The following is a 115,343-nucleotide window of genomic DNA, read 5'->3' on the forward strand; positions in this document are numbered from 1 at the left end:
GGGAGGAATAAAAAATGGCAAAAGAAAAATTTGAAAGAAGTAAACCACACGTAAATATAGGAACAATAGGTCACGTAGACCACGGTAAGACAACATTAACAGCAGCAATAACAACAATATTAGGACACAAGGGGTTTGCGAAAGCATTCAAATATGACGAAATAGATAAGGCACCAGAAGAAAAAGAAAGAGGAATCACAATAAGCACATCCCACGTAGAATATGAAACAGAAAACAGACACTATGCACACGTAGACTGTCCAGGACACGCTGACTATGTAAAGAACATGATAACAGGAGCAGCACAAATGGACGGAGCAATCCTAGTAGTAAGTGCAGCAGATGGTCCAATGCCACAAACAAGAGAACACATACTATTAGCATCCAGAGTTGGAGTTGAGCACATAGTAGTATTCTTAAATAAAGCAGACCAAGTAGATGACGCAGAGTTAATCGAATTAGTAGAAATGGAAGTAAGGGAATTAATGAACGAATACGGATTCCCAGGAGATGACGCACCAGTAGTAGTAGGATCCGCATTAAAAGCATTAGAAAATCCAGAAGATGATGCAGCAACACAATGCATAATGGACTTAATGGCAGCAGTAGATGAATATATACCAACACCAGAAAGAGCAACAGATAAGCCATTCTTAATGCCAGTAGAAGATATCTTCACAATCACAGGAAGAGGAACAGTTGCAACAGGAAGAGTAGAAAGAGGAATTCTAAAAGTAGGAGACGAAATAGAAATCGTAGGATTAAGTGATGAAAGCAAGAAATCAGTAATCACAGGAATAGAAATGTTCAGAAAACTATTAGATGAAGCACAAGCAGGAGATAACATCGGAGCATTATTAAGAGGTGTTCAAAGAGATGAAATCCAAAGAGGTCAAGTATTAGCAGCAACAGGATCAGTAAAACCACATAAGAGTTTTACAGGTCAAGTATATGTATTAAAGAAAGAAGAAGGAGGAAGACACACTCCATTCTTTAACGGATACAGACCACAATTCTACTTTAGAACAACAGACGTAACAGGTTCAATCGCACTACCAGAAGGAGTAGAAATGGTAATGCCAGGAGACCACATAGACATGAAGGTAGAATTAATAACAAGAGTAGCAATGGATGAAGGATTAAGATTTGCTATTAGAGAAGGTGGAAGAACTGTTGGTTCAGGAGTTGTTTCTGAAATAACTGAATAATAAATTGTTTAATTCCATAAACATGCATGTATAATAAAAGAAAGAGTATGATTAATTATACTCTTTCTTTTATGTTTAAATAAATTAATTAACAATAATAAAAAATACTTGTCAAACATATAAAAATATTGTATAATGTAGAAGTTGTAGAGTAATAACAGCGATGAGGCAAGAGGTTGCCGGACTTCCGGGTAATTCTTGACTGAGTATGTTTCGATCTTAGAATCGAGCGACGGTTATTCTGTATTGGCATGTTTGAAAATATGCAACACCTGGAACAGTTTACAGAATACATCCGCTGTTGTACGTATGAAGTAAAGCGTGCAAGAAAAAGGAGGGAAACAAATGGCAAAGCAAAAAATAAGAATAAGATTAAAAGCGTTTGAACACACAATATTAGATCAATCTGCAGAAAAGATTGTTGAAACTGCTAAGTCATCAGGAGCAAAAGTAGCAGGTCCAGTACCACTACCAACTGAAAAAGACGTTGTAACAATCTTAAGATCACCACATAAACACAAAGATTCAAGAGAGCAGTTTGAAATTAGAACACACAAGAGATTAATAGACATAATGAGTCCATCACCAAAAACTGTAGACTCATTAATGAGATTAGATCTACCAGCTGGTGTTGATATTGAAATAAAATTATAATATAGTAATAGGACATTTGACTATTACGAACTATTATGATTGCTTTAAATTTAAGGTGATCCGCTAATATGTTGAGGAGGTGTAAATCAAATGAAAAAAGCTATAATAGGTAGAAAGCTTGGTATGACACAAATATTTGATGAAAACAATAGAGTTGTTCCTGTAACAGTTGTAGAAGCAGGACCATGTACAGTAGTTCAAAAGAAGTCTGTAGAAAAAGATGGTTATGAAGCTATACAAGTTGGGTATGGGGAAATAAGAGAGAAGTTAGTTAACAAACCTCTTAAAGGACATTTTGAAAAGGCAGGAGTAGGCCTTAGCAGGATGTTAAGAGAGTTTAAACTAGAAAATGTGAGTGAATATCAAGTAGGTCAAGAAATAAAGGTTGATATATTTGAAGCAGGAGAAAAAATTGATGTAACTGGAACTTCTAAAGGAAAAGGATACCAAGGTATAATTAAGAGATGGAACGCTCACAGAGGTCCTATGTCCCATGGTTCTAAGTTCCATAGAGCAGTAGGATCAATGGGTGCAGCTTCTTATCCAGCAAGAACTTTTAAAAACAAGAGAATGGCTGGACATATGGGAAATGTTAAATCTACAGTTTTAAACTTAGAAGTAGTAAAAACTATTCCTGAAAAAAACCTTATATTGATCAAAGGTGGAATACCAGGACCAAATAAAGGTTATGTAATAATAAGAAATTCAATAAAAGCGTAAATATTGTTAGAAAGGAGGATACAGAATGCCTACAGTAGGATTATTTAATAAAGAAGGTCAAAAAGTTGGAGATTTCCAATTATCAGATAAAGTATTTGGTGTTGAAGTTAATAAAGAAGTGTTACACCAAGTTATAGTTGCTCAATTAGCTAATAAAAGACAAGGAACTCAATCATCTAAAACAAGAGCTGAAGTTTCTGGGGGTGGAAGAAAACCTTGGAGACAAAAAGGAACTGGTAGAGCAAGACAAGGTTCAATAAGAGCTCCACAATGGATTAAAGGAGGAGTAGTTTTTGCTCCAAAGCCAAGAGATTATTCAATGGCTATCCCAAAATCAATGAAGAGAGTTGCAATGAAGTCAGCACTTTCATCAAAGGTTCAAGAGAATGAAATAGTAATATTAGAAAGCCTAGAAGCAGATGCACCTAAAACAAAAGAAATAGTAAAAATGTTAGCTGCATTTAATGCTAAAAAGACTTTAATTGTTACTGAAGAATCAAATAAAAACATATATAAGTCAGCAAGAAACATTGAAGGAGTAACTGTATTACCAGTTAACAACATAAATGTTTATGACATATTAAGATATGATAAATTTATAATAACTAAGGATGCTGTATCTAAAATTGAGGAGGTGTATGCATAATGAAGCTAACAAACTATGATATTATAAGAAGACCTGTTATAACAGAAAAAACTATGGCTTCAATGGCTGATAAGAAATACACCTTTATAGTTGATAAGCATTCTAATAAAAGCCAAATAAGAAGAGCAATAGAAGAAGTGTTTGGCGTTAAAGTAGAAGAGATTAAAACTGCTAACTACTTAGGAAAGAACAAAAGAGTTGGAGTTCACTTGGGAAAAAGAGCAGACTATAAAAAAGCTATAGTAAAATTAACTGAAGATAGTAAGTCAATTGAATTCTTTGAAGGAATGTAATTTATTATAGATTTGATGCTCAAATAAAAGCGTTATTGGGTGAGCTTTTCCCAGAGAAGCTTAGAACAAGGAGGTAAAGAAATGGGAATAAAATTATTTAAGCCTACCACACCAAGTAGAAGAAATATGTCAGCAAATACTTTTGAAGAAATTACTACAGATAAGCCAGAAAAGTCACTTTTAGTTTCACTAAAGAGAACTGGCGGTAGAAATAGTCAAGGAAAAATAACTGTTCGTCATCGTGGTGGCGGTGCTAAGAGAAAATATAGAATAATAGATTTTAAAAGAGACAAAGATGGAATACCAGCAAAAGTTGCAACTATCGAATATGATCCAAATAGAACTGCATTTATAGCATTAGTGGTATACACTGATGGAGAAAAAAGATACATAATAGCTCCACAAGGATTAAAAGTAGGAGATGTTATAGTTTCAGGTCCAGATGCAGATATAAAAGCAGGAAACTGTCTTCCTATAAAAAATATACCAGTAGGTACTTTTGTTCATAATATTGAATTAGCTAGTGGAAAAGGAGCGCAACTTGTAAGATCAGCAGGAGGTTCTGCTCAGTTAATGGCTAAAGAAGGAAATTATGCAACAATTAAATTACCAAGTGGTGAAACTAGATATGTAAGAATTGAATGTAGAGCAACTATTGGTACAGTTTCTAATGTTAAACATGAAATAATGTCTATAGGTAAAGCTGGTAGAAAAAGAAAAATGGGATTCAGACCTACAGTTAGAGGTTCAGCGATGAACCCATGTGATCACCCTCACGGTGGTGGAGAAGGTAGAACACCTATAGGAATGTCAAGTCCAGTTACTCCATGGGGTAAACCAGCGCTTGGATATAAGACTAGAAAAACTAAGAAATATTCAGATAGACTTATTATCAAGAGAAAAAATGATTAGTTTTGAAGAGAATAATTATTCTCTTCAAAAATCAATTTAATAAGTAGCTGAAGGGAGGCAAAAAAGTTGAGTAGATCAGTAAAAAAAGGACCTTTTGTCCATGAGGGGCTTTTAAAGAAGATAAATGAAATGAATAAAAATGGTGAGAAAAAAGTTGTAAAGACTTGGTCAAGAAGTTCAACTATTTTCCCACAAATGATAGGGCACACTATTGCTGTACATGACGGAAGAAAGCATGTACCTGTATATATCTCTGAAGATATGGTAGGTCATAAATTAGGAGAATTTGTTTTAACTAGAACATTTAGAGGTCATACTGACAAGTCAGAAAAAACAACCGGTGCTAGATAATTCGGGAAGGAGGTAATAGACAATGGAAGCTAAGGCAATTGCAAAGTACGTAAGAATGTCCCCAAGAAAAGTAGGCGTTGTTCTTGATTTAGTAAGAGGAAAAGATGTAAATGAAGCTTTTGCAATATTAAACTATACACCAAGAGAGGCAGCTGTAGTTATAAACAAAGTTTTAAAATCAGCTGTAGCTAATGCTGAAAATAATTTAGAGCTAGATCCAAGCAGATTATATGTTGCTGAAGCATATGCATGCCAAGGACCAACTTTAAAGAGATATCAACCTCATGCACAAGGAAGAGCTTTTAGAATAAACAAAAGAACAAGTCATGTTACTTTGGTTGTAAAGGAAAGAGAATAAAGAAGGAGGGAAATAGATGGGACAGAAAGTACATCCACACGGCTTAAGAGTAGGAGTCATTAAAGACTGGGATGCCAAGTGGTATGCGGACAAAAAGAATTTTTCAGACAATTTAGTTGAAGACAATAATATAAGAAACTTTGTAAAAAAGAAGGTTTATGCAGCTGGAATATCTAAAATTGAAATAGAAAGAGCTGCAAAAAGAGTTAAATTAAATATATATACTGCTAAACCAGGAATGGTTATTGGTAAAGGCGGTCAAGGAATTGAAGCATTAAAAGGAGAACTTAAAAATATAGTTTCTGACAATAAAAACATATTGATAAATATAGTTGAAGTAAAATCAGCAGAAACTGATGCTCAATTAATGGCTGAGAATGTTGCTCAACAATTAGAAAAAAGAATATCTTTTAGAAGAGCTATGAAGCAAACTATTCAAAGAGCAATGAAGTCAGGGATTAAAGGGGTAAAAACAGCTTGTTCAGGAAGACTTGGAGGAGCAGATATAGCTAGAACAGAGTTCTATCATGAAGGAACAATTCCACTTCAAACACTTAGAGCTGATATAGATTATGGATTTGCAGAAGCTGACACTACATATGGAAAAATAGGTGTAAAAGTATGGGTGTATAAAGGAGAAGTTCTTCCAGCTAAGAAAGAAGTAAAAGAAGAAGTTAATGCATAAGGAAGGAGGAAAATGACATGTTAATGCCTAAAAGAGTTAAACATCGTAAAGTACAACGTGGCAGAATGAAGGGTAAGGCTACTAGAGGTAACTTCATAGCATATGGTGATTACGGAATACAAGCTACTGAATGTGGTTGGATAACAAGTAACCAAATTGAATCTGCCAGAATAGCTATAAACAGATATATAAGAAGAGGAGGAAAACTTTGGATAAAGATTTTCCCAGATAAACCTGTTACACAAAAACCAGCTGAAACTCGTATGGGTTCTGGTAAAGGTACACCAGAATACTGGGTTGCAGTTGTTAAACCAGGCAGAGTGTTGTTTGAATTAACAGGTGTAGACGAAGAAACTGCAAGAGAAGCTATGAGACTTGCTGCACACAAACTACCAGTTAAGACTAAGTTTGTAAAGAAATCAGATTTTGAAGAAGTGGGTGGTGAAATCAATGAAGGCTAGAGAGTTGCAAGATTTAAGAGATAGCAGTCCACAAGAATTAGAAGTTAAGTTGAACGATCTTAAAGGAGAGCTTTTTAATTTAAGATTTCAGTTAGCTACTGGTCAATTAGAAAATCCAATGAGAATAAGAGAAGTGAAAAAATCTATAGCCCAGATTAAGACCATCCTTAGACAAAATGAACTAAGGAATTTGGAACAGTAATAGCTTGAAGGGAGGTTTGTCTTTTGGAAAGAACAAATAGAAAAACAAGAATAGGTAGAGTAGTTTCTGATAAGATGGATAAGACAATAGTAGTAGCTGTTGAAACTAAAGTTCGTCATCCATTGTATGGAAAGATAATGAATAAGACTACTAAATTTAAAGCTCATGATGAAAACAATGAAGCTAAAATTAATGATAGAGTATCAATAATGGAAACAAGACCGTTATCAAAAGATAAAAGATGGAGATTAGTAGAAATAGTAGAAAAAGCTAAATAATTGGATATAGGCTGAAAGGAGGGTATATAAATGATTCAGCAACAAACAACATTAAAAGTTGCGGATAACTCTGGAGCTAGAGGAATTATGTGTATAAAGGTACTTGGCGGTTCTAATAGAAGATATGCCAACATTGGAGATATAATAGTTGCTAGTGTTAAAAGTGCAACACCAGGCGGGGTTGTTAAAAAAGGTGAAGTAGTAAAGGCTGTAGTTGTAAGATCCAAAAAGGGAGTTAGAAGAGCAGATGGATCATATATAAAATTTGATGAAAATGCAGCAGTTATAATAAAAGATGATAAACAACCAAAAGGAACTCGTATATTTGGACCAGTTGCAAGAGAACTAAGAGATAAAGAGTTCAATAAAATATTATCATTAGCACCTGAAGTTCTATAAGATAAGGAGGTGGACTGAATGCAAAACAAAGTACACGTAAGAAAACAAGATACAGTTATGGTGATATCCGGTAAAGATAAAGGTAAAATAGGTGAGGTTTTAAGAGTTCTACCTAAGAGCGGTAAAGTAGTAGTTAAAGATGTTAACGTAGTTACTAAGCACCAAAAGCCAAGCAGAGAAAATATGCAAGGTGGAATTATTCATGTTGAAGCACCTATATATAGCTCAAAAGTTATGCTATATTGTACAAAGTGCAAATCAGTTACTAGAATAAATCATAAAATTTTAGATGATGGAACAAAAGTAAGGGTTTGTAAAAAGTGCGGAGAAACATTTTAGTTTTGAAAGGAGGTTTACTTAATGGTTCCAAGATTACAAGAAAAATATGAAAAAGAAGTAATACCAGCTTTAATTGAAAAGTTCGGATATAAAAATATAATGGAAGTTCCAAAGCTTGAAAAGATAGTTATTAATATGGGTGTTGGTGAAGCTAAAGAAAATCAAAAGATGCTTGAATCAGCAGTTAGTGATCTATCTATCATAGCAGGACAAAAACCAATAGTTACAAAAGCTAAAAAATCAGTTGCTAACTTTAAGATAAGAGAAAACATGCCAATAGGATGCAAAGTTACATTAAGAAAAGTAAAAATGTATGAATTTGCGGATAAATTAATGAACGTTGCACTACCAAGAGTAAGAGATTTTAGAGGCGTTTCAAGTAAATCATTTGATGGTAGAGGAAACTATTCTTTAGGAGTTAAAGAACAACTTATGTTCCCAGAAATAGAATATGATAAAGTAGATAAAGTTAGAGGAATGGATATAATATTTGTTACTACAGCAAAAACTGATGAGGAAGCAAGGGAGTTACTTAGATTCCTAGGAATGCCATTTGCTCATTAATAAGGAGGGAAAATTGTGGCACGTAAAGCTTTAATAGAAAAGTGGAAAAAAGAACCTAAATATAAAACTAGAGCTTATACAAGATGTAGAATTTGTGGAAGACCACATTCTGTTCTAAAGAAATTTGGAATATGTCGTATTTGTTTTAGAGAACTTGCATATAAAGGACAAATTCCTGGTTGCAGAAAAGCAAGTTGGTAATTTGTTTTTAAGAAAGGAGGCAGATTTAATATGGTAATGACTGATCCAATCGCTGATTTATTAACTCGTGTGAGAAATGCAAATATTGCAAGACATGAGGCAGTAGAAATACCAGCATCAAATATAAAAAAGGCTATTGCAAATATAATGCTTCAAGAAGGATACATAACAGATCTTGAAGAATATAATGACGGCGCTGTGCCAATGTTAAAAATAACAATGAAATATGGTCAAAACAAAGAGAGAGTTATAACTGGTTTAAAAAGAATATCAAAACCAGGATTAAGAGTATATTGCAGAAAAGATGAGGTGCCAAAGGTTCTAAACGGATTAGGTACAGCAGTTATATCAACATCAAAAGGAATATTACCTGACAAGGAAGCAAGAAAGCTTTCAATTGGCGGAGAAGTACTTTGCTATATATGGTAATTAGCGAATAGGAGGTGTAATTATGTCAAGAATAGGAAGACTACCAATAGCTATACCAAATGGTGTAACAGTTACAGTTTCTCCTGAAAATGTTGTTACTGTTAAAGGTCCCAAAGGAGAACTTACAAAGACTATGCACCCAAATATAGATATAGCTATTGAAGAAAATTCAGTAATTGTTACAAGAAAAAATGATGAAAAACAAAATAGATCACTTCATGGTTTAACAAGATCTTTAGTGAATAATATGGTCGTAGGAGTAACTGAAGGTTATGAGAAAAAATTAGAACTAGTTGGTGTAGGATATAGAGCTCAACTACAAGGTAAAAAATTAGTTTTAAATCTTGGATTTTCTCACCCAGTTGAAATAGAAGCAAAAGAAGGTGTTGAGTTCCAACTAGATGGAACAAACAAGATTACAGTTAAAGGAATAGACAAGGAATTAGTTGGAGCTGTAGCATCAGATATAAGATCATGGAGAAAACCTGAACCTTACAAAGGAAAAGGAATCAAATATGAAAATGAAGCTATAAGACGTAAGGAAGGTAAAACAGGTAAGAAGTAATAGGAAAGGAGTGAATCTCTATGTTTAAAAAACAATCAAGACAAAAGGGAAGAGAAAAGCGCCATCTTAGAATTCGTAAGAATATTTTTGGCACTCCTGAAATGCCAAGACTTTCAGTATATAGAAGTGAAAAGAATATATATGCTCAAATTATAGATGATCTAAATGGAGTTACATTAGTAGCTGCTTCAAGCTTAGACAAAGAATTTGATGCAAAGGGAAGCAACAAGGACGGAGCTAAACTAGTTGGTGAACTTGTAGCTAAAAGAGCTATTGAAAAGGGAGTAACAAAAGTTGTTTTCGATAGAGGCGGATATATTTATCACGGAAGAGTACAAGAACTTGCAGAAGGTGCAAGAGAAGCAGGACTACAATTCTAAAAAGAAGGAGGGAAATAAATGAGAATAGATCCTAGCACTTTAGATTTAAAAGAAAAAGTAGTATTTATAAATAGAGTTGCTAAGGTTGTTAAAGGTGGTAGAAACTTTAGATTTAGTGCCCTTGTAGTTGTAGGGGATGAAAACGGCCATGTAGGTGTTGGAATGGGCAAATCAATAGAAATACCTGAAGCAATCAAAAAAGGCATAGAAGATGCTAAAAAGAACTTAGTTAGTGTACAAATGGTTGGAACAACAGTTCCACATAACATAGAAGGAGAATTTGGAACAGGAAAAGTTCTTATTATGACAGCGAAAGAAGGTACTGGAGTTATCGCAGGAGGTCCAGTAAGAGCAGTTCTAGAATTAGCAGGAATAAAAGATGTTAGAGCTAAATCATTAGGTTCTAGTAACCCAAGAAATATGGTTAATGCTACAATAAACGGTTTATCAAGAATGAGAACAGTAGAAGACATAGCTAAATTAAGAGGTAAAACTGTTGAAGAGATTTTAGGTTAGGAGGGAATGACCTTGGCTAAGCTTAGAATAACCTTAAAAAAGAGCTTAATAGGTAGAAAAAAAGACCAAATTGCTACAGTAGAAGCTCTTGGATTAAACAAAATAGGAGAATCAGTTGAACAAAACGATAATCCTCAAATAAGAGGTATGATAAATAAAGTAAATTATCTTTTGGAAGTTGAAGAAATATAATTAAGAGGAGGTGTAGCGAATATGAAACTTCATGAATTAAGACCAGCAGAAGGATCAAGAAAATCTCCTAAGAGAGTAGGTAGAGGAACTGGATCAGGATTAGGTAAAACTTCAGCTAGAGGAGAAAACGGTCAAAACTCTAGATCAGGTGGAGGAGTAAGACCAGGATTTGAAGGCGGACAAATGCCTTTATATAGAAGATTACCTAAAAGAGGGTTTACTAATATATTTGCTAAAAAATATACAGCTATAAATATAGATAGATTAAATATATTTGAAGACGATACAGTAGTAACTCCTGAATTATTAATCGAAAAAGGCGTAATCAGCAAAGTTTATGATGGCGTTAAGATATTAGGTAATGGAGAGCTAGATAAAAAGTTAATAGTTAAAGCTACAAAGTTTTCTAAAGCAGCAGCTGAGAAAATTGAAGCAGCTGGAGGAAAAGTTGAGGTGATATAAGGTGCTATCAACCCTACGTAATGCTTGGAAGGTTCCGGACTTAAGAAAAAGGTTATTATTTACCTTTTTCATGTTGGTTCTTTTTAGAATGGGTAATTTTATTCTTGTTCCAGGTGTGGATCAGGAAAGATTAAAGGCACTTACTCAAGGAGGAAACTTATTTGGGTTCTATGACTTAATATCCGGTGGTGCTTTCAGCAGTTTTAGCATATTTGCTATGGGCGTAGTGCCGTATATTAATTCATCAATTATATTTCAGCTTTTAACAGTTGCACTTCCTTCTCTAGAGCAGTTATCTAAAGAAGGAGAAGAAGGTAGAAAGAAAATACAGCAATATACTAGATATGGAGCAGTAATTTTTGGTGTCTTGCAAGCATTTAGTACATATGCTATTATTTCAACAGCTGGAGCATTACAAGATCATTCTAAATTAAATATGTTTTTAGTTATATTAACATTGACGACAGCTTCTACTTTTTTAATGTGGTTTGGAGATAAATTAACTGAAAATGGTATTGGAAATGGTATATCACTAATTATATTTGTAAATATAATTTCGAGATTTCCAGGAACAATATCTCAAGTGGCAGCACTTCAAAAAGCGGATCAAGTTAATTTTATACAAGTTCTTATGTTTATTATTATTGCAGCAGCGTTATTTGTGTTTGTTGTAATAATGAGTCTTGCAGAAAGAAGAGTACCTATTCAGTATGCAGGTAAAAATGTAGGTGGAAAAGTATATAAAGGACAATCAACACATATTCCAATAAGTATAACAAGTTCATCAGTTATAGGTATAATATTTGCAATGTCTGTTATGAACTTTCCTGCTACTATAGGTCAATTTTGGCCTAACTCAAGTTTTTCTAAATATGTAATAGCAGGTAGATTTAGTCCATTTAAAAATGGAAGTTGGCAATATGCTGTAATGTATTTTATTTTAATAATATTTTTTACATGGTTTTACACAGAAGTTACATTTAAGCCAGATGAAATGGCAGAGAATATGCACAAATCTTCAGGATTTATACCTGGCATAAGACCAGGAGAACCTACTTCTGATTTTATAGGAAAAGTTCTAACAAGAGTAGCTGTAATGGGTGGTATATTTGCAGGTATAATTGCGTTATTACCTATAATAATAGCTTCTAATACTGCATTTAAAGGAGTATATTTTGGAGGAACAAGTTTACTAATAGTAATAGGGGTTGCCCTAGAATCAGTAAGACAAATAGAGTCTCAATTAGTAATGAGGCATTATCAAGGATTTTTAAAGTAATGGAGATGGTGTAGTTGAATATAATTTTATTAGGACCTCCAGGAGCTGGAAAAGGAACTCAAGCGAAACTTATAAGTGAAAAATATTCTATACCCCATATATCAACTGGAGATATTTTTAGAAAGAATATTTCTAATAAAACTCCACTAGGAATGGAAGCTAAGAGCTATATGGATAAAGGTCAATTAGTTCCAGACGAGTTGACTATTGAAATAGTTAAAGATAGATTAGGTGAAGAGGATTGTAAAAATGGATTTCTATTAGATGGTTTTCCAAGAACCGTAAAGCAAGCAGAAGCATTAGATGAATTTTTACAAAATAAAAGTTCAAAAACAGATGCTGCTTTATTAATAGATGTACCTCAAGAACTTATTCTTGAAAGGATGACAGGAAGAAGAGTTTGTGGAGAATGTGGTGCTAGCTACCATATAAAATTTATTACACCTAAAACTGAAGGAGTATGTGATCTTTGTGGTGGAAAACTAGTGCAAAGAAAAGATGATACAAAAGAAACAGTTCTTGAAAGATTAGAAGTATATTCAAAACAAACTCAACCTCTTATAGAATATTATAAAAATAAGAACGTTCTTTTGGCATTAGATGGTACAAAAGAAAAGAATGAAGTATTTGAGAATATTTCCAATGTTCTAGGAGCGATTAATTAATGATAATTATAAAAAATAAACAAGAAATTGAATATATGAGGCTAGCAGGTAAAGTTGTAGCAGAAACCCTTGCAAAGGTAGAAGAGGCAGTAAAACCGGGAATAACTACTATGGAGTTGGATAGAATAGCAGAAGACTATATAACAAGATGTGGAGCGAAACCTTCCTTTAAAGGATATTATGGGTTTCCAGCATCTGTATGTGCTTCTGTAAACAACGAAGTTGTTCATGGTATTCCATCTGATAAAGTTGTTTTAGAAGAAGGGGATATAATAAGCATAGATTGTGGAGCTATTTTAAATGGCTATCACGGAGATGCTGCAAGAACTTTACCGGTTGGAAGAATAAGTGAAGGAACACAAAAACTAATAGATGTCACTAAAGAAGGTTTTTTTAAAGGTGCAGAAAAAGCTATTGTAGGAAATAGATTGACAGATATATCTTTTGCTGTTCAACAATATGTAGAACAACTTGGATACTCTGTTGTAAGAGATTATGTTGGGCATGGTATTGGAAGAGATATGCATGAAGACCCAGAAGTACCTAATTTTGGTCGTCCAGGAAGAGGGCCAAAATTAGTAGAAGGTATGGTATTGGCCATAGAACCTATGGTGAATATAGGAAGTTATCACGTTGATGTGGAAGAAAATCAATGGACAGTTGTAACTAGAGATAATAGTTTATCAGCACATTATGAAAATACAGTGGCTATTTTAGAAAATGGACCTGAAATATTAACATTAATTTAGTAGAGGTGAATTGGTATTGGAAGATGGTAGCCTAATTGGCAGGGTTGTATACTCTAAAGCAGGAAGAGATAAAGGAAGATTCTTTATAATAATAGAGCACATAGATGAAAGTTATGTATATATATGTGATGGAGATACAAGAAAAATAGAAAATACTAAGAAAAAGAAAATTAAGCACTTAGCCTTTACTAATTTAACGGCTGATAATATTAAAGAGTCATTGCTTACAAATAATAATATAAGCAACTCTACTATTAAAAAGTTTTTGCAGTCTCACGACATGAACAAGGAGGTTTGAGACCTTATGGCAAAAGAAGATGTTATAGAAATGCAAGGTACTGTATTAGAGTCTTTACCTAATGCTGTATTTGAAGTAGAATTAGAAAGCGGACATAAAATATTAGCACATATATCTGGAAAGCTTAGAATGAATTATATAAGAATTTTACCAGGGGATAAAGTTACAGTGGAGTTATCTCCATATGACTTAACTCGTGGTAGAATAACTTGGAGAGCAAAGTAGTAAGGAGGGTTAGCAATGAAAGTAAGACCATCAGTTAAACCTATATGTGAAAAATGTAAGGTTATAAAAAGAAAAGGCAGAGTAATGGTTATATGTGAAAACCCTAAACATAAACAAAAGCAAGGCTAATAAGAATTTTAGGAGCGGCTGACGTTAGTGAAACTAATGGCCTAAGATTTATTATATATATTTTAGTATAGTTTCATACCATTATTTAGGAGGTGTAAATTTTAATATGGCAAGAATAGCAGGTATTGACTTACCAAGGGAAAAAAGAGTTGAAGTAGGTCTAACTTATATATTTGGTATTGGTACATCAAGTGCCAAGAAAATATTAAAAGAAACTGGAGTAAATCCTGATATAAGAATAAAAGACTTAAGTGAAGAAGAAGTTAATCTTCTTAGAGATTATATAAATCAAAACCTAAAAGTTGAAGGTGACCTAAGAAGAGATGTTGCACTTGATATAAAGAGATTAAAAGAAATAGGATCTTATAGAGGAATAAGACATAGAAGAGGATTACCAGTTAGAGGACAAAAGACAAAAACAAATGCTAGAACAAGAAAAGGACCAAAGAAATTAGTTGTTTCTAGAAAGAAAAAATAATAGATAGTTAAGGAGGGAAAAAGATGGCAGCTGTATCAAAAACTAAAAGAACAAGAAGAAGAAAAGAAAGAAAGAATATTGAACGCGGTTGTGCACATATAAAATCAACATTTAACAATTCCATTGTTACATTAACTGATACTGCTGGGAATGCTCTTTCATGGGCCAGTGCAGGTGGATTAGGATTTAGAGGTTCAAGAAAGAGTACTCCATTCGCAGCTCAAATGGCAGCAGAAACTGCAGCAAAAGCAGCTATGGAACATGGCTTAAAGAGTGTAGAGGTTTATGTAAAGGGACCTGGATCAGGTAGAGAAGCAGCTATAAGATCTCTACAGGCAGCAGGGCTAGAAGTAACTTTAATAAAAGACGTTACTCCAATCCCTCATAATGGATGTAGACCACCAAAAAGAAGAAGAGTTTAATTAAAGCGTAATAGGAGGTGTGATTAATAAATGGCTAGATATACAGAAGCAAATTGTAGATTATGTAGAAGAGAAGGTTTAAAACTTTATCTTAAAGGAGATAGATGTTATACAGATAAATGTGCATTCTCAAGAAGAGGATATGCACCAGGACAACATGGTCAAAGTAGAAAGAAAATTTCTAACTACGGATTACAATTAAGAGAAAAACAAAAAGCTAAAAGAATATATGGGGTTCTTGAAAAACAATTTAGAACTTACTATAAGAGAGCTGATAAAGCAAGAGGTATTACAGGTGAAAACTTATTAGTACTTCTTGAAATGAGATTAGATAACGTAGTATATAGATTAGGTTATGGAGATTCAAGAAAAGAATCTAGACAATTAGTAACTCACGGACATTTTCTAGTTAATGGTAAGAAAGTTAATATACCATCATTCAATGTATCTGTAAATGATGTTATTACTGTATCAGAAAAAAGTAGAGCTACAGAAAAGTTTAAAACTTTCATAGAAAATCCAAGAACTTTACCAAATTGGTTAGAAGGCAATTTAGAAAATTTCGAAGGCAAAGTTGTAAGTCAACCAAGTAGAGAAGATATAGATGTTCCAGTAAATGAAACATTAATCGTTGAGTTATACAGTAAATAATATATGAAGATTTAATTAGAATCAGTTGCCCTCAGTAAGAAATAATAATTTATAATGAGGAGGGTTGTAAATATATGTTAGAAATAGAAAAGCCAAAAATTGAATGTATAGAAATGACTGAAAATGGATCCTACGGAAAATTTGTAGTGGAACCATTGGAAAGAGGTTATGGTATTACTCTAGGCAATGCATTAAGGAGAATACTCCTTTCTTCATTACCTGGAGTTGCTGTTAATTCTATCAAAATAGAAAATGTATTGCATGAATTTTCTACAGTTAAAGGTGTCAAAGAAGATGTAACAGAAATAATTTTAAATATAAAATTATTAGCATTAAAGATGACAGGAGAGGGACCAAAAACTATTTATATTGATGCTAAAGGACCAGGAGTGGTTACTGCAGCAGATATAAAGACAGATAGTGATGTAGAGATAATTAATAAGGATCTACATATAGCAACACTTGATGATGACGGAAAACTATATATAGAAATGACAGTAGACAGAGGTAGAGGTTATGTATCTCAAAATAGAAATAAAGTCGAAGGAATGCCTATAGGAACAATTCCTATAGATTCTATATATACTCCTGTTAAAAGGGTTAATTTCACTGTAGCAAATACTAGAGTTGGTCAAATAACTGATTATGATAAGCTAACTCTTGAAATTTGGACTAATGGAACAATAATGCCAGATGATGCAATAAGTTTATCAGCTAAAATATTAATAGAGCATTTTAAATTATTTATGACTTTAACAGATCATGCTGATGATGTTGAAATAATGGTAGAAAAAGAAGAAGATAAAAAAGAAAAAGTATTAGAAATGACTATAGAAGAATTAGATTTATCTGTTAGAAGTTATAATTGCTTAAAAAGAGCAGGTATTAATACAGTTCAAGAATTAACAGAAAGAACTGTAGAAGATATGATGAAGGTTAGAAATCTAGGGAGAAAATCCTTAGAGGAAGTTGAACAAAAGCTGGAAGCTCTAGAATTAGGTTTAAAGCAAAGTGAAGAGTAGTAAATATAGAAGTATAGTGTAAGGAGGTATAGATATGGCAGGACATCGTAAATTAGGTCGTCCAACTGACCAAAGAATGGCAATGCTTAGAAATCAAGTTACTAGTTTGTTAAAGAGTGGTAAAATAGAAACTACAGTAACAAGAGCTAAAGAAACTAGAAGCTTGGCTGAAAAGATGATAACTCTTGGAAAAAGAGGAGATCTTCAAGCAAGAAGACAGGCGCTTTCATTTGTAACAGAAGAAGAAGTAGTAAAAAGATTATTTGATGATATAGCCCCTAAATATGCTGAAAGAAATGGTGGTTACACTAGAATGTATAAGGTAGGTCCAAGAAGAGGGGACGGGGCAGAAATAGTAATACTTGAATTAGTATAGTAGCCTAGGGGATTAAGTAGTAGGAGTGACTTAGTCCCCATTTTAATATAATTTAAAGCCATTATGAGGTGTTTAAATGGATAGTAAGATGATAGAGTGTAAAAATGTAGTTTATAAGTATGAAGATAGCAATGAAAATAAATTTATAATAGCTGTAGATGATGTTTCTTTTAGTATAGACAAAGGAGAATTCGTGGTTATACTAGGTAGAAATGGCTCAGGTAAATCTACTATGGCTAAACATATGAATGCTCTACTTGTCCCAACAGAAGGAAAGGTCTATGTTGATAAAATGGACACTTTAGATGAAGAAAATACTTGGAACATTAGAAATAAGGCAGGTATGGTTTTTCAAAATCCAGATAATCAAATTGTAGCTACTATAGTAGAAGAAGATGTGGCTTTTGGACCAGAAAATTTAGGTGTTGAGCCTAAAGAGATACGAACAAGAGTAGAAAACTCCTTGAAAAGAGTAAAGATGTTTGAATATAAAAAACATGCACCACATTTATTATCAGGAGGACAAAAGCAAAGAGTAGCAATTGCAGGGGTATTAGCTATGATGCCAGAGTGTATAGTTTTTGATGAGCCTACTGCTATGCTAGATCCATCAGGAAGAAAAGAAGTAATAAATACTATAAAAGAACTAAATGATGAATATGGAATAACTATAGTATTGATAACACACTATATGGAAGAAGCTGTAGAAGCGGATAGAGTTATAGTTATGGATACAGGTAAACTAGTTATGGAAGGAAATCCTAGAGAAATATTTAGCAATGTTAAAGCTATGAAAAGAATAGGATTAGACGTTCCACAAGTAACTGAACTAGCTTATGAATTAAAAAAAGAAGGAATTAATATAAATTCAGATATATTAACAATAGATGAGATGGTGAATGAATTATGTCGATTAAAATAGAAAATTTAACTCATGTATATATGCAAGAAACTCCATTTGAGAAAAAAGCCATAGATGATGTAAACCTAGAAATAAAAAATGGAGAATTTATAGCATTAATAGGACATACAGGTTCAGGGAAGTCAACTCTTATTCAACATATAAATGGATTATTAAAACCTCATAGTGGTAGAATAATAATTGATGATATTGATATTACAAAAAAAGAAGTTAAAATGAGTGAAATAAGAAAGAAAGTGGGATTGGTATTCCAGTATCCAGAATATCAACTTTTTGAGGAAACCATAGAAAAAGATATAGCTTTTGGTCCTAAAAATCTTAATTTAAGTGAAGAAGAAATAAATAAAAGAATAAAAAGAGCAATGAATATAGTAGGTTTAGACTATGAAAAATATAGAGATAAATCTCCTTTTGAACTAAGTGGAGGACAAAAAAGAAGGGTTGCAATTGCAGGTGTGGTAGCAATGGAACCTGAGGTTTTAATATTAGATGAGCCTACTGCAGGATTAGATCCAAAGGGAAGAGATGAAATATTAGGGGAAATTAAGGACTTGCATAAAGAGTATAACATGACCATAATTTTGGTGTCGCATAGTATGGAAGATGTAGCTAAATTAGCAACAAGAGTACTAGTTATGCATAAAGGAAAATGTATACTAGATGGAGAACCATCTCAAGTATTTAATGAAGTGGATACCTTAGAAAGTGTGGGGTTAGCTGCACCACAAGTAACTTATTTAATGAGAAGTTTAAAAGAAAAAGGTTTTAATATATCTGAAAATATATTTACTATAGAACAAGCTAAAAAAGAATTATTAAAAATTTTTAATAATAAAGCAACTAATTGTTAGGGGAGCATACAAATGATTAAAGATATAACATTAGGGCAGTACATACCTGGTGATTCCTTTATTCACAAATTAGACCCAAGAATTAAAATAATAATATCTCTAATATATATAATTAATTTATTTGTAATAAATAATTTTAAGGGATATGCATTAATTATAGCTTTTACAGCTACGGCTATATTAATATCCAAGGTTCCTTTTAAATTTATATATAGAGGGTTAAAACCAATATTTATAATGATTATAATTACAGCTTTATTGAATATATTCATGACTAGTGGCGGAGAAGTAATATTTCGATGGAAGTTTATAACCATATATGAAAAAGGTCTTCAATTAGCTATTTTTATGGTAATAAGATTGGTGTTATTAATCGTAGGAACATCACTTCTTACACTTACTACTTCACCAATAGAGCTTACAGATGGTATAGAAAAGCTATTAAATCCTTTAAAAAAAGTGGGAGTACCTGCTCACGAATTAGCTATGATGATGACTATTGCATTGAGATTTATACCTACTTTGATGGATGAAACAGATAAAATTATGAAAGCTCAAATGGCAAGAGGTGCAGATTTTGAGACGGGTAACATAGTAAAAAGAGCTAAAAGTTTAATTCCTATTCTAGTGCCACTCTTTATTAGTTCCTTTAGAAGGGCTGAAGAACTAGCTATGGCTATGGAAGCCAGGTGTTACAAAGGTGGAGAAGGAAGAACAAGAATGAAACAATTAAGATTAGAGGGACGAGACTTTATAGCTTGTTTAATCATGTCAATATTAGTAGTTATATCAATATGGAGTAGAATTTAGGGATGGCAAGAAATGTTAGACTAAAAGTCGAATATGATGGAACAAACTATTCAGGTTGGCAAAAACAAAAAGATAAAAATATAAAAACTATACAGAGTTCTATAGAAAAAGCAATAGAAGAAGCAACAAAAGAAGAGGTAGAGCTTATAGGTTCTAGTAGAACGGATGCAGGAGTTCATGCTCTAGCCTATACAGCTAATTTTAAAACTTGTAGTACTATACCAGGTGAAAAATTTAAACATGCATTAAATAGATTTTTACCAGAAGATATTGTAATATTAGAATCAGAAGAGGTACCAATGGAATTTCATTCAAGATTTGATTGCATAGGAAAAACTTATGTGTATAAAATTTTGAATAGGCCATTGTTTTCACCTATACAAAGAAATTATATTTATCATGTAAAAGACGAACTAGATATAAACTCTATGATAGAAGCTTCAAAGTTTCTAATAGGGACTCATGATTTTAATGCATTTAAGAAATCAGGTGGTAATCTGAAAACTACAGTGCGAACTATAACAAATATAAATATATTAAAGAGCAATGATATAGTAGAAATACATGTTTCTGGAGACGGATTCTTATATAATATGGTAAGAATAATATCAGGAACATTAATAGAAGTAGGTTTATCAAGAAGAAAACCTGAGGATATATCCATTATATTACAATCAAAAGATAGGTGTAAGGCTGGAATGTGTGCTCCGGCTAGAGGATTATACTTAAAAGAGCTTTTTTATAATTAGTTGAAGCAATCTGATTGACACACTAGGATGATTGTATTATAATATAAATGTTTTTATAATTAGCAAATAAGATCCACTAGCCCCGGATCTTTATGATAGAACGAATTTTCATGGAATAGTCAAGGAGGGAAAAAGATGAAATCATACATCGCGAAACCAGAAGAGGTTCAAAGAAAATGGTACGTTGTTGATGCAGAAGGAAAACCACTAGGAAGAGTGGCAAGTCAAGTTGCTCTAATTTTAAGAGGAAAGAATAAGCCTACATATACACCACATGTAGACACAGGAGACTACGTTGTTATTATAAATGCTGAAAAAGTAGTATTAACAGGTAAAAAATTAGATCAAAAGATGTTAAGACATCACTCATTATATCCAGGTGGATTAAAAGAAGTACCTTATAAGGAAGCTTTAGCTAAAAAACCAGAATTTGTTTTTGAAGAAGCGGTTAGAAGAATGCTTCCAAAGGGACCATTAGGAAGAAAAATGCTTAAAAAGTTAAAAGTTTACAGAGGTTCAGAACATAATAATGAAGCTCAAAACCCAGAAGTTTTAGAATTAAGATATTAATAAGACACCCGAGAGGAGGAGAAAAGTAAAATGGCAAAAGTTCAATATTATGGAACTGGAAGAAGAAAGAAATCTATTGCGAGAGTAAGACTTGTACCAGGCGAAGGAAAAGTATTAATAAATAAGAGAGATGAAGAAGAATATTTCGGACTAGAAACTTTAAGAGTTATAGTTAACCAACCACTAGTATTAACTGGAACAAAAGATAAATTTGATGTTTTAGTTAACGTATATGGTGGAGGACTTACAGGTCAAGCAGGTGCTATAAGACATGGTATCTCAAGAGCTTTATTAAAAGCTGATGAAAGCTTAAGACCAGAACTTAAAAAAGCTGGCTTCCTAACAAGAGACCCTAGAATGAAAGAAAGAAAGAAATATGGTCTTAAAAAGGCAAGAAGAGCTCCTCAATTTTCAAAGAGATAATTTTGTATACCAAAGAAGATGTACTATCACATCTTCTTTTTTTTATGCTTTTAAATAAATAAAATTAAGATTATTGGAAACAATAAAGTTGTCTATGGAGGTGGAAAATATGAAAAGAAAGAAAAAAATAATACCATATATCTTAATTTTAGTAGCTATATCTTTAATATTTACTACAGTATCTACTGTCTATACAAAAAAACAAGACAATAAAAAACAAATTGTTTTGATAGATCCAGGGCATGGAGGAATAGATGGAGGAGCCGTATCTAAAAATGGTACAATAGAAAAACATATAAATTTAAGTATTGGAATGAAGCTAAAAGATGAATTAACTAAATTAGGATATAAAGTAGTAATGACAAGAGAAGATGATGCAGGATTGTATAGTGATAAGGGAAGTGTTAGAGAAAAAAAAATAGAAGATCTAAATAAAAGATGTGATATGAGAAAGAAGAGTAAATGTGACATCTTTATAAGTATACATCTAAATACTTTCCCAGAAAGTAAATATTATGGTGCTCAGGTATGGTATTCCGATAGTGAAAAAAGTCAAAAGTTTGCTTCCATCATACAAGGAAACTTTAGGAAGTATATAGATGAAGAAAATAAAAGACAAGAAAAACCTGCTAAGGGACAATATAAGATATTAAGAAATGACAATGATGTTCCATCAGTAATTATAGAATGTGGGTTTATATCAAATCCAGAAGAGGAAGCAAAGCTAAAAGATGAAGGATATCAAAAGAAAATATCAGAAACAATAGCTAAATCAGTAGAGGATTATTTTAAAAAATAAATAGAATCATTTTTAGAACAATTCTAAATTGACATAAAAAATATTACGTGTAAAATGTTATATGGATGGTTTTATAAGAAAATTATAAAAAATATATAATTTATAAAAAAATATATTGATGTTATCCATTTGATGTGTTATCATTAATTTGGTTAATGGATTAGTCCATTAGTCAATTTAGAGTTGGTTAACTTTAGGAGTGATTGAAATACAAGTTAAAGTAGATAAAGGTAACAAAATTCCTTTATATTTACAACTTAAGAAACAAATAATGGATTTAGTAAAAGACGGTTCTTTAAAGGTAGGACATAAAATGCCTACAGAAAGAGAATTGTCAGAAGAATTAAAAATAAGTAGAAATACTGTTAGTATGGCATATAAAGAATTAGAAAAAGAAGATATACTAAAATCTTACCAAGGAAGAGGAACTTTCGTACTAGAAGAAGTAAAACTTTGGAAGAATGAAAATATAAAAGAGAAGATAAAAAAGTTTGTAGATTTAGCCTTTGAAGAATCTATAGAGGCAGGTATAGATGCAGATGAATTTTTAGAAATCGTTACAGAAAGAATAGAAGAAAAAAGAAGGCTTATGGATGACATAAAAGGCATATATATAGAGTGCAATATAGAACAATCAAAAGTTTTTGCAGAGCAGTTAAAAGATAGAACAGCTATAGATTTTTCTGCTATGACAGTAAACGATTTAAAATCTATGGATAGTAAATCACAAGAATTAATAAAAAATAGTCAAATTATAATAACTACATTTAATCATGTATATGAGGTGAGAAGTCTTTTAAGAGAGTATAATAAAAAGGTTTTGGGAGTAGCTATAACACCTAATCTTGAAACCATAGTTAAGATTGCAAGATTTCCCTTAGGTACAAGATTTTTGTTTGTTTGTATAACAAAAGAATTTAAATTTAAGTCGATGTCTGCCTTAGAAAATGCAGGTTTGGCTAATGTTAACATTACTTATACTAATTCATTTGAAAAAGATAAATTAAAGGACGAAGTTAGTAAATGTGATGTTGTTATAGCATCACCAGGAAGATATCATGATGTAGAGGAAATATCCAAAGGTAAAGAAATTATAAATTTTGCCTATAATCTAGACGATGGATCAGTAAAAGCTCTTAAATCTAAGTTGTTAGAAGTAAAATATTTAAAATAGTCACAAAGATGGACAAAGTTAAATATTTTTTTATATAAATTATTCTAGGAGGTTTTTTAAAATGGAAAAAAAGACTATAGTGCTTGGAGTTATTGGCTCAGATTGTCACGCAGTTGGTAACAAAATTTTAGATCATTCATTCACAGCTGCAGGATTTAATGTGGTTAATATCGGAGTATTATCTCCACAGGAAGACTTTATAAATGCAGCTATTGAAACAAAGGCGGATGCTATATTAGTTTCATCTCTGTATGGACAAGGAGAGATTGACTGTAAAGGCTTAAGACAAAAATGTGATGAAGCAGGATTAGAAGGTATACTTCTATATGTTGGTGGAAACATAGTTGTAGGAAAACAACATTGGCCAGATGTAGAAAAGAGATTCAAAGATATGGGATATGACAGAGTATATGCACCTGGAACACCACCAGAAGTTGGAATAGCTGATTTAAAAGAAGATCTTAATATAAAGTAATTTGAAAAATCTATTGTTTTGCTACTAAGTTATTAAGTAGCACTACTCAAAGAATTGGAGTTGATAAGAGTGGATGCTTATTTACTATTGGATTTTGGTAGCACCTATACAAAATTGACAGCGGTAGATATTGAAAATGAAGAGATACTTGCTACAGCTAAAGATATAACTACCATAGAAGATGATATAATGACAGGTTTTAATAAAGCATATGAAAAGCTTTCTAAACAATTAGAAGGAAAAGAAGTAAACTTTGTTAAAAAGTTAGCATGCTCATCTGCTGCTGGTGGATTAAAAATGATAGCTATAGGATTAGTGCCAGATCTTACAGCAGAAGCTGCTAAGAGAGCTGCTTTAGGAGCAGGGGCTAGAATACTTAATGTTTATAGTTATGAATTATCATCAAGAGAATTAGAAGAAATAAAGAATTCAAATTTAGATATAATATTATTAGCAGGTGGCACCGATGGTGGTAACAAAGAATGCATAATACATAATGCTAAGATGCTAGCTAAATACAATATAGATTTACCAATAGTTGTTGCTGGAAATAAAGCAGCAGCAGATACAGTTTCAGAGATATTAACAGACGCTAATATCTTCCACACAGTTACTGATAATGTAATGCCTAAACTTAATATATTAAATGTTGAACCTGCAAGGGAAGAAATTAGGCAAATTTTCATGAAAAGAATAGTGGAAGCAAAGGGAATGAGCAATGCTGAAGATTTTATAAATGGTATACTTATGCCAACACCAGCAGCAGTTCTTAAAGCAGCAAGAGTTTTATCAGAAGGAACTGATAAAGAAGATGGAATTGGAGATCTAGTTGTTGTGGATATAGGAGGAGCTACCACAGATATACATTCAATTGCAGATGGTGAACCTACTAAGCCAGGGGTAACCATGAGAGGACTTCAAGAACCTTTGGCAAAAAGGACAGTTGAAGGCGACCTAGGAATGAGATATTCAGCAGTATCTTTATTTGAAGCTGCAGGTACTAGAAAAATACAAAAATATTTATGTGATAAAAGTGTAAACATAGAAGAACGTTGCCAATTTAGGGCTAATAATATAAGAATGGTCCCAGAGAAAGAAGAAGATATTAAATTTGATGAAGTAATGGCTAAAGTGGCTACAGATATAGCAATGGAAAGGCATTCAGGATATGTAGAAAGTGCCTATACACCTATGGGAGTTGTATATACTCAAATAGGAAAAGATTTGCTACAAGTTAAGTCTGTAATTGGAACTGGGGGAGTTCTTGTGCATAGCGAGAATCCAGGAGATATATTAAAGGCAGGAACTTTTGATGTAGAGAATCCAGTATACTTAAAGCCACAAGATCCAGGATTTTATATAGATAAAACATATATTTTATCTTCTATGGGTCTTTTAGCAGAAGATTACCCTGAAAAAGCAATAAGAATAATGAAAAAGTATTTGGTTAGAGTTTGATAGGAGGGAAATACAGTGGAACTTAAAAATAAAAAATGGACAGAAGAAGAGTTTCATAAACAAAGAGAAGAGGTACTAAAACAGTGGCCAACAGGTAAAGACGTTGATTTACAAGAGGCTGTTGATTATTTAAAGAAAATACCAGCAGAAAAGAACTTTGCTGATAAATTAGTATTAGCTAAGAAAAAAGGAATAACTATGGCTCAACCAAGAGCTGGAGTTGCTCTATTAGATGAACATATAGAATTATTACAATACTTACAAAATGAAGGTGGAGCAGATTTCTTACCTTCAACAATTGATGCTTATACAAGACAAAATAGATATGACGAATGTGAAATTGGTATAAAAGAAAGTGAAAAAGCAGGAAGATCATTATTAAATGGTTTCCCAGGGGTTAACCATGGTGTTCAAGGTTGTAGAAAAGTTTTAGAAGCAGTTGAACTACCACTACAAATAAGACACGGTACTCCAGATGCAAGATTACTAGCTGAAATCATGACTGCTGGTGGATATACTTCAAACGAAGGAGGAGGTATCTCCTACAATATCCCATATGCAAAGAATGTTCCAATAGATAAATGTTTATTAGATTGGCAATATTGCGATAGACTTGTTGGTTTCTATGAAGAACAAGGGGTACACTTAAACAGAGAACCATTTGGACCATTAACAGGAACACTTGTACCACCATCAATGTCAAACGCAGTTGGAATTACAGAAGCATTACTTGCAGCAGAACAAGGTGTTAAGAATATAACAGTTGGATATGGTGAATGTGGAAACATGATCCAAGATATAGCTGCATTAAGATGTTTAGAAGAACAAACAAATGAATACTTAAAAGCTTATGGATACAATGATGTATTTGTAACTACAGTATTCCACCAATGGATGGGAGGATTCCCACAAGATGAATCAAAAGCATTTGGTGTTATAGTTACAGCTACTACTATAGCAGCTTTAGCAGGAGCTACAAAAGTTATAGTTAAAACTCCTCATGAAGCAATTGGTATACCAACAAAAGAAGCAAATGCTTCAGGAATAAAAGCTACAAAGATGGCTTTAAATATGTTAGAAGGACAAAGAATGCCAATGTCTAAGGAATTAGAAACTGAAATGGCTATAATCAAGGCTGAAACTAAATGTATCCTTGACAAAATGTTTGAATTAGGAAAGGGCGATTTAGCTGTAGGTACAGTTAAGGCATTTGAAACAGGAGTTATGGACATTCCATTTGGACCAAGTAAATACAATGCAGGTAAAATGATGCCAGTAAGAGACAATCTTGGATGCGTTAGATACTTAGAGTTTGGAAATATTCCATTTACTGAAGAAATAAAGAATTTCAATAGACAAAGATTACAAGAAAGAGCTAAATATGAAGGAAGAGATGTTAGCTTCCAAATGGTTATAGACGATATATTTGCAGTTGGAAAAGGAAGATTAATAGGAAGACCAGAATAATAAATTTTAGCTTTATATAAATAAGTTTATATCATGTTTGTTGCTGAATAGAAATATTCAGCAATAGACCTGTATAAAAATAAATATAAAATATTAAAATAAGATTTTAAAATTTAAAAAAAAGGACAGGTGAATATAATATGAAAATTGTAGACGTTCTTTGTACTCCAGGATTTACTGGATTTTACTTTGATGACCAAAGAGCTATTAAGAAAGGTGCAGGACATGATGGCTTTACATACACAGGAGAGCCAGTTACAGAAGGATTTACTCAAATAAGACAAAAGGGAGAATCAATTTCTGTATTATTAGTTCTTGAAGATGGCCAAGTTGCACATGGTGATTGTGCTGCAGTTCAATACTCAGGAGCAGGCGGAAGAGATCCATTATTCCTAGCATCAGATTTCATACCTGTTATAGAAAAAGAAATAGCGCCAAAGTTAATCGGAAGAGAAATCACTAACTTTAAAGACATGGCTGGAGAATTCGATAAACTACAAGTAAATGGAAAGAGATTACACACTGCAATCAGATATGGTATAACTCAAGCTATACTTGATGCAGTAGCAAAAACTAGAAAAGTTACTATGGCAGAAGTTGTAAGAGATGAGTACAATCCAGGTGGAGAAATAGCTCCAGTACCAGTATTTACTCAATCTGGTGATGACAGATATGACAATGCAGATAAGATGATAATTAAAGAAGCAGACGTATTACCACACGCATTAATAAACAACGTTGAAGAAAAGTTAGGATTAAAAGGAGAAAAACTTCTTGCATATGTTGAATGGTTAAGAGACAGAATAATTAAACTAAGAGTTAAAGAAAACTATACTCCAATATTCCACATAGACGTATACGGAACAATAGGAGCAGCTTTTGATTGTGATATCAAAGCTATGGCAGATTATCTTCAAACATTAGAAAAGGCTGCAGCTCCATTTAAGTTAAGAATAGAAGGACCTATGGACGTTGAAGATAGACAAAAACAAATGGAAGCAATGAGAGACTTAAGAGCTGAATTAGATGGAAGAGGAATAAAAGTTGAATTAGTTGCCGATGAATGGTGTAATACTGTTGAAGATGTTAAATTCTTTACAGATAACAAAGCTGGACACATGGTTCAAATAAAGACTCCAGACTTAGGTGGAGTTAACAACGCAGCAGAAGCTATCATGTACTGTAAAGCAAATGGCATGGGAGCATACTGTGGAGGAACTTGTAACGAAACTAACAGATCAGCTGAAGTTACAACTAACATAGGTATTGCTTGCGGAGCTTCTCAAGTTCTTGCAAAACCAGGAATGGGTGTTGACGAAGGATACATGATCGTTAAAAACGAAATGAACAGAGTAATAGCACTTGCAGCAAGAAGAACAAACAAATAATAATTGACTAAAATAGGAAAGAGGCGGTTTAAGTTTAAACTGCCTTTTCCAATGTGAATAAAGTCATATTAAATGAAAGGAGGCATTTACTGATTTATTCAGTAAATAAATGCTTATGAAAGAGGTAAATGTTTCAGATATAACAAAGGCAATAAAAGAGCTAAGTATAGAAGCTAACTATAGATTACCAAAAGACGTTAAAGAAAAATTAGAAGAGTATAATAAAAAAGAAAATTGGGATATGGCTAAGGGAATACTAGAAAAAATATTGGTGAATGTAGATATATCCGATAAAGAAAATATGCCAGCATGTCAAGACACAGGAATGGCTTGTGTATTTGTTGAAATAGGTCAAGATGTTCATGTTGTAGGTGGAAATCTTGAAGATGCAATAAATGAAGGTGTAAGACAAGGGTATACTGAAGGATATTTAAGAAAATCCGTAGTTAATGACCCAATAGAAAGAGTAAATACTAAGGATAATACTCCAGCAGTTATATACTATGACATAGTTCCAGGAGACAAATTAAAAATAACTGTAGCTCCAAAAGGATTTGGTTCAGAAAATATGAGCCAACAAAAAATGTTAAAACCAGCAGATGGATTACAAGGTGTAAAAGACTTTATAATAAAGGTTGTAAAAGATGCAGGACCAAACCCATGTCCTCCAATAGTTGTAGGTGTTGGAATAGGTGGAACTTTTGATAGATCTGCAAACTTAGCTAAAAAAGCTTTAATGAGACCATTAGATGAAAGAAATAATAATCCTTTCTATGCTGATTTAGAAAAGGAATTATTAGAAACTATAAACTCATTAGGAATTGGACCTCAAGGTTTTGGTGGATTAACTACAGCACTAGCTGTTAATATAGAAACTTATGCTACTCATATAGCAGGACTTCCTGTAGCAGTAAATATTAACTGTCACGTAACAAGACATAAGAGCGTAGAATTTTAGGGGGGTACCAAATATGGAAAAGAAAATAACAACTCCATTAACAGCGGAGAAAGTTAAAGGCTTAAAAGCGGGGGATTCAGTTCTTATTTCTGGAGTTATATATACTTCAAGAGATGCTGGACATAAAAGATTAGTGGACTTATTAGATAAAGGTGAAGAACTTCCAGTAGATCTTAAGGATCAAATTATATACTATGTTGGGCCAACACCAGCAAAACCAGGTAATGCCATAGGTTCAGCAGGGCCAACAACTAGTTATAGAATGGATCCATATGCTCCAAGACTTCTAGATATAGGTTTAAAGGGAATGATCGGAAAAGGTTTAAGATCCCAAGAAGTTATAGATGCAATAAAAAGAAACACAGGAGTATATTTTGCAGCTATAGGTGGAGCAGCTGCTTTAATGGGAAAATCTGTGAAAAAAGCAGAAATAGTTTGTTATGAAGACCTAGGAGCAGAAGCATTAAGAAGACTGGAAGTAGAAGATTTACCAGTAGTTGTTGTTATAGATAGCGAAGGAAATAACTTATATGAAATAGGACAAAAGAATTATCTTGATAGTTTAAAGTAATACAGATTAGCAGAGAAAACTGAAGGGTAAAATCTTCAGTTTTCAATTGTTAATTTTAGAAAGGTAGGTTTATAAGATGAAAGTTAATAAAGTTGCAAAGGCTGGTACTTTGGAATCAAACGATATACTTGTAATGGTAATGCCAAGTGATAAACCAGGAATTGAAATAGAACTTGAAAGTATAGTTATGAAACAATTTGGAGATCAAATCCATAAAGTTTTATTAGAAAAAGCAGAAGAATTAGGATTAGATGGTGTTAAAATTCAAGCACAAGATAAAGGTGCTTTAAATTACACTATAGAAGCAAGACTTAAAACAGCTGTTAATAGAGCACAATAAGAATTTTATTAAAAAGTAAATTGAGGTGAGAGAATCCATGAAAAAGTTAAGAAGAACAATGCTATTTATGCCTGGAAATAACCCAGGTATGTTACAAAATGCACCTATACTTGGTGCTGATGCTGTAATATTAGACTTAGAAGATGCTGTTAGCTTAACAGAAAAAGATGCTGCAAGAGCATTAGTTTGTGGTGCTATAAAAAATTTAGATTATTCTCAAGTTGAATTAGTTGTAAGAATAAATCCATTAGATACTGAATTTGGACCAACTGACTTAGAAGAAATCGCAAGAGTTAAACCAGATACTATATTGGTTCCAAAAGCTACAAAGGAACAATTAGAGGATGCTGATAAAATAATCTCTAGAGTAGAAGAAGAAGAGGGATTCGAAAAAGGAAGCATAAGATTATTTGGACTTATAGAAACTGCATATAGTCTTGAAACAGTATATGATGTAGCTACTGCTTCAGATAGATTAGAAGGATTACTTCTAGGAGCAGAAGATTTAACATCAGATTTTGGAATTAAGAGAACAAAAGAAAGTGATGAAATCTACTATGCAAGATGTAGATTTTCAGCAGCTTGTAGAGCAGCTAAAATAGATGCTGTAGATACTCCATTTACTGATACAAATGACTATGAAGCTTTAGAATTAGATACAGAAAAAGCAAAAAATATAGCATTTACAGGAAAAGCTGCTATAAATCCAAGACAAATAGATACAATTCATTCAGTGTTTAATCCAACTGAAACAGAAATTAAACATGCAGTAAGAGTATTAGAAGCTAGAGATGAAGCTTTTGCAAAAGGACTTGGAGTATTCTCATTAGATGGTAAGATGGTAGACGCCCCAGTAATAAACAGGGCTACTACAACAGTAGAATTAGCAAAAACATTAGGAATAATAAGATAACCTTACCGTTTAAATTTTATGTAATATAAATAAAAAGTGAGGGATTAACATGAAAAATGTACTTGGTAGAGAAATACCAGATTTTATAGAAGGTTATGGAAAAGTAAAACCTTTTGAAGGCGCTTTTGAAAATTGTGGTATTGTAGAAAAAAAATCAGTAAGAGTAAAAAGTGTAATACCAGGTGAAGAAAAGGTTTTAAAAAGTGTTGAAGAAGCAATAGACAAAGTAGAACTAAAAGATGGAATGACTATATCTTTCCACCATCATTTAAGAAATGGTGACTATGTTTTAAACATGGTTATGGAAGCTATAGCTAAAAAAGGAATAAAGGATATAACTATAGCTGCAAGTTCAATATTCCCAATACATGAGCCCCTTGTAGATTATATGAAACAAGGTATAGTTACAGGAATATATGCAAACTATATGTCAGGACCAGTAGCAGAAGCTATATCAAAGGGATACTTAAAGAATCCAGCTGTAATGATGACACATGGTGGAAGACCAAGAGCTATAGAAAGTGGAGATTTACATATAGATGTAGCTTTCTTAGCAGCACCTACGGCAGATACTTATGGTAATGTAAATGGAACAGAAGGAAAATCTGCTTGTGGAGCATTAGGGTATTCAATTTCTGATACTGAATATGCAGATAAAGTTGTAGCAATAACTGACAATTTAGTACCATATCCAGCATCACCAATTGAAATAAGGCAAATATATGTTGACTATGTTGTAAATGTAGATTCAATCGGAGATCCAGCAGGTATAGTTTCAGGTACTACAAGAATAACAAAAGATCCAGTAGGATTAAAAATAGCTAAAATGGCTACAGAAGTTATAGAAGCTTCTGGATTAGTAAAAGATGGTATATCATTCCAAACAGGAGCAGGAGGAACTTCTTTAGCAGTAGCAGCTGAATTAAAAGAAGTAATGAAGAAAAAAGGTGTTGTTGGAAGTTTTGCTGCAGGTGGAGTAACAGGATATATCGTTGAAATGTTTGAAGAAGGACTATTCAAAAGCATATTTGACGTACAATGCTTTGATTTAAAAGCAGCAGAATCTTATAAGAAGAATTCAGCGCATATGCCAATGTCATCTTCAATGTATGGAAACCCACACAATAAGGGTGCAGTTGTAAATAACCTTGATATAATGATTCTTGGTGCAACTGAAATAGATACAGATTTTAACGTTAACGTTACAACAGGTTCTGATGGCGTAATAATGGGTGGTTCAGGTGGACACAGTGATACTGCTGCTGGTTCAAAGCTATCCATAATAGTTACAAATCTTGTAAAAGCTAGATTACCTATTATAAAAGATAGAGTAACTACTGTTACTACACCAGGTGAAAGTATAGATGTAATAGTTACTGAAAGAGGTATAGCTGTAAATCCAAGAAGAAAAGATTTAATAGAAAAATTAAAAGAAACAAATCTTCCAGTTATGACTATAGAAGAATTAAAAGAAGTAGCTGAAAAAATGACAGGAGCTCCAAAAGCAATAGAAACAACAGATGAAGTAGTTGCTGTCATTGAATATAGAGACGGAACAGTAATCGACGTAGTTAAAAAACCATTAGAATAAGCTAATAAAAATATGGACTGTATTTATACAGTCCATATTTTCATTAATAATGAAACTTACTTTATTGTTAAAGAATGATATAATATATAGTTGAAGATAATGAAAAGTAGGTGTTAAAAATGTATGATTTACATATAAAAACTATAAACGTAAAAAGAGAAGAAGAAAGAAAAAAAGTACATAAATTTTTAGAAGGATTTGATTTAAAGTTAGATAATGATGTAGACTATACTCTAATTATCGAACAAAATGGAGAAATAAAAGCAACTTGCTCTAAAGCTAAAAATGTATTTAAATGTTTTGCAGTATCTAAAGACCTTCAAGGGGAAAATGTTACATCCAAATTAATATCAGCATTAATAGATAAGTCTTTTGAAGAAGGGATTTTTCATAACTTTATTTTTACAAAACCAGATAAAGAAAAAATATTTTCATCATTAAACTTTAAAACATTGTATAAAACTGATCATGTGGTATTCTTAGAATATGGAATATACAATATAGAAAAAGCATTAGATAAAATTAGTAAAGAATATAATATAAATAATTCAGAAGAAAAAACAGCATTAGTAATGAATTGTAATCCATTTACTCTAGGACATAGATACCTTATAGAACATGCTTCAAAGAATTCTAAAGAGGTTATTGTATTTATAGTGGAGGAAGATAAATCATTATTTCCATTTAAAACTAGATATAATTTGGTAAAAGAAGGTACAAAAGATTTGAAAAATGTAAAAATAGTACCAGGAGGAGAGTATATAATCTCATCTGCCACTTTCCCTACATATTTTATAAGAGAAGAGGATATTTTAGTTAAAGCTCATGCAGAAATTGATGCAGGGATATTTGGTAAGTATTTTGGCGAAAAATTTAACATAAAGAAAAGATATGTAGGTGAAGAACCTTATTGTGAGGTAACAAACGCCTATAATCAAGTATTAAAAAGTACCTTACCTAAGTTTGGAATAGAATTAGAGGAAATAAAAAGAAAAGAGATACAAGGAGATTTTATAAGTGCTTCTAAAGTAAGAGGGTTAATCAGAGAAGGAAAATTGGATGAAATAATAAATTTAGTACCATCTGTAACTTGGGAATTTTTGAATAGTAATGATGGAAAGGAGATAGTGGAGAAAATCAAAAAAAGCGTTTCTCCCCATTAATATGAGAAATTATACAGCAATAGATATATTATCAGCAAGAGAAGAGAGAGTAGATTTTCAAAATACTCTTATTGAAAAATACAAATTACCTCTTTTATGTTTAAGAGTAAATTATCCAGGAGCAATAAAGAATAATGAAATTTCAAGGGGCATAAGTAATATACTAAAAAGAGAAATAGAAAACAAATTTCATACACAAATTGTATATAAATACTATAAATCAACAGCAGAAGGACCTATATTAATTTTAATTATAGATAATATTGCCGAGGAAATAAAAAAACATAGTATATATGTAGAAGAAAACCATCTTCTTGGCAGATGTGCTGATATAGACGTATATAATGTAGATGGAACAGGTATTAGCAGAACTTCTCTAGGATATAAGCCAAGAAAATGCTTTATATGCGAAGATATGGCACAAAATTGTGTAAGATCAAGAAGACATAGTATAGAAGAAGTTATAAATTATATAGAAGAGCAATATAGGAAATTTAATAATATAAATATCTAATATAGGGAGAATTAAAATGGAAAAATCTCATCAGGTATCAGATACAGCTTTTGATATAAGTAGTTTAGCTATTCAAGCCATGTTATATGAGGTGGCTTGCAATCCATCACCAGGATTAGTATCCGTAATTTCTACAGGTTCACATACTGATATGGATCATTATACTTTTATAGAGAGTACTTCTTCACTTATCAAATATCTAACCTTAAGTGTTCAACTAGGTTTTTCAGATGAAAGTGTAAAAGATATGCTTAAAAAAGGTAGGAAATTAGGAATAAAAGCAGAAAAGGATATGTTTAAAAAAACCAAGGGAATTAATACACATAAAGGTATGTTGTTTTTAATGGGAATATGTTGCATTGCCATAGGAAAAACCATACATAATAAAAAGCCATTTAGTGAAATAAGAAATGTAATAAAAGATATGTGTAGAGGATTAGTAGAAAAAGAATTAGAACCTTTAAATGAAATTGCAATTAAATATAAATCAGTAGATGAAATGGTACAAAGAGAAAATTTGTCTTATGGAGAAAAGTTATTTGTATTGTATGGAATGGAAGGAATAAGAGGAGAAGTAGAAAAAGGATTACCTATAGTCTTCGATTTCTCTTTAGATTTTTATAAAGAAGCTTCTGATTTAAATAAAAATGATAGATTAGTAAATACACTAATAGGAATAATGCAATATTCAGAGGACTCTAATGTATTACATAGACATTCTTTAAAAGAATTAAAAAAAATGCAACAAGATGCCAAAATAATAATAGCGGAAGGCGGAATGAGAACTCTTAGAGGAAAACAAAAAATAATTCACATGGAAGAAGAGTTTGTAAAGAAGGGTATAAGTCCAGGAGGAAGTGCAGACCTTTTAGCTATAACAGTATTTTTAAGTTTAGTGGAAGAATATATAAATGAAATAAATAATTAAAAAAAGTATATGAATTAAAAGTATTCATATACTTTTTTAAAAATAATTTTCTATAAAATAGAAAAAAGTGAGAATAAATTGTATAATTTATATAGCTCACAAATTACATTAAAAAAGGAAGATATGTTATGAAAAGTTCAAAAAAACTATATTTAAAAGCTCTTAATGAATATAATAAGGGATATATAGATAGGGCTTTGCAGTCATGCGAAGAGAGTATATCTATAAATATGAATAATTCTGCAGCTATAAATTTAAAGGGGCTTTTACTTTACTTAAAAGGAGATCTTAAAGGTGCAAAAGCTTTATGGCAAATGAATATTCATGTAAATAAAGATAGTGTATCTAAAAAATATTTACAAGATAGCTCAGAAGATAATATTAGAAATAATCTATTTGAAAGTGCATTAGAATTAATAAAAGAAGGAAAAATAAATAACGCTATAACTACACTAAATAAATGCAGAGAAAGTGATTTTAATTATATAGATGTAAATAATTATCTTTCTATATGTTACATAAGTAAAGAAGAATACTCAAAAGCTAAAATACATATAGATAAAGTATTAGGACTAGATAAGAAAAATAAATTAGCTATACAAAATAATAAGAAATTATACTCATTAGGAAAAATAAAAAATCCAAATAATAAAAAATTAATAATATCATTAGTTTCTGGTATTTGTGTAATATCATTAATAGTTATATCAATAGGTACAATAAAAAATAAAGGGTTTTTTAAGAAAGCTAAATCTACTAGTGTTAATTTAAACAAAGAAAATAATAAGAAAGATATTGTGGAAAAGAAAAAAACAAAAGAAGATAAGAATTTAAATAATATAAATAAGGTAAATGAAAATAAAGATAATAAACTAAAAGATAATGAACTAAAAGATTATATATCAAAAAAAGATTATGAAAAGATATATATTGAATTAAATAAGGTTGATGTGAATAAAATTAGTATAAATGAAAAGTTTTTATATAATCAAGGAAAAGAATTACTAGAAAAGGAAGGGGTAGAATATTTCTATAATAAGGGTATAAGTTATTTAGAAAAAAAAGAGTATAAAAAGTCCAATGAATATCTAATAAAATCCTATAACTTTGGAAAGAAAACTTGGGTATATCCTCATAATATATATATGCTTGGTTTATGTAATGAAGGACTGGGAAATATAGAAGAAGCTATAAAGTATTATGAGATATATGATAATAATTTTAAAAATAATAGTTATAGTGATGCAGTATTGTATAATCTATCTATATTGTATAAGAATATAGATATAAACAATAGTAAAATCTATGGTAAAAAACTTATAGATAATTATCCTAATTCTATATATAATAACTCAAATATAAGAAATATACTTAATAAGTAATGATTATTATTAAAAGTATTGACTAACTTTATAATATAATATAAAATAAATATAAGAGATACCCATATAGGGTATAAAATTTGGAGGGATATATATGATAAAAGAAATAAATGATTCAGTTTTTAATTCAGAGGTTTTGAATTCCGATAAAGTAACAGTTGTAGACTTTTGGGCACCATGGTGTGGCCCTTGTAGAATGCTTGGACCAGTAATTGAAGAATTATCTCAAGAGATGTCAGAGCAAGTTAAGTTTGTAAAAGTAAATGTTGATGAAAATCCAATGTCAGCAACTGAATATAAAGTAGCAAGTATACCAACAGTAGCTGTATTTAAAGATGGTAAAATCCAAGAAACATTAGTAGGTTTTAGACCAAAGCAAGCTATGCAATCTTCAATAGAAAAACACATATAAGGTAATGGATAGGATAAGTTAACACTTAGGTGTTAACTTATTATTTATTAAAAATAAAGGGGTGAGCTTATGACAATAAGATATGATATAGCAGTAATAGGAAGTGGACCAGCAGGTCTTTCAGCAGCTATAAATGCAAAAATAAGAAATAAGAATATAATAGTCTTTGGTAACAAGGACTTAAGCAACAAAGTAGCGAAGGCACCACTAGTAAATAATTATCTTGGATTACCAAATATTAAGGGAAAAGATCTAAAAGAAACTTTTCAAAATCATATAGATAAAATGGGAATACAAATAACATATGAAAGAGTTAATGCTGTATATGCTATGGGAGAGTATTTTTCTTTAATGGTAAATGATAAGATGTATGAATCAACAAGTCTAATAATGGCAACAGGAATAGAATATACAAAGCCTTTAAAAGGTGAAGAAGAATTTTTAGGTAGAGGTGTAGGTTATTGTGCAACATGTGATGCACCTTTATATAAAAATAAAAATGTTATAATAATAGGTCATAATAAAGAAGCAGAAGATGAGGCAAATTTTGTAAGTGAATTAACATCAAAAACTTACTATGTTCCAATGTATAAAGGAAATTATTCATTAAATAATAATATTGAAGTAATAAAAGATAGACCTTTAGAAGTTAAAGGGCAAGATAGAGTAGAGAAGTTAGTATTCAAAAATGGGGAATTGAATACAGATGGAATATTTGTATTAAAAGATAGTATTTCACCTGGTCAATTAGTTCCAGGGTTAGAAATAGAAGACGGACACATAAAGGTAGATAGAAATATGAAGACTAATATAGAGGGATGTTTTGCAGCAGGAGATTGTATAGGCAAACCTTATCAATATATAAAAGCTGCTGGAGAAGGACAAGTAGCGGCATTAAATGCTGTATCCTATTTAGATAGTATCAAAAATAAGTAAAAAAATGTCTCACTAATTAGTGAGACATTTTTGCTATTCTACTACAAAGAATACATGATTACCTATGGTTTTTATATTAGTTTTATCAATGCCTAACATCCAATTACATGTAGATATTTTAGGATTATAAAAGAATAAAGCATTATTTGTAGGATCATAGCCTTTTAAAGCATCTAAAACTGCGTTATAGCAACTTTCATCTGGATTCCCATGTATTTGATTATTAATCACACAAGAGAAGGCGGAAGGTTGAAATATAACTTCTCTTATAGATTTAGGAAACCCTGATGCGTAGGATCTGTTTAATATTACAGAAGCTACTGCTACTTTACCCTCATAGGGTTCGCCACGACTTTCAGCAAAGACCACTTTAGCCATTAGATCAATATCTTTACTATTTATACAAATGTTGCCTTTTGAACTATTAAATATCTGAACAAGTTTCTCTTCTTCTTTAAACAAAGTGGTATTAATATGATTTATTGAAGAAGCCTTAACATTGGACGAAAGAATTAAAAATATAAAATTAAAAACTATAAATGAAATAATTTTTTTTCTCAAGTTATTCACTCCTTTTACCAACGGGGTTAGCTGACGGGTTCGGTAAAGGCTAACCTACACAAAATAAATGTGATTCACCCCAATTAATGGTTCCCCCGCGTTTTAAACTTAGGCTTATGTTATTATTAACTTTATTTATGAAATTATACATTCAATAAAACATTCATTATTTTACTGTATCTTTTAAATTAGAGTAATATTTTATAAAGTCATTATAAGTATCATTCATGATCTTGTAATTTAGATCTGATTGTGAATACAGTTTTGAAACTGTAGACTTAGGTGAAATAGCACTTTTGCTTATATCTTCTTCAAAACTATGAATATAAGATATATAATCATCTAAAGCTTTTGATAATAAGATATAGCAATCTATTCCATCAGAGGGTACAGAAATTTTAGATACATCTATTTTTAGATCTTGTAATTCTTTTTTATTTGTTGAAATCTCATTTAAAAGTTCATTTATGTCAATAGTCCCATTTTCAATTTTACCCTTATAGTAAGAAAAATCTTTTCTTACTTCTAAAAAAGAAGATAAAACATAATCGATACTATAAAAATAATCCTTATACTGACTCATTTTTATATCTCTATCCTTTTGCAAATTAGCTAGTTCTTCAATATATGCAGTAGAGAGATTTAGATAACCTAAAAAATCTTTATTTAAATTTATTTTTAATCTACGATTGTTATTATTAAACAATTCATAAAACTTTATACTATGCTCTTTATATTTCTTAAAAGAAGAAAAGGCTTTATTAACATCTTGACTTTCTGGACTATTTAATATAGCTAAAAGTTGCTCATATGTATATATATTATTAGTAACAGCTTTAATAAGATTATTATGCATATCCTTATACTTTTCATTACATTTATATTTTTCAAGATTGACTTTTGTGGATAATAAGGTTTTTACATCATTAGGTAAGTGATCTCTACACTTTGATGCATTAAATTTACCGCTAATGGTGTAAGAAGAAACTTTTTTATTAATTTTGTTTATATTATTTACATCTGTATGTATAGATTTGTTATATTGTATTATTTCACTATTTTTATTAAAGTAAATTAAAGTAAATATGGGTATAGAAATAGAGAATATTAAAAGTATAGATAAGGTTATATTCCTAATATTTTTATTAAATTTCATAATATCCCTCCTCACATTATAGATATTCCTAAAATAGCAGTAAAATTACTATATAAAAAATTAAGTTTCATAAAAAATTAAGATTTAAATATTTTTTAAATATTTTTATATAGTGTATAATTAGATATATATGCTGTGTATAATCATAGTAGGGGGGGAAGCTATGGAAATAATGGAAATGTTAGATACAGTGATAAATTCAATAAAGAATATGAATATATCATCTGTTTTAGATATATTAGCCGTTTCTTATATTTTTTATAAAGGTTATATGCTCATAAAAGAGACTAGAGCAGAACAACTTTTAAAAGGAATCATATTTTTAATAATACTTATTCCAATTAGTAAATTATTAAACTTAGAAGTTTTATCTTGGATATTAAGTAATACAATAACTATAGGAGTTCTTTCTTTTATTATAATATTCCAACCTGAAATAAGAAGAGCATTAGAACATATAGGAAGAAGTGCTTTTAATGAAAGGCATTTATCAGAAGATGAACATACAATGGAAAAAATAATAAATGAAATAATTACTGCTGTAGATAATCTATCAAAAACCAAAACAGGAGCACTTATAGTAATAGAAAGAATAACAAGACTTGGCGAAACTATAAGTACAGGTATTAAATTAGATGCTATAGTTTCAGCTCAATTGCTTGAAAATATATTTGTAATAAATACTCCCCTGCATGATGGAGCTACAATAATAAGAAATGATAGAATAATTTCTGCGGGATGTTTTCTACCATTAACAGCTAATAAGAATGTAGATAAAGCTTTAGGTACTAGACATAGATCGGCTATAGGAATTTCAGAGAATTCTGATGCTATAATTATTGTTGTATCTGAAGAAACAGGTACTATTTCCTTAGCTGTAAATGGAAGTCTTACTAGAAATTATAATAAAGATAAACTAAGAGATATATTGTTTAGAATTATGACAAAGGATAATAGTAGAAAAATTAATTTTAGAGAGCAGGTGGCGGAATGGATGAAAAAAACAAGAGACAACAAATAATAATAAAAATATGTTGTCTCATTGCTGCTTTTAGCTCATGGTTATATATAACCAGTGTATTAAATCCAATAAAAACCTACAAAAAAGGCATACCAGTTATTATAGAAAATGAGGATGTGTTAAAAAGGTCCAACTTAGTGTTGGTATCAGATAAAGATTTGCATGTAAATCTTTTATTAAAAGGACCTATAAATGATATATATTCAGTAAAAGAAAGTCAATTTAAATTAGTATTAGATCTTCAATCTTATATTTTAAAAAAAGGTGAAAATAATGTTCCCGTAAAATTAGAAAAGGTTCCTAAAAATATAAAAGTAATTAATGAAGAAAATCTTTGGGTAAAAATAGTGGTAGATGAGTTAATAGATAAAAATATACCATTAAGTGTTAAAACTAAAGGAAAAATAGGAGAAGGGTATTATGCTCTACCCTACAGTTCAAACATAAAACAGGTTGCTATAAGGGGAGCTAGTCAGCATATGATGTCAATTGCAAAAGTAGAAGCAGAAGTTGATTTAAATAATGCTAAAAAAGATATAGATGTATCTGCTCCAATAAAAGCTTTTGATGCAAATGGAAATGAAGTAAAATCTGCTTTATTAGATCCAGGTATGGCAAGAATAAAAATACCTGTAAAAAAGATAAATACAGTTGGTATTAATGTTAAATTTGAACCAGATCCTAATAGAGAGATAAAAGAAATAAAAAGCATACCAGATAAAGTACAAATTATTGGAGATGAAGATGCAATAAATAGCATAAACAGTATAGATACAGAGACTATAAATATAAATAATTTGAATAATGGAGATGAGGTTGAGGCAAAATTAATACTACCTAAAAATACTTCTCTAATAAAAGACCAAAGTACTTCTATTAAGGTGAAAGTATATTTTAATGGAGAAGAGGGGAATAATGAAAAAAATAAGCAAATTTCTATTCCTATTAAACCTATAAACTTTGATGGTAATAATTATAATATAAAATTAGAGCAGGATAAAGTAATATTAAATTTATCAGGAGATGTAGATAACTTAAATTTAGATAATATAAAATGCTATGTGGATTTAGCTTCATTAAAAGAAGGAGAACATAGTGTACCTATAAAAATAGAGTTACCTAATGGAGTGAATTTAGTTAGTAAATCTCAAGAAAATGTTAAAGTTGAAATAAAGGCTATTGAAATATTGGAGGGAGAAAATGCCAATCAGAATAAATAATATAACATTAGATATTAACGAAGATATATCTATGGTGAAAGAAAAAGCATGTAAAAAAAGTAGAATTCCAGTAAAAGATATGAAAGACTTTAAAATATTAAGAGAGTCTGTAGATGCAAGAAAGAAAGATGTCATAAAATTTAATTATACAGTAGAATTCAGTTGTAGTAATGAAGAAAATATAATAAAAAAGACTAAAGATAAAGATGTAAAACTAGAAAAATGTACAGTTAAAAAAGAAATAGTACATGGAGACAAAGTATTAAATCATAGACCAATAATAATAGGAATGGGACCAGCTGGACTATTTGCTGGTCTTATACTTGCTAAAAATGGATATAATCCAATAATAATAGAAAGAGGAGAAGAAGTAGGACGTAGAACTTTATCTGTAAATAATTTTTGGGAAAAAGGTAATTTAAACTTAAATTCCAATGTGCAATTTGGAGAAGGTGGAGCGGGAACTTTTTCAGATGGTAAATTAACCACTAGAATAAAGGATTCATGGTGTGATTTTATATTAAAAGAGTTTGTAGAAAAAGGAGCACCGGAAGAAATAGCTTATTCTGGAAAACCACATATAGGAACAGACGTGTTAAAGACAGTAGTTAAAAATATAAGAAAAGAAATAATAGAATTAGGTGGAGAAGTACATTTCAATAGTAAATTAGAGAATATAATAATTAAGGATAATAAATTAAAAGCTGTAATAGTAAATGGAGAAGAAATACCTTGTGAAGTGCTTGTTTTAAGTATAGGACATAGTGCTAGAGATACTTATGAAATGCTTCTTAAAACAGGGGTTAGCATTGAAAGCAAAGCTTTTGCTATGGGTGTTAGAATAGAACATTCTCAAACATTGATAAATGAAAGACAATATGGAAAGTTTGCAGATCATCCAAGACTAAAAGCAGCAGACTATAGACTTGTACATAACGGAAAGGATAATAGGGGTATATATAGTTTTTGTATGTGCCCAGGAGGATATGTTGTTGCTGCAGCTTCAGAGGAAGGCAGAGTAGTTACAAATGGTATGAGTTATCATGATAGAGCTGGTAAAAATGCAAATTCAGCTATAGTTGTTTCCGTTACACCTAAGGATTTTGCAAGTGATAATCCTTTAGCAGGTATGGAATTACAAAGACATTATGAAGGATTAGCTTATAAACTAGGGGGAGAAAACTATTATGCACCTATTCAATTAGCTGAAGACTTTTTAAAAGGCAAGAAAACTGTAAAATTAAGAAATATAGAACCTACTTATAAGCCAGGGTATAGATTGGAAGATTTAACAAAATGCTTACCTTCTGTAGTAGTTGATGGGCTTATGGAGGGTTTATGTAATTTTGATAACAAGATAAAAGGATTTGTAAGTAGTGGAGCTGTACTTACAGGCATAGAAACTAGAACTTCTGCTCCTATAAGAATATTAAGAAATAAAGAATTACAAAGTGAATCTACAAAGGGAATATATCCTACAGGTGAGGGAGCAGGATATGCAGGCGGAATAATGTCAGCAGCTGTAGATGGACTAAGAGTAGGAGAAAAAATAATAGAAAAGTTTAAACCCTTAGGATTATAGAAAGTGTACGAGTGTGTTTTAATTTTCTGAAAAATAGCATTTTAGTAAAATATTTGTTAGAATATAGAATAGAAATGTTATTTTTTAAACATATTAGTTAAAAAGATATCAAAGTTTTTTAAAAAAATGAAGAGGTGATAGTATGATTAAAAATTTTAATGAAATACTACAAAAAGTTCAACAGCAAAGTACTAAAAAGGTAGCGGTAGCTGTAGCACAGGACAAACCTGTATTAGAAGCAATAAGAGATGCTAAAAATAATAAAATAGCAGATGCTATATTAGTTGGAAACGAAGAAGAAATAAAATCTATAGCTAAAGAAATAAACATGAACATAGAAGATTTTGAAATAATTCACGAACCAGATATGAAAAAAGCAGCCCTAAAGGCAGCGGAACTAGTTTCAACAGGTAAAGCAGACATGCTTATGAAAGGATTAGTTGATACAGCTAATTTCCTAAGAGCAGTTTTACATAAGGAAGTAGGTTTAAGAACTGGAAAATTAATGTCTCACGTAGCTGTATTTGAAACAGATAAATTTGATAGGCTTTTAATATTAACAGATGTAGCATTCAATATGTATCCTGATTTAAAAGAAAAGGCTCAAATGATAGAAAATGCAGCAGCAGTGGCACATTCAATGGGAAATGAATGTCCAAAGGTTGCAGCAGTATGTGCAGTAGAAGTTGTAAATCCAAATATGCCAGAAACTATAGATGCTTCACTTTTAGCAAAAATGAGCGACAGAGGTCAAATAAAAGGTTGTATAGTTGACGGACCATTTGCAATAGATAATGCATTATCTGAGGAAGCTGCAAAACATAAAAAAGTTACAGGGCCGGTTGCAGGAAAGGCAGATATATTAGTACTTCCAGATATACAAGCAGGAAACATTATGTATAAAACATTAACATATACTACAGATGCTAAAAATGGATGTTTATTAGTTGGAACATCAGCACCAGTAGTATTAACTTCAAGAAACGATAGTCATGAAACAAAGATGTATTCAATTGCGTTAGCTGCATTAGTTGCAGAAAATATGAAATAAAATTAAAGGGAGGAAAATAAAAATGGCACATAAACTATTAATAATAAACCCAGGCTCTACATCAACAAAAATAGGAGTTTTTGAAGATGAAAATTTAATATTTGAAGAAACTCTAAGACACTCAGCAGAAGAAATAGGAAAGTATTCTAATGTATATGAACAATTTCCTTTTAGAAAAGAAGTTATTTTAAATGTGTTAAAGGAAAAAGGATTCGATATTAATACTTTAGATGCAATAGTTGGAAGAGGCGGACTTCTAAAACCAGTAGAAGGTGGTACATACGAAGTTAATGATGCAATGCTTAAGGATTTAAGAGAAAGCGTTAGGGGAGAACATGCATCTAACCTAGGCGGAATAATAGGAAATGAAATAGCTAAATCTTTAAATATTCCTGCATTTATAGTAGATCCAGTAGTTGTAGATGAACTTCAAGACATTGCAAGAATTTCGGGAATGCCAGAAATAGAAAGAACAAGCATATTCCATGCCCTAAACCAAAAAGCCGTTGCTAGAAGATATGCAAAGGAAAATAATAAAAGCTATGAAGATGTAAATATAGTTGTAGTACACATGGGTGGAGGATCATCTGTAGGTGCTCATAAAAATGGAAAAATTATAGATGTAAATAACGCACTAGATGGAGAAGGACCATTCTCACCAGAAAGATCAGGGGGAGTTCCGATCGGAGATTTAGTAAGATTATGCTATTCAGGTAAATATACTCTAGATGAAATTATCAAAAAGATAAATGGAAAAGGTGGAGCTGTAGCATACCTTGGAACTAATGATTTTAGAGAAGTTGAAGAAAAAGCATTAGCTGGAGATGAAAAATATAAGTTAATATTAGATGCATTTATATATCAAATAAGTAAAGAAATAGGAAAATGTTCTGTAGTTCTAGAAGGAAATGTAGATGCTATAGTTTTAACAGGGGGAATAGCATATAGTAAATATGTAACAAAAGAAATAGAAAATAAAGTTAAATTTATAGCACCAGTAGTATTATATCCAGGAGAAGATGAACTTTTAGCATTGACACAAGGTGGATTAAGGGTACTTAATGGTGAAGAAAAAGCAAAAGAATATAAATAACTTTTTTTAAGGTGACTAAGTATACACTTAGTCACCTTAAAAATTTATTGTTAGAAGCACTAATTTATATTATAATTATTTTGTATACTTTTAAATGAAGTAATTAAAGGATTAAAAAGAAAGAGGTATATTGATATGAGTAGAATGTTTGGGACTGATGGTGTTAGAGGCATTGCTAATGAAGAATTAACAGCAGAAGTTGCCTATAATTTAGGTAAGGCAGGTGCCTATGTTCTAACAGAAGGAACCCATAAACCTAAAATAGTTGTGGGGATGGATACTAGAATATCTGGACATATGCTTGAAAGTGCTTTAGTAGCGGGAATACTTTCAATGGGTGGAGAAGCTATTTGTTTAGGAATTGTTCCAACTCCAGCGGTAGCACATTTAACTAGAAAGTATGGAGCAGATGCAGGAGTAGTAATATCAGCTTCACATAATCCAGTTGAATATAATGGAATAAAGTTTTTTGATAAAGGTGGATATAAATTACCAGATGAGCTAGAAGATAGAATTCAAAGTGTAATAGAGAATAATTTTGAAGGTGTTCCTTGCCCTACAGGCGAAGATATAGGAGAAAAGACAATAATAGATGATGCAATAAAGGATTACATAGAATTTGCCAAAGGAACTATAAAAGGAGATCTAAAAGGATTAAGAGTTGCTTTAGACTGTGCAAATGGGGCAAGCTATAAGGCATCAGTAGAGACTTTTAAAGATTTAGGTGCAGAAGTTTATGTAATTAATAATGAACCTAATGGGAAGAATATAAATAAAGATTGTGGCTCTACACATATGGAATCTTTAAGAAAATATGTAGTTGAAAAGGGCTGTGATTTTGGATTAGCCTTTGATGGAGATGCTGATAGATGCCTAGCAGTAGATGAAAAAGGGAATATTGTTAATGGAGATTTCATGATGGCAATATGTGCTAAATATATGAAAGACCACAAAAAATTAGATAAGAATACCATGGTAGTTACTGTAATGAGTAATATCGGATTGTTTATTGCTATGGAAAGAGAAAAAATAGATTTAATTAAAACAAAAGTTGGAGATAGATATGTACTAGAAGAAATGCTTAAAGAGGGATATAAAATAGGTGGAGAACAATCCGGACATATTATATTTTTAGATTATAACACTACAGGAGATGGATTGGTAACTGCATTGCAACTTTCTTCTATTATAAAGGATAGCAATAAAAAATTATCAGAATTAGCCTCTATTATGAAAGAGTTACCTCAAGTGCTTTTAAATGCTAAGGTGACCAATAATATGAAGAATATATATATAGAAGATGAAGAAATAGCAGGAGAAATAAAAAAAATAGAAGAACAAATGGAAGGTAAGGGTAGAGTACTTATAAGACCTTCAGGAACAGAACCTTTAGTAAGAGTTATGCTAGAAGGTGAAAATCAAGAAGAAATAGATAAAATAGCTCATGATTTAGTAAAATTAATTGAAAAGAAAACAAAATAATATTAGCTTAATGATGGGTAGAGATCCATACTATAATTAATGCATTTCTATCCATTTTTAAAATATAATAAAGCGCCAGGACTTAGGTGATGAAACTCAGACTATGGTCTGAGTAAGTTCGACTAACCAAATCACAGATTTGGAGTAAGATTAATGAAACTCAGACTATGGTCTGAGTAAGTTCCACCAACCAAATCACAGATTTGGGGTGTCACTTAAGTTGACGAGGATGGGGAGTATCGAATCTTCGGCGGGTGCCCCACGGTACTGCACTACCGTTAAAGATTGACAAAACCAAGGAGTAATTTTTGGTACAAATCAATCAGGTGTTAAAACCTTAAAAAAAGAAAGGAAGATGAATATGTGCGGAATAGTTGGATACATTGGAAAAAAGGAAGCTGCACCAATTTTAGTTGAGGGATTATCAAAGTTAGAATACAGAGGATATGACTCAGCAGGAGTAGCTATTATTGAAGACCAAGTAATTAGAACTAGAAAATGTAAAGGTAGATTAGTTAATCTTGAAGAAAAATTAAATGAGGAATCAATGATAGGGGATATTGGAATAGGTCATACAAGATGGGCTACTCATGGAGAGCCTTCAGACAAAAATTCACATCCTCATAATAATGAAAAAGGAACTATAAGTGTTGTACACAATGGAATAATAGAAAATTATATAGAGTTAAGAGAATGGTTAACTTCAGAAGGATATAAATTTGTATCAGAAACAGATACTGAGGTATTACCACATTTAATAGACTATTACTATAAAGGAGACCTATTAGAAGCTGTAATGACTGCAATATCTAAAGTAGAAGGAAGCTATGCAATAGGTGTAGTTTGTAGTGAAGAACCAGATAAAGTAGTTGCAGTAAGAAAGGACAGTCCTTTAATTGTAGGGCTTGGAGAAGAAGAATACTTTATTGCCTCAGATATACCAGCTGTATTAAATCATACAAGGGATATATATTTATTAAAGGATAATGAATTTGTTTTAATGACTAAAGATGGAGTTAAATTATTTGATAAAGAAGGAAAAGAAATAAAAAGAGAAATTTATCATGTAACTTGGAATGCAGATGCAGCTGAAAAAGGTGGATATGACCACTTTATGTTAAAAGAAATACATGAACAACCTAAAGTAATAAAAGATACAATGACTTCAAGAATAATGTTAGGAAAAGACATTAAATTAGACAATATAGAAATTTCTAAAGAACAAATGGAAAAAATAAATAAAATATATATAGTAGCTTGTGGAACAGCATATCATGCTGGACTAGTTGGAAAATACACAATAGAAAAATTAGCTAGAATACCAGTTGAAGTGGATATAGCTTCAGAGTTTAGATATAAAAATCCTATAATAGATAAAGATACTTTAATGATAGTAATAAGCCAATCTGGAGAAACAGCGGATACCTTAGCAGCCCTAAGAGAAGCAAAGAAAAAAGGTGCTAGAGTTATAGCAGTAACAAATGTAGTAGGAAGCTCAATATCTAGAGAAGCAGATGATATACTATACACTTGGGCAGGACCAGAAATAGCTGTAGCATCAACTAAAGCTTATGAAACTCAACTAGTTGCAATGTATATATTAGCGCTTTACTTTGCTCAAGAAAAAGGTACACTTAATAAAGAAGAATTAGAAGAGTTAAAAGAAGAAATGTTATCCATTCCTGATAAGGCAGAAAAATGTTTAGAAACTGATGAAATTATGAAAAAATTAGCTTCAAAAACTCATATGAAGAAAGATATGTTCTTCTTAGGAAGAGGTCTTGATTATGCTGTAGCATTAGAAGGATCTTTAAAATTAAAAGAAATATCCTATATACATTCAGAAGCTTATGCAGCAGGAGAATTAAAACATGGACCTATTGCATTAATAGAAGAAGGTACTATAGTTATAACGCTGGCAACTCAGGAAGAATTATTTGATAAAACTGTAAGTAATATAAAAGAAGTAACTACAAGGGGAGCAAAGGCAATAGGAATAGCTTTTGAAGGACAAAAGAATATGGATAAAGCTGTAGAGGAAGCTATTTATATTCCAAAGACTAAATCAATTTTTGCACCTTTATTATCCGTTATACCACTACAATTATATTCTTACTATGTATCCTTAGAAAAGGGATGCGATGTGGATAAACCAAGGAATTTAGCTAAGTCAGTTACTGTGGAATAGGGGTAAAATTGAAAAAAAGTTAAATGAAAAAATGAAGAGAAAATCAGGAGTTAAAGCCTGGCTTTCTCTCTTTTTTGTATGAACAAGAATAGAGGAAATATTAAATAAATGTAAAATTTTGATAGTTTGTTACTTCTGCAAAAGCTTATTTATGATAAAATTAATATGTTCTTGAAATATTTAAATTTGAGAAGTCAAAAATACATCTATATAATATTTGGTTTGTAATAAATTCAATGCGGATAACTAAAATATATATTTTAAAGGAGTATAACTATGAGTTTTAAATTTTTTAACATTACAAATGGAACGCATAATGGCAAGGATTTAGATACAACACCTAGTGAGTGGAAAAATATATTTTCATTTTGTATAGAGAAAGCAGATTCATTTAGTATAAGTTTTAATCTAGATAAAGATTTTAAACAGAGTGGTGAACCAATTTTACAAGTACCTAATATTCAAACTATGGAAACCACTTTTTGCGTTATTAATAATATAAAACAAGAACGGTGGAAGTTATTATTTTTATTTTATTTAAATAAATCAGAGTACTTTGTATTTTATGTACCAATAAGTGAAAGAAATACAGAATTTCTAAGTTTTATTTCAAAATTAAGTGATGTAAACATTAAAATATGTGAAAATAATAAAAATTATATTGAGATAAGTGGTAAACTAACATATACAATTAAAAAATTTATATCTAGTAGTAAAGAAATTGAGAGAATTATAAGTCAGTGTAAAATTAAGTTATTAACAAGTGATAGACAATTAGTTGTTTCTGTGGATGATTATGTATGTCTTACAATTACAGATGAAGAATTTGAAATCTTGTCACAGCAAGGTTTAAATTTTAGTTCTGATGAGATTGGCTCCAAAACAATGGATATAAGTGGTATGATAGCCAATAGTACAAAAGAAATAATTTATAAATTAGAAGAACCATACTTTCATAATGAAGATGAAGAAATTGACAATCTTAAATATTATCCAAGCAACTTAAAATTATATATAAATAATAGGGAAATTTTATTTATTAGCTCAGGCTTTATGAGATATTTATGTTTGAATAAAGAGGAACTGGAAATTATAAAAAGTAAAAAAATAAATGTTGATCAATGGAATTTGATAGAAGAAAAACATGATTATAAAGTTCCAGAAGATACATTTACTTATAGAGATTATTATGGATCAAACCAACCAGATGAAACCCTTTATAAGATAGCTAAAGGTATTGCTAATAATATAGCATTATTTACTAAAATACTATAAAATAAAAGAAATATATACAAACTAAAAATCACAGAAAAATAGGAGGAATAAATATGAACGACATCAGCAAAGAAAGTACAAAGTTTTTTTTAGAATATGAAGATGAATATGAAATTGATAGTTTAGCAGAAGTTATAGAGGAATACTTAAATAAGTATAGTACATACGATCATGAAGAACTAAGAATAGGTTGTTGGATAGAAGCTTGGGATGAAAATAATGAAGCGGATAAAATAGTTAAATTTATAGTTGAAAATAAAGATAGATTTCCAAACCTAAAAAAGATTTATTTTGGAGATATGGATTCTGAAGAATGTGAAATATCATGGATATTTAATGGGGATCTAGCTCCACTTATAAATAATTTTAATTTAAATTCATTTACAGCGCAAGGTGGAATGAATTTAAGATTTAAAAATCTAAAAAGTAACACATTAAAAGAATTAATAGTAATTTCAGGGGGAACTTCTAAGGAGACCATAGAAGATATAGCACTGGCAGAATTACCTAATCTTGAAAAACTAGAAATATATTTTGGTGATAGTAACTATGGATTTGATGCAAAAATAGAAGATATACAAGTATTTATGAATAAGAGCAAATATCCTAAACTAAAATACTTAGGACTTAAAAATAGTGAAATACAAGATGAAATTTGTGAAAAGCTATTCCAATCAGATATAGTAGAAACACTAGAAGTTTTAGACATATCTTTTGGTGTTTTATCAGATAAAGGAGCAGAAGTTATTCTTAATAATCTAGACAAGCTATCTAATTTAAAAGAAATAGACTTAACTTATAATTATATATCAGAAGATTTTTTAAATAAATTAGAAGAAAGCTTTGAAAAGCTTAATTTAAAATATTCATTAGATCAAGATGATGTATATGACCTTGATGAGGATGAAGAGTGGAGATCACCCTTTATATCAGAATAATATGAAGAGTAATTTTTTATTAATAGGAGATAAAAAGGGAAAAAGGTTAAAAGAATTTGTTAATTGCCTAAAAAGTGAAAATATATACAACTACAATATTGTAACATGGCAGGATTTATTAACAAATTTAGATATTATTAAAAAGCATATGCATAATAATACTATAATAAAAATTGAGCCACCAGAAAAAGATTTATACTTATATAAATCTTTTTTGAAAGTTGGTTTAAAAAAGGGAATAGTATCATCAAAAGAAATAGATAATATAGATTTTGAAAAATGTCCTATAATAGCACCAGCTCAATGGTATTGTGGTATAAAAGAAATGTTTTATGGCATTGAAGATATTGTAAATGCCAATAAAGGAAAAAATATTTTTATGACCACAAATATTAAAGAAACTTTAATTATGATGGATAAAAAGTTAACCTATGATTTTCTAGAAGAAAATATAAAAGATTTTTATTTACCTAAAAGGTTAAAGAATTATAAAGATTATGATGAGTTTAGAGAAGATACAGCTAATAAATATTTAAAATGTTTTATAAAATTAAGATATGGTTCAGGTAGTGAAGGGGTAATAGCCTATTCAAATAATCCAAGATTAAATGAAGAAATCATATATACATCCTTAAATTATTCTAAAGAAGAAAAAATATTTTTCAGTACATATAAAGTAAATTGTATTAAAGACAAAGATATTATAAAGAAAATGATTGATTGGGTGCTAGAAAATGATGCTCACATAGAAATGTGGATACCTAAAAGTAAATATAAAGGACAAGCTTATGATACTAGAGTTATAGTAGTAAATAATAAAGTGGAATATTTATTATCAAGACTTAGTAAAACACCTATCACTAATTTACACCTAAGAAATAATAGGTTGGAAAGTGAAAAGTTTATAGAACCTAAAAATATAGAAATAATTAAAAAGGCATCGGAATCAGTAATGAAAGCATTTAATAATTCATTTATATCGGGAATTGATGTAGTTATGAGTACAGGAAATAAGCCTTATATAATAGATGTAAATCCCTTTGGAGATTTGCTACATCACTTAATAGGAACAGAAAAAAATATATATTATAAAGAAGTTCAAGAATCCATTAAAAAGTTGGGAGAGATATTATGAACATTAATATGAATGAGGTAGTAGGAAAAGATGATATTTTATTTATAACTTTAGATACATTAAGATATGATGTTGCAAATAGGGCATATGAGAAGGGAAGTCTTCCAAATCTTTGTAAGGATGGACCTTTTGAAAAAAGACATACTCCAGGGAATTTTACATATTCAACACATCATAGTTTTTTTGGAGGCTTTTTACCTACTCCTAGCGATTATATACCTTTAAATAAAAGAGAACATTTATTTTTTATGAAAAATCAAATGATAAGAGGATTTAATTTAAAAAATACTTATTTATTCGAAGAAGGAAGTTTTGTTCAAGCTTTAGAAAAGGAAGGATATACAACAATTTGCATAGGTGGGGTTATATTTTTTAGTAAAATAAATGCACTTTGTAGTAATCTGCCTAATTTATTTCAAAAAAGTTATTGGAATCCTAAATTTGGAGTTAATAATAAAAATTCTACTGAACATCAAGTGGAGTTTGCAATAAAAACTCTGGAGAAGCTGGATAAAAGTGAAAGAGTATTTCTTTTTATAAATGTTTCAGCTATGCATGGACCTAATTATTTTTATTTAGATAAATATAAAGATAGTAAAAATAAATATGATGAAAAAAAGAATATTCTAGCTTCAGAATTAGATTGTGTAGAAAGCCAAGAAGAAGCTTTATGTTATGTAGATAAAGCTTTAAAACCATTATTTGATTATATGAAAAAAAGAAATAGAACTTTTTGTATAACTACATCAGATCATGGAACTTGCTATGGTGAGGATGGATATGAAGGTCATAATTTATCTCATGAAATAGTTTGGACTGTTCCATATAAACATTTTTATTTATAAAAGTTAAGGGAGTAATTTAACATGACAGATTTGGAAAAATATATAGAGGAAAACCCTTATAAAAGTTACATATATTCTTATCCTCATAAAAAATCTTATAGAACCTTTGATAAAGCATTTGATTTAAAAAAGCTTTGGGAAAATAGAAAAAGTGATAATTTGACTTTGTATATACATATACCTTTTTGTTTAAATAAGTGTGGATATTGCAATTTATTTTCTACTACAGATTTTAATAAAGATAAAATGAGTAAATATGTGAATAAGTTAATAGAAGAAATTAAAGCTGTTAAAAATATATTAGATTTAAGAAAAGAAAGTGTATTTTATAGTGTAATATTTGGAGGAGGAACTCCCACAGCATTACCAAAGGACTTAATGGAAAAATTACTAATAGTTATAGAAAAGGATTTAAATATTGATTTTAAGAAAATATTTTTCTCTATGGAAACATCTCCAAATACTATGAATAAAGAGTATATTGATTTATTAAAAAAATTTCATATAAATAGAATAAGCATGGGTATTCAAAGTTTTAAAGAATGTGAATTAAAAGAAATATGTAGATTTGAAACTGTTAACAATATAAATAAATCATTAGAACTTATGAAAAAAGAAAATATAGAAATAAAAAATTTAGATTTAATATATGGCATACCTTCACAAAGCATGGAATCTTTTATGGATTCTTTAAAGAGAGTTATAGAATATAGACCAGAAGAAATATTTATATATCCACTGTATATAAGAGAGAAAACTAAGCTATATGAAAAATATAAAAGAGATTTTAATAAGATGACAAATATGTATGAGCTAGCTAAGGATGAACTTATAAAAAATGGGTATATACAAACATCTATGAGAAATTTTATAAGAGAGGATATGAATGAAAAATTATATCCATCATATAGTTGTCAAGAAAATGAGATGATAGGTATTGGATGTGGCGCTAGATCTTATATATCAAATATTCATTATTCTATAAAGTATGCTGTAAATCAAAGCAATATCAACAGTATAATAAATAATTATTTAAAAGAAGAAAATCTTTATTATGCAACTTATGGCTATATTTTATCTGAGGATGAGATAAAAAGAAAATATATATTAAAATCTATACTTAAAGTCACAGGTCTAGATTTAGAGGAATATTTTAAAAGATTTAATAAAAATATTTTTGATGATTTTAATGAAATTAATTTACTTATAGATAAAGGATTTTTAATAAAAAAAGGCACTAGAGTTTATCCTACAGAAAAAGGATTAAAATATTCTGATGCTATGGGATGTTTATTTATTTCAAACGAAGTAAATAAAAAAACACAAGATTTTTCGGAGTAAAGTAAATGATGTATACAATTATATACAGACCCAGCATAAAGTACTGTAACTATAGATGCGAATACTGTCCATTTTCTAAATATAAGTTTGACCAATCAAAGGTTGAAAAAGATAAAAAATTATTTAAAAAGTTTATTAATTTTATCACAGAAAGTAAAAATAATTTTAAAATATTTATAGCACCTAAGGGAGAAATTTTAGGTTTTGATTATTATAAAGAAGGAATTACGTATTTAAGCTATTTACAAAATGTTGAGGAAATAGTAGTTCAAACTAATTTAAGTAATAGTATAAATTGGGTGGATAATGTTAATAAACAAAAATTAAAACTGTGGATAACATATCATCCAAATGAAGTTGAATTAAATAAATTCTTTAGTAATGTTAATGAATTAAGCGAAAAGTATATTACTTTTTCAGTAGGAACAGTAGGTATAAAAGAAAATTTATATAAAATAAAAAAGCTTAAATTAAAAATAGAAAGTATAAAAAATACAAAACCTTATATTTGGGTAAATGCCTATAAAGATAAAAAAGATTATTATTCAGAAAATGATATAGATGAGATAAAAAAAATAGATCCACATTTTGAAATAAATATTAAAAATTATAAGTCTAATGGATTAAGTTGTAAAACTGGAGAATGTGTATTCTGGGTTGAAGGAAATGGAATTATCCATAGATGTTATAAAGATAGTGTGGTTTTAGGGAATATATATAAAGATAATTTAGAAGATATAAAGAAAAGCACTCCTTGTAGAAATAAAATATGTACTTGTTTTATAGGATATGTAAATATATACGATTTACAACTTGAGAATATTTATAAAAATAGTTTGATGGGAAGAATTATATGAAGATTTTAGAAGATTATCATACCCATACAAAGTTTAGCCATGGTGTAGGTACAATAGAGGACAATATTCAAATTGCAATAAAAAAGGGTTTAAAAACCATAGCTATAACTGACCATGGACCATTACTTTCTAATTATGGTATAAATATTAATGAATTTGACAAGATACAAGAAGAAATAAAGTTTTTAAGGGAAAAGTATGAAAAAAATATAAATATATTACTAGGAATAGAAGCAAATATAATAGATAAGTACGGAAACATAGATATAAATGAGAAAGTATTAAAGAATATAGATATTTTACTTGTAGGTATACACTTTGACATATCCCACATAGATCTTTTAAATAATATAAGAAAAAGAATTAATAAAAGAGATGATATAAAAAATCATATAAACAAAGAACTAATAACTGAAATAGAGTGTATAAATACATATGCTATGATAAAATCTATAGAAAACTATAATATAGATATTATAACTCATATAAATGACAAATTTCCTGTAGATGTTTTAAAAGTAGCAAAAGTTTGTCAAAAGTATGGAACTGCTATTGAAATAAACAATTTTCATAAACATCCTACTGTAGAGGAACTTTGTGAAATATCTAATGTGGAGAATATAAAATTTTCTGTGGGAAGCGATGCTCATAGACCTATGGATGTGGGGAATTTTAAAATGGCATTAAAGAAAATTAAATCATGTAAACTTGAAGATAAGATAATAAATAAGAAGGGTGTAGATTTTATTGAAGAATAAAAGGAAAACAGTTTTAATAACAGGTGCATCCTCTGGAATAGGCTATGAACTAGCTTATGTATTTGCGAAAAGCAATTATAATTTAATATTAGTGGCAAGAAGATTATATAAATTAAAGGAAATAAAGAAGTATCTTGAAAATTACTATAAAATATCTGTGGTGATAATGGAAAATGATTTATCAAAACCAAGGGCAGCTGAAGATGTATTTTATAAAATAAAGGATTTGGGCTTTGATATAGACGTACTTGTGAATAATGCTGGAGTAGGGCAGTGTGGTTTTTTTCATGAAATAGATTTAGAAAAACATAAAGATGTTATCCAACTTAATATAGTTGCTTTAACTGAACTTACTAGACTTGTAACTGTAGACATGGTAAAAAGAAAAAGTGGAGGCATATTAAATATAGCTTCCACTGGAGCATATCAACCAGGGCCTTTAATTGCTGTATACTATGCAACAAAGGCTTATGTTTTATCTTTTTCAGAAGCTCTTTATAACGAGCTTAAACCATATAATATAAAAGTTACAACACTATGTCCTGGAACTACAAGCACAGAATTTGCTAAAAACTCAGGAAAAGGTGAATTAAAAAATGCAATGAGTGCTAGAACTGTAGCTGAAATAGGATATAGAGCTTTAATGAAGGGAAAAAGAGTTGAAGTCCCTGGATTATTAAATAAAGTTTTAGTATTTATTTCTAAAATAACACCTAGAAAACTTTTGGCATCTATTGTAAGGTGTATACAAAGAAAAGCTATGAAAATAAAATAATTTATTTAGCCAATTAGTGTATATAAATCCTTCTCTTCTCTATTAATTCTGTCATTTAAGGCATTAATTATTTTCTTTGTTTCTTTTTCAAATAAAGATATATTAGAACAAATTTTAGACTTAGTATTAAATTTGTTTTTATAATCTTCAAAAACTGAACTTAAATAACCCCACTCATTTACAAAAGATTTAGCAGTAGTTTTTATTTTAGAAACTTCACTATTAAATAAATCTGGATATAAAAACTTATCTTCAGTTTGAAAATGAATTTTTAATTTACCAGATAATAAATTTATATTTAAACTTATCTTAGATGAATTACTTTCTATATTACACAATAAAGAGTTTATGTCTTCTATAATTTTACATATTTCAATATGTTGTCTTTTAAGGTTACCAATATACATTATTTCATCTCCCAATATAATTTATATGATTTGCCAATGTATCCATTATATATAATTATTAAAATATAATAAGTAACGTATGTTACGAATGATGAGAAAGTAAAAATAAATTAAATATATTGTTATTGGCATTTGACAAGAATAAATTCAAGGTGTATCATAGTTATTAGCATAAGCCAATAACTAAAGAAGAATCAAAACATAAATTTTCAAATAAATGGAGGTAATGTAATATGAAGATATGTATTCCGGTAGAAAAAAATAATGGATTAGAAAGTGTACCTTTCAACCACTTTGGATCAGCACCTTATTTCTTAATCTATGATTCAGAAAGCCAAGGAATAAAGGAAATTAAAAATGAAGATTTACATCATGCTCATGGTATGTGTCAACCTCTTAAAGCATTAGGAGGAGAAGCTGTAGATGCAATTTTAGTAGCAGGAATTGGAGCAGGAGCATTAATGAAATTAAATAACCAAGGAATAAAGGTATATAAGGTTAAAGAAGATACTGCTGCAAAAAATATTGAGCTTTTACAAACAGGACAATTACAAGAGTTCTCTGTTAACAATACTTGTAAACATGATCATGGATGCTCACACTAATAACTATATATTATTTGTAAAATGAATATAAATATAAATGCCCTTATCAAATATAGACTTTGATAGGGGTTTTTTAGTACATATAATTTCTTATTATACTAATTATAATGAATACTAATTCCATTCATAGAAAAAATATATATAAAAAGTTTAGTGAATGGATATGATTTTGATATAATAATAATATAAACAGATGTAGTTGAAAACAATAAGCATAGGAGGGATAAAATGAATAGTAAAATTAGAATAGGAATTGTAGGTTATGGGAATATAGGTAAGGGCGTAGAAAAGGCAATTAAACAAAATGATGACATGGAACTAGAAGCTATATTTACAAGAAGAGACATAAATAAAGTAGATAGTAATAATTCTAAATTAGTACATATTTCAAGATTAGAATTGTATAAAGATACAGTTGATGTAATGATTTTATGTGGAGGGTCTGCAACAGATTTAGTAGAGCAAGGTCCAATGATTGCATCACAGTTTAATACTGTGGATAGTTTTGATAATCATGGAAGAATACCTCAACATTTTGAGAGGATGGATGAGATATCTAAAAAAGCAGGTAACATAAGTCTGATATCCACAGGATGGGATCCAGGATTATTTTCATTGAATCGTCTTCTAGGGGAATCTATTTTACCAAAAGGAAAAACTCATACCTTCTGGGGCAAAGGAGTAAGTCAGGGTCACTCAGACGCAATAAGAAGAGTACAGGGTGTGAAGAATGGAATACAATATACAATACCAATAAAAGGAGCTTTAGACAAAGCTAGAAGCGGAGAACAATGTGACTTTACCACAAGAGAAAAACATGAAAGAGTTTGTTATGTAGTTCCAGAAGAAAATGCAGATTTAAAAAAGATAGAACAAGATATTAAAACCATGCCAGACTATTTTGCAGATTATAATACAACAGTTCATTTTATTACAGAAGAAGAACTTAAATTAAATCACGCAGGATTACCACATGGAGGTTTTGTAATAAGATCTGGAAATACCCAAGGTGGTGCAAAGCAGGTAATGGAATTTAATTTAAACTTAGAAAGTAATGCAGAATTTACTTCTAGTGTTTTAGTAGCTTATTCTAGAGCTATATATAAACTCTCAAAAGAAGGCAAAAAGGGAGCGGTTACAGTTTTAGATATTCCTTTTTCGTATCTTTCACCTAAAACACCAGAAGAATTAAGAAAAGAATTACTATAATTAAATAATAAACTATTAACTTAAAGAATAAAGTGGAGGTTGAAATATTATTTTGGCTTCCACTTTAAAATAAGATTTAATTATTACCTATAATAAATGGCATTAATTAAAAAGGGGAATATAATTAGATATGGATAAATATATTAGATTAGAGATTACAGCTGTAGACCGAATGGGAATGACTTTAAAAATATTAGATAAAATTTATGAATTAAATATAAATCTTACATCTGTAGAAGTATTTCCTAATAAAGTATATGTAAAAGTAGAAAATATACATAAAAATAAAATATCTAAATTAATAAAGAATATATATAGCATAGATGGTATATACAATATAAAAAAAGTGGAACTTCTTGAGCATGAAAAATATCATAGAAAGTTATTGGCGGTAATTGATTCTGTGGATGAAGGAATCATGTATATAAATAAGGATTTGAAAGTAGAGGTATTTAATAAATATTGTGAAAATATATTCTATTATGACAAAGGTTATATTGAAGGAAAAGATTTGAGAACATTAATAAAAGATGATTCAATAATAGATTTAATAAAAAGTGGAAAAAATGAAGAAAATATAAAAATCAAAGTAGATACGGGTAAAGGAGCCAAACAATATCTAACTACTATAACACCAGTAAAAGATGATGAAGATAATAATATAGGTGTTGTTTCTTCCATAAGGGATATAAAAAAAGTAATGGAAATTGCAAATGTGTTTTCCTCTAGCCATGAAGGTGTGTTTAAAGAAATAATAGGAAATAGTGAAGCAATAAAAAAAGTAAAAGAAATGATAAAATCTGTGGCTAAAAACAACTCTACAATTATGTTAAGAGGAGAAAGTGGAACAGGAAAGGACTTATTTGCAAAGGCAATTCATAATTTAAGTGTAAGAAGTAATAAAAAATTAGTTACTGTAAATTGTGCGGCAATACCTCCTAGTTTAATTGAAAGTGAATTATTTGGATATGAAAAGGGAAGTTTTACAGGAGCATCATCTAGTAGAGATGGTCTATTTAAAGAAGCTCATGAAGGTACTTTAATTTTAGATGAAATAGGAGAATTACCCTTGTTAGTACAAGCTAAACTTTTAAGGGTTTTACAAGAAGGTGTCATAAGAAAAATTGGTAGTAATAAAGAAGAAAAAGTAGATGTAAGAATTATATGTGCTACTAATAGAAATTTAGAATATATGGTTAAGAATAAAGAATTCAGAGAGGACTTATATTATAGATTAAATGTAATTCCTGTATTTATTCCTCCCCTAAGAGATAGAATGGAAGACATACCTATATTAACTGGATTCTTTATTGATAAATTAAATAAGAAATTAAATAAAAGAATTATGGGTGCAAAGCTTAAATTTATAGAAGAGCTTTTAGAGTATAAGTGGCCAGGTAATATAAGAGAACTTGAAAATGTAGTAGAAAGAGCCATGAACTTGTGTAGTGGAGATATGTTAAAAAAAGAGCATGTAATGTTGAATTTATCTAAAACACCTACTATTGAAGAAGAAACTCAAGATAAAGATTTAAAATTGAAAGATATAATAGAGACAGTGGAAAAAGAAGCAATAATAAAATCTTTAAAAAAGAATAAAAGTTTTAGACGAACAGCTAAAGCTTTAGGGGTATCGCATACAACCATTATAAATAAAGTAAACAAATATAATATAAAATGGAAAGAATAATTTACAGGTGTAAACATTAATTGCCAGATAACTTTGAACAAATGGTGTAATTGTTTACACGCAACTTTATATACTTGGAAATATATTACGAAACATTGAAGGCATAGAGTTTTTAATATAATTATAATTTTAGAATAAGTTGGAACGATTATTGCTTTATATATAATGGTAAAAATATATATAATTAGGGGGATATGATATGGATATAAAAAATATGGGATTTGGTACTAAAGCAATACATGGGGGAAATAAAAAAGATACACAGTATGGAGCATTGTCTACACCAATATATCAGACATCAACCTTTATATTTGACTCTGCTGAACAGGGTGGAAAAAGATTTGCAGGAGAAGAAAGTGGACATATATATACAAGACTAGGAAATCCTACAACTGGTCAATTAGAGGATAAAATGGCTATATTAGAAGGTGGAGAGGCTGTAATAGCAACTGCATCAGGTATGGGAGCTATATCTTCAGCATTATGGACAGCTCTAAAGGCAGGGGATCATGTAGTAGCAGGTGAAACATTATATGGATGTACATTTGCTTTATTATGCCATGGTTTACCAAGATTCGGTGTTGAAGTTACTTTTGTAGATACTACTAATTTAGAGGAAGTAGAAAAGGCTATAAAAGAAAATACAAAAGTAGTTTACTTAGAAACACCTGCTAATCCTAATTTAAAGGTAGCAGATATAAAAGCTATAAGTGAAATTGCTCACAAAAAGGAAGATTGTATGGTTTTTGTAGATAACACTTTCTGTACACCATGTATTCAAAGACCTTTAGAGTTAGGAGCAGATGTGGTAGTTCACTCAGCTACTAAGTACTTAAATGGACATGGAGATGTTCTTGCTGGATTTGTAGTAGGAAAGCAAGAGTTTATAAATAATGTTAGAGGTTTTGGAGTAAAGGATATGACAGGATCAGTTTTAAGTCCTTTTGATGCATTCTTGGTTTTAAGAGGATTAAAAACATTAGAAATTAGAATGGAAAGACATTGTGCAAATGCTCAAAAAGTGGCAGAATTTTTACAAGGACATGAAGCTGTTAGTAAGGTATACTACCCAGGTTTAAATGATTCTGAATATTATGATATAGCTAAAAAACAAATGAGAATGCCTGGAGCTATGATTTCCTTTGAAGTTAATGGAGGTTTAGAAGAAGGTAAAAAGATTATGGATAGTGTTAAGTTAGCTAATTTAGCTGTAAGCTTAGGGGATGCTGAAACCTTAATACAACATCCAGCGTCTATGACACATTCTCCATATACTAAGGAAGAGAGAGAAGCGGCAGGCATTAGTGATAATTTAGTTAGATTATCTGTTGGACTTGAAAATGTTGAAGATATAATTGAAGATTTAAGACAAGCGTTAGATACTATAAAAAAATAATAGGGTAAAAATAGGGTTTAAAAATTGAATATACGGGGCAAGTGGGGTAAAAATATTTGCCCCGATTTTAAGGGGGAGAAAATTAATGAATAATAATTCAGTAAAAGCAAGTGGCAAGGCTTTAATCCCGTTTTTAGTGTTTGTTGCTATTTATCTTGGTAGTGGAATTATATTACAAGCACAAGGTGTTGAAATGGCTTTTTATCAGTTACCTGCTCCGGTAGCTATATTCTGTGGAATAATTAGTGCATTTTTTATATTAAAAGGTACTATAAATGAAAAATTCGATGCCCTTATAGAAGGTTGTGGAAACAAAGACATAATAATAATGTGTACAATCTATCTATTAGCTGGTGGATTTGCTGCTGTATCTAAAGCTATGGGAGGGGTAGATTCTACTGTAAATTTAGGATTAACTTTTATTCCACCCCAATATATAACTGTTGGATTGTTTGTAATAACAGCTTTTATTTCAATATCTACAGGAACTTCAGTAGGTTCCATAGTAGCTGTAGGTCCAATAGCTGTAGGACTTGCAGAAAAATCTGGCCTTGCTATGCCCCTTGTATTAGCAGCTGTAATGGGAGGAGCTATGTTTGGAGATAACTTATCTGTTATATCAGATACAACCATTGCGGCAACTAGAACCCAAGGTTGTGAAATGAAAGATAAGTTTAGAATAAATATTTTTATAGCCGCTCCTGCTGCGATTATTACAATAATACTTTTACTGATATTAGGAAGACCTGAAGTGGCACCATCTATTCAAACTTACGATTATAATGTAATAAAAGTTTTACCTTATTTATTTGTGTTAATATTGGCCCTTATAGGAATAAATGTTTTTGTAGTCTTAACGGGAGGCATAATTTTATCTGGAGCCATAGGATTATTTTATGAGGAATTTACGGTAATAACTTTTTCACAGGAGATATTTAATGGTTTCTCAGGAATGATAGATATTTTTCTTTTATCTATGTTTACAGGTGGACTTGCTCATATGATAACTAAGGCAGGAGGAATAGAATTTTTACTGCAAAGGATAAAAAGAAGAGTTAAGAGTAAAAAGTCTGCAGAACTTGGTATAGGTATATTAGCAGCTATCACAGATGCAGCTGTTGCTAATAATACAGTTGCTATTATAATAAATGGACCTATAGCTAAAGAAATGTGTAATGAATACAAAGTAGACCCTAGAAGAAGTGCAGCTATGTTAGATATTTTTTCTTGTATAATGCAAGGGATTATACCCTATGGAGCTCAAATGTTAATATTATTAAGCTTTACTAAGGGGGCAGTTACACCATTCCAATTAATACCTTTATTATGGTATCAACAATTATTAGGTGTATCAGCTATAGTTTCTATGTTTGTTCCATTTGCAGATGGATTAATAAAAAAAGAACCATGGAATTGGGATAATGAAGAAGTAATAGATGCTTAACTAATTGCAAAGGGGAGATAGTTAATGGATAAAAAACTAATGGAAATTAGATGGCATGGACGAGGAGGACAGGGTGCAAAAACCGCATCACTATTATTAGCTGAAGCTGCATTTAATGCTGGAATGTATATACAAGGTTTTCCAGAGTATGGTCCAGAGAGAATGGGAGCACCTATAACAGCCTACAATAGGATTTCTAATTTCCCTCTAAGAGTTCATAGCAATATTTATGAACCAGATTATGTAGTTGTAGTAGATGAAACTTTACTTAAAACAGGAGTATGTACAAAAGGTCTAAAAAAAGAAGGAGGAATTATTGTAAATACTAAAAAAACTCCTAATGAAATAAGAAAAGAGCTAGATGGATATGAAGGAAAAGTATATACAATAAATGCAAGAAAGATATCAGAAGAAGCTCTAGGAGCATATTTTCCTAACACACCTATGCTAGGGGCAATAGTAAGGGTAACAAATATTATAGATATAGATAAATTTATTGGGGACATGGAAGGATCTTTTAAACATAAATTTGAAAGTAAGCCTCATTTCATACCTAAGAATATGGAAGCGTTAAAAAGAGGTATTCAGGAGGTGAATGGAATTGAGTAATAAAATGAATGTAAACTCTAAAACACCTTGGACTGAAGTACCTAGAGGTGGAATTATATATGCAGGAGGAAATGCAGTAGAGTTTAATACCGGAGACTGGCGTGTAATGAAGCCAATTTGGTATGAAGATAAATGTAAGCATTGTATGTTTTGTTGGGCAGTATGTCCTGATATGTCAATTATAGTGGAGAATGAGAAAGTTATAGGTTTTGATTATGATCATTGTAAAGGTTGTGGTGTCTGTGTAGATCAATGTAACTTTAATGCATTAGAATTAGTAGAGGAAGAATAGGAGGTATTTATAGACATGTTAAAGGATAATCAGATAAGAAAGAGTTTAAGTGGTAATGAAGCAGTAGCTATAGCTATGAAACAAATAGAGCCTGATGTGGTAGCAGCGTTTCCAATAACTCCATCCACAGAAGTACCTCAATATTTTTCTACCTTTGTAGCTGAAGGAAAATGTAATACTGAGTTTGTACCTGTAGAATCAGAACATAGTGCTATGAGTGCATGTGTAGGGGCATCATCAGCAGGGGCGAGAGTAATGACGGCTACATCCTCAAATGGGTTAGGATTAATGTGGGAAATGCTTCATATAGCAGCAGGAGACAGATGTCCTATAATTCTTGCCCTAGTAAATAGAGCTATGTCACCACCACTTAATATACACAATGATCACTCAGATTCCATGGGTGCTAGAGATGCTGGATGGATACAGATATATTCTGAAAATACTCAAGAAGCTTATGATAACTTTATACAAATTGTTAAAGTTGCAGAGAATGAGAAGGTTATGGTACCAGCAATGGTTTGTTATGATGGGTTTATAACTAGCCATGCTGTTGAGAATGTAACTTTACTAGAAGATTCAGCAGTTAAAGAATTTGTTGGAGAAAACAAAAGAGTCAATGATGGACTGCTAGGGGAAGATAGTATGGCAGTTGGACCAATGGTTTTAACAGATTTCTACATGGAAATGAAGAGAAGTCAGCTACAAGGACTATTAAATGCAAAGGAAGTTTTACTTGAAGTAAGTAAAGAATATGAAAAGTTAACAGGTAGAAAGTATGGTTTATTTGAAGAATATAAACTTTCAGATGCAGATATAGCCATGGTTATTATAGGATCTTCTGCAGGAACTGGTAAAAAGGTTGTAGATGATCTTAGAGAAAAAGGTATTAAAGCAGGGCTACTAAAAATAAGGTTATATAGACCTTTCCCAGGAAAGGAAATTGCTAAAGCTTTAAAGAATGTAAAAGCTTTAGCAGTAATGGACAAGGCTGAGGGATTATCTGGAAATGGGGGTCCTATTTTTACAGATGTATCAGCAGCAATATATGGAGAGTTAAAAGATGCTATTTTAATGAGTTATATATATGGTTTAGGTGGAAGAGATGTTAGAGTTGAGGATTTAGAAAAAGTGTTTATGGAGCTAAAGGAAGCTATGGAAACAGGAAATTATGATAAATATAACTATTTATCTTTAAGAGAGTAGGAGGGACACATATGGCAACATTAAAAGAATTAACACATATACCAGATAGAATAACTAGTGGACATAGAATGTGTGCAGGCTGTGGGGCACCTATGGTAGTAAAGTGGGTTATGAAAGCTGTAAAACCAGAAAATAAAGTAGTAGTATCTAATGCTACAGGATGTTTAGAAGTTTCAACTACTTTATATCCTTACTCTGCATGGAAGGATTCCTTTATTCATACAGCCTTTGAAAATGCAGCGGCAACAATGAGTGGAGTAGAAGCTGCTTATAAGAATTTAAAAGGTAAGGGCAAAGTAAAAGATAATTATAAATTTATAGCCTTTGGTGGAGATGGAGGAACTTATGATATAGGATTTCAGTCTTTATCTGGTGCTATGGAACGAGGACATGATATGCTTTATGTTTGTTATGATAATGGAGCATATATGAATACGGGAATACAAAGATCATCAGCAACGCCAGCGGGAGCAGACACTACAACAAGTCCAAAGGGAAAACAATCTTCTGGTAAAACTCAATTTAGTAAAGATTTAACTATGATAATGGCATCGCATAATATACCCTATGTAGCTCAGACAGTTCCTGTAATACCTGGCACTAAATATACTCTAGATCTTTACAATAAATCAAATAGAGCCATAAATGAAATTAAAGGAGCTAAGTTTATAAATGTTATAGCACCATGTCCAAGGGGATGGAGATGTGATACTGCAACGGAATTGGAAGCAATAAAACTGGCAGTTGAAACTTGCTATTGGCCATTATACGAAGTTATTAATGGAGAGTTTAAATTAAGCTATAAACCAAAAAATAAATTACCTATAGAAGAATGGCTTAAAGTTCAAGGCAGATTCTCTCATTTACTTAAATCAGAAGAGGGAAGAGGAAAAATTGAAGAAATCCAAAAAGAAATAGATAGAAGATGGGAAAAATTATTATTTCTTTGTGAAGAAAAATAAACAGTAAAAGTAATGAAAAAGGTTGTATTTTACAGCCTTTTTATTTTTATGAAAAAAATTAGTTGCAAATTAAGGTAAGTATAACTAAAATATATAAAGAGAAAAATTGACTTGAAAGGTGGACCCACTAAATGTAAATAAAGGGGGATAACTATGGATAATAAAACAATATTAGTAGCCTTAGGAGGAAATGCTATATTGCAACCAGGACAATTTGCATCCTATGAAAATCAATTAAATAATGTTAAAACTAGTTGTAGGGTATTAGCAAGGCTTATAAAAAAAGGATATAGGCTAATAATTACTCATGGTAATGGACCACAGGTAGGAAATATAATAAGGCAAAATGAAGAAGCATCATCAGTAGTACCACCAATGCCTATGGATGTATGTAGTGCTGAAAGTCAAGGATTTATTGGATATATGATACAGCAATCTATGATGAATGAACTTGTAAATCTAGGGCTAGAGATACCTGTAGTTACATTTGTAACTAGGGTAGAGGTATATGAAAAAGATAGTGCTTTTAAAAATCCAACTAAACCAATAGGTATGTTTTATAGTGAAGAGCAGGCAAAGAAGCTAATGGAAGAAAAACAATGGATATTAAAACCAGATGCTAATAGAGGATGGAGAAGAGTAGTTCCTTCCCCTAAACCTATAAATATAGTTGAAACAAAATCTATAAGGAAACTTATAGACGAAGGAAATATAGTTATAGCTTGTGGTGGTGGAGGAATACCTGTTATGAGATGTGAAGATAATACATATAAGGGAGTAGAAGCAGTAATAGATAAAGATAGAAGTGGTTGTAAATTAGCTCAGCAAGCAGAGGCAGATATGTTTATAATATTAACAGATGTAGAAAATGCATGTATAAATTACGGAAAAGAAAATCAAAAATCATTGGGAAAAGTTAAAATAGAAGAATTAGAACAGTATATTGAAAAAGGTGAGTTTAGCAAAGGAAGTATGCTTCCAAAAGTTGAATCTGCTGTAGAATTTGTAAAAAGAACAAATGGAATTTCAATTATATGTGCACTAGATAAAGCTGAATTAGCAATAGAAGGGAAAGCAGGAACTATAATTAGAAAAGCTTAGAAATTTAATATGTTTTTAAAGAAAAGATTAAATCTATTTAGTTGTTAGTTGGATTTAATCTTTTTTATAGAATAAAATAATGTGGATAATATAGATAAGTAGGGGATAAGATCATGAATGATATAAATTATATGTTAGAAAATCAGAAGAAATATTTTAATGAGAGAAAAACAAGGGATTTAAAATTTAGATTAAATAAATTAAGATTATTAAAAAATGCTATAAAAACACGAGAAGAAGATATTATGGAAGCATTAAAGAAAGATTTGAATAAACCATATTTCGAATCCTATGAAACAGAAATTGCTATGGTAATAGACGAGTTAAACTATACAATAAAAAATTTACCTAAGTGGATAAAAACAAAAAGAATAAAAAGCTCTATACTTAGTTTTCCTTCTAAAGGATATATATATTCAGAACCTTATGGTGTAGTTCTTATTATGTCGCCTTGGAATTATCCTTTTCAATTATCAATTATGCCTTTAATAGGAGCTATTGCAGCAGGAAATTGTTGTATAGTAAAGCCGTCAGAATATTCCACTAATACTTCAAGAATAGTAGAAGATATAGTAAAAGAAGTGTTTTTATCCTGCCATGTATGTGTAATTGAGGGAGATAAGGATATTAGTAAAGAAATACTGAGAAAAAAATTTGATTATATATTTTTTACTGGTAGTGAAGAAGTAGGTAAAATAGTTATGAAAGCAGCAGCAGAAAATTTAACTCCTTTGACACTAGAATTAGGCGGCAAAAGTCCTTGTATTATAGATAGTGAATGTAATTTAAGTCTATCAGCTAAAAGGGTTGTTTGGGGGAAGTTTTTAAATGCAGGCCAAACTTGTGTAGCTCCAGATTATGTACTTGTGCATAAAAGTATAAAAGAAAAATTTATAAATGAAATGAGAAGATATATAAATATTTTCTATAAAGGAGAATCTAAAGATTTTCCAAGGATAATAAATAAGTTTCATTTTCAAAGGTTAATTAATTTATTATCTTCTGATGGAAATATAGAAATAGGTGGTCAATATAATAAAGATACATTGCAATTATATCCAACTATAATAAATAATATAGATTGGGAAAGCAACATTATGAAAGAAGAGATATTTGGTCCTATATTACCTATAATTGAATATGATAGCATAGATGAAGTAATAGATAAAATAAATAGTAGGGCTAAACCATTAGCACTATATTATTTTTCTAGCAACAAAGAAAATCAGAAAAAATTACTAGAGCGTACTTCTTTTGGTGGTGGATGTATAAATGATACCATAATGCATTTGACAAGTCCCTATATGCCTTTTGGAGGTGTAGGATCAAGTGGAATGGGGTCATACCACGGATACAAGAGTTTTGAAACTTTTAGTCATAAAAAAAGTATATTGAAAAGATCTACTAAATTAGATATAAATCTCAGATATCCTCCCTATGGGGAAAATATTAAAGTTTTAAAAAAAATAATTAAATAATGTCTAAGATATTTTAATATCTTAGACGTCATAATAATTAAAGCAATACACAATAATCTACATATTTTTTAGCTACTTCTTTAAAACCATTTTTTTTGAGACAATCAGTTGTAACACCAAACACTGCATAACTAGAAATGATTTCTTCATTAATAGATAAAAGTACATTTATAATACATTTAATTAATAAATTCAAATCAGATTCGTTTAGATTTACGTTTATTTCATTAGAAGCATTTATTATACTATTCTTCAATTTACTAGTGTCAAACTTTTCTTTAGTGCCGTCTTTTTTTAATATATACATATGAATCCTCCTTTAAAATATGTTTATATAGTATTCTATCATAAAATGTATAGGTAGTGTATAGATAGATATATTATTGGGATAAATATATAATATTGCTGAATTTTAAGAAAATATTAAGATTAGATTTATATAATTGTAACGTTTATATATTATTATTAAAATATAAATAATAATATGTGAAGGTGATGTTAAATGTTAAAGAAAGTTTCTAATATTGTGCTACTAATAATATTAGTAACTATGTTAGGTATGACGGTTCCTAAAATAATAGCGAATAGTTTTCCTGCCATAAGCCAAGAAAGTATGATAAAATAATAATAGTGTGAACTTTAAATCTAATCATAAGTAAAATTGTACTTATGATTTTTTTATTATTTCAATTATTTAGGAAGTGATACTTTTGAAAGATAGAGTAACTGTAGATAAGAAAAATATAATAAATAAGATTATAGAAGATGAAGTGCCAGCCTTAGCATCGCAGTTATCTTATAGTTTGCTATTATCATTTTTTCCTTTTTTAATTTTTTTAATGACATTACTAGGATTTAGCTCTATAGATAATGAGTATGTTTTATTGGAGCTAAAGACAATGTTACCAGATAGTGCTTATGAATTAGTATATAATACAGTTATAGAGATTTTAGGTACGAGAGATAGTAACTTATTATCTTTTAGTATTATTTTTACAGTTTGGACATCATCTACTGGATTTAGAGCGGTTATTAAGGGAATAAACAAAGCTTATGATGAAAAAGAGAAGAGATCTTTACCAAAAGTATTTTTAATATCTATATTAAGTACTTTAAGCTTGGGATTTTTAATAATATTGACAGTACTTTTTTTAGTATTTGGTCAACTAATTGGTTTATATTTAGTACAAAAACTGAAAATGGGTAGTTTATTTTATTTAACATGGAATATTATTAGATATATAATAATATTATCTTCTTTAGTTGTAATTTTTGCATTAATGTATAAGTTTATTCCCAGCAGGAAATTAAGGTGGAGAGAAGTTATGCCAGGGGCTATATTTGCTACAGTTGGATGGCTTTTCTCTTCATTCATTTTTTCCTATTATGTAAATAATTTTGCAAATTATTCTAGGATATATGGAAGTATTGGAGCAGTTATAATTCTCATGGTTTGGTTATACTTAACTTCTATTATTATAATTCTAGGTGGAGAGTTAAATGCATTCATATCTATTCATGAAAGTATTAAAATAAGGGCTAGAGAATAGCCCTTATTTTAATGCATTCTATTTTATTATATCATTTATAGAAGTTTTATTTTTAATTTGTTCAACTAATTTACCTGATGAAGATATATCACCTAATAAAGTAGCACCTACCAATATATCTTTTTCAAAGAATAATTTTTTGTATGTTCCATTTTTAGGATCTTCATAAGCTACATTGACCATATTATCATCACAATTACCACAAGTAAACATTTTAGTGTTCATAGCTCTAAAGATAATTGCTGAAACAAAATCTTTAAAGTTCAAATTATCTCCAGAGGCATTAGCACCAGCGACTTTACCCATCTGCACTGCGGCAGGCCAGTTACCATAGTTCTTTCCATTGAACTCAGCTACATCGCCACAAGCATAAATATCATCAATATTTGTTTCCATTTTTTCATTTACTATGACAGCCTTATCGGTTTTCAATCCGCAGTTTTCTGCTAACTCTTTGTTAGATCTTATACCAATAGAAAATAAAACCATATCAGTTTTTATTTCTTTACCACTTTTTAGTTTAATAGATTCTACTGAATTATCTCCTAAAATTTCTACAAGAGAATCACCTAATATTATGTCTACATTGGATTGTTTTATAGAGTCCTGAAACAGTTTTCCAGCTTTTTCATCTAGCTGACGTGGAAGTAATCTATCAAAGAACTCTATAACCGAAACATCTAGTCCTATGTTTCTTAATTCCCAAGCAGCTTCCAGTCCTAGTAATCCGCCACCAATAACTGTTGCATGTTTAATTTTTTTAGCATAATCTTTAATGTTTTCAGAATCTTCTAAACCCCTTAAAGTAAATACTCCTTTTTTATCTTTACCTTCAATGGGTGGAATAAAATTGTATCCACCATTAGCCAATATTAATTTGTCGTAATTCAATGTTTTACCATTAGATAACAGAACTTTTTTATCTACAGGATTAATATTATTAACAGCAGTATTTAAAATAAGATTTATATTTTTTTCTTCAAACCAATTTTCCTTTGATAAATAAAAATTAGATGGTAGCTTCTCTTTATTTAAATATTCTGAAAGTAAAGGTCTGTAATAACTATATGTCTTCTCTTTAGATATCATAGTAATATTACAGTTTTTGTTTCTATTTCTTACAGAATCTGCAGCATAGAAGCCTGCAGCTCCATTTCCTATAATTACAAAATTTAATTTTGAATCATCTGCAAAATCATTTCTAGCTACTAGTACTTCTTCAAAATTATCAGAAGAAGCTCCACATACAGGACAAGGATTAGGTGGTACATCACCATCAAATATAACACCACAAACTAAGCATTTCCATTTTTTATACATAGCAACACCTCAAATATAAAAAATTTATTAGTTAATGATAAGTATATAGTAATAATATATGTATATCAACTTTTTAAAGGTTATTCATTGTTTATTTTTACCTATCCACTAAATAAAAATTTTGTTTTACAAAATTTTTATTTTACGTGTTGCCTGTACAGTTATAATGTGATAAAATAAACTTTGAATTTAATAAGGATTCTTATCAAGAGAGGCGGAGGGACTGGCCCTATGAAACCCGGCAACCAAAAATAATAATTTTAAGGTGCCAATTCCAGCAGGTGAAACCTGACAGATAAGACGTAGAGGAATATAAACTTCTTGCTTTTATCTGCAAGAAGTTTTTTTATAATTAAAGTTGGGAGGATATAAATATATGAAAAGTAAATTACAAGGTAATGCTATGGCATTATTGCCATTATTAGTGTTCATATTATTGTATACTAGCATGGCTATTATTGCTAAGGATTTCTATTCAATATCAGTAATAGTACCATTCTTGATTTCTGCTATTATAGCTGTTGGAATGAATAGAAAGGAAACTTTAAGTAAAAAGATAGAAGTCTTTTGTAAGGGTGCAGGTAATAGTGAAATAATTTTAATGTGTGTAATATTCATTTTAGCAGGAGCTTTTGCTGAAGTAGCTAAGGATATGGGAGCAGTTGAATCAACTGTAAATTTAGGATTAAATATTTTACCTAGTAATATATTGATATCCGGAATATTTATAATAGCTTGTTTTATAGCTTTATCTATAGGAACATCTGTAGGAACTATAGTTGCACTTTCTCCTATGGCAGTAGGTATTGCAGATAAGACAAATATATCTGTAGCTTTAGTCCTTGGGGCAGTTGTAGGTGGAGCTATGTTTGGGGATAATCTTTCTATGATATCGGATACAACTATAGCGGCTACAAGAACTCAAGGATGTGAGCTTAAGGATAAATTCAAGGCTAACTTTTTCATAGTTTTACCTGCAGCTATTATAACAGCAATTATTTTTGCTCTAATTACAGGGGGAACTCATGGTGTATTAGGACAAAGCTATGATTATAATATAATTAAGGTATTACCATATCTATTAGTGCTAATTGCAGCGTTGGCCGGGGTTAATGTATTACTAATACTAGCAGGTGGATTATTTTTTTCTTCTACAATAGGATTAGCTTACGGGGCATTTGACATAGTTGGATTATGTAAATCTATATCAAATGGAATTAGTGGAATGTCAGAATTAATTATAGTTTCTTTAATTATAGCTGGTGTTGTAGAACTTATAAAATTTAATGGAGGAATAGATTTTCTATTAAGCTTTATAAGAGGGAAAGTTAAAAGTAAAAAAGGAGCGGAATTTAGCATAGCAATACTTGTTACTATAGTTGATATATGTACTGCTAATAATACTATAGCTATTGTAACTGCGGGACCTTTAGCTAAAGATATATCAAAGGAATACAATATAGAGCCTCAAAAATCAGCAAGTTTACTTGATACATTCTCTTGTTTTTCTCAGGGAGTTATACCCTATGGAGCGCAATTATTGGCAGCTTCTACTTTAGCTGGTGTATCACCCTTTTCAATTATGAAATATTTGTATTATCCTTATTTAATGGTTATATTCGCCTTGCTATCTATAATATTAGGATTACCTAGATTTAAAACTATGAATCTAAAACTATAAAAAGTTATTAAATTATTGTATTGAATTTAGGTTATATACCTTATTATAATATAACTTGGAGTATTATAAATAAAATAAAACTAATTAAGGAGAAAATTAATGGAGTTATTAAAAGTATTTTTAATGTCAGCAGTACCTATAGTTGAACAAAGAGGAGCTATACCTATGGGGATATTTATGTACAATATAAATCCCGTATTAGTGTGTATAGTAAGTTTTTTAGGAAGTCTTTTACCAGTGCCATTTATACTATTGCTTTTTAACAGCATCTTTAAATGGATGAAAAAGTACAAAATATTTGATCCATTAAATAATATTATTGAAAATAAGATCAGAAAAAATACTGGCAAACTAGAAAAATATAAAGAAATTGGACTAATTATCTTTGTTGGAATTCCACTACCAACAACAGGACTGTGGACAGGAAGTGCTGTAGCAGCTTTTATGGGATTAGATTTTAAAAAATCATTTCTATGTGCTGTGGTAGGGGGATTGATTTCTGCTATAGTTATCACAGGAGCATGCATAATTTTCCCAGCCTTTATTCCTCATTAAAAATAATGTTATATAGAACTTTTACCAAAGAATTTTTTAATTCGACAGAGGGATTGTAATTAAATAGAAGTTATTTTCACAACTAGTAAATATGTTTAAGCTTTATAAACCATTTAAGTATTTAATGTCATAATATCAATATAAAATAAAAAGACCAATTATCATGAAGTGACAAGTTTTTTTAAGGAATAATGTTAATATGATATTAAAGTTAGTATTTGGGGGGGAGTAACATGGTAGTTGTGGAAAGTTTAAATAAGGTTTGTAGAGAAGGTGAATTAGAGCACAATTACTCTTACAGAATGACAAAAGGAAAGATATCCTTAAGTGGATATGAGAACCCTATAGAATTGCAATCATACGGAATAGAAATTGAAAGACAAGATATAGTTAAAGGTGATATAATAAATATAGAAAGAGATTTTGTGAAGGATATAAGTTGTCAAAGGTATAAAGTACATAAACTATTAAGATTATTATATGATAATTCTGTATCTCCAATTCATCTAATAGACATAATAGGAGAATATATAGATAAATATATAGAGGACTTTGATAATCAACTAAAAGAGATTGCTATCAATTAGAAGAGGTGAGAACCTCTTTTTTCTTTACATAAGTATAAGTTTATTTTATTAGATATTAGAAGGAGTGTAACAATTGATACTAGGAATAGGTATAGATATAATAGAAATAATTAGGATTAAAAATGCTATAGAAAGAAATTCTAAATTTATGAAAAGAGTATTTACTGAAAAGGAAATTAAATACTTTGAAAAAATAAATTTTAGACATGAGTCTATAGCGGGTAGATTTGCGGCGAAAGAAGCAATAGTGAAAGCCTTAGGAACAGGATTTAGGAACATGAAAATAACAGATATCGAAGTTATAAATGATAAAGTTGGGAAACCTTTAGTGGAATTAAAGGGTGGGGCACTAGAGAAAATTAAGGTCTATAAAGATGTTAAGATTCATTTAAGTATATCTCACAATAGAGATAATGCCATAGCGTATTCAATAATAGAGGGGGAATGTATATGATAATAGGTGATTCATTTACAACAAAAGAAATAGACGAGTATTGTATAAATAATCTTTCAGTACCTGGAATTGTTTTAATGGAAAATGCAGCTATAAAAATACTAAAACATTTAGATCTACATAAAAATCAATGTTTTCTTATAATAGGAGGAAGAGGAAACAATGGAGGAGATGCTTTTGCATTAGGCAGACATTTATTAGCCCATGGAGAAAAGGTAGAAATATTTTTAATAGGTGGGCAAAAAGGAATGAGTGAAGATTGCTCCATAAATTATAATATCTTAAAAAATTTAGATGTAAATATAAACTTAATTGATAATATAAAAGATATAGAAGATTTAAGAAATAGTATAAAAAAAAGTAATATTGTAGTAGATGGGATTTTTGGCACAGGACTTACAAGAAAAGTTGAAGGAATTTATGATGATGTTATATCAGTAATAAATGAAAATAGTGATTATACAGTATCTATAGATGTACCATCAGGATTAAATTGTAATACTGGTGAGATACTAGGAAACTGCATAATTGCCCAAAAGACCATTTCTTTAATGACATATAAAAAAGGTTTTTTAAATTATACTACAGAAAATTACACTGGAGAAATAATTGTAGAAAATATAAGCGTTCCATATAATTCAATAAAAAATATATGTAAGAATGAATTTATATTAGGTGAAGAGTTTGTAAGAAAAAATCTAAAAATAAGAAGTAAGTATGGTCATAAAGGTAATTATGGAAGAACTTTAATAGTAGCAGGTAATGAAGGCTTTACTGGTGCAGCTTACCTAGCTACAGAAGGGGCAGTAAAAAGTGGAGCTGGGCTTGTAACTTTATCTACTCATGAGAAGATTAAGGATATATTAAGTTGCAAATTAAATGAAGCTATGATTGCGTCTGTAGAAAATAAAGACGAATTTTATAGATTGTTAATAAATAGTGATAGTATAGCTATAGGACCAGGTCTAAGAAATAATGATGATACATTTGAATTGGTGAAAGAAGTAATAAACAAAAGTAATTGTCCAATTGTTATAGATGCTGATGGAATAAACTGTTTAAAAAATCATTTGTATTTAATGAAAGATAAGAAAAATTCTATAATATTAACACCTCATCCAGGAGAAATGTCTAGATTAACTGGATTATCTATTAAAGAGATAAATGAAAGAAGAATTGATATAGCAAAAGATTTTGCAAGAAAAAATGAGGTGATTATATTACTAAAAGGATATAATACTGTAATAACAGATGGAGATAAAACTTTTATTAACTCAACAGGGAATAGTGCTATGGCATCAGGGGGAATGGGAGACACATTAACAGGAATAATAGCATCATTTTTAGCTCAAGGATACAACCCATTAGAAGCAGCCTCAATGGGTGCTTTTTTACATGGATATTGTGGAGACAAACTTTCTAAAAATATGTATAGTGTAAATGCTAGAGAAGTATTAAATATTTTTCCTTGTATAATGAAAAAATTTCAGAGTAATTAAAAAATATAATATATATAAGAATATTAATAAGATAGTAGTAATAATATTAATAATGATTAATAATTATCATCTTGGAGGTAATCATGAGAAAAACATTAATAATATTTACTGTTATCTTTTTTTATTTAACATCATTTTTTTATAGTTGCAACATTAAAAAAGATAGTAGTGAAGATAGTTTAGATGTTATAAAGAATATTGATAGTTATAGTTGTGATTGTATTATAAAATTAAAAAACGAAAGTGGTCTAATAGAATATAATACAATTCAACATTATAAAAAGAAGATGGGAAGTATTATAGAATTAGATAAAGATAGGATTTTTGCTTACAAAAATGATAAAATATATGTAAAAGACTTAAAAAATAAGTCAAAATACAAGTTAGAAAAGGATTTTGATGAAGTTTTTAAATTGAGTATATTAGGTGAATATATAGGCTTAATGTATACAAATCAAGATATTAAAGTAAATGAAAAAACAGTAAATGGTATAGAGTATGATGTAGTATCCCTATCTATCCCTGGAGTAAATAGAAATATAAGAAAAGGAGAACTATATATAGATAAAAAAGGTAAATATCCAGAGGGGTTAAAAATATTTGATGAAAGAGGCAAAGAAAGAATAACAATACAATATAAAAATTTTCAAGGAAATATAGATATTGAAGATGAATTATTTAACATAGACTAATGAAGAGGGTGAAAGTAGATGTTTAAACATTTAAGACCTGTATGGGCAGAAATAGATTTAGATAAATTAGTTTATAATATGCAACAAATTAAAAATATATGTAAAGGTAGAGAAATTATAGCAGTAGTTAAAGCTGATGCTTATGGTCATGGAGCATTAGATATTGCCCCAATTCTATTAGAAAATGGAGCTACTAGATTAGCAGTTGCAGTATTAAATGAAGCAATAGAACTTAGAAGAGGTGGAATAGATGCACCTATAATGGTGCTAGGATTTACCCCTGATAGTTTAATTGAAACTTCTTTGAAATATAATATAGAGCAAACTGTATATAGCTATGAAATAGCAAAGGAAATATCTGAAGTTGCTGTGAAATCTAATAGAGTAGCTAAAATTCATATAGCTTTGGATACAGGCATGGGTAGAATAGGATTTTTACCAGATAAAGAAAGCATAGATAAAATTTATAAATTAAGTAAATTGCCTAATATACAGATAGAGGGAATATTCTCTCACTTTGCCTCCGCTGATGAACAAGATAAAACTTATACTAAACTACAATTTAATAAATTTCTTTGGGTTTGTAATAGTTTAGAAGAAAGGGGGATAGACATAAAAATAAGACATATTGCAAATAGTGCTGCCATTATAGATATGCCAGAATTACACCTAGAAGGGGTAAGACCAGGTATCATAATGTATGGATATTATCCATCTAGTGAAGTTAATAAGGGAAAATTGGACTTAAAACCAGTTATGTCTTTAAAAACTACTATAGTTCATATTAAAAATATGGAAAAAGGGAAGTATATAAGTTATGGAAGAGAATTTAAAACAGAAAAGGAAAGTATAATAGCCACCTTACCAGTAGGATATGCTGATGGATATAGTAGATCCTTATATGATAAGGGAGGAAAAATTATATTAAAAGAACAATTAGCTCCATTAGTAGGAAGAATATGCATGGATCAATGTATGATAGATGTAAGCCACATAGAAGATGTGAAAATAGGAGATGAAGTAATTCTTATGGGAGAGAATAAAGGTATAAAAATGACGGCAGAAGAAATAGGAAATTTATTAGGAACAATTAATTACGAAGTAACCTGCATGATAAGTAAGAGGGTACCTAGGGTATATATACGAGATGGAAATATAGTTGGAATAAGAAATTATGTATAAATCTTGGTAATTCTACAAAATAATAAAATCCTTTTGACAAATTACTTGGATTAGAAGTATAATTGTTCTGTACATATTTTTGTATAGTTATAGGAGGTATTATTTAGATGGCAGGTTCAAAAAGGGTTGGTGTAAGCCTCTCAGAAACACTAAATAATGAATTTAATAAAGCACTTAAAGAAGATTCTAAAAAAAGAAGTGAATTTATTCGCGAACTTATAATACTATATATAGAGGACAAAAAAAAGTTAAGAGAAATAGAACAAATGAAAAAAGGTTACCTAGAAATGGGTAAATTAAATTTAGAAATTGCAGAGGTAGGCTTTGCAAGTGATATTAATAGTTTAAAAGAATATGAAGCGAAGCTTTCGGAGAGTGATTGGTCCGATGACAACGATAGTGAAAAGAGGAGATATATATTATGCTAGTTTAAGCCCTGTTGTTGGTTCGGAACAAGGGGGTATACGTCCTGTAATTATAATACAGAATGATGTTGGAAATAGATATAGCCCTACAGTTATAGTAGCGGCTATAACATCGCAGATAAATAAAGCTAAATTACCAACCCATGTCGAAATTTCCTCAGAGGAATATGGGTTAAATAAAGATTCGGTAGTTCTTCTAGAACAAATAAGAACTTTAGATAAAAGAAGATTAAAAGAAAAGATTGGTCGTATGACCAATGGAGATATGAGAAAAGTGGATGATGCACTTTTGGTTAGCATAGGATTAAAAGAAAAGTAAGGGTAACACCCTTACTTTTCTGTTTATAAAGGATAAACTTTGGAGGAAAAATTTATATGAAAAGAATAAAAGAGTATATTCTTATTACAATTGGAACTATGTTTGTAGCTTTAGCTACAAAGTTTTTTTTAGCACCTAATAGAATCGCAGCAGGTGGCGTTATAGGATTAGCTATAATAATAAACAAATTTATACCATATCTTAATGTAGGAATTCTATCTCTAGTAATGAATATAATATTATTTATAGTAGCAATTATATTTATTGGTGGAAAATTTGGGGGGAAAACAATATATACTAGTCTAAGCTTATCATTATTTATAGCTATGTTAGATATTATATTACCAGGTAAAACAGCATTAACTAATGATTTATTCTTAGCTACGATTTTTGGAATTGCAATATCTGGTGTAGGTATGGGAGTAGTTTTTAATCAAAATGCATCTACAGGTGGAACTGATATAATAGCAAAAATAATAAATAAACTTTTTAACTTACCTATAGGAAAGTCATTACTAATAGTAGATTTTTTAATCACTGTTTTTTCTGCACTTTCTTTTGGAATTGAAGTAGGTATGTATTCACTTCTAGGTGTGATATTGAATGGTTTTGTTATAGATACAATAATAGATGGGATTGATGTGTGCAAACAAGTTTTTATTATAAGTAGTAAAAGTGATTTAATTAATCAATATATAATAGAAGAATTGGAAAGAGGCTGCACAATTATAGAAGGTAAAGGTGGATACACAAAAGAAAAAACATATATACTGTATTCCGTTTTAAATAGGAGAGAGTTTATAAGGCTTAAAGAGTATATAAAGAAAGTAGATAGTAGAGCTTTTATTACCGTAGGAGAGGTAAAAGAAGTTCTGGGAGAGGGATTTAGACAGTTATTAAGTGAAGATTAAATTTTGTCATAAAAAGATTGCAAATAGAGCAATCTTTTTTCATTTTATTGTAGAAATTCATAAATTTAATAGTAAGTTCATATAAATTAGTTGTAAAATTAAGTATTTATTATGATATAATAGCATTAGTGTTTAAGAAGTTTAAATTTTTTATCTAGTTATGTAAGAAGAAGGGAGATACAAATGATAGAATTTAAGAATGTTAGCAAAATATACAACAATAACGTATTTGCACTATCGAATATTAATGTATCTATAGATAAAGGAGAATTTGTTTTCTTAGTTGGTCCAAGTGGTGCAGGAAAATCTACATTCATAAAAACTTTATTAAAAGAAGTGGACCCAACTAGTGGAGATGTAATAGTCAATGATATAAATGTGACTAATTTGAAAAGAAGTGATATTCCTTACTATAGAAGAAAAATAGGAGTTGTATTTCAAGACTTTAGGCTTATACCTAATTTAAATGTTTATGAAAATGTAGCCTTTGCCATGAGGGTAATTGAAACGCCTGTTAGAGATATAAGAAAAAAGGTGCCAATGGTATTGTCTATGGTTGGATTATCTACAAAATATAAGGCTTTTCCTCATGAATTATCTGGAGGGGAGCAACAAAGAGTTTCTTTAGCAAGAGCTATAGTTAATAATCCAGCTTTGCTAATAGCGGACGAGCCTACAGGAAATTTAGATCCAGATACAACGTGGGAAATTATGGATATACTAAATGATATAAATCGTGCAGGGACAACAATATTAATGGCTACTCATGCTAAGGAAATTGTTAATACTATGAGAAAGAGAGTTATAGCTTTAGAAAAAGGAGTTCTTGCAAGAGACGAACAGAGAGGTGCATACGGATATGAAGATTAGTAGTATAAAGTATTTTATATCGGATTCACTAAAAAGTATAAGAAGAAATAAAACTATAAGCCTTGCTTCAGCTACTACAGTTGCAGCTACATTATTTATATTAGGTGTATTTATGCTATCAGCATTAAACGTGCAGCAGGTAATAAAAAATGTAGAATCTAAAGTAGAAATAAGTATATTTATGAGAGAGGACATAACCATTGGTCAACAAAAAGAGTTAGAAACTAAAATAAAGAAAATAGACAAAATTGTAGATGTTTCCTATGTAAGTAAAGAAAAAGCAGTAGAAAAATTTAAACAGCAAATAGGGGACGATAATAAGGACTTAGTAAAAGGGTTAGAAAAAGAAAATCCTCTACCAAGTTCGTACATAGTAAAAGTAAAAGACCCAAGTATGGTAACTGATGTAGTTAATGAAATAAAAGATTTAAAAGGGATTGAAAAAATACAAGAGGGAAAGAAAATAGTTGATAAAATCGTAGCCATTACCAAAACTATAAAATGGGTGGGTATGGTGTTATTTGTTATACTTATAGGTGTATCTTTATTTTTGATAGGAAATACAATAAAAATAACTGTATATTCAAGAAGAAGAGAAATAGGTATTATGAAGTACATAGGAGCTACAGATTGGTTTATTAGATGGCCTTTTGTCATAGAAGGAGCAATACTTGGTTTAACAGGGGCTTTAGTTGGTCTGTTAGTTCTTTACTATTTATATAATGCTTTATATTCAAGAATGGCTTCAGCAGTATATTTAGTACAATTTATAAAACCATCATATATATTAACATCAATATCTTGGCAGTTTATATTACTAGGTATTCTAATAGGAGCTATAGGAAGTATATTATCTATAAGAAAGTTCTTAGCAGTTTAATTTAGAAGTAATGTTTATTTATAAAACACCTTACATACTGTAAGGTGTTTTATAAATATTTTACATATATAATATCCTAAATATACATATAAATAAATATATAATAAGAATATATTTATACTATATACAGAAAGTATATAAGATATTAAAGGAGTGATAAAGTGAATAAAAAAAAGTGGATAGGATGGACTATAGCAATAGTATTGCTTACTAATACCTTAACATATATAGGTAGCAATATTATACCTTTAGCTATGCCTAATGGTAATGTAGTAGTTAGGAAAGAGGATTATAATAATTTAGTACAGTTTAATAAACTATTTCAAATTAAAGATTTAATACATGAACGATATGATGGAGAAATAAATGAAAAAGATTTAGAAGAAGGTGCTATAAAGGGATTAGCTAATTCATTAAAAGATCCATATACCGTTTTTATGACAAAAAAAGAGTATGATGATTTTAATACTCAAACAGAAGGAAATTACAGTGGAGTTGGAATACAACTTCAGGCGAAAGATAATAAAATAGTTATAGTGGATATTTTCGAAGAATCTCCAGCTAGAAAAGCAGGAATACTTCCTAAAGATGAAATAGAAAAAGTAAATGATATACCTGTAGATGGAAGTCAATTAGAAAAAGCTGTTTCTCTTATGAAGGGAGTTGAGGGTTCAGAGGTAAAACTTACACTATTTAGAAAAGACAAAGGGAATTTTGATGTAAATCTAAAAAGATCAAAAATAAATTTAAAAACTGTAGCAGGACAAATGCTAGATGAAGATGTTGCCCTTGTCCAGGTAACAATGTTTGATGAAAATACAGCTAAAAATTTTAAAAGTGAATTAGATAAATTAAAGTCTCAAGGAATGAAGGGATTGGTTTTAGATTTAAGAGGTAATCCTGGAGGAGTACTAGATGAATGTGTGGATATGGTATCTAATTTTGTACCTAAGGGAAAAACTATTGTTTCAACCATGGATAAGTATAAATCAGAGAGAAAATATAAATCTAAAGGTGGAAATTATGTAGGATTGCCTTTAGTAGTTCTTACCAATGAAGGTAGTGCTAGTGCTTCTGAAATATTTGCTGGTGCAATAAGGGATTATAAAATAGGAACTTTAGTTGGAGAAAAGACCTTTGGAAAAGGACTTGTTCAGACTTTATATGAAACAGGTGAAGGAACAGCATTGAAAATTACAATTTCAAAATATTACACTCCAAATGGAGAAAATATAAATAAAATAGGAATAAAGCCAGATGTAGAAGTAAAGTATCCTGAAGAGCTACTTAAAAAACCATACAATAGGAATGAAGATCCTCAATTTAAGAAAGCCTTAGAGGTGGTAAAAGAAAAGATATAGAAGGGAATTTAAATTAAGATGAATATTTTAATGTATACTTTAAGATCAATTGCTTATATGTTAACAGATATGTATTCATTATTGCTTTTATTATTGCTAGGAGTGATACTTTATACTAAAAACATAAAAATTATTGCAATGCAAAAAACTGTATTAGGGGATGAAGTAAATTCCCCTTTTGAACTTACTATATCTCAAATAGTAATGGGGATTTTTGGTGGGGTTGTAGCTAGCATAATTATGGCGTATTTAGGGGTTATATTTTATGAAACCTCAGGAATATATATATTATTCTTAATATCTATACTTTTGATGAGTTGGAAACCAAGAATGATTTGCTTCTCCTACTCAGCTGCCATACTAGGAATACTTAGCATATTAAATTACTATATTGCATCATTTATGGGAGTAGAAAAAATTAAATTTTTAGATGTAGATATACCCTCAATGATTGCTTTAGTTGCAGCGTTGCATATAGTTGAAGGATTATTGATTATGGTAGATGGAAGTAGGGGAGCCATACCTATTTTTTCTAAAAAGGAAGAACATATAATTGGAGGCTTTGCACTAAGAAGGCTATGGCCTTTACCTATAGCTTTTTTTGTATTATTAAATTCTACGGATATTTTAAATGGAGGAAATGTAAGTCCCATGCCAAACTGGTGGCCTATATTAAACACCTCTATACCAGAAAAAATGCTGATGAATTCTGTAGTTGCATTAGTATCTTTTTATGGTGTTTTAGGATATAGTAGTATAACATTTACAAAAAGTAAGGAAAAGAAAGCTTTAAGTTCAGGAGCATTCATTGTGGCATATGGAATAATAATGCTTTTAATTGCACAGGTATCAGGTAAAAATATATTTATTAAAATTATTTCTATAATTTCTATGCCTATTATCCATGAAACTATGTTAATAATACAGCAATATATGGAAGTGAAAAGAGATCCAAAGTACATAAGTGATGGCGAAGGAATTATGGTTTTAGATGTAGCACCTAATTCCTTAGCAGAAAATATGGGAATAGAAAGTGGAGATTTGTTATTAGAGATAAATAATGAAAATATAAAAAGCGAACTGGATATAAAAGAAGTAATCAATAGAAAAATCATAGATAGAATAAAAATAAAAGTTAAAAAAGATAATGGAAATATAAAAGAGCTTTTACACGAAAATGTATATGAAGTTAATAGATTGGGAGCAATTTTAATACCTAAAGCTATAAAGAAAGATGAACATATACTCGAATCCGCAGGGCGGTCTTTTGCAGAAATACTGGAAAAGATAAAAGAAAAGCAAGATGATTTTAAAGATGGTGATGAATAAATTATGGAAAAGTTAAAAGTTCATTCAAAATTTGAACCTAAGGGAGATCAACCTAAAGCCATTAGAAGTATTTCAGATGGAATATTAAAAGGAGATAAATATCAAACACTACTAGGTGTAACAGGATCAGGAAAAACTTTTACCATGGCAAAGATAATTGAACAGGTGCAAAAACCAACTTTAGTGTTAGCTCATAATAAAACTTTAGCTGCTCAGCTTTGTTCTGAATTTAGAGAGTTTTTCCCAGAAAATTCTGTTGAATATTTTGTTTCTTATTATGATTATTATCAACCAGAAGCTTATGTGGCACAAACAGATACATATATCGAAAAAGACGCCTCTATAAATGATGAAATAGATAAATTAAGGCACTCTGCTACTTCAGCATTATTAGAAAGAAAAGATGTTATTATAGTGTCTTCCGTATCCTGTATATATGGACTTGGTAATCCAGAAGAATATAAGAATTTAACTATATCTTTAAGAGAAGGTATGGAAAAGGATAGAGATGAAATATTAAAGAAACTTGTTGAAATACAGTATGAAAGAAATGAAATAAACTTTGTAAGAGGAACCTTTAGAGTTAGGGGAGATGTATTGGATATATTTCCAGCATCTTCTTCTAATATTGCAATAAGAGTTGAATTTTTTGGTGATGAAATAGAAAAGATTAGAGAATTTGATTCTTTAACTGGAGAAATTGTTGGAAAAAGAAATCATGTATCTATATTTCCAGCTTCTCACTTTGCTACTTCAAAGGAAAGATTAGAAGTAGGTATAAAAAAAATTGAAGAGGAATTAGAGATTAGAGTACAAGAGTTTATAAAAGAAGACAAACTTTTAGAAGCACAGAGAATAAAACAAAGAACAAATTTCGATATAGAAATGATGAGAGAGCTAGGATATTGCAGTGGTATAGAAAATTATTCTAGAATATTAGATGGAAGAGCTGCTGGCACCCCACCACAAACACTTTTAGATTATTTTCCAGAGGATTTTTTACTATTTGTAGATGAAAGTCATGTAACATTGCCTCAAGTTAGAGGGATGTATGGTGGAGATAGATCCAGAAAAGATAATTTAGTGAACTATGGATTTAGACTTCCTTCAGCATATGATAATAGACCTTTAAAATTTAATGAATTTCAATCTAAATTAAATCGAGTAGTTTTTGTAAGTGCTACCCCAGGAGATCATGAATTAGATAAGTCCTCTAATGTGGCAGAACAAATAATAAGACCTACAGGCCTTTTAGATCCTGAGATTATTGTTAAACCAATAAAGGGACAAATTGATGATTTATATAGCAATATAAATGAAACAATAAAAAATGGATTTAGAGTACTTGTAACTACATTAACTAAAAAAATGGCAGAGGATTTAACGGAATACTTTAAAGAAATGAATATAAAAACAAGATATTTACATTCAGATATAGATACTATTGAAAGAATGAAAATAATTAGGGAATTAAGACTAGGGGAATTTGATGTTTTGGTTGGAATAAATTTACTAAGAGAAGGATTAGATATTCCTGAAGTTGCACTAGTAGCTATATTAGATGCGGATAAAGAAGGATTCTTAAGATCAGATAGATCTTTAATTCAGATTATAGGGAGAGCTGCTAGAAATTCAGAAAGTAAAGTAATAATGTATGCAGATAATATTACTAAATCTATGGATAGAGCTATAAAAGAGACCAATAGAAGAAGAGTTATTCAAATGGAATATAACAAGGAAAATAATATAGTTCCTCAAACAATTATAAAAGATATAAGAGAAGTTATAGAAGCTACAAAAGTAGTAGAGGAAGAAGCAGAATATGATAGTTTAGAAGAGGCAATTCAGGCAAACAATGAAAATTTAGAAGAATTAATATCTAAATATGAAGCGGATATGAGAAAAGCTGCGAAAGAATTAGAATTTGAAAAAGCAGCTCACTATAGAGATATAATTCAAAAATTAAAAAAACAACTATCAAATATTTAGTTTGACAATGATTAAAGCTAACTTTAAAATAGAGTTAAGCAAATGTATGTTTGCTTTTAGAGAATTTTAAATTGTATGAGGAGATAATTATGAGGGATAAAATAGTTGTAAAAGGAGCAAAAGTACATAATTTAAAAAATGTAGATTTACAAATACCAAGAGATAAATTTGTAGTGTTCACTGGATTATCTGGATCTGGAAAGTCCTCTTTAGCTTTTGACACATTGTATGCAGAAGGACAAAGAAGATATGTGGAGTCCCTTTCGGCATATGCAAGACAGTTTTTAGGACAGATGGATAAACCAGATGTAGAATATATAGAAGGACTTTCGCCAGCCATATCTATAGATCAAAAAACTACCAGTAAAAATCCACGTTCTACTGTAGGAACGGTAACAGAAATATATGATTACCTTAGACTACTTTATGCTAGAGTAGGTAAACCTCACTGTCCTAAATGTGGGAAAGAAATACAACAACAAACAGTAGATCAAATGATAGATAAAATATTAGAACTACCGGAAAGAACTAGAATACAAGTATTGGCACCTATTATAAAAGGTAGAAAAGGGGAGCATATTAAGGTAATAGAAAATATAATAAAAGGTGGATATGTTAGAGCTAGAATAGATGGAGAAATTATAGACTTACAAGAAGAAAGTGTAAAGTTAGAAAAGAACAAAAAACATACAATAGAAGCTGTTATAGACAGAATTATAATAAAGTCAGATATAAGGAGTAGATTAGCAGACTCTATAGAAATAGCTCTAAAGTTATCTGAAGGAGTAGTAATTATAAACGTTATTGACAAAGAGGATATTTTATTTAGTGAAAACTTTGCATGTATAGATTGTGGCATAAGTATAGATGAAATATCACCAAGATTATTTTCTTTTAACTCACCTTTTGGAAAATGTGATTACTGCGATGGATTAGGTACATTATTAGAAATAGATGAAAAATTAGTGATTCCTAATAAAAGTAAAAGTATATTAGAAGGTGGAATTTTACCTTGGGCTAATACTGTAACAAATGAAGATTCTTGGACCTTTAGTATACTAAAAGCTTTATCTAAGAAATATAATTTTTCATTAAATACTCCTATAGGAGAACTAGATGAGGAAATATATAATATGCTATTGTATGGAATAAAGGGAGAAAGAATCAAGGTGAGATATAAAAAGGATGGTAGAGCTGTAGATTTTAATCATACCTTTGAAGGATTAATGAATACATTAAAAAGAAGGTATATGGAGACAAATTCTAATTATATGAAGGATAATATAGAAAACTATATGAGTGACAATTTCTGTCCAAAATGCAAAGGTGCTAGATTAAAACCAGAAGCATTAGCAGTAACTCTTGGAGAAAAAAACATATTTGAGTTTTGTAAAATGTCTATAAGAGAAGAGTTAAGATTTTTATCAGAATTAATGCTTTCAAACAAGAATAAAATAATTAGTAATCAGATATTAAAGGAAATAGAAAGTAGATTACAGTTTTTAATAGATGTAGGCTTGGATTATTTGGACTTAGCTAGAATGGCAGGGACTTTATCTGGAGGGGAAGCTCAAAGAATTAGATTGGCAACTCAGATAGGATCAAGTCTTGTAGGGGTTTTATATATTTTAGATGAACCTAGTATAGGCTTGCATCAAAGAGATAATGATAGGCTCATAGCTACGTTAAAACGTTTGAGGGATTTAGGGAATACACTTATAGTGGTGGAACATGATGAAGACACAATGAGAGCGGCAGATTATATTGTGGATATAGGGCCAGGAGCTGGGGAGCATGGCGGAGAAATTGTAGCTGCTGGAGATTTAAAAACTGTAATGGAAACAGAAGGTTCCTTAACTGGTCAATACCTAGTAGGTAAGAAAAAGATAGATATACCAATAAACAGAAGAAAGTCCAATGGAAAATCTATAATTGTAAAAGAGGCAAAGGAAAATAATCTGAAAAATGTAGATGTGGAGTTTCCTCTAGGAACATTTACTTGTATTACAGGAGTATCTGGTTCAGGTAAGAGTACATTAATAAACGAAATATTATATAAAGGTTTAAATAAAAAATTAAATAATAGCAAGGAACATCCAGGATTGCATAAAGAGATATTGGGGATAGAAAATATAGATAAAATAATTAATATAGATCAAAGCCCTATAGGAAGGACACCAAGATCCAATCCAGCTACCTATACAGGAGTATTTGATGGAATAAGAGAAGTATTTTCAAATACAACGGAGTCAAAAATGAGAGGATATAAGCCTGGAAGATTTAGCTTTAATGTAAAAGGTGGTAGATGTGAAGCATGTAAAGGTGATGGCATTATAAAAATAGAGATGCAATTTTTATCAGATGTTTATGTTCCTTGTGAAATATGTAAAGGAAAAAGATATAATAGAGAAACTTTAGAGGTTAAGTATAAAAATAAGAATATAAGTGAAATATTAGATATGACAGTAGAAGAATCAGTGGATTTCTTTAAAAATATACCTAAAATAAAAAATAAATTACAGACACTAATGGATGTAGGTCTAGGATATGTAAGACTAGGGCAACCATCAACCCAATTATCAGGAGGAGAAGCTCAAAGGATAAAATTAGCTTCTGAACTTTCAAAAAGAAGCACAGGAAAGACTCTATATATATTAGATGAACCAACTACAGGACTCCATATAGATGATGTAAATAGACTTATATCTATTATTCAAAGACTTGTTGATGGAGGAAATACTGCTATAATAATAGAACACAATTTAGATGTTATAAAGTCAGCAGATTATATAATAGATTTAGGACCAGAAGGAGGAGCAAAGGGAGGAGAAGTAATAGGAATAGGAACACCAGAAGAAATAAGTGTGAATATAGATTCATATACAGGACATTATCTTAAAAAAATGCTATAATTTATTTTAGACTAGCATAAATATTAAAGATGCTAGTCTTTTAATATAATATCTGTATATATTATTAAATATATATAGTAAAAAAGAAGGTGAAACTATGCTTTTAAATAAAATTAGTAGCGTTATAACAATTATAATGATAGCAATTATTTATTTAATAATTTTTACAGCCCTTAGGATAATGAATAAGGACATAAAATCAGGAAATAAAGGGAAAAGAGATAGAAGGAAAGTAGTAGGTCTTGAGATATTAGAACCAGGTAATAATTCAAGTTTTAAAAAAGGGGGAGTTATACCATTAAGAAGGGAGTTAAGCATAGGAAGAAATGCACAGAACACATTTATAATAGATGATCCTTATATATCTTCATTTCATGTAAGAATCTATCTTAGAAACAACGATTATATTATAGAGGATTTAGGAAGTACTAATGGTACAATTGTTAATAATACAAAAATAAATGGCAAAAAGTACTTAGAGTCTGGAGATGTAGTAAAATTAGGAAATACTGTGTTGAAGTTTATTGATTAAGTAAATTAGGTGGTGACACTATTTGAAATCCAGTAGAGATGAAAGAAAATTATTACTTTTAACTTATTTGTTATGTATAGTTGGTTTTTTTAACTTAGCCATATTAAATAAAGACTTTGATAAAAGTGCCGTTCTTATGGGTGCAGTTACATGTCTATTAATAGGATATTCTTATTTTATAATAAGAAAGTTTTTTTCTGATGGAGATAAGTTCATATTTATTTTTTCTAGTATACTAGCAATAATAGGAATAATAATGTTGTATAGATTAGATAAAGCTACATCTATAAAACAAATAATATGGTTCGCTGTAGGAGTTACAACATTCATATTAATAGTTGTAATACTACCAGATTTGAAAAGCTTTAGTAAATATAAGTATGCATATATGGTACTAACTATAGCATTTATGAGTATGGGTACACTTTTTGGTAAGGTATTATATGGAGCCAAAAACTGGATATCCATAGGTGGATTTGCTTTTCAGCCTTCGGAATTTGGTAAATTATTTTTAGTGGCTTACTTGGCTTCATCCTTAAAAGATTATAAAAACTTTAAACATTTAATAGAGCCGGCTATTATAGTTATGGTGTCTTTAGGATTTATGGTTCTTCAAAGAGACTTAGGAAGTGCATTAATGTTCTTTGGAATATCCATAACCATGCTTTATATGGCCACTTCTAAAATAAAATATATAGCAACTTGTTTTGGACTTTTTGGCATAGGATCTTTTATGAGTTATCATTTATTCGACCATGTAAAACTAAGATTTTTAATATGGAAGGATCCATGGCCTTATGCTACGGATAAAAGTTTCCAGGTTGTTCAGTCATTATTTGCTATTGCATCAGGAGGACTTTTAGGAGCAGGGTTAGGAAAAGGATTCCCAGAATATATACCAGTAATAACTACAGATTTTATCTTTTCTATAATATGTGAAGAGTTAGGTATGCTAACAGGTTTTGCTATAATTATATTATATATTTTACTATTTTATAGATGTATGAGAGCAGCTTTATATGCTGAGGATAATTTTTCTAGACTTATTACAGTTGGATTTAGCGCTATGATAGCATGTCAAACATTAGTTATAGTAGGAGGAGTAATTAATATGATACCTCTTACAGGTATAACACTACCTTTAGTAAGTTATGGAGGAAGTTCTATGCTTAGTACATTTATTAGCTTGGGAATAATTCAGAAGATATCAGAAGAGGGTAGATAAAATGAAGGATATTTCAAATAATATAAAAAAAATCATGATGGTATTTCTTATATGTTTCCTAGGATTATTTATGTATATAACATATTTTGAAATATCTGTCGGACCTAAAATAGTATCTAGTCAATACAATAGAAGAATATGGGCTCAAAAAAATAAGGTTTTAAGAGGAAGCATATATGATAGAAATAATAAAGAAATAAGTAAAAGCAGTAGAATAGATGAAAAATCTCAGAAGAGGCAATACATAGGAGGAGAAGCTTTTGCTCATGTGCTAGGATATATAAATCCTCAATATGGTATAACAGGCATAGAAAGAAGATATGATGAACAACTTTCTAATACTGATATTAAAGAAGATATAAAAAGTATATTTAAAATAGAGAAAGATGATAATAAAGAGAAATATGGAAATAACCTAAAGACAAGCTTAGATTTTAACTTGCAACAAAAAGCCTATGAATTACTAGGAGATAAAAAGGGTGCAGTAGTAGCACTTAATCCAAAAACGGGAGAAGTATTAGCATTGGTATCTAAGCCTTCTTATAATCCAAATAATCTTAAAGAGATATGGGGAGATATAAATAAAAATGAAAATAGACCTCTCTTAAATAGGGCAACCTCTGGATTATACCCTCCGGGATCTATATTTAAAGTTGTAACTGCTGCAAGTGCATTACAGAATATAGATGGATTAATGAGTAAAGTTTTTATAGATAATGGAGCTTTAGTTTTTAATGAAAGACAGTCTTTAAAAAATTACGGAGGAGCTGCCTTTGGAAGTATAAATTTTAGAACGGCTTTTATAAGGTCTAGTAACGTAGTTTTTGGACAATTAGGATTAGACTTGGGGAATAGTAAACTTAAGAAAACATCAGAGGATTTTTATTTTAATAAAGACATAAATTCTTCAGATATAGCTATAGAGAATAGTCAATTTCCTACCCTTAAAAGTAATGAAAAAGGAAATATAGCACAAAGTGCAATAGGTCAGGCATCACTATTAGCTACACCTATGGAAATGGCTTTAGTATCTAGTACTATAGCTAATGATGGAGTAATGATGAAACCATATATAGTTAAAGAGATAGTTAATAAAAAAGGAATAGCCATAGATAAGAAAAAGCCAGAGGCTTTAGGAGAGATTGTAAGTAAGGATGTTGCAAATATAATTAAAGATCTCATGGCTTCAGTAGTTTCAGAAGGTACAGGAGGAAATGCAGCTGTTCAAGGTATAAGAGTTTGTGGGAAAACCGGAACAGCGGATCATAAAGAAGGAGGATACGGATATTCACCTCACTCATGGTTTATGGGATTTGCACCTTATGAAAACCCTCAAGTTGCTGTTGCAGTTATAGTAGAAGAGGGAGGTCAAGGTGGAGGAATATCTTCCAGAATAGCTTCCCAAATAATAAGAACAGCATTATATAAATAATTAAATAAGAAAGCGGGGATTGTATTGAAAATTCAAGAATTAGAAGTTTTAAATAGTGGAGAAAGAGTTGAATTTAATGCATTAATAAGTGACAAGAAAACTGGTTGGAAAAAAGATGGCAGTCCCTATTTAATGTTGGTTATGCAAGATAGTACGGGAACCATAGCTTTTCCAGTATGGGATAATTATGAAACCTTAAATTCTCACATAGATATAAATTTGGTTGTGAACATTAAGGGAATAGTTACAAGATTTAATGGGAATATACAAATAAGAAATCCTATAATTAACATGGTTAAAGAAGAAATAGATTATGGTCTTTATGTACCGGAGTATAATATTCCAGAGAGCTTAATAGAATATTTTAATGACATAGTAAACAGTTTAGAAGAAAAGTATAGAAAAATAGCTATAGGTGCTACTGGTGCAAATAGATATAATGAAAAGCGATGGAGAGATTTTTTAAACTGTGTAGCAGCTGAAAAGTTTCATGGAAACAAACGAGGAGGACTTTTTCTTCACACTGTTGGAGTCATGAAAACTATAGAAAATATATTAAAAGATTATGTTACCAATCCTTTTTACATGGATGCTAAGAATGTAATAGATAAAGATAGACTTATGTTAAAAGCTATAGTGCATGACATAATGAAAATAAAAGAGTATGATTTTGATGGAATAATTAGAAGAAAAGATATAAAAATGGATCACTTAGTTTTAGGTGCAGCATATATAAGAGAAATAAATATAGAAATGGGTAATCCTTTGACTGATGAAGATCTGGATGATATTTGTTATTCTATACTAGCTCATCACGGGGAATATGGAAATTTTGAACCTAAAGGAATAGAAGATATATTATTAAATATGGCAGATATTGTGGATAGCCAAATTGTAAATGCTATTGAAAATAAAATATAGTTAGAGAAATTCCAAAGGCTTTTACTTTATGAAAGTATTGAAGGGCCTTTGGAAATTATTATGTTTCTAGATAATATAATAATTAAATTTATTAAGGAGATCATATGAAAGGTAAAACTCACTTAGGGGTAGGAATAGTCACATCTATAGCTCTTTATGAAAAATTATCTCTGGATTTTAATATAATATCATTGGGGGTAGTTGCCTTTGGATCCTTATTGGCAGATATAGATCATCCTAAAAGTATGATAAACAAATATATTCTACCCTTTAAAAATAAATTCACTAAAGTTATAATGTATATTTGTATAGGTATAATTTTATTATGGTATAGCATTGCAAGTGGTGGTATGCCTCATATAAAAGCGATAGGAATACTTTTTATGTTTATTGCTATATCCACTCACAGGAATGGGCTTACTCATAGTTTAACAGGTATGATTATATTCTCTGTTATAGTAGGATATATTGGCAATATATATAATCTTTATAATATTATATATTATTTTATGATTGGGTATGGCTCACATTTATTATGCGATATGGCTACTCCTAGAGGAGTGCCCTTATTTTATCCCTTTAAAGAAGGGAATGTGAAATTACCAATAACTTTTAGAACAAATTCTAAAATGGGAATTATGCTAGAGAACTTAATTGTAATATTGGGATACGGATATATAGTATATAAATTGCCCAATATCATGAAGTTATAAAGCTAAATAATAATGGAGGAATAGATGTTTGATTTTGAATATCAACTAAAAGTATTACCAGAGAAACCTGGCGTTTATTTAATGAAGAATTCTTCTGATGAAGTAATATATGTTGGAAAAGCAAAAATATTAAAAAATAGAGTTAAGCAATATTTTCAACAGTCTAAAAATCACTCGGAAAAAGTAAGAGTTATGGTAAGCAATATAGCAGAATTTGAATATATAATTACAGATTCAGAGATGGAAGCATTAATATTAGAATGCAATTTAATAAAAAAATATAGACCTAAATACAATATATTACTAAAAGATGACAAAGGTTATCCTTACATTAAGATAACAATAAATGAAGATTTCCCCAGAGTTTTTATTAGTAGAACCATAGCAAAGGATGGTAGTAGGTATTTTGGACCTTATACAGACTACTCAGCAGTAAGAGAAACTATAGAACTTATAAAAAAGATATTCCCAATAAGAAGTTGTAAAAGATACATAAGAGATGGACAAAAACCTACTAGACCTTGTTTAAATTATCATATAAAATTATGCTCGGCACCTTGTGGAGCGCATATATCAAAACAGGGATATGCTTTAATAATAAATGATATAGTACAGTTATTATCAGGAAAAGATAAGGACATATTAGATAAATTAAAAAATCAAATGGAAGAGGCTTCTAATAGTCTTCAATTTGAAAAAGCCGCATCTCTAAGAGATAAAATCTTTGCAGTTAAAAAGATAACAGAAAAGCAAAAGATTATAATGGGAAGCTTTCAAAATGAGGACTATATAAATATAGCTAAAGATGAAAAGGACAGTTGTGTTCAAGTATTTTTTGTTAGGGAAGGTAAAATAATAGGAAGAGAACACTTCATATTAGAGTATACTTCTGATGAAAGAGAATATAAAATTATAGCAGAATTTATAAAAGATTTCTATGGTGGGGCTGCATTTGTTCCTAAGACGGTATACGTTCCAGATATAGAAGATAAATACTTATTAGAACAATGGCTTACTATAAGAAGGGGTTCAAAAGTGGAGATAAAAGTTCCTAAAAGAGGAGAAAAGATAGAGCTTCTAAATTTAGTTAAAAAAAATGCAAAACTCACTTTAGAACAATTTAAAATAAAGTATCTTCAAGATAAGGCTTTATATGAAGTTGCCTTAGCCGAATTAAGTGATATATTAGGATTTGATGATATGCCTAACAGAATAGAAGCTTATGATATATCAAATATCCAAGGAGTAGATTCTGTAGGAAGCATGGTAGTATTTGAAAAGGGTAGAAGTAAAAAGAGTGACTATAGAAGATTTAAGATAAAAACAGTAGAAGGTGCTAATGATTACCATAGCATGAGAGAAATATTAAGAAGAAGATTTCAAAGAGGAATAGAAGAAATTCAACAAATACAAAAAAGGAATTTAGAATTTAGTTCAGGTAAATTTTCAGTTTTTCCAGATTTAATATTAATAGATGGTGGAAAGGGACATGTAAATATAGCACTGGAGGTTTTAAAAGAACTTAACATAGAAATTCCAGTAGCCGGTATGGTTAAAGATGATAGTCACACCACCAGAGGGATTATATATAATAATATTGAGAAGGATATTTCTTTAGATAGTAATGCTATGAAACTAATTACAAGGATACAAGATGAGGTTCATAGATTTGCAATTAGCTATCATAGAACTTTAAGAGATAAAAGAGTTTTAAAATCAATATTAGATGACATACCTAATATAGGGACTATTAGAAAAAAAGAACTTTTGAAGAAATTTGGGAGCATTGAAAGCATAAAAAAGGCTTCTATAGATCAACTACTAGAAACCCCATCTATAGATAAGAGGTCTGCATTGAGTATCAAGGAATTTTTTGCTCCCAATGAATTATAACAAATAAGTTAATAAGTGAATAATACACCAGTTATTTGATAAAAATGATAAATAAGTATAGATGTTAAATGTATTGCCTAAGAAGGACTTATACATTATACTTATTTATGGTATAAAAATTAAAGTTCAAGGAGATAAGGAAATATGAACCACTATAAGGATTTTATTTCAAATTTGATTGAAAACTTAGGTAGCGAAAATGTAAAAACAAATGAACTTATGAAAAATCACACTTCTTTTAAAGTAGGAGGACCAGTAGATATATTAGTTACTCCCGAATCCTATGAACAGGTTCAATATGTAATCAAGCATTCAAGAGGAAACAACATTCCTTATTTTATAATGGGAAATGGGTCAAATTTGCTTGTAAGAGACGGAGGAATTAGAGGTTTAGTAATAAAGTTTTGTAAGTTAAATAGGATAAAAATAGAAGATGATAAAATAATAGCTCAAAGTGGAGTACTTCTTTCTAAGGTATCAAATATGGCAGCTAAAAATAATTTAGAAGGATTGGAATTTGCAAGTGGAATACCAGGAAGTATTGGTGGTGCGCTTACTATGAATGCTGGAGCTTATAATGGAGAAATATCACAAGTTATAGACAGTGCACTGGTTTTAGACAAAAGTGGAGAAATATTAAATCTATCTAAAGAAGAATTGGAACTGGGTTATAGAACAAGTTCTATATTAAAGAATGGATATGTAGTTTTGGAAGCAATTTTAAAACTTAGCCTAGGAGATTCTAAGAATATATATGATAGAATAAAAGAATTAACAGAGAAAAGAAAAACAAAACAACCTTTGGAGTATCCATCAGCAGGTAGTACTTTTAAAAGACCTCAAGGGTATTTTGCAGCTAAACTTATAGAAGAAAGTGGACTAAAAGGAATAAATGTAGGAGATGCAGAAGTATCTCAAAAGCATTCAGGATTTATAATAAATAAAGGTAATGCTAGTGCAAAAGACATACTAAATTTAATAAACATAGTACAAGATACAGTAAAAAGCAAATTTGACGTGGAATTGCACACAGAAGTTTTAATCATAGGAGAAGATAAATTAAATTAACTATAGAAGTTAGGGATAAAGAGGATATCCTTAACTTTTCTTTTTATAATGTATATTAATAAATGCAATTATATTTTATAATGTAGTTAAAGATAAATTTATACTGGTAGAAATAAATTAGCATAAGGAGGACAAAACATGAGATTTGTAATCGTAACAGGTCTATCAGGTGCAGGTAAAACGCAGGCTATAAGAAGCTTAGAAGATTTAGGATATTTTTGTGTGGATAATTTGCCTCCCACATTAATACCTAAGTTTGCAGAAGCATGCTATAAAACTGATGGAAGAATAAATAAAATAGCTCTCGTTATAGATATAAGGGGTGGAGAATTCTTTGATAATTTATTTGAGAGCTTAAATTACATAAAGGATCAAAATTATAAGTATGAAATATTGTTTTTAGAAGCATCAGATGAGGTTTTAGTAAAAAGATTTAAAGAAACCAGGAGAAATCATCCCCTATCTTCAGGTGGAAGAATATTAAATGGAATAGCATTAGAAAGAAGCAGATTAAAAGAAGTTAAAGATGTAGCTAGTAACATAATCAATACTTCGAAATTTACTAATATGGATCTTAGACAAGAAATTACAAGAATATACGGTGATGGAGACCAAGTAGAAGCTCAACTAACCATAACTGTGGTATCCTTTGGATTTAAATATGGTATACCTTTGGATTCAGATTTATTATTTGATGTAAGATTTTTACCAAATCCTTATTACATTCCAGAGTTAAGAAATTTTTCAGGAAATGATAAACCAGTGTATGATTATGTATTAGAATTTAATCAAACAAAGGAGTTTATAGGTAAATTAAATGATATTTTGGAATTTCTAATACCTCATTATACTGAAGAGGGAAAAAGACAGCTTATTGTAGCTATAGGATGTACAGGAGGAAGACATAGATCAGTGTCCATTGCAAACTCAATATATAAATTATTAGAAGAAAAAGGACATAAAGTTAACATTGATCATAGAGATATACATGAGGATAATAATAAAGGCGGTAAAAAACTATGAAATTAATGGATTGGCTTAGGCCAGGTATAAAAGTAAAACGATGGATTTTACTTGCCATTATGGGAATACTTCTTATAGCTTTTGGTTTGCTTGAATTTGTAAATCACCATTTATATAGTATTTATTATATAGCGTTTTATATATTTTTAATATTAATAGGAATATTTGTTATATATATTTCTGCCACCCAAGGAATGAGATCTATTATTGCACTTATAAATAAAGGATATATAAATGTGTCTTTAGATTCTAGAAAATTGGAAAACTTAATATATGAAAAGAGACTATTGGTAAAAGGTCCTAAGATAGTTGTTATTGGAGGAGGAACTGGGTTATCTACAATGCTTAGAGGGCTAAAATACTACACTTCTAATATAACTGCAATAGTTACTGTAGCAGACGATGGGGGGGGATCAGGAGATTTAAGGGAAGACTTAGGTATACTTCCACCAGGAGATATAAGAAATTGTATATTAGCATTGTCGGATACGGAACCATTAATGGAGGATCTTTTACAATATAGATTTACAGATGGACGACTAAAGAATCAAAGTTTTGGTAACTTATTTTTAGCAGCTATGGATGGAATATCAAATAATTTTGAAGAGGCTATAAAAAAAGTAAGTTCTGTATTGGCAGTAACAGGAAAGGTTGTACCAGTAACTTTAGATAATATGATACTTAAGGCAAAGCTCAAAAATGGAAAATTTGTAAAAGGTGAATCTAATATACCAGGAGAGGCCATAAAACAAAAAACCAAGATAGATAGGATGTTAATAGAACCAGAGTATGCTAAGGCTGTTGATGAGGCAGTAAGTGCTATAGGAGAAGCAGATGCTATAATATTAGGTCCAGGTAGTTTATACACCAGTGTTATACCTAATTTACTTGTAAAAGATATCTCACGTGAATTAGAGAAAAGTCATGCTTTAAAGATATATGTTTCCAATATAATGACACAACCAGGGGAAACAGAGGGGTATACTGTATCAGATCATATAAAAGCCATATTTGATCATAGTAGAAATGGTATAATTGATTATGTGATTGTTAATGTAGGTAAAATAGAAAAAAGTATAAAAAATAAATATTGTGAAGAGACTTCCCACTTAGTGAAAATTGATGAGGAGAATATTAGAGATTTAAATGTAAATGTAATTGGAGCAGATTTTGTCACCACCAAAGATGGTGTAGTTAGGCATAATTCAGAGAAATTAGCATCTATACTAATTGAAACTATAATGGATAAAAAATTACTATATGATAGAAAGAAGATAATAGAATACTTCTATTTATCAGAAAGATTGAAAGAAAAAAACAGGAAATAGGAGAAGAAAATATGTCATTTTCATCAAAAGTAAAAAATGAAGTTTGTAGGTATGATGAATTAGAAGAAAAAGAAGCCATGGCTTTGTTATCAGCAATTATGAGAGCAAGTGGCACATTGACCTTTGGAAGAAATAAGGGAATAGGATTTAAAATCGCAACAGAAAATGCAGCAATAACCAGATTAGTATTTAAAATATTAAAAAATATTTTAGATATACACACTAATATAATGATTAAAAAGAGTAATTCCTTTAAGAAAAATAATGTATATATAATTGTTATAAATGAAGAAGAAGGTGTTAAAAAACTACTAGAAAAGACGGAAGTTGTAAAAATAGAAGATATAGGTTTTTTTATAAATTATAATATATCAGAAAATTTGGTTTATGATGATAATACTAAAAAGGCTTACATAAGAGGAGCTTTTTTAGGTGGAGGTAGTGTAAGCAATCCAGAAAAGACATATCATTTAGAGTTTGTAACTAATAATGAGATGTATGCAAACAAGTTAAGTGAACTCATAAATAGCTATGGTTTAAATTCTAAAGTAATTCAAAGAAAAAGTAATTTTATAATTTATATAAAGGAAGGGGAACAAATATCTGACCTGTTAAATATAATAGGAGCCCATTCATCATTGCTCCAACTAGAAAATATAAGAATAATGAAAGATATGCGAAATAATATAAATAGAATAGTAAACTGTGAAACAGCTAATCTAAGCAAAACTGTAAATGCAGCTGTAAGGCAAATAGAAAGTATAAATCTTATAAATAAAGAGATAGGATTAAAACGGCTACCTAAAAACTTGAGAGATATGGCGGAGATAAGACTAAAGTATCCTGATGTGTCTTTAAAAGAATTAGGAGAGATGCTGAGCCCCCCTGTAGGAAAATCTGGAGTGAATCATAGACTAAGAAGAATAGAAAAAATAGCAGAGGAACTTAGTAAGGAGGGTAATTTTTAAGTTATGACAAAGCATGGGAAAGTTATCAGATATGTTTCTCAATTACCTATAGGCACTAAAATTTCTGTAAGAACTATAGCTAATTTACTAGAGATAAGTGAGGGAACAGCCTATAAAGGTATAAAAGAGTGTAGTAAAATGGGAATTGTAACTACTATACCTAGAATTGGCACTATTAGAATAAGAAAACCTGATTATAATGGAGAAGAAAATATAACTTACGGAGAAATTGTAAATATAGTAGATGGAAATATTGCAGCAGGGAAAAAAAGTATTCATAAGACTATAAATAAGATGATAATAGGGGCAATGACTTTAGAGAGGATTAAAGAATATATAACTCCCAATTCTTTAATTATAGTTGGAAATAGAGAAAGGGTGCAAGAGCTAGCTCTATTAAATGGTTGTGGAATAATAATTACAGGGGGATCTGAGTGTAGTAATTATATAAAAGAATTAGCAGACACTAAAGAAATGCCAGTTATATGTTCTTTATATGATACTTTTACAGTAGCAAAAATGATAAATAGAGCTATGTTTCATAATAAAGTAAAAAAGAAAATATTATTAATGAAAGATATAATGAATAAAGAGTTTCTTTATTTTAGAAATGATATTCAAATTAGTGAATGTGCTGATATGATAAAAAGAAATAATAATAAATTTAAAAATATTAATGTTATTCCAGTAGTTAATGAAAATATGAGATTTTTAGGTTTAGTAGAATTGAAAGATATTATGGATGCAGAACCATTAGAAAATATAGAAACGATAATGAGGAAAAACATAACTACACTAGAAGGAAAAACTTCTGTAGCCTATGCTAATTATGTTATAGAAACAGAAGTAAATGATTTTTATCCAGTTATAAGAGGCAAAGAGTTAATAGGAACTGTAAATAGACAAGATATAATACAGGCATTAAAGTATATATCAAAAGAGAACAAAGATTATAGAAATTTAGACAGTGAAGTTCTTAAAAACTTTAAAAGCGAATTAGGTCAAAAAGCTATGCATTTTTATGGCACAATAACTCCTGAAATGTTAGATCCTTTAGGAATAGCTTCTTGGAACTCATTAAATATGCTAATATCATCTATGGCAACTTTTTATTTAAACCAAATAAATATAACAAATTTATTTGTAGATAATATATCTACTTATTTTATGAAGCCAGTACAGATAGATACAGAAATAGAAGCTAATGTTAGTATAATATCTTCAAGTGCAGCCTTTTGTGAGTTTTTAGGTAAGGCTTTTTATAAAGTAGAGGTAAGTTTATTTGATGATAAAAAAGATTTTATAGCAAAGTCTTTAATAACTATAAAAGCTATCGAAAACAAACTATAATTTTTAAGAAAGGTGGGCTTTATGTCACATAAAGAATACAATTGGATTAGCTTACATCAACATACAGAATATTCTCTTTTAGATAGTTCTGCAAAAATAACAGAACTAATAAAAAAAGTTAAAGAATTAGGTATGAAAAGTATTGCCATAACAGATCATGGAGTTATGTATGGATGTGTGGAATTCTATAAAGAAGCTATAAAAGAAGGTATAAAACCTATAATAGGTTGTGAAATATATGTAGTGCCTAAATCCATGCACATTAAAAGAGTAGATAATGATAATGCTATATACCATTTAGTTCTTTTAGTTAAGAATGATGTAGGATACAGGAATTTAATGGAAATTGTAAGTAAAGCATCTATAGATGGATTTTATTATAAACCCAGAGTAGATCACGAATTTTTAAGAGAACATAGTGAGGGATTAATTGCCTCAAGTGCCTGTCTGGGAGGAGAAGTTCAATCTTACATATTAAAAGGAAATATAGAAAAAGCTGAAAAAGCTGCTTTAAATTACAAGGAAATATTCAAAGAGGGATTTTATTTAGAACTGCAGGATCATGGAATGAAAGAACAGGTTAAAGTAAATAATGAACTTATAGCTATGTCTAAAAGACTATCCATTCCGTTAGTGGCAACTAATGATGTGCATTATATAGAAAAGGAAGATTCCAGGGCACATGACATACTTCTTTGCGTTCAAACTGGAAAAACCGTGGAGGAAGAGAATAGAATGCGATATCCTACAGGAGAGTTTTACTTAAAATCTCCTGAAGAGATGTATAATTTATTTTCACATGTTCCTGAAGCATTAGAAAATACAATTAAAATAGCAGAACAGTGTAATTTTCAATATAATTTTCACGAATCTAAATTACCTACATTCCCTCTTCCAGATAAAGTGGATAATTATGATTATTTAAGGGAACTATGTTATGAAGGATTAAAAGAAAAATATGATACTGTAGATGAAAAACTAAAAAATAGACTTGAATATGAGTTAAATGTAATAAAGGAAATGGGATATGTAGATTATTTTCTTATAGTATGGGATTTTATAAGATTTGCTAAAGAAAAAGATATAATGACAGGACCTGGAAGGGGAAGTGGAGCAGGTTCTATTGTAGCTTATACTTTGGGAATAACTAAGATAGACCCTATTAAATATGGTTTAATATTTGAAAGATTTTTAAATCCTGAGAGAATATCTATGCCTGATATTGATAGTGATTTTTGTTATGAAAGAAGACAAGAGGTTATAGACTATGTAGTAGAAAAGTATGGAGAAAATAATGTATCTCAAATAGCTACATTTGGAACTATGGCTGCGAGAGCTTGTATAAGAGATGTAGGAAGAGCTATGAATTATTCCTATGTAGAAGTAGATAAAATTGCAAAAATGATACCTACCGTGCCTGGAACAAGTATAACTATAGATAAAGCATTACAATTAAATCCAGAACTAAAGGCAATATATGAAAATGACCATAGGATAAATGACTTAATTAATATTGCTATTAAATTAGAGGGATTACCAAGGCACACTTCTACTCATGCAGCAGGAGTGGTAATAGCATCTCACCCATTGGTAAATTACGTGCCTTTACAGAAAAATGAAGGAAATATAGTTACACAGTTTACTATGGGAACATTAGAAGAACTTGGACTATTAAAAATGGATTTTTTAGGGTTAAGAACCCTAACAGTAATGAGAGATGCTGTAGCTATGATAAAAGAAAATAGGGGAATAGATATAGATTTAGATAAATTGGATTTTGATGATAAAGAAGTATATAACATGATAGGAGAAGGAAAAACTGTAGGAGTGTTCCAATTAGAATCAGATGGAATGACAAGCTTTATGAGAGAACTAAAACCTGATTCTCTAGAGGATATAATAGCAGGAATAAGTCTTTACAGACCTGGGCCTATGGCAGAAATACCAAAGTATATTTCTAACAAAAAAAATCCAGAAAAAATAGAGTATTTAACACCCAGGTTAGAAGATATTCTTTCTGTTACTTACGGTTGTATGGTTTACCAAGAACAGGTAATGGAGGTTGTTAGAAAGCTAGCCGGATACTCTATGGGAAGAAGTGACTTAGTAAGACGTGCAATGTCTAAAAAGAAACATGATGTAATGGAAGAAGAAAGAAAAAATTTTGTATATGGAATTATAGATGAAAGTGGGAATATAGAAGTACCAGGATGCGTACGTAACGGCATAGATGAGAAAATAGGAAATAAAATATTTGATTCCATGCTAGATTTTGCATCCTATGCATTTAATAAATCCCATGCAGCTGCTTATGCAGTAGTGGCTTTTCAAACAGGATATTTAATGAGATACTATCCTACAGAATGCATTGCTGCAATGTTGAATAGTGTTATGGGGAATAGTGAAAAGGTAGCGTACTATACAAGATATGCAAAAGAAGAAGGTATGGAAGTATTACCACCAAATGTAAATGAAAGTTATGGTAAGTTTACTGTAAAAGGAAATAGAATAAGATTTGGGTTAGCTGCTATTAAAAACGTAGGATTAAATGCTATAGAAAATATAGTAGAAGCTAGAGGTAAAAAGGGAACATTTGCTAATCTAGAGGACTTTTGTTCCAAAGTGGATTTAAGTTGTATAAATAAAAGAGCCATGGAAAGCTTAATAAAGGCAGGAGCTTTTGATAATTTTCAGATCTTTAGATCTCGAATGTTAGCAGTTCACGAAAAGGTATTGGATTCAATAAATAATGATAAAAGAAAAAATATTCAGGGACAAGTAAACTTATTTGAAGAATTAGAGGAAAGTAGCCTAGAGATTCAGTATCCAAATATAAATGAATTTGATAAGAAAAATATTTTATCTATGGAAAAAGAAATGACAGGATTATATCTATCAGGACACCCTTTAGATGAATATAAAAATGATTTCAAGAATAAAGTATCTATAAACATATCAGATATAGTTTCTGATAAAGGTCTAGAAGGAGACCTTATAGAAGGTGAAAGAAAAGTAAAAGATGGAGAAAAAGTTATAATTGGGGGAATAATAACTAATGTAAATAAAAAAGCAACAAGATCTAATGAAATGATGGCTTTTATAGAGGTAGAAGATTTATATGGTACTATAGAAGTTATAATTTTTCCTAAAACACTTTCTAAATATAAAGAAATTATATTTGAAGATGAAATTATTATATTAAAAGGTAGGGTTAATTTAAGAGAAGGGGAAGAACCAAAATTAATTTGTGAAGATATAAGTTTATTTTCTCAATATGAAGAAGAAAAAAAAATCTATATAAGAATTGAAAGAAAGAGTGACTTAAAAGTTTCTCTAAGTAAATTAAGAATAATATCCAATGAACATTCAGGTAACACACCTGTTTACTTGTACATAGAACAGGTTAAACAAACTTACAAAGCCAAAGAAGAATTATGGTTAAAAGATGAAATAGGAGTTATAGATTGGATGAAAAGAAGTTTTGGTGGTGAAAATGTTAAAATAACTAAATGAAAATTTTGTGAACCAAAATTTTTATTAATGAACAAGGAATAATGAACAATTAAGGAGGAAAATTCACCTTAATTATTCATTGTTCATTGTTAGTTATTCATTAAAAATGCGTCGCATTTTTTTATCTTGTGTTGAATATTACAATGAACTCTACTACAATAAGTATATAGTGCAGTAAAAACTAACCTATATATAGGGTGGGATTAAAAGCGTCCCATGGGTACAAAAGGAGGTATATCAACTAATGAGAAAAATAGCTGTTTTAACAAGCGGAGGAGATGCACCTGGAATGAATGCAGCCATAAGAGCTGTAGTAAGAACAGGTTTAGATAAAGGAATAACGGTATTAGGAATAGAGAGAGGTTTTGATGGTCTTTTAAATGGAGAAATATTTGAAATGACGAGAAGAAGTGTAGCAGACATAATTCAAAGAGGTGGAACTATACTAAGAACGGCTAGGTCCGAAGAATTTAAAACAGAAGAGGGTCAGAAAAAGGCCACTGATATATTAAGAGTATTTGGAGTAGAGGGGTTAGTTGTAATTGGAGGAGATGGGTCTTTTCAAGGAGCAAAATCCTTATCTGAATTAGGGGTAAAAACTATAGGTATACCAGGAACCATAGACAATGATTTAGCTTACACAGATTATACAATAGGATTTGATACTGCTGTTAATACTGTGTTAGATGCCATAAATAAATTAAGAGATACTTCTACATCTCATGGTAGAGCTAGTGTAGTGGAGGTAATGGGAAGAAATTGTGGTGATATAGCATTATACGCAGGTCTAGCTGGTGGTGCTGAAAGTATAATTGTTCCAGAATTAAGGTTTGATATAGACAAATTATGTAAAACTATATTAGAAGGTAAGAAAAACGGGAAAATGCACAATCTAATAATAGTAGCAGAAGGAGCAGGAAAAGCTAATGATATAGCTAAAACAATTGAAAAGGTAACCGGTGTTGGAACAAGAGCTACTGTTTTAGGACACATACAAAGAGGAGGAAGCCCTACAGCTAACGATAGAATATTAGCCTCAAGAATGGGAAACAGGGCAGTAGAATTATTGTTGGAAGAAAAGTCCTCTAGGGTAGTTGGAATAAATGATAATAGAATTGTGGATATGGATATACATGAGGCTTTATCTATTGAAGGTAAATTTGATGAGAAACTATATGAAATAGCTAAGGCTTTATCATATTAAAAAATTTTAGGAGGGAACATTTATGCAAAAAACTAAAATGGTGTTTACCATAGGACCAGCTAGTGATAGCGAAGAAGTATTAAGTGAGTTAATAAAAGCAGGAATGAGTGCATCAAGGCATAACTTTTCACATGGGACCCATGAAGAACATAAAATAAGGATTGATTTAATAAGAAAATTAAGTGACAAATTTAATAAGAATATTGCTGTAATATTAGACACAAAAGGACCTGAAATAAGAACAGGAGATTTTAAAGATAAAACTGTACAATTAAAAGAAGGAAATAAATTCACTATATACTGTGGGGAAGAAATTTTAGGAGATGAAACAAAGTGTTCTATAACTTATAATGATTTGCATAATGATGTAAAAACAGGAGATTCCATACTAATAGATGATGGACTTGTAGGATTAGAAGTTGAAGAAGTAGAGGGAAGTAAAGTACATTGTGTAGTTAAAAATAGTGGTGCTGTAAGTAACCATAAGGGTGTAAATGTACCTGGAGTAGATGTTTCATTACCTTCATTAACAGAAAAAGATAAAAGTGATCTTGAATTTGGATGTAAAGTAGGAGTAGATTTTATTGCAGCATCTTTTATTAGAAAAGGTTCAGACGTATTGGAAATAAGAAAGGTTCTAGAAGAAAACGGCGGTACAGATATACAAATATTTTCTAAAATAGAAAATCAACAAGGGGTAGAAAATATAGATGAAATAATAAAGTTTTCTGATGGAATAATGGTAGCTAGAGGAGATATGGGTGTAGAATTACAAATGGAACAAGTACCTATAATTCAAAAAATGATTATAGAGAAATGTAACAAAGCTGGCAAACCTGTTATCACAGCTACTCAAATGTTAGACTCTATGATTAGAAATCCAAGACCAACAAGAGCAGAAGTTTCAGATGTAGCCAATGCTATATTTGATGGAACTGATGCGGTAATGTTAAGTGGTGAAACAGCAGGAGGAAAATATCCTATAGAAGCTGCTAAAGCTATGGCTAAGATTGCTAGAACTGCAGAAGAAACAATGGATTATGATGAAATATTTAACAGAAAAAGAGAAGCGCGTGTATTAAGTGTGGCTAATGCGATAAGCATAGCAACCTGTACAACAGCTTCAGAGTTAAATGCATCTGCTATATTAACAGCTACTCAAACAGGATATACAGCTAGAGCAGTTTCCAAATATAGACCAGCATGTCCTATTATAGCGATTACACCAAGTAAGAATGTAGCAAGAAAGTTAGCATTGAGTTGGGGTGTGTTCCCAATACTTACTACTAAATTTACATCCACAGATGCTTTAATAGAAAACTCTGTTGATATAGCATTGACAGCAGAATATATAAGAAAAGGAGATTTGGTTGTAATAGCAGCTGGAATACCTGTAAGTTATTCAGGAACAACTAACATGCTAAAGGTTCATGTAGTTGGAGATATCCTTGTTCAGGGAAGAGGTGCTGGAAATAGTGCAGGTTATGGTATAGCTAAAGTTGTAAATAGTACAGAAGAAGCAGAAAGGGTTATAGAAAGTGGAGATATATTAGTTGTAAAAGATGCAGATATAGATTATGTTTCTATACTAAATAGAGTATCAGGAGTTATAACTGAAAGAGGAGGATTGACTTCTCACTTAGCAATAGAATGTATAACCAATGAAATACCATTTATATGTGGGGCAGGTGGGGCAACAGATGTATTAAAAAGTGGATATTTCATAACCATGGATGTAAAAAGAGGAATAGTATATAACGGTAGGATTACTATATAATAATGTAAGATATGAGTGATTTTATGAGAAATATTATAGAGACTATGCCAATTTTCAATGATCTTACTGAAAAAGAGATATCTGTATTATCTAAAGCATCTAGTATAATTAAGCTAAAAAAAGGAGAAATCTTATTTAGTGAAAAAGATTTAGTTAAGAATATATATATGGTTCGTAGTGGAAAAGTAACTCTTTTTAGATTATCTGAAATGGGTCAAAAGAGAATAATTTATATTTTAGATAAAGATGAAATAATAAATGAAGTAATATTTGATGGATTCTCTGCCTCAGTAAGTTGTGAAATGTTTGAAGATGGTGAAATACTTTCATTAGATAGTAAAGACATGTTAAAAGTTATGCAAAGTAATTTTATATTCAATAAAATTATAATAGATTCTATGGGTAAAAAGATAAGAAGGCTTTATAGACAATTAAAAAATACCGTACCCATAAAAACGGATAAAAAACTTGCCGCAAAACTATGGAAACTAAGCAAAGATTATGGAATAGAAATGGATAATGGAACGTTAATAGATTTAGATATTACTGTAACGTATCTAGCAGATATGCTTGGAAGCAGCAGGGAGACTATTTCAAGATGTATAAATGATTTCCAAAGAAATAATTTAATAGAATTTAAAGATAAAAAAATAATAATTAAGAATAGAGAGAATCTTTCTAAATATTTTAAGGGTATGTGATGGTAGTCACATACCCCTTTTAACTTACATGATAAAATAAAAATGAAATTAGAAATTAAAAATGTAGGAGGATTGAGGAATGTTTAGTCAAGAAATTAACAAACTAGCAGTTGCTTCAGAGAAAAAAGTTGCCCTTTTAAAAGAAAGTAAAGCAAAATATGTACTAGCTTCAATGCTAGCTGGTATTTATGTAGGGTTTGGTATATTGTTAATTTTTAGTATAGGAGGAATATTATCACCAGCTAATTCACCCTTTACTAAAATAATTATGGGTGTATCCTTTGGTATTGCATTGAGTTTGGTGTTAGTGGCAGGTTCAGAATTATTTACAGGCAATAATCTTATAATGACTATTGGAGCCCTAGAGAAGAAAGTAACATGGAAGTCAGCATTAAATGTTTGGATATTTAGTTATATAGGAAATTTTATAGGTTCTTTTTTATTAGGATTAATGTTTACTTATTCAGGATTACCAAAAGGGAATATAGCTAAATTTATAATATCTGGAACAAAAAATAAAATAGCAGCACCATCTATAGAATTATTCATAAGAGGTATTTTATGTAATATGTTAGTCTGTCTTGCAGTTTGGTGTTTCTTCAAGTTAAAAGAAGAAGGAGCAAAACTTATAATGATATTTTGGTGCTTGTTTGCTTTTATAACTGCGGGATTTGAGCATAGTGTAGCTAACATGACATTATTTTCTATAGCTTATATGATACCTCATGGATTAGAAATTACCTTTGGAGGATTAATGCACAACATGCTATGGGTGACCTTAGGTAATTTTGTTGGAGGAGCTTTATTTATAGGATGGACATACTGGTATATATCTAAAAAACAAAGTTAAAAGGAGGATACACAATTGGGATTCATAATGAAAACAAAAGAATTTAATAACATTTTGGATAAGTTAGCAAAGGATTATAAAATATATGCACCAAAACTTTTAAGAAATAAAGGTACTTTTTCAGATACAGACATGGTTAGATATGGAGAAGTAAAAACCATAGATGAGATAGAATTTAATAAAAAATCATTGTTTTCTCCTAAGGAGACCATATTACCTATAACACAAACACTATTTTATTTTACTGAAGATGAGGTATTAGAACCTAAAACAGATGAAAAAAATATTCTTATATTTTTAAGAAGTTGTGATATACATGCCGTAAAAAGATTAGATGAAATTTATTTAAAAAATGGACATGAGGATATATATTATAAAAGACTTAGAGAAAAAGTTAAATTTGTATTGATAGAATGTGAAAAAAGTTTTGAAAATTGTTTTTGTACAAGTATGGGAACAAATAAAACAGAGGATTATTCACTATTTGTAAAAAGACAAGAAGATAAAGTTTTAGTAAATTGTAAAGATGAAGATTTTTTAAGTATATTTAAAGATTTTGAAGAGGAAAAAGTGGAACCTAAATTTATAGAAGAAAATGAATTAGAAGTAAAGATTCCTAAAAAATTGGATAACAGTATATTTGAATCTGACTTTTGGAAAGAGTATTCATCAAGATGTATAGCCTGTGGAAGATGTAATACAGTTTGCGGAACTTGTGCCTGTTTTACTATGCAAGATGTATTCTATAAAGATAATAAAAATGCTGGAGAGAGAAGAAGGGTATGGGCATCTTGTCAAGTGGATGGATTCACAACTATGGCTGGAGGACATGAATTTAGAAAAAATAAAGGGGATAGAATGAGATTTAAGGTAATGCATAAGATATATGACTTTAATAAAAGATTTGGATATCATATGTGTGTTGGATGTGGAAGATGTGATGATGCGTGCCAAGAATATATCTCATTTTCAAACTGTGTTAATAAATTAAATGCTGAAATTGGAGAGGAGAATTAAATTGGAAAACAATATATATTTACCTTTTAAGTCAACAATATTAGAAATAATTCCTCATACAGATATAGATTATACTTTTAGAATGGAATACAAAGGAGATGTAAAACCAGGTCAATTCTTTGAAGTATCCATTCCTAAATATGGAGAAGCACCTATATCTGTGTGCGGTATAGGAGAAAATTATATAGATTTAACCATAAGAAAAGTTGGAAAAGTAACAGATGTAGTTCATACATTTTTCCCTGGGGGACACTTTTTTATGAGAGGACCTTATGGTAATGGCTTTGATGTAGACCTATATAAGGGAAAAGAACTTATTATAGCAGCAGGTGGAACAGGACTTGCTCCAGTAAAGGGAGTAATAGAACATTTTACAAAGAATATTAATAATGTGAAAAGTTTAAATGTACTTTGTGGATTTAAATCTCCTGAAGATATATTATTTAAAAAAGATATAGCAGAGTGGGAAAAGACTATAGGTTTTACTTTAACGGTAGATAATGCTGATGAAGATTATAAAGGAAATGTTGGTCTTATAACAAAATATGTAGATAAGATAGATATAAAAAATATAGAAGAAGTTAATGTAATTATAGTGGGACCTCCTATTATGATGAAATTTACTGTACAAGAGTTTCTAAAAAGAGGAATAAAACAAGAAAATATATGGGTTTCCTATGAAAGAAAAATGTGTTGTGGAGTAGGAAAATGTGGTCATTGTAAGATAGATGATACCTATATATGTTTAGATGGACCTGTATTTAATTATACTAAAGCAAAACAACTCGTAGATTAGGGGTGATATTATGGATATAAATACTAAAGCGTTAAAGAAAAATGCCTTTAGGGTTACAAAAGAAAGAGGAAAAACCGCAGCGAGAGTAAGAGTACCAGGAGGATATTTAGATGCTAAATATTTAAGCCTTCTTCAAAATATTGCAGAAACTTATGGAAACGGAAAACTTCATATAACTATAAGACAAGGATTTGAAATACCTGGAATACCAATGAAATATATACCAGAGGTAAATAAAGCACTTCAACCTATTATAGAGGGACTAGAAATTAATCAAGAAAATCCTAACAAGGGATATTCCGCTTCAGGAACTAGAAATGTATCTGCCTGTATAGGAAATAATGTATGTCCTTTTGCAAATTACAATACTGCAAAATTTGCAAAGAAAATAGAAAAAGCTATTTTCCCTAATGACTATCATGTGAAAATAGCCTTAACAGGATGTCCTAATGATTGTATAAAAGCAAGAATGCAGGATTTTGGAATTATAGGAATGACAGAACCTCAATATGATGCTTATAGATGTATAGGATGCCAAGCATGTGTAAATGTCTGCAAAAAGAAATCCACAGGTGCATTAAGCTTTGAAAACTACAAAGTAGTAAGAGATCACAGTAAATGTATAGGATGTGGAGAATGTATAAATAAATGTCCAACTTCTGCTTGGTCTAGAAGCGAAGAAAAATACTTTAAGTTAGTTATTATGGGAAGAACGGGTAAAAAGAATCCTAGAATAGCTAGAGATTTTATAACATGGATAGATGAAGATAGTATAGTAAAAATAATACTTAATACCTATGATTATATTGATGAATATATAGATAGAAATGCACCAGGTGGTAAGGAACATATAGGATATATTGTAGATAGAACAGGATATCAAGAATTTAAAAAATGGGCATTAAAAGATATTGAATTAAGTCCAAAAGCAAAAGTAGAGCATAATATTAATTGGTACTAAGGAAAAAAACTGAGTGTTGTATAATACTCAGTTTTTTTGTCTAAAAAGTGATTTACTTTTTTACAATTTTATGATAATTTATAAGAGTGCAAAAATATAGTATCCAGAATAATAGATATGTTTGATGAGGAAATTTATAATAAAATTTAATGAATACTATTTTAAAATTAGAGTTATAATAGTATAATAAGCTGTTAATATATAAAATTGGACAACTGATTCTTACTATGCACCTGTAAATGGTGCAATTTTTTTTGTGCAAAAGTATAGGGGGGATTTAAATGAAAGGAGTTATAGTAAATTCTATAACAGTATTTTTAGGAAGTATTATAGGAATATTAATAAACAAAGGAATAAAAGAAAGTTTAAAAGAAAGCATAATGAATGGTTTAGGACTGTGTATAATACTTATAGGTATATCAGTATCTGTTAATGTAGATAATATTATATTAGTTATAGTGAGTATAGTTGTGGGAACTATAATTGGAGAAGGAATAAACATAGATAGAAAACTACATAGTCTAGGTAATAGAATGGAGGAGAAATTAAAAGGAAAAGGAGGAGGAAAAATTTCTGAGGGGTTTGTTTTATCAACATTACTTATGTGTGTTGGAGCTATGAGTGTAGTTGGCTCATTAGAAGCAGGACTATCAAGCAATAATTCTACGCTTTATGCAAAGTCAGTGTTAGATGGTTTTTCAGCAATAATATTTTCTTCTACCTATGGAATAGGAGTTGCTTTTTCAGCTATATCTATTTTTATATATCAAGGTTTTATAGCTTCATTAGCATTTTTAATAAAGGACATACTAACTCCAGAAGCTATTAATAACATGTCTATAGTGGGAGGCCTTCTTATATCGGCACTAGGACTTAATATGTTAAAAATAACAAAGATAAAAGTAGCTAATCTTCTTCCAGCCATATTAATACCTTTTATCTATGAAATATTTAAAAATATGATAAAATTAATAGGTGTTTAAAAAATAAATTATAAAGGTGATTAAATGAAGAAGGATATACCAGTAAAGAAAAATAGTACATATAATCTATACATAACAGGTATGGGGACAAAAGGTGAGGGAATAGGTAAGATAAATAACTTTACCATATTTGTAACGGGTGCAATTTTAGGAGAAGAAGTGGAAGTAAATATAATAAAAGTAAATAAGAATTATGCTGTAGGAAAATTATTAAATATAATTACACCTTCCGCTAATAGAGTAGAGCCACCTTGTGATATTTACACAAAATGCGGTGGGTGTCAGTTACAGCATATGAGTTATAAAGAACAGTTAAATTTTAAAAGACAGAAGGTAAAAGATGCTCTATTAAGGCTAGGGGGTATAGATGTAGAAGTTGAAGAAGTATTGGGAATGGAAAATCCCTATAGATATAGAAATAAAGTTCAACTTCCCATTGGAAAAGAAAAGGGTAAGGTAAATATAGGTTTTTATGCTCCTAGAAGTCATAATATAATAGATTTAAAAAGTTGCTTTATACAAGACGAAAAGGCAGATAAGATTATAAAAATACTAAAAGAATGGATAGAAAAATTTAATGTATCCATATATGATGAAAAAGAACATAAAGGAAATCTAAGACATATAATGGTGCGAACTGCTTTCAGAACAGGACAAATTATGATTGTATTGGTAACTAAAGATAAAAAGTTACCTCACAAAGAAGAGTTAATAAATAAACTTACTGAGGATTTAGAAGGAGTTGTAAGTATTATTCAAAATATGAATTCCCAAAAGACAAATGTAGTATTGGGTAAAGAATCTATTGTGCTTTGGGGAAAGGATAAAATAATAGACTACATAGGAAACTTTAAATTTGCAATAACACCTTTGTCTTTCTTTCAAGTAAATCCCATACAAACAGAAGTGCTTTATAATAAAGCATTAGAATATGCAGATTTAAAAGGAGATGAAGTAGTATTTGATGCTTATTGTGGAACGGGAACAATATC

Annotated in this window: 126 protein-coding genes and 2 riboswitches (1 of these 128 running past the window's edge); of the genes, 121 read left to right on the top strand and 5 right to left on the bottom strand. The window is 30.0% G+C overall.

Going from position 1 to position 115,343, the window contains the following annotated elements; all coding sequences use genetic code 11:
- Window positions 1-14 precede the first annotated feature (14 nt).
- The 56 genes from tuf to B5D21_RS04975 all read left to right on the top strand — a co-directional run bounded on the left by tuf (window position 15) and on the right by B5D21_RS04975 (window position 37,903).
- Complete coding sequence (gene tuf / locus B5D21_RS04700) at window positions 15-1,208, top strand: elongation factor Tu (RefSeq protein ID WP_011100718.1); 1,194 nt, start codon at window positions 15-17, stop codon at window positions 1,206-1,208.
- Between the two features lie 345 nt (window positions 1,209-1,553).
- Complete coding sequence (gene rpsJ, locus B5D21_RS04705; protein WP_035124823.1) at window positions 1,554-1,862, top strand: 30S ribosomal protein S10; 309 nt, start codon at window positions 1,554-1,556, stop codon at window positions 1,860-1,862.
- A gap of 90 nt (window positions 1,863-1,952) precedes the next feature.
- Window positions 1,953-2,582, top strand: a complete 630-nt coding sequence (gene rplC / locus B5D21_RS04710; protein ID WP_011100717.1) for a 50S ribosomal protein L3 — start codon at window positions 1,953-1,955, stop codon at window positions 2,580-2,582.
- Window positions 2,583-2,607: 25 nt separating this feature from the next.
- Window positions 2,608-3,228, top strand: a complete 621-nt coding sequence (rplD, locus tag B5D21_RS04715) for a 50S ribosomal protein L4 (RefSeq protein ID WP_011100716.1) — start codon at window positions 2,608-2,610, stop codon at window positions 3,226-3,228.
- A complete protein-coding gene (gene rplW, locus B5D21_RS04720) occupies window positions 3,228-3,521 on the top strand; it encodes a 50S ribosomal protein L23 (RefSeq protein WP_011098611.1) in 294 nt (97 codons plus the stop codon). The genes rplD and rplW overlap by 1 nt, the downstream gene beginning before the upstream one ends.
- 81 nt (window positions 3,522-3,602) lie before the next feature.
- Complete coding sequence (gene rplB, locus B5D21_RS04725) at window positions 3,603-4,433, top strand: 50S ribosomal protein L2 (protein WP_011100715.1); 831 nt, start codon at window positions 3,603-3,605, stop codon at window positions 4,431-4,433.
- Window positions 4,434-4,499: 66 nt separating this feature from the next.
- Window positions 4,500-4,784 carry a 30S ribosomal protein S19 gene (rpsS, locus tag B5D21_RS04730; protein WP_011098609.1) on the top strand — a complete coding sequence of 95 codons (285 nt, stop codon included), beginning with the start codon at window positions 4,500-4,502 and terminating at the stop codon, window positions 4,782-4,784.
- Between the two features lie 22 nt (window positions 4,785-4,806).
- Window positions 4,807-5,142 carry a 50S ribosomal protein L22 gene (gene rplV / locus B5D21_RS04735; protein WP_011100714.1) on the top strand — a complete coding sequence of 112 codons (336 nt, stop codon included), beginning with the start codon at window positions 4,807-4,809 and terminating at the stop codon, window positions 5,140-5,142.
- 16 nt (window positions 5,143-5,158) lie between these two features.
- On the top strand, window positions 5,159-5,827 hold the full coding sequence (gene rpsC, locus B5D21_RS04740) for a 30S ribosomal protein S3 (RefSeq protein WP_035111515.1): 669 nt from the start codon (window positions 5,159-5,161) through the stop codon (window positions 5,825-5,827).
- 17 nt (window positions 5,828-5,844) lie between these two features.
- A complete protein-coding gene (rplP, locus tag B5D21_RS04745; protein WP_011100711.1) occupies window positions 5,845-6,288 on the top strand; it encodes a 50S ribosomal protein L16 in 444 nt (147 codons plus the stop codon).
- Window positions 6,278-6,490 (top strand): 50S ribosomal protein L29, encoded by a 213-nt coding sequence (gene rpmC, locus B5D21_RS04750; protein ID WP_011098612.1) that lies wholly within the window; start codon window positions 6,278-6,280, stop codon window positions 6,488-6,490. The genes rplP and rpmC overlap by 11 nt, the downstream gene beginning before the upstream one ends.
- A 23-nt stretch (window positions 6,491-6,513) precedes the next feature.
- Window positions 6,514-6,768: a 30S ribosomal protein S17 gene (gene rpsQ, locus B5D21_RS04755; RefSeq protein WP_011100344.1), complete on the top strand. Its 255-nt coding sequence runs from the start codon at window positions 6,514-6,516 to the stop codon at window positions 6,766-6,768.
- 30 nt (window positions 6,769-6,798) lie between these two features.
- Window positions 6,799-7,167 (top strand): 50S ribosomal protein L14, encoded by a 369-nt coding sequence (gene rplN, locus B5D21_RS04760; RefSeq protein WP_011100710.1) that lies wholly within the window; start codon window positions 6,799-6,801, stop codon window positions 7,165-7,167.
- An 18-nt stretch (window positions 7,168-7,185) separates the two neighbouring features.
- Window positions 7,186-7,506 (top strand): 50S ribosomal protein L24, encoded by a 321-nt coding sequence (gene rplX, locus B5D21_RS04765; RefSeq protein WP_011100709.1) that lies wholly within the window; start codon window positions 7,186-7,188, stop codon window positions 7,504-7,506.
- Window positions 7,507-7,527: 21 nt separating this feature from the next.
- A complete protein-coding gene (rplE, locus tag B5D21_RS04770) occupies window positions 7,528-8,070 on the top strand; it encodes a 50S ribosomal protein L5 (RefSeq protein WP_011100708.1) in 543 nt (180 codons plus the stop codon).
- Between the two features lie 15 nt (window positions 8,071-8,085).
- Complete coding sequence (locus B5D21_RS04775; RefSeq protein WP_023439594.1) at window positions 8,086-8,271, top strand: type Z 30S ribosomal protein S14; 186 nt, start codon at window positions 8,086-8,088, stop codon at window positions 8,269-8,271.
- Window positions 8,272-8,301: 30 nt separating this feature from the next.
- Window positions 8,302-8,700: a 30S ribosomal protein S8 gene (rpsH, locus tag B5D21_RS04780; RefSeq protein WP_011100707.1), complete on the top strand. Its 399-nt coding sequence runs from the start codon at window positions 8,302-8,304 to the stop codon at window positions 8,698-8,700.
- A 22-nt stretch (window positions 8,701-8,722) separates the two neighbouring features.
- A complete protein-coding gene (gene rplF, locus B5D21_RS04785) occupies window positions 8,723-9,265 on the top strand; it encodes a 50S ribosomal protein L6 (protein ID WP_011100706.1) in 543 nt (180 codons plus the stop codon).
- Window positions 9,266-9,285: 20 nt separating this feature from the next.
- On the top strand, window positions 9,286-9,645 hold the full coding sequence (gene rplR, locus B5D21_RS04790; RefSeq protein ID WP_011100705.1) for a 50S ribosomal protein L18: 360 nt from the start codon (window positions 9,286-9,288) through the stop codon (window positions 9,643-9,645).
- Window positions 9,646-9,663: 18 nt separating this feature from the next.
- Window positions 9,664-10,161, top strand: coding sequence for a 30S ribosomal protein S5 (rpsE, locus tag B5D21_RS04795; protein ID WP_011100343.1), 498 nt, complete (start codon window positions 9,664-9,666; stop codon window positions 10,159-10,161).
- Between the two features lie 12 nt (window positions 10,162-10,173).
- Window positions 10,174-10,353, top strand: a complete 180-nt coding sequence (gene rpmD / locus B5D21_RS04800) for a 50S ribosomal protein L30 (protein WP_023439591.1) — start codon at window positions 10,174-10,176, stop codon at window positions 10,351-10,353.
- A gap of 21 nt (window positions 10,354-10,374) precedes the next feature.
- Window positions 10,375-10,815, top strand: coding sequence for a 50S ribosomal protein L15 (gene rplO, locus B5D21_RS04805; protein WP_011100703.1), 441 nt, complete (start codon window positions 10,375-10,377; stop codon window positions 10,813-10,815).
- Between the two features lies 1 nt (window position 10,816).
- Window positions 10,817-12,094 (top strand): preprotein translocase subunit SecY, encoded by a 1,278-nt coding sequence (gene secY, locus B5D21_RS04810; RefSeq protein WP_011100702.1) that lies wholly within the window; start codon window positions 10,817-10,819, stop codon window positions 12,092-12,094.
- A gap of 14 nt (window positions 12,095-12,108) precedes the next feature.
- Complete coding sequence (locus tag B5D21_RS04815; protein WP_011100701.1) at window positions 12,109-12,759, top strand: adenylate kinase; 651 nt, start codon at window positions 12,109-12,111, stop codon at window positions 12,757-12,759.
- The gene (gene map / locus B5D21_RS04820; RefSeq protein WP_011100700.1) at window positions 12,759-13,508 is read left to right on the top strand and encodes a type I methionyl aminopeptidase; all 750 of its coding nucleotides are present in this window, start codon (window positions 12,759-12,761) and stop codon (window positions 13,506-13,508) included. Before B5D21_RS04815 ends, map begins: the two co-directional genes overlap by 1 nt.
- 16 nt (window positions 13,509-13,524) lie before the next feature.
- Window positions 13,525-13,806 (top strand): KOW domain-containing RNA-binding protein, encoded by a 282-nt coding sequence (locus B5D21_RS04825; RefSeq protein WP_035111522.1) that lies wholly within the window; start codon window positions 13,525-13,527, stop codon window positions 13,804-13,806.
- Window positions 13,807-13,812: 6 nt separating this feature from the next.
- A complete protein-coding gene (infA, locus tag B5D21_RS04830; RefSeq protein WP_011098610.1) occupies window positions 13,813-14,031 on the top strand; it encodes a translation initiation factor IF-1 in 219 nt (72 codons plus the stop codon).
- Window positions 14,032-14,046: 15 nt separating this feature from the next.
- Complete coding sequence (gene rpmJ, locus B5D21_RS04835) at window positions 14,047-14,160, top strand: 50S ribosomal protein L36 (RefSeq protein WP_003373491.1); 114 nt, start codon at window positions 14,047-14,049, stop codon at window positions 14,158-14,160.
- A 106-nt stretch (window positions 14,161-14,266) separates the two neighbouring features.
- Complete coding sequence (rpsM, locus tag B5D21_RS04840) at window positions 14,267-14,638, top strand: 30S ribosomal protein S13 (protein ID WP_011100699.1); 372 nt, start codon at window positions 14,267-14,269, stop codon at window positions 14,636-14,638.
- 23 nt (window positions 14,639-14,661) lie between these two features.
- Window positions 14,662-15,060 (top strand): 30S ribosomal protein S11, encoded by a 399-nt coding sequence (rpsK, locus tag B5D21_RS04845; protein ID WP_011100698.1) that lies wholly within the window; start codon window positions 14,662-14,664, stop codon window positions 15,058-15,060.
- Window positions 15,061-15,090: 30 nt separating this feature from the next.
- Window positions 15,091-15,711 (top strand): 30S ribosomal protein S4, encoded by a 621-nt coding sequence (gene rpsD / locus B5D21_RS04850; protein ID WP_011100697.1) that lies wholly within the window; start codon window positions 15,091-15,093, stop codon window positions 15,709-15,711.
- Window positions 15,712-15,785: 74 nt separating this feature from the next.
- Entirely contained in the window at window positions 15,786-16,733 is a 948-nt protein-coding gene (locus tag B5D21_RS04855) for a DNA-directed RNA polymerase subunit alpha (protein WP_011100696.1), read from the top strand.
- Between the two features lie 34 nt (window positions 16,734-16,767).
- The gene (rplQ, locus tag B5D21_RS04860) at window positions 16,768-17,109 is read left to right on the top strand and encodes a 50S ribosomal protein L17 (RefSeq protein WP_011100695.1); all 342 of its coding nucleotides are present in this window, start codon (window positions 16,768-16,770) and stop codon (window positions 17,107-17,109) included.
- 76 nt (window positions 17,110-17,185) lie between these two features.
- Window positions 17,186-18,031: an energy-coupling factor transporter ATPase gene (locus tag B5D21_RS04865; RefSeq protein WP_011100694.1), complete on the top strand. Its 846-nt coding sequence runs from the start codon at window positions 17,186-17,188 to the stop codon at window positions 18,029-18,031.
- On the top strand, window positions 18,016-18,882 hold the full coding sequence (locus B5D21_RS04870) for an energy-coupling factor transporter ATPase (RefSeq protein WP_011100693.1): 867 nt from the start codon (window positions 18,016-18,018) through the stop codon (window positions 18,880-18,882). The genes B5D21_RS04865 and B5D21_RS04870 overlap by 16 nt, the downstream gene beginning before the upstream one ends.
- 12 nt (window positions 18,883-18,894) lie before the next feature.
- The gene (locus tag B5D21_RS04875) at window positions 18,895-19,692 is read left to right on the top strand and encodes an energy-coupling factor transporter transmembrane component T family protein (RefSeq protein WP_011100692.1); all 798 of its coding nucleotides are present in this window, start codon (window positions 18,895-18,897) and stop codon (window positions 19,690-19,692) included.
- 2 nt (window positions 19,693-19,694) lie between these two features.
- Window positions 19,695-20,441 carry a tRNA pseudouridine(38-40) synthase TruA gene (gene truA, locus B5D21_RS04880; RefSeq protein ID WP_011100691.1) on the top strand — a complete coding sequence of 249 codons (747 nt, stop codon included), beginning with the start codon at window positions 19,695-19,697 and terminating at the stop codon, window positions 20,439-20,441.
- A 135-nt stretch (window positions 20,442-20,576) separates the two neighbouring features.
- Window positions 20,577-21,011 (top strand): 50S ribosomal protein L13, encoded by a 435-nt coding sequence (rplM, locus tag B5D21_RS04885; RefSeq protein ID WP_011100690.1) that lies wholly within the window; start codon window positions 20,577-20,579, stop codon window positions 21,009-21,011.
- 30 nt (window positions 21,012-21,041) lie between these two features.
- On the top strand, window positions 21,042-21,434 hold the full coding sequence (rpsI, locus tag B5D21_RS04890) for a 30S ribosomal protein S9 (protein WP_011100689.1): 393 nt from the start codon (window positions 21,042-21,044) through the stop codon (window positions 21,432-21,434).
- Between the two features lie 109 nt (window positions 21,435-21,543).
- On the top strand, window positions 21,544-22,233 hold the full coding sequence (gene cwlD / locus B5D21_RS04895; protein WP_414646517.1) for an N-acetylmuramoyl-L-alanine amidase CwlD: 690 nt from the start codon (window positions 21,544-21,546) through the stop codon (window positions 22,231-22,233).
- A gap of 199 nt (window positions 22,234-22,432) precedes the next feature.
- On the top strand, window positions 22,433-23,407 hold the full coding sequence (locus tag B5D21_RS04900) for a GntR family transcriptional regulator (RefSeq protein ID WP_035111529.1): 975 nt from the start codon (window positions 22,433-22,435) through the stop codon (window positions 23,405-23,407).
- A gap of 61 nt (window positions 23,408-23,468) precedes the next feature.
- The gene (mamA, locus tag B5D21_RS04905) at window positions 23,469-23,882 is read left to right on the top strand and encodes a methylaspartate mutase subunit S (RefSeq protein WP_011100686.1); all 414 of its coding nucleotides are present in this window, start codon (window positions 23,469-23,471) and stop codon (window positions 23,880-23,882) included.
- Window positions 23,883-23,951: 69 nt separating this feature from the next.
- Window positions 23,952-25,340 carry a methylaspartate mutase accessory protein GlmL gene (gene glmL / locus B5D21_RS04910; protein ID WP_035111532.1) on the top strand — a complete coding sequence of 463 codons (1,389 nt, stop codon included), beginning with the start codon at window positions 23,952-23,954 and terminating at the stop codon, window positions 25,338-25,340.
- A 15-nt stretch (window positions 25,341-25,355) separates the two neighbouring features.
- Window positions 25,356-26,807, top strand: a complete 1,452-nt coding sequence (locus B5D21_RS04915) for a methylaspartate mutase subunit E (RefSeq protein WP_011100684.1) — start codon at window positions 25,356-25,358, stop codon at window positions 26,805-26,807.
- 140 nt (window positions 26,808-26,947) lie between these two features.
- Window positions 26,948-28,195, top strand: coding sequence for a methylaspartate ammonia-lyase (locus B5D21_RS04920; RefSeq protein ID WP_011100683.1), 1,248 nt, complete (start codon window positions 26,948-26,950; stop codon window positions 28,193-28,195).
- A gap of 115 nt (window positions 28,196-28,310) precedes the next feature.
- Window positions 28,311-29,153, top strand: coding sequence for a fumarate hydratase (locus B5D21_RS04925; RefSeq protein WP_035111762.1), 843 nt, complete (start codon window positions 28,311-28,313; stop codon window positions 29,151-29,153).
- 13 nt (window positions 29,154-29,166) lie between these two features.
- Window positions 29,167-29,724 (top strand): Fe-S-containing hydro-lyase, encoded by a 558-nt coding sequence (locus tag B5D21_RS04930; protein ID WP_011100681.1) that lies wholly within the window; start codon window positions 29,167-29,169, stop codon window positions 29,722-29,724.
- 76 nt (window positions 29,725-29,800) lie between these two features.
- Window positions 29,801-30,064 carry a citrate lyase acyl carrier protein gene (gene citD, locus B5D21_RS04935; protein ID WP_035111535.1) on the top strand — a complete coding sequence of 88 codons (264 nt, stop codon included), beginning with the start codon at window positions 29,801-29,803 and terminating at the stop codon, window positions 30,062-30,064.
- Window positions 30,065-30,101: 37 nt separating this feature from the next.
- Window positions 30,102-30,977: an HpcH/HpaI aldolase/citrate lyase family protein gene (locus B5D21_RS04940; protein ID WP_035111536.1), complete on the top strand. Its 876-nt coding sequence runs from the start codon at window positions 30,102-30,104 to the stop codon at window positions 30,975-30,977.
- Window positions 30,978-31,026: 49 nt separating this feature from the next.
- On the top strand, window positions 31,027-32,568 hold the full coding sequence (citF, locus tag B5D21_RS04945; protein WP_011100679.1) for a citrate lyase subunit alpha: 1,542 nt from the start codon (window positions 31,027-31,029) through the stop codon (window positions 32,566-32,568).
- A 119-nt stretch (window positions 32,569-32,687) separates the two neighbouring features.
- On the top strand, window positions 32,688-33,731 hold the full coding sequence (gene citC / locus B5D21_RS04950) for a [citrate (pro-3S)-lyase] ligase (protein WP_035111538.1): 1,044 nt from the start codon (window positions 32,688-32,690) through the stop codon (window positions 33,729-33,731).
- 1 nt (window position 33,732) lies between these two features.
- The gene (gene citX, locus B5D21_RS04955) at window positions 33,733-34,245 is read left to right on the top strand and encodes a citrate lyase holo-[acyl-carrier protein] synthase (protein WP_011100677.1); all 513 of its coding nucleotides are present in this window, start codon (window positions 33,733-33,735) and stop codon (window positions 34,243-34,245) included.
- Window positions 34,246-34,261: 16 nt separating this feature from the next.
- Window positions 34,262-35,173, top strand: coding sequence for a triphosphoribosyl-dephospho-CoA synthase CitG (gene citG / locus B5D21_RS04960; protein WP_011100676.1), 912 nt, complete (start codon window positions 34,262-34,264; stop codon window positions 35,171-35,173).
- 128 nt (window positions 35,174-35,301) lie between these two features.
- A complete protein-coding gene (locus B5D21_RS04965; RefSeq protein WP_011100675.1) occupies window positions 35,302-36,555 on the top strand; it encodes a tetratricopeptide repeat protein in 1,254 nt (417 codons plus the stop codon).
- Window positions 36,556-36,649: 94 nt separating this feature from the next.
- The gene (trxA, locus tag B5D21_RS04970) at window positions 36,650-36,967 is read left to right on the top strand and encodes a thioredoxin (RefSeq protein ID WP_011100674.1); all 318 of its coding nucleotides are present in this window, start codon (window positions 36,650-36,652) and stop codon (window positions 36,965-36,967) included.
- Between the two features lie 69 nt (window positions 36,968-37,036).
- The gene (locus B5D21_RS04975) at window positions 37,037-37,903 is read left to right on the top strand and encodes an NAD(P)/FAD-dependent oxidoreductase (RefSeq protein WP_011100673.1); all 867 of its coding nucleotides are present in this window, start codon (window positions 37,037-37,039) and stop codon (window positions 37,901-37,903) included.
- A gap of 33 nt (window positions 37,904-37,936) precedes the next feature.
- On the opposite strand, the gene B5D21_RS04980 is transcribed toward B5D21_RS04975, so the two are convergent.
- Window positions 37,937-38,464: a cell wall hydrolase gene (locus tag B5D21_RS04980; RefSeq protein WP_035111545.1), complete on the bottom strand. Its 528-nt coding sequence runs from the start codon at window positions 38,462-38,464 to the stop codon at window positions 37,937-37,939.
- A 1-nt stretch (window position 38,465) separates the two neighbouring features.
- Window positions 38,466-38,589, bottom strand: a riboswitch (cyclic di-AMP (ydaO/yuaA leader).
- A 41-nt stretch (window positions 38,590-38,630) separates the two neighbouring features.
- Window positions 38,631-39,620, bottom strand: coding sequence for a hypothetical protein (locus tag B5D21_RS04985; RefSeq protein WP_035124820.1), 990 nt, complete (start codon window positions 39,618-39,620; stop codon window positions 38,631-38,633).
- A gap of 172 nt (window positions 39,621-39,792) precedes the next feature.
- Between B5D21_RS04985 and cdaA the strand changes: the two genes are divergently transcribed.
- From cdaA to B5D21_RS05060, 15 genes are all read left to right on the top strand, one after another.
- On the top strand, window positions 39,793-40,641 hold the full coding sequence (gene cdaA, locus B5D21_RS04990; protein WP_035111765.1) for a diadenylate cyclase CdaA: 849 nt from the start codon (window positions 39,793-39,795) through the stop codon (window positions 40,639-40,641).
- Complete coding sequence (locus B5D21_RS04995; protein WP_011100669.1) at window positions 40,611-41,861, top strand: CdaR family protein; 1,251 nt, start codon at window positions 40,611-40,613, stop codon at window positions 41,859-41,861. The genes cdaA and B5D21_RS04995 overlap by 31 nt, the downstream gene beginning before the upstream one ends.
- On the top strand, window positions 41,842-43,443 hold the full coding sequence (locus B5D21_RS05000; RefSeq protein ID WP_035124818.1) for an NAD(P)/FAD-dependent oxidoreductase: 1,602 nt from the start codon (window positions 41,842-41,844) through the stop codon (window positions 43,441-43,443). The genes B5D21_RS04995 and B5D21_RS05000 overlap by 20 nt, the downstream gene beginning before the upstream one ends.
- A gap of 142 nt (window positions 43,444-43,585) precedes the next feature.
- The gene (gene ptb, locus B5D21_RS05005; protein WP_011100667.1) at window positions 43,586-44,494 is read left to right on the top strand and encodes a phosphate butyryltransferase; all 909 of its coding nucleotides are present in this window, start codon (window positions 43,586-43,588) and stop codon (window positions 44,492-44,494) included.
- 22 nt (window positions 44,495-44,516) lie between these two features.
- Window positions 44,517-45,587 carry a butyrate kinase gene (gene buk / locus B5D21_RS05010; protein WP_011100666.1) on the top strand — a complete coding sequence of 357 codons (1,071 nt, stop codon included), beginning with the start codon at window positions 44,517-44,519 and terminating at the stop codon, window positions 45,585-45,587.
- A gap of 135 nt (window positions 45,588-45,722) precedes the next feature.
- Window positions 45,723-47,069, top strand: coding sequence for a phosphoglucosamine mutase (glmM, locus tag B5D21_RS05015; RefSeq protein ID WP_011100665.1), 1,347 nt, complete (start codon window positions 45,723-45,725; stop codon window positions 47,067-47,069).
- A 361-nt stretch (window positions 47,070-47,430) separates the two neighbouring features.
- Entirely contained in the window at window positions 47,431-49,257 is a 1,827-nt protein-coding gene (gene glmS, locus B5D21_RS05020) for a glutamine--fructose-6-phosphate transaminase (isomerizing) (RefSeq protein ID WP_035111559.1), read from the top strand.
- A gap of 276 nt (window positions 49,258-49,533) precedes the next feature.
- The gene (locus tag B5D21_RS05025; protein ID WP_011100663.1) at window positions 49,534-50,532 is read left to right on the top strand and encodes a hypothetical protein; all 999 of its coding nucleotides are present in this window, start codon (window positions 49,534-49,536) and stop codon (window positions 50,530-50,532) included.
- 53 nt (window positions 50,533-50,585) lie between these two features.
- The gene (locus B5D21_RS05030) at window positions 50,586-51,470 is read left to right on the top strand and encodes an STM4015 family protein (protein WP_011100662.1); all 885 of its coding nucleotides are present in this window, start codon (window positions 50,586-50,588) and stop codon (window positions 51,468-51,470) included.
- A gap of 1 nt (window position 51,471) precedes the next feature.
- Window positions 51,472-52,605, top strand: coding sequence for an STM4014 family protein (locus B5D21_RS05035; protein ID WP_128993727.1), 1,134 nt, complete (start codon window positions 51,472-51,474; stop codon window positions 52,603-52,605).
- Window positions 52,602-53,450, top strand: a complete 849-nt coding sequence (locus B5D21_RS05040; RefSeq protein ID WP_011100660.1) for an STM4013/SEN3800 family hydrolase — start codon at window positions 52,602-52,604, stop codon at window positions 53,448-53,450. The genes B5D21_RS05035 and B5D21_RS05040 overlap by 4 nt, the downstream gene beginning before the upstream one ends.
- Window positions 53,451-53,471: 21 nt before the next feature.
- A complete protein-coding gene (locus B5D21_RS05045; protein WP_011100659.1) occupies window positions 53,472-54,791 on the top strand; it encodes an STM4012 family radical SAM protein in 1,320 nt (439 codons plus the stop codon).
- Between the two features lie 5 nt (window positions 54,792-54,796).
- Window positions 54,797-55,648 carry an STM4011 family radical SAM protein gene (locus B5D21_RS05050; protein WP_011100658.1) on the top strand — a complete coding sequence of 284 codons (852 nt, stop codon included), beginning with the start codon at window positions 54,797-54,799 and terminating at the stop codon, window positions 55,646-55,648.
- Window positions 55,645-56,406 carry a PHP domain-containing protein gene (locus tag B5D21_RS05055; protein ID WP_011100657.1) on the top strand — a complete coding sequence of 254 codons (762 nt, stop codon included), beginning with the start codon at window positions 55,645-55,647 and terminating at the stop codon, window positions 56,404-56,406. Before B5D21_RS05050 ends, B5D21_RS05055 begins: the two co-directional genes overlap by 4 nt.
- The gene (locus tag B5D21_RS05060; protein WP_242651227.1) at window positions 56,396-57,181 is read left to right on the top strand and encodes an SDR family NAD(P)-dependent oxidoreductase; all 786 of its coding nucleotides are present in this window, start codon (window positions 56,396-56,398) and stop codon (window positions 57,179-57,181) included. Before B5D21_RS05055 ends, B5D21_RS05060 begins: the two co-directional genes overlap by 11 nt.
- A 5-nt stretch (window positions 57,182-57,186) precedes the next feature.
- Here B5D21_RS05060 and B5D21_RS05065 read toward each other — a convergent pair whose 3' ends face one another.
- Window positions 57,187-57,588, bottom strand: coding sequence for a hemerythrin domain-containing protein (locus tag B5D21_RS05065; RefSeq protein ID WP_035111574.1), 402 nt, complete (start codon window positions 57,586-57,588; stop codon window positions 57,187-57,189).
- Between the two features lie 233 nt (window positions 57,589-57,821).
- On the opposite strand from B5D21_RS05065, the gene B5D21_RS05070 reads away from it, so the two are divergent.
- The 11 genes from B5D21_RS05070 (at window position 57,822) to B5D21_RS05120 (ending at window position 69,580) form a co-directional block, all read left to right on the top strand.
- Window positions 57,822-58,193, top strand: coding sequence for a NifB/NifX family molybdenum-iron cluster-binding protein (locus tag B5D21_RS05070; protein ID WP_011100654.1), 372 nt, complete (start codon window positions 57,822-57,824; stop codon window positions 58,191-58,193).
- Window positions 58,194-58,421: 228 nt separating this feature from the next.
- Window positions 58,422-59,402 carry a diaminopimelate dehydrogenase gene (locus B5D21_RS05075; protein WP_011100653.1) on the top strand — a complete coding sequence of 327 codons (981 nt, stop codon included), beginning with the start codon at window positions 58,422-58,424 and terminating at the stop codon, window positions 59,400-59,402.
- Window positions 59,403-59,532: 130 nt separating this feature from the next.
- A complete protein-coding gene (locus B5D21_RS05080) occupies window positions 59,533-61,092 on the top strand; it encodes a sigma 54-interacting transcriptional regulator (protein WP_011100652.1) in 1,560 nt (519 codons plus the stop codon).
- Window positions 61,093-61,291: 199 nt separating this feature from the next.
- Window positions 61,292-62,488 (top strand): methionine gamma-lyase, encoded by a 1,197-nt coding sequence (gene megL / locus B5D21_RS05085; RefSeq protein ID WP_011100651.1) that lies wholly within the window; start codon window positions 61,292-61,294, stop codon window positions 62,486-62,488.
- Between the two features lie 85 nt (window positions 62,489-62,573).
- Complete coding sequence (locus B5D21_RS05090) at window positions 62,574-63,932, top strand: Na+/H+ antiporter NhaC family protein (protein WP_011100650.1); 1,359 nt, start codon at window positions 62,574-62,576, stop codon at window positions 63,930-63,932.
- Between the two features lie 24 nt (window positions 63,933-63,956).
- Window positions 63,957-64,541 (top strand): 2-oxoacid:acceptor oxidoreductase family protein, encoded by a 585-nt coding sequence (locus tag B5D21_RS05095; protein ID WP_011100649.1) that lies wholly within the window; start codon window positions 63,957-63,959, stop codon window positions 64,539-64,541.
- Window positions 64,528-64,833, top strand: coding sequence for a 4Fe-4S binding protein (locus B5D21_RS05100; RefSeq protein WP_011100648.1), 306 nt, complete (start codon window positions 64,528-64,530; stop codon window positions 64,831-64,833). Before B5D21_RS05095 ends, B5D21_RS05100 begins: the two co-directional genes overlap by 14 nt.
- 15 nt (window positions 64,834-64,848) lie before the next feature.
- A complete protein-coding gene (gene porA / locus B5D21_RS05105; protein WP_035111582.1) occupies window positions 64,849-66,039 on the top strand; it encodes a pyruvate ferredoxin oxidoreductase in 1,191 nt (396 codons plus the stop codon).
- 11 nt (window positions 66,040-66,050) lie between these two features.
- Complete coding sequence (locus B5D21_RS05110) at window positions 66,051-67,001, top strand: thiamine pyrophosphate-dependent enzyme (protein WP_011100646.1); 951 nt, start codon at window positions 66,051-66,053, stop codon at window positions 66,999-67,001.
- Window positions 67,002-67,154: 153 nt separating this feature from the next.
- Window positions 67,155-68,102: a carbamate kinase gene (arcC, locus tag B5D21_RS05115; protein ID WP_011100645.1), complete on the top strand. Its 948-nt coding sequence runs from the start codon at window positions 67,155-67,157 to the stop codon at window positions 68,100-68,102.
- A 113-nt stretch (window positions 68,103-68,215) separates the two neighbouring features.
- On the top strand, window positions 68,216-69,580 hold the full coding sequence (locus tag B5D21_RS05120; RefSeq protein WP_011100644.1) for an aldehyde dehydrogenase: 1,365 nt from the start codon (window positions 68,216-68,218) through the stop codon (window positions 69,578-69,580).
- A gap of 37 nt (window positions 69,581-69,617) precedes the next feature.
- Here B5D21_RS05120 and B5D21_RS05125 read toward each other — a convergent pair whose 3' ends face one another.
- Window positions 69,618-69,887: an ATP cone domain-containing protein gene (locus tag B5D21_RS05125; protein ID WP_035111592.1), complete on the bottom strand. Its 270-nt coding sequence runs from the start codon at window positions 69,885-69,887 to the stop codon at window positions 69,618-69,620.
- A gap of 195 nt (window positions 69,888-70,082) precedes the next feature.
- Between B5D21_RS05125 and B5D21_RS14370 the strand changes: the two genes are divergently transcribed.
- Together B5D21_RS14370 and B5D21_RS05130 are read left to right on the top strand one after the other, a co-directional pair.
- The gene (locus tag B5D21_RS14370) at window positions 70,083-70,205 is read left to right on the top strand and encodes a hypothetical protein (RefSeq protein ID WP_274542151.1); all 123 of its coding nucleotides are present in this window, start codon (window positions 70,083-70,085) and stop codon (window positions 70,203-70,205) included.
- A gap of 76 nt (window positions 70,206-70,281) precedes the next feature.
- Window positions 70,282-71,130, top strand: a complete 849-nt coding sequence (locus tag B5D21_RS05130) for a YihY/virulence factor BrkB family protein (RefSeq protein ID WP_011100643.1) — start codon at window positions 70,282-70,284, stop codon at window positions 71,128-71,130.
- Between the two features lie 18 nt (window positions 71,131-71,148).
- On the opposite strand, the gene B5D21_RS05135 is transcribed toward B5D21_RS05130, so the two are convergent.
- Entirely contained in the window at window positions 71,149-72,450 is a 1,302-nt protein-coding gene (locus B5D21_RS05135; RefSeq protein WP_011100642.1) for an FAD-dependent oxidoreductase, read from the bottom strand.
- Between the two features lie 199 nt (window positions 72,451-72,649).
- A riboswitch (SAM riboswitch) is annotated at window positions 72,650-72,752 on the top strand.
- 74 nt (window positions 72,753-72,826) lie between these two features.
- On the opposite strand from B5D21_RS05135, the gene B5D21_RS05140 reads away from it, so the two are divergent.
- The 37 genes from B5D21_RS05140 to rlmD form a co-directional block, all read left to right on the top strand.
- Window positions 72,827-74,131 (top strand): Na+/H+ antiporter NhaC family protein, encoded by a 1,305-nt coding sequence (locus B5D21_RS05140; RefSeq protein ID WP_035111598.1) that lies wholly within the window; start codon window positions 72,827-72,829, stop codon window positions 74,129-74,131.
- 99 nt (window positions 74,132-74,230) lie between these two features.
- On the top strand, window positions 74,231-74,686 hold the full coding sequence (locus B5D21_RS05145; RefSeq protein ID WP_011100640.1) for a COG2426 family protein: 456 nt from the start codon (window positions 74,231-74,233) through the stop codon (window positions 74,684-74,686).
- Window positions 74,687-74,919: 233 nt separating this feature from the next.
- On the top strand, window positions 74,920-75,273 hold the full coding sequence (locus tag B5D21_RS05150) for a DUF6514 family protein (RefSeq protein WP_035111603.1): 354 nt from the start codon (window positions 74,920-74,922) through the stop codon (window positions 75,271-75,273).
- 73 nt (window positions 75,274-75,346) lie between these two features.
- Complete coding sequence (gene acpS / locus B5D21_RS05155; protein ID WP_011100638.1) at window positions 75,347-75,727, top strand: holo-ACP synthase; 381 nt, start codon at window positions 75,347-75,349, stop codon at window positions 75,725-75,727.
- Entirely contained in the window at window positions 75,724-77,226 is a 1,503-nt protein-coding gene (locus B5D21_RS05160) for a bifunctional ADP-dependent NAD(P)H-hydrate dehydratase/NAD(P)H-hydrate epimerase (RefSeq protein ID WP_035111606.1), read from the top strand. The genes acpS and B5D21_RS05160 overlap by 4 nt, the downstream gene beginning before the upstream one ends.
- A gap of 83 nt (window positions 77,227-77,309) precedes the next feature.
- Window positions 77,310-77,918 carry a germination lipoprotein GerS-related protein gene (locus B5D21_RS05165; protein ID WP_035111609.1) on the top strand — a complete coding sequence of 203 codons (609 nt, stop codon included), beginning with the start codon at window positions 77,310-77,312 and terminating at the stop codon, window positions 77,916-77,918.
- A gap of 18 nt (window positions 77,919-77,936) precedes the next feature.
- Window positions 77,937-79,100, top strand: coding sequence for an alanine racemase (alr, locus tag B5D21_RS05170; RefSeq protein WP_011100635.1), 1,164 nt, complete (start codon window positions 77,937-77,939; stop codon window positions 79,098-79,100).
- A gap of 107 nt (window positions 79,101-79,207) precedes the next feature.
- The gene (locus tag B5D21_RS05175; RefSeq protein ID WP_035111614.1) at window positions 79,208-79,528 is read left to right on the top strand and encodes a CopG family ribbon-helix-helix protein; all 321 of its coding nucleotides are present in this window, start codon (window positions 79,208-79,210) and stop codon (window positions 79,526-79,528) included.
- Window positions 79,488-79,844 (top strand): type II toxin-antitoxin system PemK/MazF family toxin, encoded by a 357-nt coding sequence (locus tag B5D21_RS05180; protein ID WP_023439514.1) that lies wholly within the window; start codon window positions 79,488-79,490, stop codon window positions 79,842-79,844. The genes B5D21_RS05175 and B5D21_RS05180 overlap by 41 nt, the downstream gene beginning before the upstream one ends.
- 56 nt (window positions 79,845-79,900) lie before the next feature.
- Window positions 79,901-80,755: a YitT family protein gene (locus B5D21_RS05185; protein WP_011100633.1), complete on the top strand. Its 855-nt coding sequence runs from the start codon at window positions 79,901-79,903 to the stop codon at window positions 80,753-80,755.
- Between the two features lie 183 nt (window positions 80,756-80,938).
- The gene (ftsE, locus tag B5D21_RS05190; RefSeq protein WP_011100632.1) at window positions 80,939-81,625 is read left to right on the top strand and encodes a cell division ATP-binding protein FtsE; all 687 of its coding nucleotides are present in this window, start codon (window positions 80,939-80,941) and stop codon (window positions 81,623-81,625) included.
- Window positions 81,615-82,505: a permease-like cell division protein FtsX gene (gene ftsX, locus B5D21_RS05195; protein WP_035111616.1), complete on the top strand. Its 891-nt coding sequence runs from the start codon at window positions 81,615-81,617 to the stop codon at window positions 82,503-82,505. Before ftsE ends, ftsX begins: the two co-directional genes overlap by 11 nt.
- A 161-nt stretch (window positions 82,506-82,666) precedes the next feature.
- A complete protein-coding gene (locus B5D21_RS05200; protein ID WP_011100630.1) occupies window positions 82,667-83,866 on the top strand; it encodes a S41 family peptidase in 1,200 nt (399 codons plus the stop codon).
- A 30-nt stretch (window positions 83,867-83,896) separates the two neighbouring features.
- The gene (locus B5D21_RS05205) at window positions 83,897-85,195 is read left to right on the top strand and encodes a PDZ domain-containing protein (RefSeq protein WP_128993728.1); all 1,299 of its coding nucleotides are present in this window, start codon (window positions 83,897-83,899) and stop codon (window positions 85,193-85,195) included.
- 3 nt (window positions 85,196-85,198) lie between these two features.
- A complete protein-coding gene (uvrB, locus tag B5D21_RS05210; RefSeq protein ID WP_011100628.1) occupies window positions 85,199-87,184 on the top strand; it encodes an excinuclease ABC subunit UvrB in 1,986 nt (661 codons plus the stop codon).
- 89 nt (window positions 87,185-87,273) lie between these two features.
- Window positions 87,274-90,096, top strand: coding sequence for an excinuclease ABC subunit UvrA (uvrA, locus tag B5D21_RS05215; protein WP_035124811.1), 2,823 nt, complete (start codon window positions 87,274-87,276; stop codon window positions 90,094-90,096).
- 97 nt (window positions 90,097-90,193) lie between these two features.
- Window positions 90,194-90,628, top strand: a complete 435-nt coding sequence (locus B5D21_RS05220) for an FHA domain-containing protein (RefSeq protein ID WP_011100626.1) — start codon at window positions 90,194-90,196, stop codon at window positions 90,626-90,628.
- A gap of 22 nt (window positions 90,629-90,650) precedes the next feature.
- Window positions 90,651-91,853, top strand: a complete 1,203-nt coding sequence (locus tag B5D21_RS05225) for an FtsW/RodA/SpoVE family cell cycle protein (protein ID WP_011100625.1) — start codon at window positions 90,651-90,653, stop codon at window positions 91,851-91,853.
- A 1-nt stretch (window position 91,854) separates the two neighbouring features.
- The gene (locus B5D21_RS05230) at window positions 91,855-93,285 is read left to right on the top strand and encodes a peptidoglycan D,D-transpeptidase FtsI family protein (RefSeq protein ID WP_011100624.1); all 1,431 of its coding nucleotides are present in this window, start codon (window positions 91,855-91,857) and stop codon (window positions 93,283-93,285) included.
- A gap of 24 nt (window positions 93,286-93,309) precedes the next feature.
- The gene (locus B5D21_RS05235) at window positions 93,310-94,206 is read left to right on the top strand and encodes an HD domain-containing protein (protein ID WP_011100623.1); all 897 of its coding nucleotides are present in this window, start codon (window positions 93,310-93,312) and stop codon (window positions 94,204-94,206) included.
- Between the two features lie 104 nt (window positions 94,207-94,310).
- Window positions 94,311-94,919 carry a metal-dependent hydrolase gene (locus B5D21_RS05240; protein WP_011100622.1) on the top strand — a complete coding sequence of 203 codons (609 nt, stop codon included), beginning with the start codon at window positions 94,311-94,313 and terminating at the stop codon, window positions 94,917-94,919.
- A 24-nt stretch (window positions 94,920-94,943) separates the two neighbouring features.
- Window positions 94,944-96,812, top strand: a complete 1,869-nt coding sequence (gene uvrC, locus B5D21_RS05245) for an excinuclease ABC subunit UvrC (RefSeq protein ID WP_011100621.1) — start codon at window positions 94,944-94,946, stop codon at window positions 96,810-96,812.
- Window positions 96,813-96,956: 144 nt separating this feature from the next.
- Window positions 96,957-97,880 carry a UDP-N-acetylmuramate dehydrogenase gene (gene murB / locus B5D21_RS05250; protein ID WP_035111635.1) on the top strand — a complete coding sequence of 308 codons (924 nt, stop codon included), beginning with the start codon at window positions 96,957-96,959 and terminating at the stop codon, window positions 97,878-97,880.
- A 138-nt stretch (window positions 97,881-98,018) separates the two neighbouring features.
- Window positions 98,019-98,903, top strand: a complete 885-nt coding sequence (rapZ, locus tag B5D21_RS05255) for an RNase adapter RapZ (protein WP_011100619.1) — start codon at window positions 98,019-98,021, stop codon at window positions 98,901-98,903.
- Window positions 98,900-100,231: a gluconeogenesis factor YvcK family protein gene (locus B5D21_RS05260; protein ID WP_011100618.1), complete on the top strand. Its 1,332-nt coding sequence runs from the start codon at window positions 98,900-98,902 to the stop codon at window positions 100,229-100,231. Before rapZ ends, B5D21_RS05260 begins: the two co-directional genes overlap by 4 nt.
- Window positions 100,232-100,242: 11 nt before the next feature.
- Window positions 100,243-101,199, top strand: coding sequence for a DNA-binding protein WhiA (whiA, locus tag B5D21_RS05265; RefSeq protein ID WP_011100617.1), 957 nt, complete (start codon window positions 100,243-100,245; stop codon window positions 101,197-101,199).
- 3 nt (window positions 101,200-101,202) lie between these two features.
- On the top strand, window positions 101,203-102,549 hold the full coding sequence (locus tag B5D21_RS05270; protein WP_011100616.1) for a DRTGG domain-containing protein: 1,347 nt from the start codon (window positions 101,203-101,205) through the stop codon (window positions 102,547-102,549).
- A 21-nt stretch (window positions 102,550-102,570) separates the two neighbouring features.
- Window positions 102,571-106,062 carry a DNA polymerase III subunit alpha gene (locus B5D21_RS05275; protein ID WP_035124806.1) on the top strand — a complete coding sequence of 1,164 codons (3,492 nt, stop codon included), beginning with the start codon at window positions 102,571-102,573 and terminating at the stop codon, window positions 106,060-106,062.
- Between the two features lie 244 nt (window positions 106,063-106,306).
- Complete coding sequence (gene pfkA, locus B5D21_RS05280; RefSeq protein WP_011100614.1) at window positions 106,307-107,266, top strand: 6-phosphofructokinase; 960 nt, start codon at window positions 106,307-106,309, stop codon at window positions 107,264-107,266.
- Window positions 107,267-107,288: 22 nt separating this feature from the next.
- On the top strand, window positions 107,289-109,043 hold the full coding sequence (pyk, locus tag B5D21_RS05285; RefSeq protein ID WP_011100613.1) for a pyruvate kinase: 1,755 nt from the start codon (window positions 107,289-107,291) through the stop codon (window positions 109,041-109,043).
- A gap of 11 nt (window positions 109,044-109,054) precedes the next feature.
- On the top strand, window positions 109,055-109,744 hold the full coding sequence (locus tag B5D21_RS05290; RefSeq protein WP_011100612.1) for a Crp/Fnr family transcriptional regulator: 690 nt from the start codon (window positions 109,055-109,057) through the stop codon (window positions 109,742-109,744).
- Between the two features lie 79 nt (window positions 109,745-109,823).
- Window positions 109,824-110,594 (top strand): formate/nitrite transporter family protein, encoded by a 771-nt coding sequence (locus B5D21_RS05295; protein WP_011100611.1) that lies wholly within the window; start codon window positions 109,824-109,826, stop codon window positions 110,592-110,594.
- A gap of 15 nt (window positions 110,595-110,609) precedes the next feature.
- Window positions 110,610-111,611, top strand: a complete 1,002-nt coding sequence (asrA, locus tag B5D21_RS05300; RefSeq protein ID WP_011100610.1) for an anaerobic sulfite reductase subunit AsrA — start codon at window positions 110,610-110,612, stop codon at window positions 111,609-111,611.
- Window positions 111,586-112,407, top strand: a complete 822-nt coding sequence (gene asrB / locus B5D21_RS05305) for an anaerobic sulfite reductase subunit AsrB (protein WP_011100609.1) — start codon at window positions 111,586-111,588, stop codon at window positions 112,405-112,407. Before asrA ends, asrB begins: the two co-directional genes overlap by 26 nt.
- Window positions 112,408-112,417: 10 nt before the next feature.
- Window positions 112,418-113,368 carry a sulfite reductase subunit C gene (asrC, locus tag B5D21_RS05310; protein WP_011100608.1) on the top strand — a complete coding sequence of 317 codons (951 nt, stop codon included), beginning with the start codon at window positions 112,418-112,420 and terminating at the stop codon, window positions 113,366-113,368.
- Window positions 113,369-113,649: 281 nt separating this feature from the next.
- The gene (locus tag B5D21_RS05315; RefSeq protein WP_035111654.1) at window positions 113,650-114,351 is read left to right on the top strand and encodes a DUF554 domain-containing protein; all 702 of its coding nucleotides are present in this window, start codon (window positions 113,650-113,652) and stop codon (window positions 114,349-114,351) included.
- A gap of 24 nt (window positions 114,352-114,375) precedes the next feature.
- Window positions 114,376-115,343 carry the 5' portion of a 23S rRNA (uracil(1939)-C(5))-methyltransferase RlmD gene (gene rlmD / locus B5D21_RS05320; RefSeq protein ID WP_011100606.1) on the top strand. The gene runs 415 nt beyond the window's last position, so 968 of the gene's 1,383 nt are visible here — the first part of the coding sequence; the start codon lies at window positions 114,376-114,378; its stop codon lies off the right edge, out of view.

Source organism: Clostridium tetani (assembly GCF_900167265.1).
Lineage (GTDB): Bacteria > Bacillota > Clostridia > Clostridiales > Clostridiaceae > Clostridium_G > Clostridium_G tetani.

Bases quoted from the DNA above. Each gene is read 5' to 3' on its own strand.
- tuf (WP_011100718.1), top strand. From the start codon at position 15: ATGGCAAAAGAAAAATTTGAAAGAAGTAAACCACACGTAAATATAGGA.
- rpsJ (WP_035124823.1), top strand. From the start codon at position 1,554: ATGGCAAAGCAAAAAATAAGAATAAGATTAAAAGCGTTTGAACACACA.
- rplC (WP_011100717.1), top strand. From the start codon at position 1,953: ATGAAAAAAGCTATAATAGGTAGAAAGCTTGGTATGACACAAATATTT.
- rplD (WP_011100716.1), top strand. From the start codon at position 2,608: ATGCCTACAGTAGGATTATTTAATAAAGAAGGTCAAAAAGTTGGAGAT.
- rplW (WP_011098611.1), top strand. From the start codon at position 3,228: ATGAAGCTAACAAACTATGATATTATAAGAAGACCTGTTATAACAGAA.
- rplB (WP_011100715.1), top strand. From the start codon at position 3,603: ATGGGAATAAAATTATTTAAGCCTACCACACCAAGTAGAAGAAATATG.
- rplV (WP_011100714.1), top strand. From the start codon at position 4,807: ATGGAAGCTAAGGCAATTGCAAAGTACGTAAGAATGTCCCCAAGAAAA.
- rpsC (WP_035111515.1), top strand. From the start codon at position 5,159: ATGGGACAGAAAGTACATCCACACGGCTTAAGAGTAGGAGTCATTAAA.
- rplP (WP_011100711.1), top strand. From the start codon at position 5,845: ATGTTAATGCCTAAAAGAGTTAAACATCGTAAAGTACAACGTGGCAGA.
- rpmC (WP_011098612.1), top strand. From the start codon at position 6,278: ATGAAGGCTAGAGAGTTGCAAGATTTAAGAGATAGCAGTCCACAAGAA.
- rplN (WP_011100710.1), top strand. From the start codon at position 6,799: ATGATTCAGCAACAAACAACATTAAAAGTTGCGGATAACTCTGGAGCT.
- rplX (WP_011100709.1), top strand. From the start codon at position 7,186: ATGCAAAACAAAGTACACGTAAGAAAACAAGATACAGTTATGGTGATA.
- rplE (WP_011100708.1), top strand. From the start codon at position 7,528: ATGGTTCCAAGATTACAAGAAAAATATGAAAAAGAAGTAATACCAGCT.
- rpsH (WP_011100707.1), top strand. From the start codon at position 8,302: ATGGTAATGACTGATCCAATCGCTGATTTATTAACTCGTGTGAGAAAT.
- rplF (WP_011100706.1), top strand. From the start codon at position 8,723: ATGTCAAGAATAGGAAGACTACCAATAGCTATACCAAATGGTGTAACA.
- rplR (WP_011100705.1), top strand. From the start codon at position 9,286: ATGTTTAAAAAACAATCAAGACAAAAGGGAAGAGAAAAGCGCCATCTT.
- rpsE (WP_011100343.1), top strand. From the start codon at position 9,664: ATGAGAATAGATCCTAGCACTTTAGATTTAAAAGAAAAAGTAGTATTT.
- rplO (WP_011100703.1), top strand. From the start codon at position 10,375: ATGAAACTTCATGAATTAAGACCAGCAGAAGGATCAAGAAAATCTCCT.
- map (WP_011100700.1), top strand. From the start codon at position 12,759: ATGATAATTATAAAAAATAAACAAGAAATTGAATATATGAGGCTAGCA.
- infA (WP_011098610.1), top strand. From the start codon at position 13,813: ATGGCAAAAGAAGATGTTATAGAAATGCAAGGTACTGTATTAGAGTCT.
- rpmJ (WP_003373491.1), top strand. From the start codon at position 14,047: ATGAAAGTAAGACCATCAGTTAAACCTATATGTGAAAAATGTAAGGTT.
- rpsM (WP_011100699.1), top strand. From the start codon at position 14,267: ATGGCAAGAATAGCAGGTATTGACTTACCAAGGGAAAAAAGAGTTGAA.
- rpsK (WP_011100698.1), top strand. From the start codon at position 14,662: ATGGCAGCTGTATCAAAAACTAAAAGAACAAGAAGAAGAAAAGAAAGA.
- rpsD (WP_011100697.1), top strand. From the start codon at position 15,091: ATGGCTAGATATACAGAAGCAAATTGTAGATTATGTAGAAGAGAAGGT.
- B5D21_RS04855 (WP_011100696.1), top strand. From the start codon at position 15,786: ATGTTAGAAATAGAAAAGCCAAAAATTGAATGTATAGAAATGACTGAA.
- rplQ (WP_011100695.1), top strand. From the start codon at position 16,768: ATGGCAGGACATCGTAAATTAGGTCGTCCAACTGACCAAAGAATGGCA.
- B5D21_RS04865 (WP_011100694.1), top strand. From the start codon at position 17,186: ATGGATAGTAAGATGATAGAGTGTAAAAATGTAGTTTATAAGTATGAA.
- B5D21_RS04870 (WP_011100693.1), top strand. From the start codon at position 18,016: ATGTCGATTAAAATAGAAAATTTAACTCATGTATATATGCAAGAAACT.
- B5D21_RS04875 (WP_011100692.1), top strand. From the start codon at position 18,895: ATGATTAAAGATATAACATTAGGGCAGTACATACCTGGTGATTCCTTT.
- truA (WP_011100691.1), top strand. From the start codon at position 19,695: ATGGCAAGAAATGTTAGACTAAAAGTCGAATATGATGGAACAAACTAT.
- rplM (WP_011100690.1), top strand. From the start codon at position 20,577: ATGAAATCATACATCGCGAAACCAGAAGAGGTTCAAAGAAAATGGTAC.
- rpsI (WP_011100689.1), top strand. From the start codon at position 21,042: ATGGCAAAAGTTCAATATTATGGAACTGGAAGAAGAAAGAAATCTATT.
- cwlD (WP_414646517.1), top strand. From the start codon at position 21,544: ATGAAAAGAAAGAAAAAAATAATACCATATATCTTAATTTTAGTAGCT.
- mamA (WP_011100686.1), top strand. From the start codon at position 23,469: ATGGAAAAAAAGACTATAGTGCTTGGAGTTATTGGCTCAGATTGTCAC.
- B5D21_RS04920 (WP_011100683.1), top strand. From the start codon at position 26,948: ATGAAAATTGTAGACGTTCTTTGTACTCCAGGATTTACTGGATTTTAC.
- B5D21_RS04925 (WP_035111762.1), top strand. From the start codon at position 28,311: ATGAAAGAGGTAAATGTTTCAGATATAACAAAGGCAATAAAAGAGCTA.
- B5D21_RS04930 (WP_011100681.1), top strand. From the start codon at position 29,167: ATGGAAAAGAAAATAACAACTCCATTAACAGCGGAGAAAGTTAAAGGC.
- citD (WP_035111535.1), top strand. From the start codon at position 29,801: ATGAAAGTTAATAAAGTTGCAAAGGCTGGTACTTTGGAATCAAACGAT.
- B5D21_RS04940 (WP_035111536.1), top strand. From the start codon at position 30,102: ATGAAAAAGTTAAGAAGAACAATGCTATTTATGCCTGGAAATAACCCA.
- citF (WP_011100679.1), top strand. From the start codon at position 31,027: ATGAAAAATGTACTTGGTAGAGAAATACCAGATTTTATAGAAGGTTAT.
- citC (WP_035111538.1), top strand. From the start codon at position 32,688: ATGTATGATTTACATATAAAAACTATAAACGTAAAAAGAGAAGAAGAA.
- citX (WP_011100677.1), top strand. From the start codon at position 33,733: ATGAGAAATTATACAGCAATAGATATATTATCAGCAAGAGAAGAGAGA.
- citG (WP_011100676.1), top strand. From the start codon at position 34,262: ATGGAAAAATCTCATCAGGTATCAGATACAGCTTTTGATATAAGTAGT.
- B5D21_RS04965 (WP_011100675.1), top strand. From the start codon at position 35,302: ATGAAAAGTTCAAAAAAACTATATTTAAAAGCTCTTAATGAATATAAT.
- trxA (WP_011100674.1), top strand. From the start codon at position 36,650: ATGATAAAAGAAATAAATGATTCAGTTTTTAATTCAGAGGTTTTGAAT.
- B5D21_RS04975 (WP_011100673.1), top strand. From the start codon at position 37,037: ATGACAATAAGATATGATATAGCAGTAATAGGAAGTGGACCAGCAGGT.
- B5D21_RS04985 (WP_035124820.1), bottom strand. From the start codon at position 39,620: ATGAAATTTAATAAAAATATTAGGAATATAACCTTATCTATACTTTTA.
- cdaA (WP_035111765.1), top strand. From the start codon at position 39,793: ATGGAAATGTTAGATACAGTGATAAATTCAATAAAGAATATGAATATA.
- B5D21_RS04995 (WP_011100669.1), top strand. From the start codon at position 40,611: ATGGATGAAAAAAACAAGAGACAACAAATAATAATAAAAATATGTTGT.
- B5D21_RS05000 (WP_035124818.1), top strand. From the start codon at position 41,842: ATGCCAATCAGAATAAATAATATAACATTAGATATTAACGAAGATATA.
- ptb (WP_011100667.1), top strand. From the start codon at position 43,586: ATGATTAAAAATTTTAATGAAATACTACAAAAAGTTCAACAGCAAAGT.
- buk (WP_011100666.1), top strand. From the start codon at position 44,517: ATGGCACATAAACTATTAATAATAAACCCAGGCTCTACATCAACAAAA.
- glmM (WP_011100665.1), top strand. From the start codon at position 45,723: ATGAGTAGAATGTTTGGGACTGATGGTGTTAGAGGCATTGCTAATGAA.
- glmS (WP_035111559.1), top strand. From the start codon at position 47,431: ATGTGCGGAATAGTTGGATACATTGGAAAAAAGGAAGCTGCACCAATT.
- B5D21_RS05025 (WP_011100663.1), top strand. From the start codon at position 49,534: ATGAGTTTTAAATTTTTTAACATTACAAATGGAACGCATAATGGCAAG.
- B5D21_RS05030 (WP_011100662.1), top strand. From the start codon at position 50,586: ATGAACGACATCAGCAAAGAAAGTACAAAGTTTTTTTTAGAATATGAA.
- B5D21_RS05035 (WP_128993727.1), top strand. From the start codon at position 51,472: ATGAAGAGTAATTTTTTATTAATAGGAGATAAAAAGGGAAAAAGGTTA.
- B5D21_RS05040 (WP_011100660.1), top strand. From the start codon at position 52,602: ATGAACATTAATATGAATGAGGTAGTAGGAAAAGATGATATTTTATTT.
- B5D21_RS05045 (WP_011100659.1), top strand. From the start codon at position 53,472: ATGACAGATTTGGAAAAATATATAGAGGAAAACCCTTATAAAAGTTAC.
- B5D21_RS05050 (WP_011100658.1), top strand. From the start codon at position 54,797: ATGATGTATACAATTATATACAGACCCAGCATAAAGTACTGTAACTAT.
- B5D21_RS05055 (WP_011100657.1), top strand. From the start codon at position 55,645: ATGAAGATTTTAGAAGATTATCATACCCATACAAAGTTTAGCCATGGT.
- B5D21_RS05065 (WP_035111574.1), bottom strand. From the start codon at position 57,588: ATGTATATTGGTAACCTTAAAAGACAACATATTGAAATATGTAAAATT.
- B5D21_RS05070 (WP_011100654.1), top strand. From the start codon at position 57,822: ATGAAGATATGTATTCCGGTAGAAAAAAATAATGGATTAGAAAGTGTA.
- B5D21_RS05075 (WP_011100653.1), top strand. From the start codon at position 58,422: ATGAATAGTAAAATTAGAATAGGAATTGTAGGTTATGGGAATATAGGT.
- B5D21_RS05080 (WP_011100652.1), top strand. From the start codon at position 59,533: ATGGATAAATATATTAGATTAGAGATTACAGCTGTAGACCGAATGGGA.
- megL (WP_011100651.1), top strand. From the start codon at position 61,292: ATGGATATAAAAAATATGGGATTTGGTACTAAAGCAATACATGGGGGA.
- B5D21_RS05090 (WP_011100650.1), top strand. From the start codon at position 62,574: ATGAATAATAATTCAGTAAAAGCAAGTGGCAAGGCTTTAATCCCGTTT.
- B5D21_RS05095 (WP_011100649.1), top strand. From the start codon at position 63,957: ATGGATAAAAAACTAATGGAAATTAGATGGCATGGACGAGGAGGACAG.
- B5D21_RS05100 (WP_011100648.1), top strand. From the start codon at position 64,528: ATGGAATTGAGTAATAAAATGAATGTAAACTCTAAAACACCTTGGACT.
- porA (WP_035111582.1), top strand. From the start codon at position 64,849: ATGTTAAAGGATAATCAGATAAGAAAGAGTTTAAGTGGTAATGAAGCA.
- B5D21_RS05110 (WP_011100646.1), top strand. From the start codon at position 66,051: ATGGCAACATTAAAAGAATTAACACATATACCAGATAGAATAACTAGT.
- arcC (WP_011100645.1), top strand. From the start codon at position 67,155: ATGGATAATAAAACAATATTAGTAGCCTTAGGAGGAAATGCTATATTG.
- B5D21_RS05120 (WP_011100644.1), top strand. From the start codon at position 68,216: ATGAATGATATAAATTATATGTTAGAAAATCAGAAGAAATATTTTAAT.
- B5D21_RS05125 (WP_035111592.1), bottom strand. From the start codon at position 69,887: ATGTATATATTAAAAAAAGACGGCACTAAAGAAAAGTTTGACACTAGT.
- B5D21_RS14370 (WP_274542151.1), top strand. From the start codon at position 70,083: ATGTTAAAGAAAGTTTCTAATATTGTGCTACTAATAATATTAGTAACT.
- B5D21_RS05135 (WP_011100642.1), bottom strand. From the start codon at position 72,450: ATGTATAAAAAATGGAAATGCTTAGTTTGTGGTGTTATATTTGATGGT.
- B5D21_RS05140 (WP_035111598.1), top strand. From the start codon at position 72,827: ATGAAAAGTAAATTACAAGGTAATGCTATGGCATTATTGCCATTATTA.
- B5D21_RS05145 (WP_011100640.1), top strand. From the start codon at position 74,231: ATGGAGTTATTAAAAGTATTTTTAATGTCAGCAGTACCTATAGTTGAA.
- B5D21_RS05150 (WP_035111603.1), top strand. From the start codon at position 74,920: ATGGTAGTTGTGGAAAGTTTAAATAAGGTTTGTAGAGAAGGTGAATTA.
- B5D21_RS05160 (WP_035111606.1), top strand. From the start codon at position 75,724: ATGATAATAGGTGATTCATTTACAACAAAAGAAATAGACGAGTATTGT.
- B5D21_RS05165 (WP_035111609.1), top strand. From the start codon at position 77,310: ATGAGAAAAACATTAATAATATTTACTGTTATCTTTTTTTATTTAACA.
- alr (WP_011100635.1), top strand. From the start codon at position 77,937: ATGTTTAAACATTTAAGACCTGTATGGGCAGAAATAGATTTAGATAAA.
- B5D21_RS05175 (WP_035111614.1), top strand. From the start codon at position 79,208: ATGGCAGGTTCAAAAAGGGTTGGTGTAAGCCTCTCAGAAACACTAAAT.
- B5D21_RS05180 (WP_023439514.1), top strand. From the start codon at position 79,488: ATGACAACGATAGTGAAAAGAGGAGATATATATTATGCTAGTTTAAGC.
- B5D21_RS05185 (WP_011100633.1), top strand. From the start codon at position 79,901: ATGAAAAGAATAAAAGAGTATATTCTTATTACAATTGGAACTATGTTT.
- ftsE (WP_011100632.1), top strand. From the start codon at position 80,939: ATGATAGAATTTAAGAATGTTAGCAAAATATACAACAATAACGTATTT.
- ftsX (WP_035111616.1), top strand. From the start codon at position 81,615: ATGAAGATTAGTAGTATAAAGTATTTTATATCGGATTCACTAAAAAGT.
- B5D21_RS05205 (WP_128993728.1), top strand. From the start codon at position 83,897: ATGTATACTTTAAGATCAATTGCTTATATGTTAACAGATATGTATTCA.
- uvrB (WP_011100628.1), top strand. From the start codon at position 85,199: ATGGAAAAGTTAAAAGTTCATTCAAAATTTGAACCTAAGGGAGATCAA.
- uvrA (WP_035124811.1), top strand. From the start codon at position 87,274: ATGAGGGATAAAATAGTTGTAAAAGGAGCAAAAGTACATAATTTAAAA.
- B5D21_RS05220 (WP_011100626.1), top strand. From the start codon at position 90,194: ATGCTTTTAAATAAAATTAGTAGCGTTATAACAATTATAATGATAGCA.
- B5D21_RS05230 (WP_011100624.1), top strand. From the start codon at position 91,855: ATGAAGGATATTTCAAATAATATAAAAAAAATCATGATGGTATTTCTT.
- B5D21_RS05240 (WP_011100622.1), top strand. From the start codon at position 94,311: ATGAAAGGTAAAACTCACTTAGGGGTAGGAATAGTCACATCTATAGCT.
- uvrC (WP_011100621.1), top strand. From the start codon at position 94,944: ATGTTTGATTTTGAATATCAACTAAAAGTATTACCAGAGAAACCTGGC.
- murB (WP_035111635.1), top strand. From the start codon at position 96,957: ATGAACCACTATAAGGATTTTATTTCAAATTTGATTGAAAACTTAGGT.
- rapZ (WP_011100619.1), top strand. From the start codon at position 98,019: ATGAGATTTGTAATCGTAACAGGTCTATCAGGTGCAGGTAAAACGCAG.
- B5D21_RS05260 (WP_011100618.1), top strand. From the start codon at position 98,900: ATGAAATTAATGGATTGGCTTAGGCCAGGTATAAAAGTAAAACGATGG.
- whiA (WP_011100617.1), top strand. From the start codon at position 100,243: ATGTCATTTTCATCAAAAGTAAAAAATGAAGTTTGTAGGTATGATGAA.
- B5D21_RS05270 (WP_011100616.1), top strand. From the start codon at position 101,203: ATGACAAAGCATGGGAAAGTTATCAGATATGTTTCTCAATTACCTATA.
- B5D21_RS05275 (WP_035124806.1), top strand. From the start codon at position 102,571: ATGTCACATAAAGAATACAATTGGATTAGCTTACATCAACATACAGAA.
- pfkA (WP_011100614.1), top strand. From the start codon at position 106,307: ATGAGAAAAATAGCTGTTTTAACAAGCGGAGGAGATGCACCTGGAATG.
- pyk (WP_011100613.1), top strand. From the start codon at position 107,289: ATGCAAAAAACTAAAATGGTGTTTACCATAGGACCAGCTAGTGATAGC.
- B5D21_RS05290 (WP_011100612.1), top strand. From the start codon at position 109,055: ATGAGTGATTTTATGAGAAATATTATAGAGACTATGCCAATTTTCAAT.
- B5D21_RS05295 (WP_011100611.1), top strand. From the start codon at position 109,824: ATGTTTAGTCAAGAAATTAACAAACTAGCAGTTGCTTCAGAGAAAAAA.
- asrB (WP_011100609.1), top strand. From the start codon at position 111,586: ATGCTGAAATTGGAGAGGAGAATTAAATTGGAAAACAATATATATTTA.
- asrC (WP_011100608.1), top strand. From the start codon at position 112,418: ATGGATATAAATACTAAAGCGTTAAAGAAAAATGCCTTTAGGGTTACA.
- B5D21_RS05315 (WP_035111654.1), top strand. From the start codon at position 113,650: ATGAAAGGAGTTATAGTAAATTCTATAACAGTATTTTTAGGAAGTATT.